Here is a 115343-nt window from a genome sequence, read left to right as displayed (position 1 = left end):
GAACTCACATTCACTGCCTGCCCTACGACTAAATTGGTGTTAGTGAATTCGGCAGCCGTTCCATGCGCACGAAGAATGTAGCCATCTTCTGGTACAGGTATTAGCAATGGCGATTTATAAGATATATCTGTTACGATTCCATTCTGTACAAGAACTTCCGTAGCCGTTGATGAACTATCAACAGGACGATCCAATGACTTCCAACTACTTGTATACATATACATTTTATTAACATGACTATAATTTGTGCCTGTTCCTTCTGGATAGTAGGCTGTCTTATTCACACCTGATAAAGGGAATGTTTGTCCATTATCTGCTGTTACGGAACCTTTGAATTCATATTCATCAATCATGGGTTTACCGTCTTTGGACACTGTAAAAGAATACATACCTTTCAAATCTGCTGGTGTAGCCAGCAACACACCATCTGTAATCTGACCGCCTAATGGTGCCCATTGCGCCCCTAGCCCACTTGTAATGTAATAATCCCCATTCACCGCAGCTACAGCACCATTCTCTTTGGCCATGGCTAGAGTGCTTTGTCTAGTCGTAAACTGACCACCCACACCATTCATGACATCCATTTTCACATTAGAATTGTGTAGATCCACACGAATGACGTCAGCGAGCGTAGTCACCTGCTTACCAGAACGAGTCGTAGTAAACTTATATTTGTATAGAATAGCTCCAGAAGTAATGATGTCTTCTCCGATCTTAGTAACCGATTGCGAAGCAGCATTAACAACTGATCCTTGGAATGAACTATATATTGGAAATCCACTACCAACAACGGGGCCGATCCATAATAAACCCGCCATTGTAACAATAACCCACTTCTTACCTGTAGCGTTAACCACTCTTTTTTGCATTTGTTGTAAATCTCTCTTCATTATTTATGTAATCTCCCATCTGCTATCTTGTTCGCACAATCTTACATTTCTGTAAAAATGATAGACTATATATTTAGCGTATATACTATTAGACTTGGTTTTTGAATAAAAGTTACGAAATCGACATTATTTATTCTAGATTTTACAATTCTATGCAATATAACCGACTTTCCCACCAATTTCATATTAAATTCCCCCTAAAGCGACAGCTTCAGAGGTTGAACAGTTCATTCTAAACTTCATCATTTTATTCTTTTAAGTTCTCAAATAATCGTCTGCTGTTCAACTTACATAAAGTATAACATACAAAAAACGATAACCTCTCCAGATCCGAAGAGGTTATCGTTATATGTCTTTCTAGAATCCTATTATAGATACCCTATTATACTCAATAGTCTCTTCAACATCACCGCAGCTTGGGCACGTGTTGCATTCCCTTGCGGTTGGAATGTTGTTAGCGACACTCCTTGAATAATTCCTTCCTTAACGGCTCTTGAAACAGGCTCCTGTGATTGGATTTTACCAACATCCTTAAATTTAGACAGTGTTGCTGTAGCCGTACTTGTGTTGGTAGTCTTATACTCCGCATAATCCATCGCTCGTACCATCATGATCGCCAATTGCTCTCGAGTGATATTATTGTTAGGTTTAAACGTTCCGTCCGTATTCCCGGCAATAATACCCGCTTTAGTAGCTGCTCCAATGTACGCACCTGTAATTGATGTTGACTGAACGTCACGGAACCGTTCTGCTGCCTGAGAATTTCCTGACAATCCTAAAGCTTTGGCAATAAATACTGCAAATTCGCCACGAGTAATGTTGCTATTCGGTTCAAAGGTGGTGGCGGTTCTTCCATCCACAATATATTTGGCTAGAAGTTCATTGATTTCGCCCTTCGCCCAATGATTACCGACATCACCGTAGAACTTGCTAGCCGTTACTCCGGTTACCATATAATTGTCTTTCACCATCGCATGTAAAATAGTACCCCCATTCCATTTCTCGATCTTGGTCGGTACAAATGAGATCTGAGCAGTCGATTTATCAAAGTACACGAGTGCTGATGTACTCTCAGGTACTGACTTAGCTGTACGTATCAAGTATTCACTTGAAACATGTACAGGAATAGATCTTCCAGAAGCCGTATTTTCCGCAGATACATAAAAGTCATACGTGTCTACAATCATGTTTGCTCCAACTTCACTAATTAGATTATTCATTACAGACACAGCACTAATCGGGACTTTCTCGATCTGGATCCATATCATTGCCGTCGAAGTAGCTGATGTAAGATCCCTCGCGATTTGACTAGTATTCAGGCTTCGTAATGGAATAGTAACGATACTATCTCCTAATCTGACTGCGAACTGTGCTGTTGGATCCGAGAGAGATCCATCTTGAAGTGATTGGACAGGAACTCCCACATAGGCTGCTCTCTCGGTAGTAGGAACCTCAAATACAATCGTTTTGCTAGTTGCATTGGCCGTCGCCACATAATCATAGGCAGCCTTTAATTTTATCGAATCTACCTTATACTTTTTAACGCTTTGATTATATTTGGATTTACCTTCACTAATAGTTGCAGCACTGGTATCGAGTACATACATCATTCTACCGAATTCACCCTCATTTAACGTTCCCAGATTACTAGGAGTAAAGACACCACTGCTCGCTGAATTCTGCACATCTAGATTAAGGAAAGACGGAATATTATTCCCTTGACTGTCCTTAAGCGCAGTACTCATTGAACTATAAGATACTTGTACTTTCTGGCCGAGTGATGCAGGAGACATCAATTGAAGAGTCACCGTATTCCCACTCACATTGGTAGATAGTATAGAACGCGCATTGTTGTCCACTCTTACGGTAAACAATGCGTTTAATGCGTTTGAACTTAGTGAACTTGTCAGACTACTGTGGAATTGAAGTGTTAATATATCTCCCTTAATCGAAGCCGACTTCACATCAGCGTTGAGCGTACTGGTACTTACACCAACGGGCTCAAGATTGAGGTAGCCTGCACTATTTCCATTTAAATCAGTTATACGTTGGCTTCCAACACCTGGTACATAAGAAACAGTAGCCTCTTGGGTTACAGTTATAGGAGATGCCAACGTTAGTTCTACATGGTTAACATTCACAGCCATTGCCGTTACATAGACAGCTGTTTTATTCACCAATACTGAGAATTGACTCTTCATCGGTAAGTTATCTGATTTCAGAGCTTCATTATATTTCAAGATAACCTTACTACCAGACCCTTCCGCTCCCATAAAGATTGGGGCTTTGGTATCATTCTGATTCCGGACAAAGAAATCACTAAATGCAGACATATTCATGCCTCTGTAGTCCTGAATTGGATATGACCCAGGGCTATAGGATACTTGAACGACATCCCCATTACTAATGCTCTTATTCAAAGTTAATACTAGCGATGAACCACTCTGATACATACTACGAACGCCTAGAGAAGAACCATCTGCCATTACAGTGAACTGTTGATAAGCACTCGTTGACGGCGACTTCAACGTCTCATTGAAATAAAGAGATACTGTTGTTCCATAAGCCGTACCCTCACGAGGCTTCGGTAGCGCAGAATCGATCCCATTCGTCACCTCTCTCAGCCCGAAGCTAGCTGCCGGATTAAGGGCGCTATCTATAATTCCGGAGTTGCCCCCAGTGTAAGATATTTTGACATTTTGTCCAACGGAAACCCCAATCTCTAATACAACATATACACTTTCACCTGATGTATATACTTGACTAACTTTTCTATTCTCATCATTAACGGTCACAGCAAAGTTTGATGAGTACAAATAATTCGAATAATTCAACGTCTCATTATATGTCAGTCGAATGGTTGTTGCATTATGCATTAGAGCGGTCTGGAGAACGGGAGCCACCGTGTCGCTAGAGCTCGTCCTAAATTTCCAATTGGAGTTGCCATTCAGACCCCCATAGACGATACCTGCATTTACTCTATCTATAAACACGCCACTATCCACAACTACATAATATGAACTGTTCTGATCCAACGTCACCTTATTCACTGAACGGACCTGTGAAGGGTTATTGGCATCTACTGCTACATTGACGTTGAAAGATTGCCCGCTTGTTGCGTTGTACAGTCTGATTACTGCTTGATCGGACCCATTAGCCGCTTTCACGGGGCGATTAAGGGTTAGAACCAAATCTATGCTCAGTGGTACGGCTGAACTGCCATTCGCTGGTGATACGGCGGTCTCCCGCAATGCAGATGAATCCCCAATAGCAGTGAACGACCAGCTCATTTCATTCTGTGGTACTAAATTACCGGCATTATCAAGAAAGGCACCTACCGGCACCGTTACTGTATATTGTTTATTATTCTGGAATGTGATGTCCGGTTTAATAACAATCGTATTCGTACCCTCCCCCGTAACTCTCGGTGAGATTACTGGGATATTCGATTCAATCGATGAACTTCCAGCGGATCGAATCGTTATATTCCCACTGCCTTTATTAACCGTCTGATTAAATATAAGTTGAATTGGGCTGTTTATGGGAACTGACGTTTCCCCATCCGCGGGGATTGTCTGAGTCAAGACACCCGGACTTCCCTTCGTAGTAAATACCCATTGCGTAGTGTCAGTTATACCAGCAAAAGCTGTACCATCCACATCTACTAGTGTTCCCGAATCGATTAACACATAATAAGTTGTTGATGGAGCGAGTTGCGAAGTCTGGATGTTAATGAGATCCTGACGGGCAGGACTCAAAGAAATCGTAGTAGAGCTTCCCGATTGAACGGATAGCTTCTCGACCTCTTGATTGTCTGCTACCTGGTGTATATGTATCATACCGTCAGCTAAGAACACCTCTTTATTGAACAGTAGCTGAAGCATTGCCTGGTTAGGCTCTACTCCAGTTGCGCCAATCGTAGGTGTATATTGCGAGATCGCAGCAGGATCTGTACTCGTGATCACTGGTTGACCTGCAGCTTGAACACTTATTGAAGTTCCTAATCCTAGACTAGGTACCAATATTTCCAATGTCATTATTAAAGCAATCCAAATTGAAATCTTCTTCTTCATTACGATTATAAACTCCCCTCTTTGAATACACTTGTATCTATATTTTCGGTTTCAAGTGCTTACAAGTTTAGAGCAGTGACATTATTTCATTGAATCGAACGATTTCTCTGCGCACCAAAAAGCCGCTGAACGATCCAGCGACTTGAATTGTACTAATAATAAGGGCAATAATCTTTACATTCCTGCTTGTGCCTTCAAAGTCTCCGCCTTATCCACTTGTTCCCAAGGAACATCTAGATCCGTACGACCGAAGTGTCCGTAAGCTGCCGTCTGTTTATAGATCGGACGACGCAAATCAAGCATTTGAATAATGCCAGCTGGGCGAAGATCGAAGTTCTCTTGAATGAGCGCAACCAATTTCTCTTCACTCACTTTACCAGTGCCGTAAGTATCTACATTAATAGATACCGGTGTAGCTACACCAATCGCGTAAGCCAATTGAATCTCCAACTTATCTGCCAGACCCGCAGCTACTAGGTTCTTAGCTACATAACGCGCCGCGTAAGCCGCTGAACGGTCTACCTTCGTAGGATCCTTACCAGAGAACGCTCCGCCGCCATGACGCGCATAACCACCGTATGTATCGACAATGATCTTACGTCCAGTTAGACCCGCATCTCCTTGAGGACCGCCAATAACGAAACGTCCAGTAGGGTTAATGAAATATTTCGTATCCCCATCAAGCAACTCCGCAGGAACAACAGGAAGAATGACATGCTCTCTAATATCCGCTTGGATCTGCTCCAACGTAATCTCTTCCGCATGTTGCGTAGATACAACGATCGTGTCAACACGTACTGGCTTATCATCCATATATTCAATCGTAACTTGCGTCTTACCATCTGGGCGCAAATACGCTAACGTACCATCTTTACGCACCGCTGCTAAGCGACGTGCAATACGATGTGCTAAGGCAATCGGAAGAGGCATCAGTTCAGGTGTCTCATTCGATGCGAAACCGAACATAAGCCCTTGATCTCCGGCCCCAATATCTGCCGTTTCCTTATGCATCTGATCAAGATCACGATTCTCTAATGCAGCATTCACCCCTTGGGCAATATCAGCCGATTGCTCATTCAATGAAGTTAGTACAGCACTTGTATTATAATCGAAACCATATTTAGCATTGGTATAACCAATCTCTTTGATTGTATTTCGAACGATAGCTGGAATGTCGACATATTCAGAGCTTGTACTAATCTCTCCAATAACAAGCACCAATCCTGTTGCCACAGCTACTTCACAAGCAACGCGTGCATTAGGATCATTCTCTAAGAAAGCATCTAATACCGCATCTGAAATCTGATCACAGATTTTATCTGGATGTCCTTCTGTAACGGACTCTGATGTAAACAAATGACGTCCTTTAATTGACATGAATTAACCTCCTATAAGCAAAAAATGAACCTTTCCCAATTGGAAAAGGTTGCAGTACAATCCTTATTCGTCATATTAACTTATTTGCGAAATCGTGTCAAACGTTTCTCTATTATAAAGGAAGTCCAAAAAGTCAGCTGGTGATCATGATATATCCTTGAACTGCTAAGGATTAATTGACATTGTGGACTCTTGTTACGATAAGGTCTGTTCAGCTTGGCGTATCAACCGTTTTGTAATTTCCCCACCCACGGAGCCATTCTCCCTTGAGGTGAGGTGACCCCAGCTTGTCCGTCCACGATTCGTATATCCTCCAACCTCTCCGAGATCAGAAGCGAATTCAGCATCCATTCCAGCCAGTCCACCAAATCCACCTACCTGTAGTCCGAACTCCGCTGCAATCTCATATTTCATCTGATCAATCATCTGACGACTTGCCGGTACTACTGTCCGATTGTTCCTTGCCATTATAATAAGCACCTCCTGTATGATGATCCTACAAGAGTATTATTAGCATGCTGATTCAGATTACACGTATAAAAGATTGCTACTACTGGCAATAATAAGGGATAAGTATTATTGAATGCTATATCCACCGCGTACCATAACAACTAGACCGAATTTCTGCCCATCTTGAACCGTAATACCGCGCCCATCTCTTGGGAATGATAATAGATGATTCGTAATAACCGCTTGTCCATTTACAATATCTATACCGTCAGTCAAATCTGCTACACCATTAGCATCTTGACTATAGATGACCGCTTTACCATTACGAACAATAAATTCAGCTCCTGCTTCAGCAATGAGCTTCTCACCTGGTCTCACATCAACGATAACAACAGCGTTGCTTGTGCTCGCAGCACCATTATTAGTTGGATTCGTTGGTACTGTAGGTGCTGGTGTAGGTGTCGTCGTTGTACTCCCACCACCTAACGCTTTTTGGATCTGTTGATCTACGTAGCTCTTGGTAACGACAGGATCATCGGATGTGCCGGGTTGACCCGTAGCGCCAGCACCGCTAGCTGTGGTGTTGAGTAGGGAGCCTAGCCATACTCCGCCACAAAGCAATGTAACAACTGTAGTTACTTTCCATACAGGTTTCATGATATCTCCTCCTTATGTATACTCGTATCGATCACAAGCACTTTCAAATCTGTGATCCATACTTATAAAAATAACAGGAAGCCATTATTCGGCTCCCTGTTACTTTATCTAACTAAATCATTTAAGATGTTTTACAATACTACTTTTTTACTACACCATCAGTGTCTTTAGTAAATGCAGCTACTTCGTTCTTAGCAACGGAAGTATCTGTAAGGTACTTAGAACCCAAGAACTTCACTGTGTACTCAGTTGCATTCTCTCTATCATCATCAAGTCTAATTTCGATGCCGTTAGTTCCTACTAGAGAAACTGTAAATTGGTTACCTGCAACTAACTTCTTACCGTCATAATAACGAGTAATTTCAAAGTCTTTAGCAAGCAATACAAGATTAGCATTTTTATCCAAGGCGATTTCTTCACTGAAGATAGCAGTCAATACTTCACCATCAACAGATAAGTTGTCACCTTTGAATGTTGGAGCTACTTTGTCTAGAACTTTTGTAGCGATTGAAATACCAGACCCATTCCCAGCTAAAGTTGTCAACTTACTAAAGTCTACTTTAACAGTGAGGTTATCACTGTAAGTTGTGCTCAATACAGTATCCTTGAAGTTCAACTTCACTGTAGAAGTTCCATTATAGTCAACACTATTAACAGCATATGTTTCTTTAGTAACAGTGTTGTAAACAGTGAATGCTGAAGCAGGAGCTGTAGATACACCAGCAGTTAACTTCACATTAATTTGGTTCTTTCCTACCAAGGCAGCAGCATCATCGCTGAGTTTATCATCAAATTTACCTAGTTTCAATGAATGATTCTCAGTCAAATCAATCTTTTCACCATCTTGTAGAGTGAATTCTTTCAACAGGTTGCCAGCTTCATCTTTCAAACCACCTACATACAAAGCTGAGATTTGCTTCGAAGTAGTAACAGGTTTATTATCTGTATCACGAGTACCGAATTCTACGTCTTCAGCAAATTTAATGGCAACAGCGTTGCTATCATTAAACACTGTAATGTCAGCTACTGAACTAGTTAATGTTCTGCGATTCTTATTAGTATCATCACCATATTGAACATGATAGTTCGCAAGATCTTGCAATGAAGCAGGATCCATTTTCTTATCAAAACCAATGATTAGAGTACCAGTATTCGCATTGAACAATGTAGAATCAATTACCGGAGCAGATACGTCAGCAAGATTCACTTTGCCGCTATAATCAAGCATAGTGTTTTCAAGTCTTGTTGCATCTTTTACATTCTTGATTGTTACTGTGTTATCGCCAGTGGACAATGCAGTGTACAACTCAAGAGTTACAACGTTATTCGAACCTAATTCTGCACTCTTAACAGAAATTACATCACCATCTTTATTCTTGATAGTGTAGTTTCCTCTAGATTCTGCAGAATCCTTAAGTACTGATTTAGAGTAAGTAACTTTGATTGTTTTATCATCTTCAGCTACTACCTTTTTCACTACTGGACGAGTTTGGTCGATTTCAGGAGTTACAACAACAGTAGTTCCATCAGCAAGTTTGTTGCCGCTGTAGTCTTTCACACCTTCAACATGAATCGGAAGGGCACCTGTTGGTAAGGAGTTAGCTTTAGTAAAGAAGAATTTAACTTTATCGTCAGCTACTACAGTGAATGTGTCAGCTGTCTTCTTGCTATCTCCAGACTTCCAGTAAACGTTGGAAGCACTGATTGTATCAGGATCAACTTCTTCAGAGAAAGTTACAGTTACAGTTTCCAAAGTTGCTGTCGCTTCAGTAATTGTAGGAGCATCTTTATCTTCAACTACTGTAATATCATGAGTGCTAGTTAGTGATCTGAATCCTGCGAAGTCATAAACTCCTCCAATAACAAGCTTATGATCTCCTACTGAAAGAGCAGATGTGTTATATGGAGTCAAGATAACTGTTCTAGATGTTGGATCAGTGATCTTACCGAAGTAAGCTTTACCATCTAGTTCGAAGCTAGCTTGCACTGGCAATACTACCGGCTCACTGAATACAACTTTAACTGATTTAGTTCCTAATGATTTAACGGAAGTAACTTCTGGAAGTACGTTGTCAGAAGTACTGAATTGATATTCCTTTTCACTAAGTACGTTATTTCCAGCTTTAACATTAGAGAGATTCAAGAAGTCTGCTTTGTTATTAGCAAGAACGCCGCTCAATGTAAGAGTAACTGTCTTCTTGTCTTCAGATAATGAAGCTGATTTAACTGCTTTACCTGATTTCAAAGAGTAGTTAGCTTCATCTTCAGCAGTATCAGTGTCAACAGTACCGTCAAAAGTTATAACAACTTCTTTCAGGTTGCTTGCAGATACGCTTGCAACTTTAGTTGCATCAGTAATTACAGGGTTCAATAGCGCTTCAGCTGCAAAAGCTGCATCTACTAACAATGAACGTTTTGCATTTGCTTGGAAGTTAAGACCTTTGTCAAGGAGTCCAGCGTCGATTGCTGCTTGAACTTTTTCCTTTTCCCAAGATGCACTGTTGTCTGCAGTTGCTGGAACTTTAAGATCCAATGCGTTAGTCAACACAATTGCCAATTCTTGAACAGTTACGTTAGCTTTAGGAGCGAACAATTGCTTAGTCAAATCTTGACCTTGCATAATTCCAGCTGCTGTTACTGCTTCGATGAATGGAGCAGCCCAGTGCTTCTCGTTGTAGTTCTCGTCTTTATAAGAAAGAACTTCAGGTAATTCTTCAGCCAATCCTGCTACCTTAGCAATAACCTTCGCGAATTCAGCGCGAGTCATGTCATTGTCAAGACCTGCAGTACCGTCTACATAACCGTTGAAAATACCTTTTGTTTTCAATGCATCATACTTCTGTTGAGTTGTTAGTTCGTCTCCGAACGCTACAGATGCAAACATTGAGAATGCCATTGCTGTAGATAGTGCTACTGATAAAATTTTCTTCATAACCTTTTTGTCTCCTCCTTGGGAATACATAACATTATTATTTTTATTTTCATAGAGTGGGCTCGTATTACTCATTTGTTGTTGCACCCCCTTTCTCGAGTTGAGCAAGTAAATATAAATGATGTCTGTGACGGGTATCACAGAAACTGGTAAACAGAAATCCGCAAATATAGACTAGCATCCAATCCTACAATAAGTATTATACATTGGGTCCAAGTTGCCGTAAAGCTAAATTTTCTAAAACATAGATAATTTTCTTTATCCGGACACAATTGGATGACTCCCCTTGCTGAATCCTTATAACTCTTAGACGCATGAGTTTCTAAAAAGTTGCACCTTTTTAAAAAAAAAATCATTTTTGTTACTAAATTAACAGTAAGCGTATGATTTAATAACTAGAAAACCTTATTCTAACTATATAGACAAGAAAAAGACGCCCTTCGGCGTCCTTTTCACGCTGTTCTTCCATATTAACTATTACAAATTTGTTACCGGATTTTCATCGACAATTGAATAATCTGCGCTCTCGTCTCAAGACTACTGCTGAGGCTTGCATACATTCTTTCTATTGATTGCTTATTCTCACGATAAGTTTTATCATGCTTAATTGTAACATGTGACCATGCGATGAGATTATTCTCTGCTGTCTTCAATTCATTGTAAGCATCATGGAAGCCTGTCTCAAGAACGAGCCCTTCCATCACTTCCTGGGTAACCTCTGTCGTCTTACGAGTTGCTTCAATTTTCTTCTCCATCACACTAGCTCTATTCTCAAATACCGTCTTTGCCTTCATATAATCCATCTGAGCTTTTGAATAGATTGGTTTCATTAGTAACGTTCACCCTCTAGTAAAAGTTGTGTTCTAAAACATTGTATCGCATAGATCCGTAAATTACAAAATATAGTTCATGGAAAAAGAGTAGTTGACAGGAGACTCCTGCCCTCTACTCTTTACCAGTACTACTTAGATTTTAGGAAGTTTCTTCATATCCACCATTACTTTAGCAATAATGATAGCTGCATCACCACGAAGCATATTCGCTTTTGGATTAAATGTATATCCCTTTTTCAGATCCGTAGGATCCACAGGGCTTCCCGTTATAAATCCTTTTTTGGCAATGGCCAGAACAGACGGTTGAGCATAATAATCTATATTCGTATAGTCGACGAAATATTTCTGTAAATCTTTAGTGATCTTAGCGCGATCAGTATCAAGCTTCAGATTTAGTCCTCTAGCAATCATGACTGCGGCGTCCTGACGCATGATGTTATCATCTGGACCAAATACCTGAGGTTCTACCCCTCTAATGATCCCCGCTCTTGCTGCTGTCTCTACATATCGGAAATCCCAAAGTCCATCATAGTTAATCGTGGCTATGTCGGTAGGAATATCCACGAAATGCTTATTCCCATTATAGTTCAAAGGCAAGTCAAGGGATCTAACTATCATTCTTGCGAATTCTGCCCGACCTACATATACATCTGCACCGAAACGACTGGCTGGATCTTCAGCATTCATAACACCCTTTGCAAAGACTGTCTCAATGAACTCACGAGCATAAGGATGTTGGACAGTATCATTATAGGTGTATCCAAGTTTCCCTACAACGAAATAACCAAAGCGGTTAAATGGAACCGTAATGGTATGTTTCTTCTCATCTACGACTCCGCCAATATTCTCCCATTGCTTCAATACAGGGTCGAAACGGAATACAGTAACTAATCGGCCAGCATCTTGAGTAATACTCTTATCGTAAGAGAGCGTCATTTTTCCTACTTTAGAAGGTATCAACTCACGGCTCGCATCGCGTTGATAGAAATTAGCGATTGGTGCATTAGGGAATTGATATGGATCGTTACCATATTTCACCGGATCATAGGCATTTGGCGTATTAATATCATCGGCTAATCCTGCATCTATCCAATATACAGCACTTGATTTCACAAAACGCTGTTGGAAGTTGCCTGTGAATACTTGCTTACCTATCGCCAACTCTAGATCGTAATTAGCTGGAATAGCATCAAATTCATGTCGATCGACTACACCATCTGCACTATTGGCAATAGAGAACAAGATATCGTGATTTGCGAATACTTGGTTCTTGAATTGTTCAGGTACATTGTAGTCTTTACGCACCAGGCTTGTTCCTTTGGCAAAACTAATGTTCAAAGCTCCTTCAAAAGCCTTATGAGATGTTTTCATTGCCTCCATGTATTCTGCCCCCGGAATGCTTGTAGGAACATATTTCACGGTAAAGGAATCTTTAATCTGATCATTCCCTCGTGAAATAACCAACTCAATCTTCGTATCCTTATTGGGTTTCAAGTTCTTAACAATGGCGCGATACGCTGGTGCATATTCAATAATACCATCATAATCGGGATCATAATTAATCTTCTCAGCTTCTACTTTGTTAATGATGACTTTCTCAGCACCTTCGGAATAAATGACAACTTCCACAAAGTTCTGATTAAGTACACGCTTCTGAGTAAGTGGTGCTACAACCGTATACGGGATTGAGATCGGGTTGACTTCCAAACGATATGTCGCTCTTGGTCCACCTTTACCAGAATTAAATACAGTCATAGTATACACTTTCGGGCTACCATCTAAGGGTATCTTCTGATCTTTCATTACAAAACCGAAATATTCATGCTCAAGATCATAATAAACATTTATTCCTGGTACCTCTGTAGCGCCAGATGAAGTAGGGTTTAGAGGAAGCCCTCCTACTCGAGAAGTTAATTTATTCCCAAGGTTCCACTCGATTGGTTTTTCGCCAGGAGATTGAATCATTAAGATGTAATTATCCAGATCTGTCCCCATGCTCCCCAACTTGGTCTGCACGCTTAGCTCATTAGTTCCTAAATCTAGAAAATCAAATGTACCATGCACATTCATAATTGCTTCCTTCGTCATAAAGACGCTACCCTTAAGCTGAAAATTGGTATCATTCGGCTTAGGTTCTAGGTAAGTCGTGCTGTACGGGTACACACCATCTGTTCCTGGTGCCGGGATAACTGGAATATTGGTAGGAATCAAACTAATGACAAAATTCTTCTCATATGTGTTCTTATTCGTTGTGAACAAGAACTTAATGTTGTTATCCCCCGGAAACAATGCATCATAGGCTGCTTCTAAATTAGTATTACCCACAATCCCGAACTTGCTTGAGTCCGATGCGTCTCCCGTTAGTGCCACAAGCGTGTTATTAACATATAGGAATACCGTTTGTCCGGTAGTACCATATTCAATCTTCTCATCACTTGCTACATTTATTAATTGTCCCTTGAAATTCAAGAGTTCATTCATTACTTTATTCTGCCTTATATCCTTAGCATCCGTGGTATTGGTGTAAATCTTCATATCGTCATATGCACCATCAAATTTGACGTAAGGACCATAAAGTAGAGTTACAGGAACTTTCTTCTCTACTCCACCAGTAACATTAAAGTAAATATTTTGTTTCCCTGAAATAGGAAGCTTATTTATTACAAGAACGATTCGTTGTACTGTTGTAGGCACGCCGTTAATGTTCTCAATCACCGTCGTATTCAAGACGACAGTCGATGCAGGGGCGTTCACCAGGAGAGCATCCGCTCCATCTGTTATCTTACTTATTGCTGCTGTTACGTTTCCTCCCGTAGGGTTAACAATCAATATTTCAGCCGCAACTGGCGTAGAGAATATATCTGCATTCTCCATCGTTGTGCCTGTAAGACTAGATATAGAAGCTGAACTCATACCTGCTGAATAACCCGTTAGATAGTTCACTTTGTATATATAGGATTGGCTCTTATTCTTAGGCATGAAGGATAAATTTCCTTCTGTCTCATCCACAGGAGGAGTCAACGTTCTATTCTGTGTAGTTAATGCTAAAGACACACGTTGATCCCATTGAATTGTCCCCACAGGAATGGTAAATTCCACCTCAACACGAGTATCGCCTGGCTGTATTGTCGCATGAGTCGGCGTTACACTACCTGTAGCGTTGACACCACCTGAAAGCGTATAACGGATATCATCCAACGCGATCCCTGTAGTAGGAATAATCGCCTTCCCCGTTATTGTAGCTGCCGTAGCACTTCCCATTGGAAAGTCAGGGTTACTACTTAAATCAGGTGATACATCCGCTCCACTCTTGGCTATCACATCAAAGAAGGTAACTCTACCATTATAGAATGTGATCTCACGGGTTGTTTCTACTGTTTGGCTTTGATTAGAAACTCTAATTGTAATAATGTTCTTACCTTGCTTAACATTTAAAGGTGATGCATAAAATTTATAATCATTCGTACTTGATACATTATAGGTCCAACTTCGACCATTAATGATTACAGTTACTTTATCAGCATTAGGTGCTTTACCCACTAAAGCAATATCCGTATTGGATCTACCAAACGAAGCTCCAGCTGGTGCAGATGAGATCACTGTCGTCCCCTGCTCATTCACATTGGTAGTAATTCCATCAATAATGGCTTCCAAATCATAAATCGTTGGACCATTACGATATTCAATATAGATGGAATCTTCCACTTCCATAGTCCCTTGTTGGCCTTTGAACGTAATCATGTTCAATCCCGGAAACAATTGAAGGTTATTTACTGTCATATTTGAACCGCTTAGTTGAATATTCCCAGTCTGTCCTTCGCGAGAATTAATCGCTGAGCCTCCATCTTTGGGAATTTGAAATACACTGTAGGAAATGGTACTTCCATTAACATTATTTAGTGTACCCTTAATCGTTACGCGTTCTGTATTGGTAATTCGTGCAGATGCCAAATCATACTGTTCGCCTGGCAAGATAAAGAACCTTCCCACCGCTGCTTCAGCTGACTGCGATAAGGTTGCCGGTATTAGGCTGACAATCATGGCTAGCGTCAACATCAATGATAATAATCTTTTCAAAATTATTTTCCTCCTCTTTTTGAATCCTCATCCATATCAAATTTGATGAATTCATCTCGTTATCTTCTATATCGGTAATAAACCTACAAAATTTTAGAAAAACATACAAAAAAACAGCCCACCATGAAATGATGAGGCTGTTAATCTTTATTTCGATCTCGTACCCGCATTTTCCTTCATCCGTAATCTTGCGATGAGGTTCAGCAGCGGTTTCGTTGTTTTGCCGATGAGGCCAATGACCTCGGCTCCGATCTGGAGTAACAACATCATCATGCAGATGACGACGAAGGTGACCCAGTTCGCATCGTAGAATGCGGCGGATGATTGAATAACGGCCAATACACCGAAGAAAGTAGCAATTCCGTAAATGATGAGCACACTTTGACGGTGGCTGAAGCCCAGTTCGCCTAAGCAATGATGTAAGTGACCTTTATCTGGAGCAAAGATCGGCTTCTTCTGAACCCAACGACGTACGATCGCAAAGAATGTATCCGATAACGGTACAGCGATAATAATTAAGGGTGTAATTAAAGATACTACAGCAATCTGTTTAAATCCTAACAATGATAACATGGCCAGGCAGAAACCTAAGAAGAGGGATCCTGAGTCGCCCATGAATATCTTCGCCGGATGGAAGTTAAAGAATAGAAATCCAATAATAGCTCCTAGCAGAATCATACATAGTAATGCAATCATCATATTCCCCATCAACAAAGACATCACTAAGATTGTCCCAATGGCAATACCTGACACGCCTGCAGCTAGCCCATCTAATCCATCGATCAGATTAATAGCGTTCGTCACACCAACAATCCAGAAGATGGTGAGGGGTATGGAAATCCAGCTTTCTAATGAAGAGTACGTATCATTAAAAGGTATATTTACAACGTTCACGGATATATCAAATCCAAATACGACAATACACGCAGCTGCAATCTGTGCGACGAACTTCAATTTAGCAGATAATTGAAAACGATCATCCAACGCACCAATCAACACGATCATCGTTCCACCGATCAGAAAGGCTTTGATGAAATTCGCATCCCTCATCGACAAGTCATTCGCTATGAATGGCAATGCCAGTAGAAGAGCTACGACAAAAGCCAAATAAATTCCGAGACCACCCAAGCGCGGCATAATCTTCGTATGCACTTTACGGGCGTCTGGTACATCTACCGCTCCCACTTTAAATGCAAATTTCTTCACTTGCGGCGTCAATATAAGTGCCAGTCCTAAAGCGACGATAAATCCTATAATCGATATCATCAAAATATTCAAAGTTCAACCTCCATTTTCTCTAACGGAATAAATTATACTCCGTCCGAAAAATAAACACCAACTCCGTATTTCAGTAGTTTTTCACCTAAATCAAGCGATTTAGCCCATTTCAACTCGATTTTGTCACGTTTCCTCTATCCCGTAACACTTTGACTACGAATTGCGGCAATGCAATCATTCTTCGATATCTTGTTGGCTCACTTAACAGACGATATAACCACTCTAAGCGAAGCTTCTGGAAGATCACAGGTGCACGTTTGATTTTACCTGAAATGATATCAAAACTTCCTCCAACTCCCATCATAACTGGAACAGCAAGTTGAGCCTTATATTTCGCAATCCAAGGTTCCTGCGTGTCGGCGGATCGAGCCACGAAGAGGATATCTGGCGAAGTCGCTCTAATCTGTTCAACCACCGCTTCATCTTCCTCTGGACCAAAGAACCCATCATGATATCCCACAATTTCCACACCTAGATACTGCTCTTGCAGTCTAGATGCAGTCGCCTTAATGACCTCTGCTGTTGAACCAAGTAAATACACTCTCCAACGATAGTTTTCTCCTGTGCTCATTAATTCATGTAACAGGTCATAACCTGCCACCCGTTCTTGTACGGGTTGTCCACCAACACGCGCAGCCCATACCACGCCTGTCCCATCCGGAACGATGAGTTCAGCATGCTGCATAACCGACATATACGTCGTGCTCTTTAATGCCGCCATGATCATAATGGGATTAGCCGTAATAACCTGATGTGGGGTCCGTGATATAATCACTTCCGTTAAATACTTAACGGTGTCGTCCATCCCCCATTTGCTTACGTGAATTCCGAATATGGGAACCGTCGGCACTTCTTTTAATAATGTCTTATTCATTTTATCACCTTACTTGCTATATATTCAACAATACGCTCAGCAGGCTTTGAGGCTTCCTGCTTCAATTGATCAATCTGTGCAGCATGGGCTTCACGCCAAGCTTCTTCATGGAACAACAATTGTTCCAGCGCAGTAGCTAACTTAGCTGCATCCAATGATGACGTATCCCCCACTGGTTGAAGATCCAACCGCTGAAGGAAGTGATCAATCTTCGGATCATAGGAAATACCGATCATCGGCACTTGGACATTGGCCGCATAGATCAAACTATGAAGTCGCATTCCAATGACGATCTTGCACTTACTAACCTCCTCCAGCATGTCCTGTGGAAGAACAATGTCTGGGCAAATACTGACGCGGCTTCCTGTTGCTGTGACATCTCCAAGCAATTTCACCATGAACTCTGAAGCTTCAACATCAGTTGGGAGATGAAATGGGAGAAATCTAATATGAAGGGATTGTCGTGCCATCACTTGTTGTAACCCTTCAACGATCTGCATAAGTTCCTTCTTGTCTTTCTCCCAATAACGAATCGAGATCCCAACGACCGGTAACTCCTCGTTATTCATAGTAGCTACATCATTCTGAACGTCTGCATTAGACCGCTTCCGATCATTCTTTCGTTGTAATCCCATCACCGCATCGGGAACAACATCTATCTTGCTTCCTTGCAAGCCCATCTGCTGAAGTAACTCAGAAGACCCCTGGTCACGAACTGAAATATACGCACATTGATTAAATACTGATTTAATCATCGGGTGAAAAATCCCTCGGCTAACAGGGCCAACTCCTTGAGAATAAATAAATGTTGGCTTTCTCATCCATTGAGCTAGCTTAATGACACCTAAATAATAAGGGATTGTCTTGGAACCGGTAGCGTCCTGAAGCAAGCTCCCGCCACCACTGATCAGACCACAGCTATTCTTGATCGCCTGCCTTACTTCACCAAGCTTCAACCGATGAACAGCTTCGACGCCGTAAGTAGACCTGGTCCACTCGGGATCAATCGATAGAACTACAGGCTGAAGTAGCAATCCTGCAACTTCAGCCTGTTCTTGTAATGCTGTTAAAATCGATTGAAGCACAGCTTCATCCCCGCTATTCTTGTATCCATAGTACCCCGATATGACTATCCTTTGAGGAGTGGTGACCATCGTTTCCAACACCCTTCTGCAATCTGCCATATCGCTATGGCAATAAGCCCAATAATAAGTCCTAATCCTAACCCAAGTAGGTCCCGAACGAGTGAAATGCTCAGCGGTGTATGGATATGTGCAAATGTATCTACCATAGACAGTTGACCTATGACCGCAACGACCATCATGTAGACAGCATTACGGTATTTAATGGACATAAAGATACCTAGTAGAAATATAGGGTGGGCCATCATAAATTCCTTATTACGTGGACGGACACCGAAAGTATCTTCCATTAGCGTACGAAATGTCATTTCAATCGACGTTACCGAACCGCCGTTACCAGTACGTTGTAAATAATACCAGCCTACCACACCGATGATTCCAACGACTATGATACCCATTACAGTAATTCGACTACGTAGAATTGTCTCTATTTGCTGACGTAGATTCCCTCCACGATAGAGAACAACGTACAAAGCCACAAGTGCAATTGGACCAAGGTGCAGTAGACTAACACCGCGGAATTGTTCAAGAACCATTTGATACGTCACGTTATTCAACAGTGCCACTACAAAAGGTATTGCGCTCAAAGAAATAATAGCAGTCTTCACATATAGAACAACTGTATGCGTTAAACGACGACTCAACTTCATTTCTACATCATTGACATTCAGTTCGTTCAATTTGCGTATAGCTAGCACCATCGCTATCGTTGGTCCACTAATCGCCACTAGCAACGCTAGTGCCTGTTCGAACAAAGTTGGTCTTAGCATAAATAGTCCAGCACTACCGATCATCCCAATTACGAAGGCAGGGATCGTTAATAACGGAATGAAGTACGACGCTAACAATGCTATGAATGCAATCGCACCAAGTACAACAACCATTTTAAGAATACGTTGATAGGATGAGTCTACAATGTTGAAGGCTTTTGCCTCACCGATTGTAAAGCCATTGCTCTCAATCTTATCTATAGCGTTACCTGGTTCTACAAGGCTGTGGATTAAATTATCCATTGGATCTGTAACCATCGCTTTGGCGGTATTACGACTTGGTGCCGCATTCAAGTAAAATATACGGATATTACGATCTTTACTCGCCAATGCGAAACGATCAGCAATTGTCTGTACATCCAGATATGCGTCGGCTTCACTCAATGAATACAAGCGTACAATATTATAATCAAGTGCGTAGGCTAATTTGTTCAAGCCCAGTTGAGGTTTCTTCAAATTCTCAATAGCTACAACACCTATTCCATGCTCCTTAAGAAGTTCAGCAAAGGCATCCAAACTATTCATATCAGCATGATCATTGTACCCTTTGACGGATTCCCCTTCAAAAAGAATACGCGTTACCCCTTCAGAGGCATAATGGGATATCACTGACTTCATGTATTCCTGATTATAGGGAAGACTATCCCCCAGCCGTGGCATAATGTTAAATCCCTTGCTACGTAGCATAGCGAACGTAACAGGATCCGACTGCATCGGCTTCATGATAGCATTCTCCAAAGGCGTCTCGATCACAAGCCCTCTTTGATCCCCATTCGACCATGGTCTAACTACAATCTCCAGCATATCAAATGTCTCTTCAATAACAGGAGCGATTTCACTATCATTCTCTTCATTCGTAAATGAAATATACGTGAAATTCTCATTGACTGGGATCAGTTGATTGTTCTGCATAGCTATATCCTTACTACTATAAAGCATAATACGTCGCGATTTCTGGAATTCGTCCAACGTACTTTCGAACATAGCCATCGTACTCACTCCGGCATCCTTCAGCCGATCTAATTGTTCGTCTATATAATCTTGGGGATGAGCTTGTAAGACAGCTATATCCACCAAATCGCGGTAATCGAAAGCAAACTCCACTTGATTCGTAGATGTCTCTGTCTGGAAGCGATCATACGCGACAGGCATAGCGGCTACTATTCCGATTACAACTATAATCCATAACCATTTGCGCGAAGACTTGCTCCACTGGTTCCATTTATACTGCACTACAAGTACCTCCTCATTCTCAAGCGTCAACACGTAGCATAACGACCTCAACTAACTTCGCTATCCGCTCTTTCGCATGTATTATAGTCTCTCCATGGACTGCAAAATAAACCTTGATCTTCGGTTCTGTTCCTGATGGTCTTAAACAGAACCAAGAGCCATCTTCCAGCATGTACTTCAGTACATTTTCTTTCGGAAGTCCATTAAGACCTAATGAGTAATCCAGCACTTCCTGCACTCGAACTCCCCCAATCTCAACCGGAGGCTGATTACGCCAAGCTACCATTGTGGATTGAATTTGTGCAAGTCCATCCTTACCTTTTAACGTGCGCGATTCCAATTGCTCTTGGTAATATCCGAATTGCTCATACAGCTCTTCCAATACTTCGTATAACGTCTTACCTTGACCTTTATAGTAAGCACCCGCTTCAGCAATCAGCATCGAAGCAAGCACCGCATCTTTATCCCTAGCATAATTCCCCGCGAGATAACCATAACTTTCCTCATATCCGAATAAATACGTATATTGACCAGTCTCTTCATATTCAGTCATTCGCTCACCAATATATTTGAATCCAGTCAGTGTATTCACAACTTCCACTCCGTAGTGGCGTGCAATGGTTGCGCCCATCTCGCTTGTCACGATCGTCTTCACTACGACGCCATTGTCAGGGAGCTGTCCCGCTTCCTTCAATTGGCTCAGTAAATAATGAATCATGATCGCCCCAGATTGATTGCCTGAGAGCACGACGAATTCACCATTTCGATCTTGAACAACAGCACCCATGCGATCACAATCCGGATCCGTTCCAATGAGTATATCTGCATTCAACTCTCGCCCTAACTTCATAGCTAATGTAAAAGCTTCACGTTCTTCAGGGTTAGGAGATTTAACCGTTGAGAATTCTGCATCGGGTTGCTCTTGTTCCGGAACGACATGAACATCGGTAAATCCAATCGCTTCTAGCGTCTTCCGTACAGGTATGTTACCTGTGCCGTGTAACGGGGTATAGACGATACAGAAATCTTTACTTAATGAAGAACGTATAAGATCCGCATTCACACTTTGCTGAGCAACTGTACGGACAAATGTATCATCATCCGCTTCACCAAGCCATACTAACAAACCTTGTTCTTCAGCTTCCGCTTGGGTCATTCTCTTCACATCTGCGAAAGAGCCTACCTCTTGAATGCTACGAATGACATGCTCTGCTTCATGTGGAATAAGCTGTCCACCTTGTGCATTGTACACTTTATATCCGTTATACTCTGGTGGATTATGGCTTGCAGTAATAACAATACCACCGGTCGCTCCCAAATCACGCACACTAAAGGACAACTGAGGTGTCGTTCTTAAAGATGGGAATAACTTAGCAACTATCCCATTACCCGCAAGTACAAGTGCTGCTTCCAGCGCAAACTCAGGTGAGAAATGGCGAGAATCATGTGCGATAACAACAGATGGTTTATCCTTTGTCTGATCATGACTACTTACTATAAATTGTGCGAAACCTTGAGTTGCTTTACCAATCGTATAACGATTCATTCGATTGCTACCTGCACCTATAACACCTCTAAGTCCCCCCGTACCGAACTCCAAATCCTTGTAAAAGCGATCCTCTAGCTCTGTTGGGTCCTGCTCTAAACTCCGAAGTTCCTGTTTCGTTTCCTCGTCAATGGAAGAATCCTGAAGCCATTTCTGGATATTATTAATAGATGTTTGAGTTAATTGAGTCATCATGAAATCCCCTTTCGTTTCAACTTCATTGATTATAAACTTATGATTACGATTTAGTTGGATCGGATAAAGCAAACATAATCTCGCCTTCTGCTACAACTTTGCCATCAACCGAAGCCTTGGCATGACCTTTACCGATGCTGCCCTTTAATCTGGTAATTTCAACTTCTAGTCTCAACGTGTCGCCCGGTACAACTTGCCCACGGAAACGGAAATTATCAAGACCCGCTAGAAATCCGATCTTGCCCTTATTGCTCTCCACATTCAAAATAGCGACAGCTCCTACTTGAGCCAACGCTTCTGTAATAAGAACACCTGGCATGACCGGGTACCCTGGGAAATGTCCTGTGAAAAATGGTTCGTTGATCGTCACATTCTTAATTCCTACCGCCCGCTTACCCTCCTCGATCTCTATAATACGATCAACAAGTAGAAATGGTGGTCTATGAGGTATGATCTCTTGAATTTGATTCACATTTAACACAAACAAAACTCCCTTCGAATAACATTATTGTGTAACGGCTATACTATGTAATATCCTTCATATTCTGCAGAATGTGGAGGTTCAGATAAGGAGCTTTCTTACGCTAGGCAATTACTGCCTACTGGGGAGAGCTCTTTTGTCCTTAGTCCTCAACCATTATACATTTATCAGCCCAAGAAAACCACCTTTCGAACCAATAAGCCACCTCTCGAACGCCCATAATTTGGTATTTTATACAGTGGACTATTACTAGCGACGGTAGCATAATTAGCATTGCCATACGATTCTTTCTAAATCTGCGTTCAAATAGAACAGCAAAGACGGGTACCGTCCTTTTACAAGGATGGCACCCGTCTCTGTAGGAACATAAGGTATAGAGTGTCCAATGTAACTTATGCTTTCTTTACTTATGATGGGGCAAAAACAAGATCTAATACATGCTTCCAAGTTTCCCAATGAAATACTTCATCGATACTACGCTTACCGAAAACAACATACCCTACAATCATCCCGCCCATTAAGCCTATCAGTAGAAATACTGGCACCAAGCACCGTAGAACAATTCTCCATGCAGGCGTTTTGGACTTGGCACCCTTTGTAGTCTTGGTGAGTTCATCAGCTTTACTCATGGATATCGCCACCTACCCTCGCATATTGTTTGCAAGGTTCATCATCGTATCACTGGATGTTAATGCACGTGACATCAGCTGATATGCCCTTTGAACTTGAATCATCTCTGTCAACTCAACAGTCAGATCCACATTAGATTTCTCTAAATGTCCTGATAGTAAAACTACCCCCTCAGGCGCATTCTCAACAGCACCGCCTGCCGATGTTCCAAATACATCTGCTGCTGCTACACCATTCGCTAGAACATACTTATTCCCATCTATTTGAACCAATCTTTCAGGTCTTGCTGGTTCAACAACATAAATCTTCCCAGCCAGTTCTCTATCCATTGTGCCATTCGGTATCGTCCATACATTTCCTTTATCATCAATAGCGACTTTCGCATCTGTTGAAACCTTAATTGGAGCTGGATTATCTCCTCTACTAAGGACCTTATCACCCTCGTTATTCACCAAGAGCATAGATGAAGCATCTGCTGGATCAGGAACGAAATGAAAAGCCCCTTCACGTGTGTAGGCAATGTTCCCATTGCTCTCAACTGCAATTAACCCATTCCCTTGAATAGCAATATCCGTAGGAATACCCGTTTCCACCAAAGGTCCTTGCTCCCAGTTCGCAGTCACAGAAGCAGACTTAATCCCGTACCCTACACTGTAACCCATCGGAGTTGCCCGATCTGTGTTTTTAAAATCTTTATGTTGCTCTTGTATCGTATTGAGCACGTCTTCGAAAGAACTCTCTTTACGTTTATATCCAACTGTGTCCATATTGGCAATGTTATCTGCAATGAGGTCGAGTCTAGACTGCAGACTATTCAAAGACACCAAAGCACTAATTGCGGAGTTGTTCATCGTGTGACCTCCCGAAAGCTTTACGAAGTAAAGCTACCTCGTAAGCATATACTATATTCTGCCGATTTCGTTCACGGCCTTTTCCAAACTTCTATCATAAAACTGAATGACCTTCTGGTTCGCTTCATAAGCACGCGCGGCTATATTCATTTCTATTACTGATTGGGCTGAGTCTACGTTGGACCGTTCTAAATACCCTTGACGCACAGTAACATTATCGTCTTCTGCAATTAGTCGGACATCTGCCGCTTCTAGATTATCTATCCGGTATACGCCATTTCCTTCTTTTACCATTTCATAAGGATTATTAACTACGCTAATGGCTAAATTCACCACAGTCTCTTCATCTGGATTGGTATTTATTATTCTACCTTGCCCATCTATTTGAAGTTGTTCAGTCGTCCCATCTAGGATGATCGGCTGATTATCGTTATCCATCACATTGAATCCGGTAGACGACAGAAGCTGACCCGCAGCATCTACTGTGAAGCTCCCATTACTAGTGTACCTAGTCCGTCCTTCATTATCCTGTAAGGTGAAAAAAGCTTGTGACTGATATATGTTATTACCTTCTCCATCCACATACTTACCATTATCATCGAATGATATAGGTTGTCCTGTGGCAGGGTCATTGATTTGTAGATTAGATACAAGTGCAAAATCAGTTGACTTGTCACTCTGCGTTACATCTCCCTGTAAGAACATCGAGAGATTTTCCTCTATAAATACTCCTGTATTTAGCTTACCCAACTTGCGATCACTAATATTAGGATCCCCGCCTCGGATGGACACAAGCGCTTCCGGAAAAGAACGTGCAGCCGTATTTACTTGTTTGTATCCCGGCGTATTAATATTCGCCATGTTCTGTACTACTGTATCATGTATGCGTTGTTGCGTCAGCATACCCGCAGCAGCCGTATAGAGTCCTCTTAACATATGGTTGCCCTCCTTATGATTACTTCTTAATATTTATCGGTTAGTTAAAAGCTTTTCTTAATAACCCGATCTAAATTGTCGAGCATAATGCCAGTTCCCTTCACAACACAGTGCATAGGATCTTCGGCTATTAGTACTGGAACATGTAGCTCATCGGACAATAATTCATCTAATCCATTCAATAATGCGCCTCCACCTGTGAGGATCACTCCACGATCAATAATGTCTGCTGACAACTCTGGAGGTGTTCGTTCTAATACGGATTTCGCTGACAACACAATAGCCATTATCGGATCAAATAACGCCTCTTGCACTTCATTTGAATAAATAGTAACTGTCAAAGGAAGTCCTGTAACCATATCTCGCCCACGAATATCCATCTCAGCCTTAGTTCCACCTGGACGCACAGATCCAATATTCACCTTGATATCTTCAGCCGTACGTTCCCCTATAAGGAGCTTATATTTATTCTTTATGTACTTAGAGATAGCTTCGTCGAACTTGTCCCCTGCTACTTTAAGAGAAGAAGAGGTAACGACGTCGCCCATAGAAATCACTGCGACATCTGTCGTTCCGCCACCGATATCGATAACCATGTTACCACTCGGTTCATATATATTCATACCGGCACCAATTGCTGCCGCTTTAGGTTCTTCTTCTAAGTATACCTCTTTAGCTCCGCTATGTTCAGCAGCTTCTCGAATAGACTTTTGTTCCACAGATGTAATATCCGTTGGGGTACAAATGAGGATACGAGGGCGACTATACCAATTACGCCCCCCTACACTGTCAATGAAATATTTCAGCATCATTTCTGTCACTGCAAAGTCAGCAATGACTCCATCACGCAATGGACGAATCGCAATAATATTGCCCGGAGTACGTCCAATCATGCGACGTGCATCTTCACCCACAGCAAGAACCTTTTTGGTATCCCTTTCAATAGCAACAACCGAAGGTTCGTTTAATACAACTCCCCTCCCCTTAACGTGAATGAGCACATTTGCCGTGCCGAGATCTATTCCAATATCCTTACTTAACATCATGAAAGGGCCCCCAAAGTGTTATTTTATGGTGAATAGAGATGTCTAACGTGTCTATCTTCTGCATTCGACAATAAGCCACAATATCCCTGCATTCTCGAATACTTTATGATTACACAATTCGACTCCATACCATCTTTTAACATATCATACTTCAGGGGGAGTATTCAACGGGAATTGTCAGTATTCTAATAAACTTAAGACTTTGCTGTGCCTACTGTCTCTCTTTTTTTACTGTTTGTTTTCTTATACTTAATTTTCGTGGCTTCTCCTCCTCTAAGATGGCGGATAGATTTGTGGTACTCGAGAATATTCTTGACTTGATCCGCTAGCTCAGGATTAATTTCTGGCAGCCGTTCCGTTAAATCTTTATGCACTGTGCTTTTCGATACGCCAAACTCCTTGGCAATGGTTCGGACCGTGTTCCTAGTCTCCACGATACAACGTCCAATCTTAATGGTCCGTTCCTTAATGTAATCGTGCACGCCCCCGCCTCCCTACTGTGGATGGTTTGGTACATTATATGAGGGGCGTGCCCATATATTCGCAGTTTAGAAACATGACAAGCTTCATTATGCTCATTTATTTTGTGGACATGTTGTGTTTAAGGGGGGGGGAAGGGAGATTAGATACCCGTTATACAGCTATTCAGCGAGCCTACCCTACATACTCCCCCAGATCTTCAACTAATCATCTCCCCACTTCCACATTTCCCAATTAAGTTTCCTTTTTTCAAAAAACACACTTAAATAAATAGCCCAGAACAAGAGAAAGACACCCCTCGGGGTGTCCGTTAGTTATACTGTCCTAACAAGAAAAAGGGATAGGTATGTAGCTCATACCCATCCCTTTCTGTGCATTATAGTAACCTCTTCATCCAATCCACCGTTAAGAGTTCTGATTACTTCGGAGGAAGTAATTCTGCTGGGTTGACTAAGTTCCCCTTGCTATATACTTCGAAATGCACGTGGTTACCGAGATCACTTTCCATCTCGCAGCGTCCGGCGCTCGCAAGTGTGTGCCCTTGAGTAACCTCATCACCAATCTTCACTTTAGCGTCGGTTACGCTTTGGTATACGGTCTTCAAATCTCCAGAATGAGTAACTTCCACAACGGTTCCCATTAACGGATGCATCTTCACTTCGGTGACCTTACCACTAAGCGCTGCTTTTACTTCGAACGAGCTGTTATCTTCACGAGCTAGATCAATACCATTGTTCGTTACAGAAATATCATTGTATTGAACCATAGCTTCTAGATGATTCTCCTTGGTACCGGCTGGATCATAAAATGGTTTCACAACATTGACTTCTTGGGCGTTAGCTACTGGCCATGTCATACTTTCTGCTTTTGCAAGAACTTCTAGTGCTTCAGGATCTACCATATCCGTATTCGCGGGCCCAATTACTTGAGAGACTGTGTTCCCTGAACCATTAGTGAGGTCTGAAGTAAGTGATTTCTGACTGGCATCCTGATAGACCCACACTAAGGTTAGTATAATTGCTGCTGCGGCCATGTAGGCTGCCGGATAAACCCACCTTTTCGACAACAGTTTCTTCCATGCAGACGGTTCATTAACCGGTGCTCCTTTAAATGGTTTAGGAGTTTCTCCATGGTTTTGATCTTTGTTTTGTTCATTCATTGTTATCACCTCTGTAACCATTGTTACCGAGATGAACTCTTTTATACCTTCTCTATATATTATTTTTTGGCGAGTAGTTTAGTAACTTGTTGGAATTCTATCCCCGTATAGTAGTGTTCGAGAATCTGAGTAGCTGTATATCCTTCTTGAGCCATCCCATTCGCTCCCCACTGACTCATACCTACGCCATGCCCGTTACCATACGTGGTAATCACAATATCATTCCCAGAATCCACCCAAGAGAATTGGCTTGAGCGTAGTCCGAGCTTCTCTCGAACTTCACGACCACTAAACGTAACACCACCAATACTCAGTTCTTTTATACGGTTTCCTTGAGTAGTTGAGAGTATATGAATAAGAGAGTCCAGAGAATACTCTCCTTGTTTGTTCTTCAATGTGGCTGTAGCTAGCTTGTTTAGTCCCATTTGATTCAGAAATTCCTCCTTGCTTAACTTGACAGTATCTTTATAGTGCGGGGCTATTTCGATATCCCAAGGGCTTGATACACTGCGCAAATAAGGAATAGTAGTCTGCCAGTAATCTTCTGAATTCTCAGTATATCCATTACTAGTAGAAAAAAAGGTTGCAGTGATCGGCTTTCCTTTATACGTCATAACTATGTTACGACTTTCCAACACTGCACGCTGTACATTGGCCAACTGGGCGGCCTTCCCCTGGCTCTTCCACTCTGTCTCAAGTGTATGCAGGGACAGATATGCTTGATGAGAGACTGTATCGGTGACATCTGCTCCTTCTACAGGAACACCACTCGTATCATTCGTTAATAGTCGTTGCACGATATAGGTACGAGCAGCCGTGGCCTGTGCCTTTAGTGATTCGAATGCAAAATCAGCAGGCATCTCTGCTGCAACAACACCTGTTACGTAGTCTTCAAGCGGAAGAGTCTCGATCTGACCCAGCTTAGTTAGATATACCGACACCTGAGGCTCCTCCTGCTCTGCTTCTGCAATCAAGCCGGACAGCGCTTCTTCTGGCAGTGGTGGAACGGATACTGGAGGGTTATGATGTACATTCACGATCAACACGGGAAGAAGCATCGCCATAACTAGTAATCCTCCCACTGCTAATAAGATCGGAGGGATTCGCCACTTGATGGGGTTAGTCGTGCGCCGACCGAAACCTCGACGCGTAGCACGCTTACGACGGGCGTTAACTCCCCTTGTAGGGGCGAGTCGCGACGCCGCTTTCGCATCAGTGACATCAGGAACAAGGTGCGACAGGGGTGGCTCGGGCGCGACATCAAAGGCAGGCTGCGATAGGCCCGGTGTGGGCGGTAGATGCGCAGTGTCGCACGATTCGACAACGTTCGCGGATGATGATCGATGCGACATTACAGGTGACGCTGAGACTGATGGGGCGACACTCTCAGATTGTGATAACGACGGGTCGAGCGATGCTATCGTCGACGAAATGTTACATAACGATGCAGGTATCTGCGATAGATTGTCTGGCTCCATCGGGCTGCTCGTTTGCTGATCTTGCTCTTTCATATAACGATAAACCTCCGTTCTCTACATCGACATGCCTACGATTTCTTGTTCTATCTATCTTATACATATGAATCCGAAAGATATGATAGAACCATTTAGTAGAATGAAGATTTACCATTAATGCTAGAGCGGATAGTTCCATATCCCTTCAGGCTGATCTCCAATAGCTGCAGAAAGTACATCTAATTCCAGCCTATTCGCTCAAATGGTAACTTTAGTTGTACAACCTACATCTAGTTACTCGATAAACCCTACTTTTTACGATTTTCCTTATTTTAAGTGTAACTAATACAACTATTTCCTTCTCCTCCCACCTTTTCTGCCAAATAGGTGTGCTTTTTACAACTATTCGGCAATTACGGCGGTTGATGAGTCGTTCCCCAACTTTGCGGCAATCGCGATGGATTAGACGTATGGGCGTTCAACCGCAATCATAAAAATCAAAAAAGACCAAAAGATCAACCCGATTGGGCTCTTCTTTTGGTCTTTTTCATAACATAGATTATATAATATTTCATTCTAGTATTAGGTCTTCGCTTGAAGTCTCGTTATCTAGACCCAGGTTGGCTGAGTGGAGAAACGTTTCACTTCATCTTTCACTTTATGCGAAACAGCCTTAGCCTTCGACGGCTCCAATGTAGACTCCTTTGAATGCTCATCCAAGCTAATTCGCCAAATATCAGCACCCAACTTGGATAACTTCTCAGCTAAGTTCACATATCCACGATCAATATGATGCACACCACTAACCTCAGTTGTACCATTAGCTACAAGCCCAAGCAAAATTAATGCTGCACCTGCGCGAAGATCAGTTGCACATACTTTAGCACCATTTAGTTTAGCTCGCCCTGTAATAATGGCTGATCGACCTTCAACTTTAATCTCAGCGTTCATATGTTGAAATTCATCCACATGCATGAAGCGATTCTCGAATACCGTCTCCGTTACGACACTGGTTCCTTCTGATACAAGTAATAAGGACATCATCTGAGACTGCATATCTGTAGGAAACCCAGGATAAGGTAGCGTCTTAATATCCACTGAACGTAAAGGATGATTCGCAGTAACACGAATACCATTCTCGTCCGGCACAATCTTCACTCCCATTTCTTCCATCTTGGAAATGACAGGGCCTAAATGATCCGCGATTGCACCTTCAACGTATACATCCCCGCCCGTAATCGCTGCAGCCACCATATATGTACCTGCTTCTACCCGGTCAGGAATAACAGTGTGCTTGACACCATGCATTTTGTCGACACCTTCAATACGAATGATCCCTGTACCAGCCCCGCGAACTTTGGCACCCATACTGTTCAAATAATTCGCTAAATCGACAATTTCCGGCTCTTTTGCTGCATTCTCTATCGTCGTAATACCTTCAGCCAGAGTTGCGGCCATCATAATATTCTCAGTTGCTCCTACACTTGCAACATCCAAATAAATTTTGGCTCCACGCAGTCTACCGTTACTTTTTGCTTCAATGAAACCTTGACCAAGACTAATCTCTGCACCAAGAGCTTCGAATCCCTTCAAATGCTGATCAATTGGTCGTGTACCTATGGCACAGCCGCCCGGTAATGAAATTCGAGTGTGACCCATACGCGCCAACAATGGACCCATCACTAAGAATGAAGCTCGCATTTTACGCACATACTCATAAGGCGCCTCACAGGTTGCTATTTTCTCTGCATTCACTCGCAATACTTCGTTGTCATAGCTTACTTTCACACCAAGCGATTCCAATACTTTACTAATTGTCATCACATCGTCAAGAGGTGGGGCATCGTAAATGGTGCTTTCCCCTTCTTCCCCAAGTATAGAGGCAGCGATGATCGGAAGAACTGAATTTTTGGCTCCACTAATTTTAACATTTCCGATCAATCTATTGCCACCGCGGACGATAAATTTGCTCATCATGATTCCCTCCGCGTCCGTAATTTTCATCTTTATTAATAAGGCTTAATAAAATCACTCTTAAATTCCCAACTTTCATCATAGCATTGATTTTTTGACGTGTACAAGCCTTTTTTATAATTTCATCTTAAGAATTAGATTTATTATTCAAGTTAGTTATATCATTATGTTGAAAGTTCACAATTGGTTCTAAGAAATAGTTAGACTTATTCCCCATTGTTTACATAATGATATGTTATTATTCGACACTAACGAAAGATTAAAACATGTATTTGATCATTTGGCTCCAGTTTAGATAATCAATAATAAATCCCGCCACAAAATGACCCAAAACAATCGCCAAAAGTACTTGTAACAACTTCCCTTGAGTTCCCAGTGGATTACGAATGAATAAATCTAATTTCAAATTCTGCAATGCCCACCATGATATCCAAATACAAATAAGCGATACAATAATGGAGACAAGTCCACTCACGCCCACTGCCCCAGAGACTGCACTTGATATACTTTGATTCATAACAATTCATCTTATCCTTTCCGGTTACAGTTCAACGCTTTAACCCGACTCTACTATCATACTTTCCTTATGCAAAAGAATCCACTTTTGTAATCGCTTTAATTGTTTCTTTTGAAAATAAAGTTGTTACTCAACCTTGTCTGCACGATGGAATACCAAGCCAAGTGTCCAATACGATCGTGCTTAACATTCCATCGTGCACAAAAACAGCCAGGCCTAAGTAGCTGACTGTTTTTGTGTATAGTAATTATTTATTAATATGAGAATGTACTTTAATCCGATTCATTGCTTTCTTCAGGGAAAGCTCTGCACGGGCGAAGTCAATATCAGCTTGATTACGCTTCTTAGCACCAATACGACGTTCTGCACGTTCTTTGGCAGCCATTGCACGTTCCACGTCGATCTCTTGCTCGAGCTCAGCGCTTTCGGCTAATACCACCACTTTATCTTTACGAACTTCCACAAATCCACCACTGATGGCTATGAAGGTATAATCTTGGCCTATTTTTATACTAATTGGCGCTACCTGTAGCGGAGTTATGAATGGAATATGCCCTGCTAAAATACCTATTTCCCCTTCGATTCCACGAACAGTCAAGCCATCGACCTCACCAGAGTAGGCTAAATGATCTGGTGTGACGATTTCCAGTAAAAAGGTGCTCATTTGTTCTCCTCCTCAAAGCTATTCGAAGAATAGCTTACTACGAAAGCATATGCAGCTTAAAGTGTCTTCGCTTTTTCAACTGCTTCTTCAATCGATCCTACGTAAAGGAATGCTAACTCTGGAAGATGGTCATGCTTACCTTCGAGAATTTCCTTAAAGCTACGAATAGTGTCTTTAACAGGAACATATTTACCTGCGAACCCGGTGAACTGTTCAGCCACGTGGAATGGTTGAGACAAGAAACGTTGAATTCTACGTGCACGAGAAACGATTATTTTATCGTCTTCACCCAATTCATCCATACCCAGAATGGCGATAATATCTTGAAGCTCATTATAACGAGCTAGAATCTGTTTCACACCTTGGGCTACGTTGTAATGTTCTTCACCTACAATTTCTGGAGCTAGAATCCGTGAACTGGATGCTAATGGATCTACCGCTGGATAAATCCCCATTTCCGAAATTTTACGTTCCAAGTTCGTTGTTGCATCCAAGTGAGCAAATGTCGTAGCTGGAGCTGGATCTGTATAGTCATCCGCAGGTACGTAAATGGCTTGAATGGAAGTAACTGAACCTTTCTTCGTAGAAGTAATACGTTCTTGTAATTGACCCATTTCTGTCGCCAATGTTGGTTGATAACCAACCGCTGATGGCATACGACCAAGTAGTGCCGACACTTCGGAACCTGCTTGTGTGAAACGGAATATGTTATCAATAAACAACAGAACATCCTTGCCTTCTTCATCACGGAAATATTCTGCCATTGTTAGTCCTGTTAACGCTACACGAAGACGTGCGCCTGGAGGCTCGTTCATCTGACCGAATACCATCGCTGTTTTCTTAATAACGCCTGATTCCGTCATTTCATGATACAAGTCATTACCTTCACGTGTACGTTCACCAACACCCGCGAACACAGAAATACCACCATGTTCTTGAGCGATATTGTTAATTAATTCTTGAATAGCAACTGTTTTACCAACACCGGCACCACCAAAGAGTCCAATTTTACCACCCTTTTGATATGGTGCGAGAAGGTCGATTACTTTGATTCCTGTCTCAAGCATCTCAGCTTGCGTTGACAGTTCATCATATTTAGGAGCTTCACGGTGGATAGGTCTCTTAATTTCAGTAACAACTTCACCAACTTGGTCGATAGGCTCTCCCAATACATTAAATACACGACCCAATGTTTCTGGACCTACAGGTACTGTTATGGAAGTTCCTAGATCTAGAGCTTCCGTTCCACGTACCAATCCATCTGTACTGGACATGGCGATACAACGTACTCTATTGTCACCTAAATGATTAGATACTTCCAAAGTCAGGTCAATCGATCTATTATCCGATAAGACCGTCTGAATCTTAATCGCATTGTAGATTGCTGGCAGTTGACCTCTGTCAAATTCAATGTCAACAACCGCACCCATAATGCTGACTACGCGTCCTTTATTCATCTTTTTGTTCCCCTCCTACAAGTATGCTTCAACCATTAATCTTAAGACTGTGAGTCTGCTCCTGCCACAATCTCGGAAATTTCCTGCGTAATCGCTGCTTGGCGGGCACGGTTATAAATCAACTGTAAATCACCAATCATCTTGGTAGCATTCTTAGTCGCACTACCCATGGCCGTCATCTTCGATCCCAATTCACTTGCTTTTCCGTCCAACAGGGCACCAAAGATTAGTGTCTCTGCATATTTAGGCAAAAGCACTTCCAAAACAAAACTTGCAGAAGGTTCGTATTCGTACGGATCTGTATCCGAATTTGTATGAACTGTTTCCATTGGCAATAGTTGTACCGTTTCAGGTATCTGTGTCAAAGCATTAATGAATCGATTATAGCAGATATGAAGTTCATCAATATCGCCCCGTTCAAAACGTTGAACCGCTGTATATGCGATGGATTTAATATCTGCGAAACTAGGGGTATCCGACAAGTCCATGAGTTCATCGACAATAGGAAGCTCCCTACGGCGGAAATATTCACGTCCTTTTCGACCTATGACGTATATTTCATACTCATCCTTCGACTTGTGATTCTCAGCAATAGTTGTCATTACTTTTTTCAGAATATTCGTATTATATCCACCCGCAAGACCGCGATCTGAAGTGATAACTAAATACCCTGTTTTTTTGACTGGTCTCGTCTCAAACATCGGATGGCTAATTTCTTCCGAACTAGAAGCAATACTAAACACCAATTCTTTAAGCTTCTCCGCGTAAGGTCGGGCTGCGGTTGCCTTCTCCTGCGCTCTTCTTAGCTTAGAAGCGGCTACCATTTCCATTGCCTTCGTGATTTGCTTGGTGCTTTGTACACTCTTGATTTGACGTTTGATATCACGTAATCCTCTTGCCATGTTTTCACCACCTTAAAGTTTTGACGGAGTCAAAACTAGCATCGTAAGCGTTAACTTAGTTTTGACGGAGTCAAAACTAGCATCGTAAGCGTTAACTTAGTTTTGACGGAGTCAAAACTAGCATCGTAAGCCTTGTTATTTTTAAAATATAAGAAAGTACAAGTTTCACTTCATACTCTATTTCTTATATTTCGGCAGAGATGGTTACCTTAAAGCGATACGAAGTATCGCTAGCATCGGAAGCATAAACTTCTTCAGAAGAACGGCCCAGCCATTTCAGCTTGTAAATAGTGATACCGAGCCTCCCGGCCCGGTCTATGGTCTATACTGATACCGAGAATCCCTTTTTGAATGTCTCAATAGTCTCTTTCAAAGCAGTCTCATTGTCAGCAACCAAGTCCTTCGTATCCGTAATAGATTGAAGAATTTCAGGTCTGTTACTTTCTACAAAAGCTATGAATTCCTTCTCGAAACGACGGATATCTACTACCGGAATATCATCCAAATGACCTCTTACTGCTGAGTACAAGCTAATGACCTGTTGCTCAACTTGGAGCGGCTCGTTGACACCCTGCTTAAGAATTTCCATCAATCTAGCACCGCGATTCAGACGTGCCAATGTCGACTTATCCAAATCCGATCCAAATTGGGAGAATGCTTGCAGCTCACGATATTGTGCAAGGTCAAGCTTCAAACTACCTGCGACTTTTTTCATCGCTTTGATTTGTGCTGAACCCCCTACACGGGATACCGAAATACCAACGTTAATTGCTGGGCGTTGACCCGAATAGAACAACTCTGATTCCAGAAAGATCTGTCCATCTGTAATCGAGATTACGTTCGTTGGAATATAAGCAGATACGTCTGAAGCTTGCGTCTCGATGAACGGCAATGCCGTCAAAGATCCTCCGCCCAAAGCATCACTTAATTTAGCTGCACGTTCTAGTAAGCGAGAATGAAGATAGAACACATCCCCTGGATAAGCTTCCCGACCTGGTGGGCGACGAAGTAACAAGGAAAGCTCACGATAAGCAGACGCTTGTTTCGTTAAGTCATCATAAATAATGAGCGCATGCTCACCTTTATACATGAAGTATTCACCCATCGCACAACCAGCATAAGGTGCAATGTAAAGTAGTGGTGACGGCTCTGATGCCGCTGCTGTAACAATAATTGTATATTCTAATGCACCATGGCGGCGTAGTGTTTCTACGACTTGAGCAACCGTAGATTGCTTCTGTCCAATAGCAACATAAATACATTTTACGCCATTACCCTTTTGGTTAATAATGGTATCAATAGCAATTTGGGTTTTACCTGTTTGACGATCTCCAATGATAAGTTCCCGTTGGCCACGTCCGATTGGTACCATCGCATCTATCGCTTTTATACCCGTTTGCATCGGTTCATGAACCGATTTACGATCAATAACGCCTGGTGCGCTGTTCTCTACTGGACGAAATTCTGTTGCTGCAATGGGTCCTTTACCATCCAATGGTTCGCCAAGCGCATTAACAACCCGTCCTAGCAATGCTTCACCCACTGGAACTTGCATAATTTGACCCGTACGTTTAACTTGGTCGCCCTCTTTAATCTCTGTGTAACGGCCTAGAATAACGACACCTACGTTACTCTCTTCCAAGTTGAGTACCAATCCGACAACACCATTGGAGAATTCCAAAAGCTCACCGGACATAGCATTCTCAAGCCCATGCACGCGTGCAATACCATCACTTACTTGAATGACAGTACCTACTTCAGCGACTTCAATGTCAGATTTATATTGTTCAATTTGACTTTTAATAAGTGAACTGATTTCTTCAGGTTTGATACTCAATATTTTCACCCCTATCTACTATGCTTGTCATTAAATGACTTTTCGAGACGTGCAAGCTTACTCGATATACTACCGTCATACAGCGTATCACCGATAACAACCTTCAATCCCCCGAGCAGGCTCTTGTCGACTATATTGTTCACACGAATCAACTTATGCGACAACTGGCCAAATTCAGCCGCTACCGCTTCTTTCTCATGCTCATTAAGCGCATAAGATGAATATACATCCGCATCGGCCATTCCCAGGCTATCGCCCTTTAACTTGACGTAGCTAGCTAAAAGGTCAGGTAATATATCAGTTCTCCGTCGTTTCACTAGTAGTTCCACGGTATTCATCACGGATTGTGACAGCTTGCCCTGAAGTGCACTATTAAGTGCATTCAATTTATCAGAATCGGAAATATTAGGTGTAGTGAAGAAGCGTTCAATCTCATCATTAGATTGAATGGCTCCTACGATCGCCTTCAATTCCTGTTCAACTTCAAGCGTTCCTTGTTCCAATGACGCCACTTCGAACAGTGCCTTTGCATACCGTTTAGCAACTACCGTATGGCGGCTCATGATTTGTCCCCTACCTCTTTGAGGTATTGATCCACGAGTTGTTCTTGTGTATTATCCATATTCACTTCTTTATTCAGCAATTTCGAGGCAATTTGTACGGAAATAGTACCAATTTCGCTTCGCAATGCTTCCACTGCCTTGTCCTTTTCACTTTCAATATCGCGTACAGCCTCAGACTTCAGACGTACCACGGCATTGCTAGCTTCTTCAAGGATCTGTTCAGCCTGTTTATTACTTGTCTTCTTAGATAGTTCTACGATATCATAAGCCTCTTTGCGAGCCTCTTGAAGAGCGATCTTCTGATCTTCTACATATTGTGTTGCCTCTTCACGTGTCGTTCTAGCATCTTCTAACTGATTCAAGACTAGCATACGACGCTTCTCCATGACATCAAATAGCTTACTGAAAGCAAATTTGCTTAATAGCCAATAAAGAAGTACGAATGAAAGAATTGTCAATAGCATGTTTTCCCATATAATATTCAATGATGTCACTCCTTTCCATTAGCGCGAAGTGCGATTCTAAACAAAAGGAAGGCGCGGATGACATCGCCCTCCCCGCCAAACCGTCTGTCTTTTATTAAGCAAATATAATCAAGAACGCGATTACCGTTGCAGCCAAAGGTACAACTTCTACGATACCTACACCGATAAACATCGTTGTTTGCAATGCACTCGTAGCTTCTGGTTGACGAGCAATTGATTCTACCGTTTTACTTACGATTATTGCGTTACCAAACCCTGCACTTATTGCCCCTACACCTACTGCGATTGCTGCTGCTAAAAATTCCATTATAAAATATCCTCCTTCAAATCTTCTTAGTATTTGTAAATTATAATATCTTCTGTAAAAGTAATCAGACACTCTGAAGTTACTTCACCGAAGTTAATTAATGCTCTTCATAAATCGTCATTTGAGCGATATACACCATCGTCAATATTACAAATATAAATGCTTGTAGCGCACCTATAAATACACTGAATCCCTGCCAAATTGCCATAAACGGAATGGATACAATCGAAAGTTTCAGAATAACCCCAATGAGTACCTCACCCGCAAAAATATTTGCGAACAAACGTATCGCTAATGCAAATGGTTTCGATAAATTCTCGATAATATTTAATGGCAGAAAAATCGGAGTTGGCTTGACGAAATGCTTCAAATAATGTCTCCAATCTGTTTTGAATCCTAAATAATTCATTAGGAAAAAGGTCGTTAGGGCAAGTCCAGCAGTAATATTGATGTCTGCCGTTGGAGACTTCCACCAGACAATCTCAGCATGTTCTCCCGGCGCCAAATTTCGAGTAGCCTCAATTACATAACCGAACAAGTTGTCTTGACTGGTATGTTCTGTAGCGATCATAAAGGGAAGTCCTAATATATTGGCTACTAAAACGAACAGAAATAACGTCAGCGCGAATGCTAGATAAGGTCTGCCCTTCTTCTCATCCATTGCCTTATTAATAATCCCTTGAACAAATTCCACAATCCATTCCACGAAATTCTGTATCTTGGAAGGATTCTCGACTGAAAGATTCCTCACTCCGAGCATCGCGAGTATAAAAACGATGGCAGCGGTCACAAAGAGCATAATAATTGCAGAGAAATCGAGTTGTAGTCCCCCCACAAGAATAATCGGTGAATCATGCATTAAAATGTTCCCCTCCTTTCAGATAAATGTTAGCTCTTCTTACTTACACTTCCATATATTGCTACAGGGATGGTCAATAACTGCGGTATGAATAGTCCAGCAATTGTTGCTCCAAGAGAAAAATGCTCAAACTTAATCGCAAACATGACTACTAGTATAGAAAAGCTTATTCGAGTCAGAAAGCCTAGACCAAATTGTCTCTTATTGCTTGATATTGATTGAACTGCATTACGAATTTTCATCGAAAGATAGCCTGTATTAACCAGACCGACTACTATACCTAGGACCATCCCCATTGTGACTGTTCGATATTCAGGAACTAAGGCCCATCCAACTAACAATGCTGACATCATCAGTAAAGATAACCTAGTGACTGTTCTTACAATGGAAATGGTATCATCCATTCTTTTCCCCCAAAATTTTTTTGATCAAAACGATAATGTTTGAGATTCCCAAAACTAGCCCAGAAATACTTCCGATCGCCATCCAATATTTAGGCCCTTCCCACAATCCCATCAACCATCTACTTATAAAAAAACCTATAAGAATATGCGTTGTAAGTAAGCCACCAGCTCCACTTATGTAAAGTGCCATAAACCACGGATTATCATTACGTTTTGGGTTCTCCATTACACTAATCCCAACCTATTTTACTGAATATTTTAAGGATTTGTCAATCAAACGTTTTCATCGCTTTAAAGCGAAAAAAGGCAGCTAATTTCTCTTCATAAATCTATAAACACCGCTAAAACCATACAGTTCTACTGTACACTAACCTACACATTATAAAATAACACATTTTTACTCATTTGTGAACATTGTGTGAAATTCTTCTGGGCGTTCGTTTTCCAAACCGAAATTGTGAAGAATCGCATTGACAATTCTTTCTGAAACTTTTCCATCTCCATATGGATTAGTCGCCTTACTCATGGCATCGTACACCTTCTGATCTGTTAACAGGGTTCTAGTCCGTTGATACACATTCTCCTCATCCGTTCCTACCAATTCAAGCGTTCCCGCTTGTATTCCTTCAGGACGTTCTGTCGTATCACGAAGCACAAGTACTGGTACGCCAAAGGATGGTGCTTCTTCCTGCAACCCTCCCGAATCACTCAGAATCAAATGGGTATGAGGATAAAAGTTGTGGAAATCTACCACATCCAACGGTTCAATCAGTTTAATCCGAGGATGATTCCCTAAAATCTCATGTGCTGGGCCCATCACTGCAGGACTCGGATGCACAGGATAGCAGATAACAACATCTTCGAATTCATCAGCAATCCTCTTCACTGCACGAAAAATATGACGGTGCGGTTCGCCTTGGGATTCCCTGCGATGCGCCGTCATTAAAATGAGTTTCTTACCTGACGCCCAGTCTAGCACAGGGTGATTATATTCGGGGTGTACAGTATATTTAAACACATCTGTGACGGTATTGCCTGTGATATAAATGCTTGACTTTGACTTGTTTTCAGAAAGCAAGTTATTTGCAGACCATTTTGTAGGAGAAAAATGAAGGTCCGCAAGAACCCCTGTTAATTGGCGATTCATCTCCTCAGGGAAAGGGGACTGTTTGTTCCAAGTTCGCAGCCCGGCTTCCACATGTCCCACTTGAATCTGTTGCATAAATGCAGCGTAACTAGCTAGAAAGGTCGTCAAAGTATCACCGTGAACGAGTACAATATCCGGTTTAACCTCACGAAGTACAGGCTCAAGCCCTGCTAATACCCGAATTGAGATTTCATTCAATGTCTGACTTTCCTGCATAACATCCAGATCGTAATCAGGTTGGATCTTGAATACTTCCAACACCTGATCCAGCATTTGACGATGTTGTGCTGTTACGCAGACAATAGATTCAATTCGATCGGAGTGTTTCTGCAATTCAAGAATAAGCGGTGCCATCTTAATCGCTTCAGGACGAACTCCGAAGATCGTCATTACTTTAATCTTACTCATAGTTAAAGATACCTCTTTTCTAAAAGTACATGTTCAAAAAGTCGACTTTTAAGCACTAAAGTGCAAGCTTACGCTGCTGCGTTTCTTCGTGATCAAAAGATGACTTTTTGAACTTCCTCTAAAACTTACTTAGTACCGTATAAACGGTCTCCAGCATCCCCTAGTCCAGGGATAATATAACCAAGTTCATCCAAACGCTCGTCCATTGCAGCCACATAAATATCTACATCAGGATGAGCATCATGTACTGCCTTAACCCCTTCCGGAGCAGCGATTAGATTCATCATCTTAATTTGAGTACATCCACGTTTCTTCAGCACATCAATGGCTGCAATAGCAGATCCACCTGTTGCAAGCATCGGGTCAATAACAATCAACTCGCGCTCCGTAACATCGGTAGGAAGCTTCGTGTAGTATTCTACTGGTTGTAATGTGTCTGGATCGCGGAATAAACCGATATGACCCACTTTAGCTGCTGGAAGACATTTAAGAACACCATCTAGCATGCCCAATCCAGCACGTAGAATAGGAACGAGCCCTAACATACGCCCTGAAATGACGCGACTTTCTGTCTCAGCCACTGGCGTCTTTACTGTAACGGTTACCAGTGGAATATCTCTTGTAATTTCGTATGCCATTAGTGTTGCTACTTCATCAACTAGCTCCCTAAAGTCTTTAGTAGTAGTCTGCTCATCACGGATGAAAGTAAGCTTGTGTTGAATTAAAGGGTGATCACAAATCACCAATTTTCCTTTTCCCATGGTTCCCCTCCGGATCATTCGTTTGTTTTCATGTTGTAAATGTACATCAATATAGAAGTAGTGTATACAAACTTTGTTTATTATATCATTCTCCGAAATGATTTTGCACCCACATTGATTGAACTTCTAGTTACGGAGGTGTGAATAATTATGCCAAACACTATTACAGTAGGTGTTTATCTCCTACCACAGCAACAATTTCAGCACTCTTACAGGCGGGACTGCATACTTGAGGTGGGGATTCCAATACTCTTGTAGGAAGCGTCACCTTGCTTGAGGTGGGAATATTTGCATAATATATACTTGGACTCGTGTAGACTCGTGCCAATTCCTCTAATACCAATTTTAGTTGCTTGGAGTACATCTATATTTGGAAAAATCCCTCCAACACTAACTTTAGTTGTATAGAGTACATCTAGATTACTGGAAACCCTCGTTTTTCATCGTTCTCCCACTTTTTAGTTGTAGTTTTGACAACTATTCCTCGCTTCCACGCCTTGTTTGCTCAAATAAATGCAGTTTATACATCTATTCCTCCGTACGGTTTGTGCCGTTGCGGAATTACGTGGCTCTGGGGTTTATCTGTTTATCTATTTATCTGTTCTACTTATCTATTCTACGTTTCTGCGCTTCTATGGTTTCACTATTGCGCGATTTCGGTCACTCGACTCCCGCCCTCTTTCGGATCGACCTTCTACTGAATTCTTTCTCTCCAGTCCCTTCGGCTACTTCCGTCCAATTCAGATCCTCTAGTACCAGTAGACGCAAAGTAGCCCCTCTTGTGCAAAAAGGGGCTACTCCACACTTATATTATTCTACCAAAAGCTACTATGCTTTATGCATGCCATAGCTTATTCTTAATATTTCAAATCAGGATATAGAGGGTATTGATCTGTAAGTGCAGTCACTCTTGCTGCCGCTTGAGCAAGTATTGCTTCATTCTCTGGATTCTTCAGAGTTAGAGCGATGATCTCACCGATTTCTACCATAGCCTTTTCATCCATACCACGCGTAGTCGCAGCTGGAGTACCAAGACGAATACCGCTAGTCACGAATGGACTTGTAGGATCGAATGGAATGGCATTCTTATTCACTGTGATTCCAATTGAATCTAGAACCTTCTCAGCTACTTTACCCGTAGTGTTCAGGCTGCGAGTATCAATCAATAACAAGTGGTTATCCGTACCACCAGATACGACGTTCAGGCCTTCGTTAACAAGCGTCTCAGCCAACACCTTAGCATTCTTAACTACGTTCTGAGCGTAAATCTTAAATGATGGATCCAATGCTTCTTTAAAAGCAACTGCCTTCGATGCGATAATATGCATCAAAGGTCCGCCTTGCGTTCCTGGGAATACCGCTTTATCAATCGCTTGCGCCCATGGTTTCTTACAAATAATCATCCCACCACGTGGACCACGAAGTGTTTTATGAGTGGTAGTCGTTACAAAGTGTGCGTGAGGTACCGGACTAGGATGAACCCCTCCCGCAACCAATCCAGCAATATGAGCCATATCCACCATGAACAGCGCACCTACATCGTTAGCAATAGAAGCTAGTGCTTCAAAGTCAATCGTACGTGGGTAAGCACTTGCGCCCGCTACAATTAAACGTGGACGGTGTTTAAATGCGATCTTACGAACTTCGTCATAATCAATTAGGAAAGAGTCCTCTTGTACGCCATAAGGAATGAAATTATACAATAGACCTGAAGCGTTAACCGGACTACCATGAGTCAAGTGTCCACCATGAGCAAGATTCATACCCAGTACTGTGTCTCCAGGATTTAGAACAGCCGTATAGACAGCCATATTCGCTTGAGCACCAGAGTGTGGTTGAACGTTAACATGCTCAGCACCGAACAATTCCTTCGCACGATCACGGGCGATATCTTCTACAATATCAACCCGTTCACAACCGCCATAAAATCTTTTGCCCGGATATCCCTCTGCATATTTATTCGTTAGTACGGAACCCATCGCTTCCATAACCGCTTCGCTCACAATATTCTCAGAAGCGATCAGTTCAATATTATTCCGTTGGCGCTTCAATTCTAGGTCCATAGCCTCTAATACCGCTGGGTCATAACTACGTAAATTTTCCATTTTTATATTCCTCCTAAAAGTTTTTGAGCGTTACCCCATGAATAGTCTTCGTAAAAACTCACATCGAAAGCATATACTTTAAGTTTTTGAGCGTAAACTTCCTGATTAGCTTCTAAAAAACTCACATCGGAAGCATACTCTTTATGTTTTTGAGCGTTACCTCATAATTCATCTTCGTAAAAACTCACTTCGAAAGCATATACTTTAAGTTTTTGAGCGTAAGCTAAAAGCATATTCTTTAAGTTTGTAATGCTTAATCACAAAGATTTGAGTTACTTTGTTGGCTGGAAGAAGCTTCTTCCATTCTATATTGTGCTCGTTCCCCACCAATCAGCCTCGGACGGGTATACGCAGCATTCACACGTGCCTGTCCTATATACCGAATACTTGGGCGAAAAGGTACAGCTACACGTCGAAGATGCATCCCGATCATCGTCTCACCGATATCTATTCCAGCGTGGGCCTCCACACTTTCAGCGAGGCACGGCTGTAACATTCTTCGATATGCAGCAGATGCCATGGAACCTCCCGCATGGGGATGTGGCACAGCAACAACCTCCGTTAAACGAAGTTGCTCAAGAAGAGTTCGCTCCATGACTAATGACCTATTCAAATGCTCGCAACACTGAAACACAACATGGAATCCCATCTCTTCGCGAATCTCTTCAATACCAAGAAGCAATTCATTCGCTATGTCCAAGGCTCCACCTGTACCAATATGACTTCCTATCACTTCACTTGTACTCACACCTACCACGAGCAGCTTCCCCGGCCCTAGATGGGCAACCTCCGCTATTTCACGCATGACTTGTGCGACTTGTTCTTTAAGAGATGTACCTGTGGATTGCGATCCTTGATCCATGAAGATAACCTCCTTAGACGTGCAGATTACGCTCTTCAATAAGCTTGATTTTGTTCACACGATTTACATGGCGCTCTTCTCCACTAAATTCCGTTACAAGCCATTCTTTAACGATCTCACAAGCTAATCCAGGTCCAATAACACGTTCCCCAAGCGCCAACACATTCGTATCATTATGTTCACGCGTTGCCTTCGCCGAGAATACATCATGGACAAGTGCACAACGAATGCCAGTTACTTTATTAGCTGCAATACTCATACCGATTCCAGTTCCACATACTAATATACCCCGATCAACTTCGCCCGCCACAACCATCTCACATACAGGAAGAGCGTAATCTGGATAGTCAACTGAGTCAGTGCAATTGCATCCAACGTCCACCACTTCATGTCCAAGTTGCTGAATGACATTAATGATGTCCTGCTTCAAACGAACGCCACCGTGATCTGTCCCTAATGCAATCTTCATCTCTTGAAAAACCTCCTATTATCACTCTTTTGTCTTGTACCATTATAACCTACTTTTTAGTCAAAAGACGAAAAAAGAGCAGTCTACGGGGATTCCCGTAGAATTGCTCTTGTGCCCAGGCGACCGGCCGTATATCCCGATGCTCCATCGTGGTTTCATCCACAGAGTCGCCAGTTACATCGGAACCGATTGTTCTTCTGCTCTCATGATAAAACAAAAGAGGATGAAATGCAACGATGTTCTAGTTGCTCCGATCCGCAAGCTTAGTTACAATCCGCTCGACTGCTGTATGAATTTCTGCCGCTGCCACATCATAATCTGCTCGTGAACCCCCATATGGATCAGATACATCAAAGCTCGGTATCCGCTGTTGAATTTCAATTAGACGTTCTTGATCCCGATGTTCAATCAATTTCCCCAACGCCCTATTCATCGTTAACGTCGCATAAAGACTATCCAATTCATCCAGATCCCGAAGTACCTGCTCATCATCTTCCGCATATTCTTTCAACGTATAGATCTTACCCACAACTTCTGGGTATATCCGAAGAACATGCTGTTTATGCGATTGAGTAAGGGTCAGAATCAGATCACAATCAAGTATGACATCTATCCCCAACGCTTGCGAAGTTATTACATCATCTATATTATGGTCACGTAGTATCGCTTCTGCATGTCTAGATATTGGCATTCCTTCTGTCGCTGCCACACCCGCAGAACTCACCTCAAGCGAAAGACCACGCTCCTTAGCCAGCTTCCGAAGAAGAGCTTCCGCCATCGGGCTGCGGCATGTATTCCCTGTACAAACAAATAGAATTCGCAACTCGTTACCCCCTTCAAATCTGTCCTTACATATTAAATAACCTCTTATACATTGTATCATGCTTTGAATGCATCAGAAGATAAACATAAGCCCAAATGCAAGCAATATCGCGCCGCCTAGAGCTTCTCCATGTTCCCCCAGTTTGTGACTCACTCTTCTACCGAGGAGAAGACCCAACATAGACATCAGACCTCCGACAACACCGAATATGAGAACCGTCAATAACAGATCACTCTTGAACATCCCTAGAGATACTCCTACCGAGAACGAATCGATGCTCACACTAATCGAGAACAGCAACATTCCGCCCCATGCGCGATAATTTATTATTTTCGCATGTCCTTTACGATAAGAATTAAATATCATATGTCCCCCAAGCAACAACAATAGCCCGCCCGCAGCATATCCCGTAACCCTTCCCAACAGCGAGCTAATATAATGTCCCGCAAATATCCCCAATAAGGGCATTAACACATGGAAAAGTCCTATTAACAAACTAATTCTAAGCACATGAAGCAACCGAATCCCCCTGATGCCAATTCCCACACCTAGCGATAAAGCATCCATTCCTAGAGCAATTGCCATCAAAAATATCGTAATTAACTGACCCCAGTGGGCAGTAGCTTCCAGCATACACACGCCTCCAAATCCGATTGTACTTTTGTACAACCATATGCGGACAAGGAGTAAAACATGATAAAAGTTAGATATCCACCTCGATAACTCTTCCTCCAGCGGCCTTAATAAGTCGGTTCATCACCGCTTCGCCAAGCCCTTCTTCCGAACAAGCCTCGGCTAGCATGTAAGCGACACCTAACTCATCAAAAAGCCGTAGCGCAACGTATAGCTTATGAGCTGCCTCAGCTGGATTATTTAGCGACCCAAGTGAAATAACATGGATTGCGGAGTCCAAATCATACATTGGAATATGTTCGTCAAAAGAAAGTAAACCTGTCATTACTCCATCATCTACAGCTCTATCCAATAAAGCTGTAATTCGAGATACGACGACCTCAGGCGAGATGCCTCGTACAATTGTTAGCTCCCCCTGTGGTGCATAGTGAGCGTACTTCACCCCCGGGGAACGCGGAGCCTCGGATTCAGTAGTATCCACATATGCCGTTCCCTTCAGAAGTTCTGGGGATACAGCAGACTGCGCCTCTACAAGAGCTCCTCCTCCGGTAATAACGGCGACCCCCTCCGCCAAGGCGAGCTGTTCGATCGTAATTCCACCAGGTCGTAGCACATGTATTTCCCCACTTACGAATGTACGCACAACGGTAGATTCCAGACCTACTCCAGCTGGACCACCATCAAGGATTCCGTCAATCCGACCATCTAAGTCTTCCTGTACATGCGAAGCGAGTGTAGGACTAGGTCGCCCCGAGCGGTTTGCACTGGGCGCAGCAATAGGACAATCTGCTGCCGCAATCAAAGCCAGTGCAATCGGATGATCAGGCATACGTATACCAACCGTATCCAGACCCGCAGTAACGCGAGGCGAAAGCACATCAGATCGCAGTGGAAGCACAATCGTAAGTGGACCGGGCCAGTACAGATCCATTAGGACGAGCGCGACAGGAGGAATTTCCGTAATCAGCTCAGCTAATTGCGAACGGTCGGCAATATGAACAATCAGCGGGTTATCCGAAGGGCGTCCTTTTGCATTGAACACCGCTTCTACCGCTTCCGTGCTACGGGCATCTGCTCCTAGCCCATAAACCGTTTCGGTTGGGAAGGCGACGATTCCACCTTGTTGCAAGAGTGCTGCCGCTTCCTCTATCGCTTGTCCAGTTACTGTATCTTGGTCATCCGACCCCGCTCCCCCTTCTAACAAAGAGCTTACATTCCAATAGACTGTATCCAATTTCTCACATCGCATTACGCTGTCCAGTCCGTTATCAAAGTTATGCATCATTTTTATATCCCAGGCTTTCTATATAAATTTCATCTTTTTGTTATAGTGAGCATCACAAGTAGAAACGGCTTCGCCGTCCTTTTTTCAATAAGCTTATGCTTCCGATGCTAGCGATACTTCATATCACTTTCAGGCACCCGTCTCATCGAAAATATAAGGATCTTAGTATCCTGTGAAACTTATAATTTCTTATTATTTCGAAAAATCGCTTGTTATTGCAAGCAACTTCCAACATTATCTCACATTTCAATTGATACAGTAAACGTATCGTAACTTCGGGCTTTTTAACGGATCTCACAGACACTATTCCGCGAAAAGGCACCTATATGAAGTTGTAACGGAAATGCAAGCCTCTATATGCGAATAAACGACCCAAACTTGGAGAAAAGGTCCAAATAAGGTCGCTCAGTTTCGTTAAAATTACAAAAGTGGCGTTTTTGCTAACATAAGGTCTGTGGCTTCCGTTAAATCTGTATAAGTCGCGTTTGGGGAGGGACAGGAGAGGAATGGGGCGTGGCACACGACGGTAGCAGCTGTAGTGTGCACGTAGTGGTGGCCGATACGAGAAAGGGAGCCGTACAATATAACAAGCTGAATAGCAGGTGTGAGGTATTGATACATGCGAGCGCGGATACGCGGCGGTAGCCGACACAAGCTGCTAGTAGCGAAAAACCTGCGATTGTACATCCTTTCTTCGCATGATCTAGCCGTTGCGGGAGATGCCTGCGATAATACATCCTTTTCCCGCTGTAAAGACGATTCCAACCACTTATGGATGAAATACCTGCACAATTGTAGGCATTCTCGCTAGATTGTTCCTTTTGAAAGAAATACCTGCACTTTCGCGCGAATTCCTATTCATTTAGAATAACCCTTTGACCCAATCCACGATTCCACATAAAAAGTCCCATAGAAAGAAGCGCACTTCCGGATCTTGCTCGACAGTAGACGAAACTTGCTTTATGTTCGAACTATTAGAACCTTCTGGTCCAGTTGCTTCTACCGAACCTTCTTCGGATTGAGCTACCGCATCACCACTTCCAGCATCAATGAAACATAATGGAGGGAATAGTACACACCACCAATTCTGACCTCTTCCTTCACCAAGGGTAACTCGCAAAGCTTCATATTCACCTGCCGGGTATACCATACCTCCGTACATTTTGGTTGGGAAAGGAACTACGCCTAACTCCACGTTATAAGAATAGTTAATTCCTCGATTGCGCAACTCTCTACCCACTAATATATTCAAGTCTACTATATGATTCTGAATGGTTTCTCTCGCCTGATCCAGATCTTGCGGATCTTCCAACTCTGCCACCCAACCGTTCATCTCTGCAACAATGGCATCTCTAATTTCTCTTTTGACAAGTTGGTCACCCACCGAATCTGAATTGGCCAGAATGCGCAACCGAATAGATTCCTGCGGAATCGAACCTCCTACAATTGAAGCATCTGTACGCTGTCCATCCCATGACATCACAAGCATAAATAATATACTAAAAATAATAGCTGTATTCTTCAACAATAAGCGCAGTTCATCTGCTTTCTTCTCATTCCACTGTATCGCATTCCATTTCACAGCAGCCGGCCCCTCTCTATCAGTTCATACTTGTTAGCATGTCCGGATCTGATAGAGTCTAAACCTATGAATCTATTAAACGGGAAGGAATGGGTTGCAGCATTTAGGGAAAGTCAAACCAGAATACGACCAGCTGTGAAAAAAATGATTGGCGAAGCAGTCAAAGTTGCACGCAATCATACAAGCGGGGACAACCCGATTGCCGATCTATTCGCTGATGTTATGGAGGAGTAGCGCACATAGAAATACCCCTCCAAGTTCACTCGTTCCTTCATAACTAAGTATGAGGGTGCTTTGAGTGTCCACTTAAAGGGGTTCGTAATATAAACGCTGAACCGAAGGCTATTGTCCATTCTAGTATTGGAGTAGCCTTACGTTCTCTGCTTCGTAACATTAGAGTAACTCAACGGTTGAACCACCATTTCTTCTTCCGTATCCTGCCCATGAACTCGCACACTCATCACGATGCCAATGCTAGCCATATTAATAAGCAGTGATGTTCCCCCGTAACTTATGAATGGTAGTGTAATCCCAGTTAAAGGCATGATTCCAAGAAAAGCACCAATATTAACGAAAATTTGATATAACATCATGGCCACGACGCCCACAATGAGATAGGGTCCTGCACGATCCCTACATTCTAATGCGATCAGAATTATTCGATGAATCATTACAAAATATAATAGTAGCAACACCGATGCTCCAACGAAGCCAAATTCCTCGGCAATTTGCACAAAGATAGAATCAGAATACGTATAAGGTACACGTTCGGTTTGAACCGATGTCCCTTTCGCATACCCTTCTCCACTCATTCCTCCAGAAGCAATAGCAAGCTTGGCATTGTCTGTATGGTAACTAGCTTTAGCCGTTGCCTTCTCAGGAACAAGCCAAGGATCAAGTCTTTCCACCCAGTGAGCCTTATCAATGGACTCCAGTGATACTTTGATCTCGTCATGGTAATGAATGTATCCTTGAATGCCACCAATGAGAGCTCCAATCATGATGACTACACCAATCAAGGCATGAGAAAACTTGATGTTCCCAATCCACAGCAGACCAATGAGAATAACAATATAACTGAATGAATTTCCCAGATCGTTCTGTGCAATAACGATAATAAATGGAATGAAGGCTATCACACTAATTGGTACAACATTTCTCCAAAAGGATAACTTATTCTTATTAACACGAACAAGGACGTAGGTTAAAAAAATGATTAAACATAATTTGAAAAGCTCTGCCGGTTGCAATGAAAGATTATCTCCAATTTTGATCCATCCCGTTGCTCCGTTCGTCGTTTCACCTATATAACTCGCTACTCCAAGTAAAACCAAACCAAGTAAATAAATGACCCAGGCATATTTAATCAAAATTCTGTAATCAAAAAATACCAATATGATGAAGGCAACAAAAGAAATACCATAGAATATCAACATCTTCATGTGATGTCCATCTAAGCCGGTGCTAGTTCTTCCATTAGTTACGCTAAATAAAGACAAGATACTAATCACCATGAGGGCAATCAGGACAGCCACTATAATATAATCTATCTTTTTTAACTTCTGAAGCATGTGTCGCCCTCCTGTACTAAGGCTTCCCGCCCATTGTGCCCCAAAGTGCACTTCTTTCTATTGTATAGGATGTTCAGTACCTAATTCAATTGATTACTTGAACCAAATTCATGAATCATGAAAGAGGCGCACTACGGCGTCCTAAGTGAACAAGTTGTTTTGGTAGGCGGAATGCGAATGTAACAATACCCGTTAGTTGCATAAAGCGCACTTAAATTCGGCCAATCTCGCCTATCGCTACATTTAGTTGCACAGGGTACATCTAGATTACTCGAAAACCCTACTTTTCATGGATTCCCCTACTTCAAGTACCACTTTTGCAACTATTCTACGTATCCTCTACTTTTCCATCAAAATAAGTACAGTTTCTGCAGCTATTCCATTTTCAACTTTATATTAACTCCGAGTACATGCCGTTCAATTCCGGCAAGGTCAGGAACGATGATGATCTCATTCCAATGTCCCGATTGACGCAGCAACTCGGCAACTTCTTCAGCTTGTCCCATACCCAATTCAAAACCTATAAGCCGAGGCGGGGCGGCTAGCATCGCGATCTGCTCCATCATGATGCGGTAGGGCAGCAACCCATCCGCACCTCCATCCAGTGCGAGGCGCGGTTCGAAGTCGCGCACCTCACGCTGCAGACCGGCGATATCTTCAGCCGGTATATAGGGCGGGTTGGACACCAATATGTCCAACTTCATCCCGGCAAACGGCGCCAGCAGGTTGCCTTCGCGGAAGGCAACGGCTGCTGCATGCCGTGCCGCATTGCCCGCGGCTACGCGTAGCGCCGCGGGCGAGATGTCGCTGGCGTATACGCGCCAGCGAGGGGCATGCGCCGCGAGCGTCACGGCAATGGCACCGCTGCCGGTGCCGATGTCCGCGGCTACGAGCGGCGCGAGCTCGGCGGCCGCTGCTGGCGGCATCGCTGCCGTGAGCGAGGCGCCAGCAGCGGCGAGCGCGCCCAGCGCAGCGGGCGGCACGGCTGCCGTGGCAGCTACGCTGCCTGGCTGTGGCGCCGCCAACGTAGCGCGGCCAGGCCACAGCCGCTCGGCCTGCTGCAGGACGGCCTCGACTAGCAGCTCGGTCTCCGGTCGAGGGATCAGCACGGCCGGCGTCACTTCAAAGAGCAGGCCGTAGAATTCCTGCTCGCCCATGATGTATTGCGCGGGTTCACCTGCCGCTTTACGGGTGACCGCGTCTTCCCATGCAGTTATAGCAGCTGCAGGGAAGGGCTCTGGCAACGCCATGTAATAGGCGGTGCTAGACAAGCCCAGCACATGCTCCAGCAGAAGCTGGGCATTCCTTTGCGGCTCCATCACGCCGCAATTTATGAAAAAAGAGGAAGCCTCCGCGAAGGCTTCCCGTATACTGAGCTTTGGTGTCATGACAAATACGTCGTTGTTCAAAGCATTATTCCCCTTTATCCATCATTTCTGCCTGTTCAGCAATACTTAGAGCAGCAATAATATCTTCGATATCCCCATTCATGATCTGATCCAACTTATGAACGGTCAGTCCAATTCGGTGATCAGTTACCCGGCTCTGTGGGAAGTTATAAGTACGAATCCGCTCACTTCGATCCCCCGTACCCACTTTCCCCTTACGTTCACCAGCATACTTCGCTTCTTCTTCCTGACGCTTCGTATCTGATATACGGGTACGTAGTACTTTAAGAGCCGACTCTTTATTCTTGTTCTGCGATTTACCATCTTGGCAAGTTGCCACAATGCCCGTAGGGATGTGAGTCACACGTACAGCAGATTTCGTCGTATTAACGGATTGTCCACCCGCGCCACTAGAACAGAATGTATCTACACGAATATCTTTATCAAGAATTTCAATCTCAAAAGATTCCGCTTCTGGCAGTACTGCCACAGTCGATGTCGATGTATGAATCCGTCCACCCGACTCTGTCGTTGGGATGCGTTGCACACGATGTGCGCCACTTTCATATTTCATTTTGCTATATGCCCCACGACCGTTAATGGAGAAGATCACTTCTTTAAATCCGCCAAGATCATTGCTATTAACATCCATAATCTCTACTTGCCATCCCTGTGCATCCGCGTAACGAGTGTACATACGATAAAGATCAGCAGCAAACAAAGCCGCCTCATCTCCACCCGCAGCACCTCTAATTTCCACAATGACGTTCTTATCATCATTCGGATCTTTCGGTAATAGCAAGATACGAATATGACTATCTAACTCGACGTGCCGAGATGCTAATTCATCAATTTCCATCTTGACCATCTCACGCATGTCATCATCTAACTTCTCTGATTGCATCGCCTTCGCAGCATCTAGTTCTTCCGTCACGGTTCTATATTCAGTGAAAGCCTCAAACGCAGGCTGCAAATCCGATTGTTCTTTAGAATATTCCCGCAACTTTGCAGTATCACTTGCAACGTTAGGATCACAGAGCAGTTCGCTCAGCTTTTCATAGCGGTCCGCCAAGGATTGTAATTTGTCCAACATTGGGGGTCACCTCTCCTATTTAAAATACACCGATTATTATTTCGACTCTTTATTTTATCATAATTTTTAAAAAATAACTATATTTAATCACCCACTTACAAGATACCCTAATTAAGACATAATATATAAATTTCGTCCTTTAGTAAATGAGTATATATCGCTAGGATATGTCGTTAGGAAAATGGTTTAGTTGCAAAATGAATCATTACATCGGCCTTCTCCTTTCCACTTTTCATTATCTACACATCCAATATAAACAACAAATAAGCTTACCTAGCCCAAAGCCGGTAAGCTTATTCCTATCTATTCAGATCATTCACTACACGTTCTATACGTTGAAACGGAAATGCATAACGTCTCCATCTTTTACGATGTATTCCTTACCTTCAAGTCGAAGCTGGCCGCGCTCTTTAGCACCATTCATAGATCCTGCGGCAACAAGATCATCATACGATACTACCTCTGCACGAATAAATCCGCGTTCGAAATCGGTATGAATAACACCCGCTGCTTGTGGCGCTTTCGTCCCATTGATGATCGTCCATGCACGAACCTCTTGAACTCCTGCTGTGAAATACGTATACAAGCCTAGCAAGCGGTAAGCTGCTTTGATCAGAAGATTAAGACCAGACTCCGAAAGTCCTAGCTCTTCTAGGAACATCTCCTTATCTTCGCCATCCAGTTCGGCAATTTCCGATTCTACTTTAGCACTGATTGGCACAACTGCTGCGTTCTCTGCTGCTGCGAAATCCTTCACTTGCTGCACATACGGATTGTTGTCCGCATCCGCAACGCCATCTTCACTCACATTCGCTGCATACAGGACAGGCTTAAGTGTCAGCAAATGAAGATCGCGAATAATCGCTAGATCATCTTCACTAAGCTCAATACTACGCGCAGGCATATCGTTATAAAGTGCTTCTTTTACACGTTCAAGCACTTCAACTTCTAGCGCAACTTTCTTGTCACCGTTCTTAATGTTTTTACGAGAACGATCAATCTTCTTCTCAATACTTTCAAGATCGGCAAGAATAAGTTCCAGGTTAATCGTCTGGATATCGCTGACTGGATTTATTTTTCCATCCACATGCGTCACGTTCTCATCTTCAAAACATCTCACCACATGTACAATCGCATCCACTTCACGAATATGAGCTAGAAATTTATTACCCAACCCTTCGCCTTTGCTCGCACCACGCACTAATCCAGCAATATCAACAAATTCGAATGCCGTAGGCACCGTCTTGTTCGGCACAACTAACTCAGTCAACTTATCCAAACGCTCATCAGGTACTTCAACAACCCCAACGTTCGGATCGATCGTACAGAAAGGATAATTGGCAGCTTCTGCCCCTGCTTGTGTGATCGCATTAAACAACGTGGACTTTCCTACGTTCGGTAAACCGACGATTCCGGCTCTTAAAACCATTTATATGACAACTCCCATTTTAGGTGATAGATCTTACTATATTATACGGTTCAATCCTATCTATTATATATTAGAACACTTAACCCGGCAAGGATTACAGCATAGCCATCTATACGTGCGAGTAAATTTCTATATTCACAGCTACAATCTGCTCACACTTAGGTTCTTTTACCGTTAAATCGATTAAATATAAAAAAGACTGGTTCGTAGTTTCAGGTAAAAACGCTACCCGCTCACAGCGATATTCCAATTCATTATCGTCATAGTGTAACTTTGCAGAGATCCCATTCCCCGCTTGTAGCACAATTTCTCCATCCTTCTGAAGTACTGGCTCAATAAAAGTAACGAATCTTTCTGTAATCGAGACAGGCGTTCTAGCGAAGCTATATTCATCCTCTATACGAAGCGTATCGGTATGAAATCGACACCTTCGGGTCAATGATATGAGATTGTCCGTTTTGTACGCATTCGTTAAATCTAGAACTAAGACATCTCCTTCTTCAGAAGGAGCAATCTGAACCCATTGTGCCGCATATTGTTCTCCCTCCTGTTGACGGAGCCCTTCAATAATCGGGACGGAGTGCCCATGCGAACCATTATAGATCATGGAATAACGTTGATCACCGAAGTATTCCTTCGTGTACGTGCCGAGACCTGGATCAACAAAGATCGGTTGTTCTCCAGCATGGAGAATAAAGCTACCGATATCATTATGATTATGCGGTTCAGCATTATGGCCACCTTTTAAAGAGAAAGCGACGTTCGTACCGTTCCATTCACTACGACGAATGAAGATCTGCGCTTCTTCTAATACATAACAAGCTTCGGGTAGCTTATCTGTAACATAATCTTCTCTGCTCCACAGTAAATTACGAATACCATGAGAGAATCGGAAACAATGATCACCCCAAGGACCTGAATGGAACTCAAAGGGAGGTACATCGATTTCCTCAAAAAGAGATTTAAGATAATGAGTCAGACCGATCTGATACTGATATGTAAGAGGTGTGTCCGAATAACTGATTACGTAATTATCACTTAAATAACATTTCTGCTGAAACATCGCGATGGATTTGATCTTGTCATTATTGTGCATTAAGTCGATCTCTCCAGCAGTTCTCTGCTTCAACAGAACTGCGAAATAAACATAATATCCGAAACCATAGGCCCAGTATCCCACGCCTTCGCGACATGCCCCATCCGCTGCAAAGCCGTCTAAGAAACAATCCATAGTGTCCAACACTCGATGAAGCAGTGGCGCTAGCGTATCATCCTCTTGAATCAGGTACATCGCTGTCGCTCCAATAGACCCACCACATACCGCCGCCCAATTCATATCCGTCGTCTCCCACCAGCTTGATGGTTTGAGAGAAGCATAGGATTCTAATACTCGCTCCTTGATCTCCTTCACCACACGATGAACAACGATTTCTGATAAACGTTTCCCTAGTAAATGAATCACTTCGCTCAAAGAAAACGCTGTTTCAGTTGCAAATAAATCTAGCACCTCTCGATGTCCGCGTGCCTCATCATGTTTCAGCGATAGACTTCCGCCTAAGTGAGCAGGTAAACACCATGTATATTCATCACAAATAGCCCAAAGAACATCCTCTAAGGCGGCTATATACTTGTCATCCTCATCCAATAAGGATAGGAACACGAAGGCATCTAGCCTACGTCTTCGCTCGAAGTAAGCATTCTGGAATAATTCTCGGTCACCAGTTGTATCGAACATTTTGTACAATGAAAATGGAATGACAGGCATGGGCTCTTCTAGAAGACTCTCGCCAAGCTCACGAATTTCACAAATCATCTCAGAATAAAAGGAATCTGTGGAGATTCTACCCCAGGTTGCCTTGTTCCGCCCCTCTGAGAATAGAAGCTCTCCCCCATTCCCTCCAGCTATTTCCGTACCATATTGTAGCGCTTTCAACAATGACTTCATGATTTGCGTAAAGGACACTCGCGACTGTAGTCGTGAGGGGAATTCACGTTGCGTGTTCCCTTCTACGGATGAGTCTCGAATTCTTTACTTCCCTCCCTTCAAAGGATGTATTCACGAGTTAGCTACCCGGCCGATCTATTTCTAATACCACAATAAGTCGTCCTATCTTCCCTAGTGTATCAAATTCCTTAACTTCCGCCACATATGTGGATACAAATATTTATTTCCTTATATAAAGATAAACGGCTTCACCGTCCTTCTCTTATGCGAAGAAGGGCCGTTTGTCCAAAAATATAGGGGATAAAAGTAACGAAAACTTATACTCGAATTCAGTCATCTTCCATTCCGTTCTTCCTAGCACAAGATCGGAAGGAAACTCTTCCCCTCTACGCAAGTACATCTCTCGTCCTTCTTCATTCTCGTATACCCCTTCCACTTCGACCGTTTCCTTCGACATTGGAAGCATTTCTTCATCTTTACTGCTCATAACCTGGATGTCCCCCGGAGTGTGAATTAGTGAATATTACGCTTCTTTAATATATTCCAAATTAACTCACGTTATCCAAACCAAAGGAATCCCCCCCTAGGTCTTCACAGAGATATTGCAATAGTTGCAAAAAGCACATCTAAATCCGACCAATTACCTCTAACGCTAATTTTAGTTGCACAGAGTACATCTAGATTACTCAAAACCTGGCTTTTCATCGTTATCGCCAATTTTAACTGTAGGTAGTGCAACTATTCCTCGCTAACACATCTTTTCCACTAATTTAAGTGCAGTTTACACATCTATTCCACTATGCGGGGATCACGGAGTACCTAGCTCAGGGAAGTCCCTGGATTCGACAGTTGCTCGACTACGACACTCATTGGTGCTTTCCGCATCTATCACAGCACCTTCACAGCACCTTCACAGCATCTTCCTGCACTATCCTTCACCTTCCTAGCATCTTACTAGCATCTTACTAGCATCTTCCTAGCACCTTCCTGCATCTTACTACTAATTCACCCGCACTAAGCGCTGTGTTGAACGGAGTGCTGAAATATCCGCGACGCCAATGCCGAACATCGCTGTCCGTAGCTCCAACTCCACCCTCGCGAGGGTCGCGTCCAACGCTTCCTCGGACTCCACAGCGGCCGCCAACAAGCTGCGACCGAACCCCGCGAGATCGGCGCCAAGCGCTAATGCTTTAGCGGCATCCACACCGCTATTCAATCCGCCGCTGCCAATCAATCCTCCGTGCGGGGACACCTCTCGCACCTCCGTGATGCATTCCGCGGTGGGTATTCCCCACCCCGCAAAGGCATCCGCTGCCGCGCGCCGAACCTCGTCGCGGTTGCGGAACTTCTCGACTTGGCTCCACGAGGTGCCACCAGCACCTGCCACGTCTATGAATGCAACACCCGCATTATACAATCTCGACGCAGTCTCACCATCGATGCCCCAACCTACTTCTTTCACACCTACAGGGACAGTAAGTTCGCGACATACCTTCTCGATTTGTGATAATAATCCGCTGAAGTTCAGATTGCCTTCAGGCTGAAAAACCTCTTGCAGTCCGTTTAGATGCAATACCAGCATGTCCGCACCCGCAATCTCTACAGCACGCAAACAATGATCAGATCCAAATCCATAATTCAACTGTACCGCTCCCAGATTAGCAATGATAGGAATATTCGGTGCCTTATCTCTAACACGAAAGGTGTATGCTAAATCTTCTTGCTCCACCGCAGCACGAATCGATCCGACTCCAAGCGCCCAACCACGTCGCTCAGCAACCTCAGCCAGGCGTGCGTTAATAGCTCCCGTCGTCTCGCTTCCTCCAGTCATAGAGCTGATCAATAGCGGTGTGCGTAGCGAAGCTCCTAAGAAGGTTGACTTGATATTTATATCATCATAATTAATCTCTGGTAGCGCACAATGCTTGAAACGATATCGTTCGAAGCCTGCTGTTATACCGCTTGCATTTACTTCTTCTTCTAAGCATAAGCGTACATGTTCTATTTTGCGTTCACCCGTTGGTACTTCAGGCATTAAAGAGTTTATTGATTTATTTATCATCATGATTTCTCCTCCTTCATCCGCTATAAAGGTTGTCCAAAAAGGTCAACTTTTGTGAACTCCCTAGAGCAATGGTGACATTAAACGAGCAGCAGATTCTAGAATCCGCTCCCATACTTTCTTGCCTTTCAATTGTTCTGAGCTCATTAAATTAGCTGTTAATAGATCACGCTCAAAGTCGGCAACCATCTTCTGAACACTAGATGTCTTTACGAGAAGAGCATTCACTTCAAAATTTAAATTCAGGCTACGCATGTCCATGTTCGCCGTTCCTATAGTCGCTACTTCACCGTCGACGATCAACAGTTTAGAATGGAGGAACCCTTTCTCATACTCGTAGATCTTCACCCCAACTTCCATCAACGTTGGGAAATAGGAATGTGAAGCGAAGAACGGAACCCATTTGTCAGGTTTAGCAGGAAATAAAATTCTAACATCCACGCCACCTAGAGCAGCTACTCTCAGTGCCGTTAATATATCGTCATCCGGTATAAAATACGGAGTCGCTAACCATACACTCTTCTCCGCTGAAGTGATCATGGAGAAGAAGAGATTTCGAAGTACACGTCTCTCATTATCTGGACCACTCGCAATCATCTGAACAACACCATCATTCCCGCTAGTCAGTGTTGGTGACAAATACTCTTGCTCAAGGAATCGTTCTCCTGTCATATAAAGCCAGTCCCGCAAGAAAATAATTTGAAGTGTTCTAACCGCTTCTCCCTTAACAAGCATATGTGTATCTCGCCAGAATCCGTAAGTCTTACTTCTGCTTAGATACTCATCCCCCACGTTCAGCCCACCGATCAAGCCCACGCCCCCATCTATCACAACAATCTTGCGGTGATTTCGGAAATTCACGCGGCTAGAGAAGAAATTCGTCTTGACACTACCGAAAGCAACCAGCTTCACACCAGCCTCTTCCATCTCCTTCAAGAAGGTTTTGGGAATCTGAATGCTACCCACTGCATCATACATAAATCGTACCGCAACACCCAGCTTCGCTTTATTGATCAGGATTTGTTGAATTTGCGTTCCGATATCATCTGCTCGAAAAATATAATATTCCATATGTATATGATGTTTGGCATTCTCAAGCTCGGTAAGCAAAGTTGAGAAGGTCTGTTGCCCATTCGTAAGAATCGTTGTTTCTGTAGAGAAAGAGATTGGAGTGCGTGCCAACCGTTGGGATAATTTCAGAAAATGTTGCTGACGCGTTGTAAATTTCGAAAGATCTTGATGAATTCGAAGTTCCTCATTCTCGATTCTTTCGTATGCTTCCATATCACGTAGCGCCTTTTTGTCGTACTTCCGACGGTTGAAGAAGTTCTGTCCGAACAAGAAATAGAATATTAAGCCCACAATAGGCACTAATGCAAGTAACAAAATCCAGGACATCGTTGTCGAAGGATTCCGATTCTCCATAGAGATCATGAAACATAGAGAAATAACCGTTAGGGTTGAGAACACACTAACAATCGTTCCCGCAGTCCTCCCTACAACACCAAATCCAAAATAATAAAATGCGAATACAATTGCTGAAATTAATACAACTTGCAACCCGCGTCTCATATATTTCCTCACCTTTTCCATTCCCATTTGGATTAAACATATAACAATATCGATAACATATACCCTTAACTATTGTACATGATGCTTCCCATATTTGCCTATCTAGATGAATAGTAGATGAGAATGCTCGGCAGTGGACTTAGTGTTAGCGTATTCGGAGATCGCTTAGAGGATATTAAGCCAGTGTCCGATGAGATCCTGAGACTTGTACAAAAAGATACGACACATTTTGAATAGACAAAGTCTAGTCTATCCACTTGCTATGATCAATACACGATTGTAGCTGATCAGCAGAAGTTAAGTTCACTAGGTCTTACGGCTGGGCAGATCACTATGAAGCTAAGCCCTGTTCGTGAGCGTCCGGTTCTAACTGAAATTGAAGTTGAGAACAAAACCTATAAAGTTTATATTGAAACTGATAGCTCTGTAAGTTATCGTACCTATAGTGTATGAATTACTAATAAAATTCAGCAAACCTAAAGTACTTAATTAAGATACCCATAATGACTATTGCATCAACAATAGGACGTACACCCATTTACTTCTGAAATGGGCGTATGTCCTTTTTCTTATAGTATGGGAAAGAGGAATAGCAGTGGAAATATAAGAAATATAGTATCGAGTGAAACTTATACTTTCCTATATACCAAAAAAGCCGACTCCTGTTCACGCTTGAGGAATCAGCTTAAAGCTATCTTCATATATTTAATGGTCAAAGATGCCTTCTCAAGCAACTTCTACTAGGCAAGTTCCTCTCTCCATACATGCAACATCGCCATATCATACGGTATAAAGTCTTTCAGAATACTTCCAATAGCGGTATACATCGGACTTTGTGCTAGACACATTAAATCTTCACCGAAGGTTGGAATCCACTTCACTAGATGTTCCTCTAAGAACTGAATCTGATCATCAATTAATTCTAGTTGTGCCGTCCTGATTCGTCGATCATCTGATGCTCGTTCAGCAAGAATAGCCATGTACTCAAGCTCAAGCGAAATATTATCGTCCTGTTCATGGTTCAATTTATTGAATGCAATACCTGACTGAACGTAAATCTCACGAACGTCAGCAGTACAGTCCACATCCTTCTCACTCAGCCTACTCACATAATCACTTTCACATAGCGATGGGAATATGGGACGCATACAGTGAAATAAACGTTGGTACTCTGCCTTCTCCAATTCACAAACCTTAGCAAGTTGACCTGGCATAATATCGGATAAGTAACTCTTCAACAGTTGACCGCCTTCTGTTAACAGAATTTCCTCCCTAGTAACTATATGCTGTCTCCATTGTGCAACGAGTGACAAGTTTGGCGGACTCCCCAAGAAATCTATAAGCAATTGATATACCCAGCCTCTACCTTGCTTCCAGCGTACACATTCCTCAGTATCCTTAACAAGTTCCATGGTTAGTAACACAGAGTTCAACCCCCTTTATGTCCTAGCAATGAGTCGAGACGATACAATAAACATCATATATTTGTTCTTTTAAAGGTAGCGCTTTCTTATATATTCATAATACATCAAATGTTAGATATCTCATGTGACATTCTTCACGATATTATAACCATTTCTTTTTACTAGGAGAACCAACTAAGTCACCTTTTTTCAAAGATGGACCCGTCTCGAGGGATATATAAGGAATATCGTATTCTGTGAAACTTATACTTTTTTATATTTCGCAAAAAAAATGACTTCCATCAGCGATGGAAATCATATCAATTGAAATTCCGGCATACGATTACTAGGGGGAATCGTCACCTTATAAATATATAATAACTTATTTTGTAAGCGCTTACCAGTCCTTTTTATTTCTTTCCCTCCTTTTTTGCACTAAATGATGAATTTATGCTGATATGGAAATTTGTTGGTTTGAATCCCTTTTCAACACATGTTAAAGTGGAATGGTTGATCTAAACACCATAAATAACCATTAACAATTCGTATTTAGGATGATCTTTGGTTAAGCCAAGTATAATAGGGCTCAACTATTCCTCCTATGGAAAGGAATGTACATATTGAATGAACCCATAGAAACCAAATCTTCCTTAACGTCACTTAGACTTTTCAATTTCTTCCTATATGGCTCCATGGTGCTCTTTACTAGCTTTTTCCAACTTTATCTTCATGATGTCGGCATGACGAAATTTGAAATTGGTAGTCTAATGGCTCTCGGGCCCTTCGTCTCTTTGTTTGCTAATCCCTTTTGGAGAAGCTGGGGTGACCGCTTGCATAATATGAGACGTATTATCGTCATTATGATGAGTGGAAGCGTGTTGCTGATACAGTTTGTTTTTCAAGCTGATAGCTATCCTATGGTGTATTTAACAATGACCTTATTCTTTTTCTTTCAGACACCTCTCTTCTCTCATAGTAACAGTCTTATACTAGGATATATTCAGGATACACCTCATAAATTTGGTAGTTTCCGCATATGGGGGTCTATCGGTTGGGCAGTAACCGCCATTGCAGCAGGACAAATCCTTGACTCGACGGGGATATCACGAGTATCAACCCTATTTACTGCTCTTCTTATCTTGACCATTGGGATGGTAATGCTTCTTCCACCCTTGCATCGTTCTTCCTACACTCCAAAGTTAAATCTTAAAGGATTTGCAGCGATCATGACTAATCCATACTTTCTTTTCTTTATCCTTTTGGGTGTTCTAGTATCTGTTCCGAATGCTATGAATAATACATTTATGTCATTATATATAACGGAAATTGGTGGATCTAAACGAATTGTTGGATTAGCAGTATTCCTGTCTTCTTTGTTTGAAATGGGGATGTTCTTCTTGTTTGATCGTTTCATGAAACGTAAAATATCATGGCTATTCGGTTGCCTTGCCTTAGTAAGTCTGCTTTTCAGTCTGCGTTGGCTTCTCATGGCTGAGGCTACAGTTCCGTTAGAAGTCGCTGCCATTCAGATTCTGCACTGTGTGACATTCGGTGGATTCTTCTACGTGGGTACCCAGCTTACGATGCTGTTGATCCCTCGTCCTTTTCGTGCAACGGGCCAAGCCGTATATACTCTCTCATGGAGTGGTCTCTCAGGCGTGATTGGTGGATTTGTTGGAGGGTGGTTATTTCAAAGCTTTGGTGCAGAAGCCATGTATAAGACGGGTATGCTATTCTCCTTAATCGGCGCCGCTGGCTTTGCGCAGATCTGGTCACTCATTCGAAAACATGGTTATAAATTACCTGGTACAACTCACGAAGGGGAACCTGACGAGGATCCACTCTATTAGAGGAAGTTCAAAAGGGCATCTTTTGATCACGAGGTTAGTGAGAGGCGTATTCAACATCGAATATTGAATTCAGCCGGTCATTCTTAGTCAATAAACAAGCCCGCAGATACATCACTGCGGGCTTGTTTATACTTGTTAAGTTGTTGTCTTTATTTCGTTATTGGAAATGAACTTTTGAGTGAAACGACGCGATTAAATACCGGATGTCCTGGCGTCGAGTACTTAGAGTCTACGTTAAAGTATCCATGTCGGAAAAATTGGAACTTATCCTGAGCAACTACATCTCTCATACCAGGTTCTATATAGCCTTGGATAATTTCCATCGAATTCGGATTGATTTGATCAAGGAACGTCTTCTCTTGGGTCTCATCAATAGATTCTTCCGCTTCCTCATCCAATATAAGCGGCTCATACAAACGGAATTCAGCAGGAACAGCTTGAGTGGCCTCGACCCAATGGATCGTTCCCTTCACTTTGCGTCCAGTAAATCCACTTCCGCTCTTCGTCTCAACATCGTAGGTACAATGAATTTCGACAACATGACCTTCTTCATCCTTAATTACTTCATTGCATTTAATGAAATAGGCATTCTTTAATCTAACTTCATTACCAGGAAATAATCGGAAGTATTTGTTCGGTGGATTCTCCATGAAGTCCTCTTGCTCAATATATATTTCCCGAGAGAATGGAATTTGACGATTACCCATTTCAGGATTCTCGCTATTATTCTCCGCTTCCAGTAGCTCTACTTGATCCTCTGGATAGTTGGTAATTACGACTTTGAGTGGATTCAATACTGCCATCGTACGTGGTGCTTTCAGCTTCAGATCTTCGCGGACAAAATGCTCCATCATTTGTCGATCTACGACACCTTGGCTCTTAGAGATACCCGTCTCATAAATAAAGCTACGGATCGCCTCAGGAGTGTATCCCAGACGACGCAAGCCCGAGATCGTCGGCATCCGTGGATCGTCCCAGCCATCCACATGATGCTGATCTACAAGTAACTTCAGCTTCCGTTTACTCGTTAGAGTCTGCCCCACGTTCAGACGACCGAATTCGTATTGATGAGGAATATTCGGCATTTCACATTCTGTTACAACCCAATCATAGAAAGGACGTTGATCTTCAAATTCCAACGAACAAAGGGAGTGTGTTATAGCTTCAATAGCATCTTCTAATGGATGAGCGAAAGTATACATCGGATAGATACACCATTTATCCCCTGTATTATGATGATGAGTGTGAGAAATACGGTAGATCACCGGATCACGCAAGTTTATATTAGGTGACGACATATCAATTTTGGCACGTAATACTTTTGCACCATCACTAAATTCGCCTGCGCGCATCCCTTCAAACATAGCCAAATTCTCTTCCACACTACGATCGCGATAAGGACTATTACTCCCAGGTTCCGTCAATGTTCCACGAGTCTCCCGAATTTGATCGGCACTGAGATCATCAATGTAGGCTTTGCCTTTCTTGATCAAGATGACTGCACGATCATACATCTCATCGAAATAGTCTGAGGCGAAACGTAACTCGTCCCACTCATATCCGAGCCACTTCACATCTTCCTGAATGGATTTCACATATTCTGTATCCTCTTTAATCGGGTTGGTATCATCGAATCGTAGATTCGTCTTCCCGCCAAACTCAGCTGCTAAAGTAAAGCTAATCCAGATCGCTTTAGCATGTCCGATATGTAAATACCCGTTAGGTTCTGGTGGAAAACGCGTCAAAATTTCCTTCACCTTACCGGATTTCAGATCATCCGTAATAATAGTCTTAATAAAATTGGGAGGTGTACTTGGGTTCTCCATTACAATCAACCTTTCATCCTTGAGTTTTCTGTCTCGTCCTTTATACACTAGCTTCATACAAATATACCTGTTATATGCGTATTGTTCAATCATGACACCTTGATACATTCCTTGAAAGCATATGCTAAGAGCGGTCGAATTCATTCTTCGATCACGAAGTATTGACTTCCTATTACAATAGGTACCCCATCAGAATATCATCTACATACCTTCCGCCCACATGGAATTCGTTAACAAGCCGACCTTCTCTAACAAATCCACATTTATCATAAAACTCCAAAGCAGCCGAATTAGAAGCCAGAACTCGCAAACTAAGCTTCTTCATCCCCTGTTCAGTTGCCCATTCCTTTACCGTTTCCATCAGCCTTGTTCCAACTCCCCCATGCTGATATTGTGGGTGAACGGCTATATTAATCTCATATACATGGCGATTACTTTTAATCAATGTGGGATAGCGAAAGCCAACATAACCACAAAGTCTTTGATCAATGAAGGCTACAAACTGCGAACCAGGTTGGCAATGTCGTAGGAAGTCCTCGCGAGAAGTCCAATTTAATGGTTCCGGAGAGCTATAATCATCCCATACAACAGCGTCTAAATCCATAATCTGCTGCGCATCTTTCATTTCTGAAAGGCGGATCGTTAACATTTGTTCATTAAGCTTCATCTTTTTCACCTCTTTTCAAAACCTTACTTCCGAAACTAGACCGCTACTGGCCAGCATCTCAAAATTATTATCGTTGATTCTATCATAAGTCCCCTGCATTTATTGTGCAAAGTCTAAAACAAGTACCATATCTACAACTATTTCATCGCCGTCACTATCCTCGCTAACGTCAACATCGATCATTCAGTATCCGTCTCAGACGAATTATAAGAAATAGGGTATCCAATCTCTTCTATTTAAATAAAAGAACTACAGTATAAGCTCAATTTCATACTGTAGTCCTTTTATTATGTGTTCCCTAAGCATGCTTACGCAGTGCATTTACTTGTGAAGATTGAACTTTATGTGCTACTGGGACTACTTGAGGATCACGTAGATAGGCCACCCAATACGCAAGAGCAACGAAAATTGCCCCACCGGTTAAATTACCTAGCCACACAGGAACGAAATTCATTACATATTCTCCCCAAGAATAGTAACCTGCAAAGATAGCCGCCGGGATCAGGAACATATTCGCGACAACGTGTTGAAAGCCTATAGCCACAAAAGCCATCGTCGGGAACCAAATTCCCATGATTTTCCCACTCATACTATCCGCTCCATAGGACAGCCATACAGCTAATGCCACTAACCAGTTACAACCGATCCCCGAAACAAATGCCTGAAGGAATGTCACGTCTAACTTGTGCCCTGCCATTTCCACCACTTTCTCTAAATACATGCCCGTTTCCGTTAAACCAACGATATGTCCGAAGAAGTAAGCAACGAATACAGCTCCTATAAAGTTACTCAATGTGATCAATATAAGGTTCTTAAATGTCTCTCTTGTAGAAATCTTCTTCGCTATACGCGCTAAAGGCACTGCCATCATATTCCCCGTTAGTAATTCCCCACCAGCTAAAAGTACAAGTATGAGTCCTACAGGAAACACCGCTGCTCCAATCAAATTAGAAAGAGAACTCCATTCTTCTGAAGTTCCTGCAGTAACACGAATATCCAGTAAATATCCTAGCGCAATAAAGGCGCCTCCCAAGAAACCAAGAACAAGTACCGTCGAAAGTCGATTATGTGCCTTCTTCGTCCCGCTCTCTACTGTTACTTCAGCAATTTGCTGAGGTTTATAATAGGTCATGATCCTATCCCCTATTCCTTTTGATGTTAAAGTGATATATCAAGTCCATTAGTTAAAATTTAAAATGAAAATAAGTTAATGATAAATGATTTGTTAATCATATCATTTCTGAAATACCATTAAAATGATCTAAGTTACAGAAAATTATGAAACTTGCATTCGCAGGGTTCGTTCCATCTTTTTCATCTATATTTATAACTGTCTATTGTAAGGAAAAAAATGGGATGCACTATGCGTGAAAAAAAATCACGGGATCCCTTATATATTCACGTATTTTCCATATTTAAATTTACTTAAATTTGTGATATATCTAATAGTTACTACTCATAAGCCATGATTAAATAGGAGTTAATGATATTTCATAATTATAGAGGAGAGAATACGTCATGAAGACAAAAAACCGCTGGTTAATTGCCTGCTCTGCAATTGCCATACATTTATCCATTGGTTCTACTTATGCCTACAGTGTATTTAAAAATCCGCTGTCTGAAAAATTAGGTTGGGAAGGGACACAGGTTGCCTTCTCATTTACAATTGCCATATTCTTCTTAGGTTTATCTGCTGCAACCTTTGGTCAATTTGTTGAAAAGAAGGGCCCAAAAGTGTCAGCCATGCTCGCAGCTTGTTTATTCACTGCAGGTCTGATTGGTAGTGGAATTGCAATATCTGCTGGATCTCTAATCGGATTCTATTTGACCTATGGAGTACTTGGCGGAATGGGATTAGGGATTGGGTATATCTCTCCCGTGTCTACCTTAGTTAAATGGTTCCCAGATAGAAGAGGATTAGCTACAGGTATGGCTGTTATGGGTTTTGGAGCAGGCGCCTTAATTGCAAGTCCTGTTGCAGCTAAATTAATCGTGTCGGTAGGTCTTTCTAACACTTTCTTTATCTTGGGGGCATGTTACGCCGTCCTTATGTTCTTAGGAGCATCTTACATTAGTAAGCCACCAGAAGGCTGGATGCCAGATTCAATGAAACAAGCAGTAAAGGAAAAGCCGATTGTCGTCAAACAGGATCTAGCTCAATTGACAGCAACGGAATCGATCAAGACTTCTCGCTTTTGGTTACTATGGTTTATGATGTTCGTTAATATATCAGCAGGTATTATGCTTATATCCGTCGCTTCTCCTATGGCTCAGAATAAAGTGAGTATGACACCCATCGCAGCTGCTGCAATGGTTGGAATTATGGGGTTATTTAACGGTGGAGGCCGAATTGCATGGGCCGCACTTTCCGACTATTTAGGCCGATCAAACATATTTGTAGCATTCTTTGCAGTTCAACTTATTGCATTTCTCATTCTTCCTAACGTATCCAATCAGTTCGCCTTTGAAGCCTTAATATTCCTGATCATTACTATGTATGGCGGTGGATTCTCCATGCTACCTGCCTTTATCGGTGATCTGTTCGGAACGAAGCAACTGAGTGCAATACATGGTTATCTTCTCACTGCCTGGTCTATGGCTGGAATTGCAGGACCGCTAGTTGTAGCTTATATTTTCGACACAACGAACAGCTATAATCAAGCCTTCTATATATTTGCAATCATGCTAGGTTTTGCTCTATTCGCTTCAATAGCAATGAAATTAAATATTCATAAAATCCAAGCCGGTAAACTAGATCAACCGAAACAAACGACTAAGGCATCTGCCTAATAACCGAACGGATAACGAATATATAAAAAAGCGCCCTGGTGATAGTAAATGACCAGGGCGCTTTTGTTTGACTACGTACTTTGCTATACGTCGTAGTTAACAATATAGTGTTGCATGTCTGAATTATAATGACCCACGCTGTATTCAATTAACCTGCCATTGGCATCGTAGGAATAACGTAGACGTTTGAGCATCGCTGTTCCTGCTGGAACAGACAGCCATTCTTCTATCTCAGCGGTTGCAGCTGCAACAGTGAAATGATCTCCTTCTCAAAAGCGTGTCGATGACTGCCGTAGCTACAAGCGGTATCTGCTGCAATAGCGTTAGGGCGAACGTGATGACCATTCGCATGAAACGAGTCGACTAGCCACACATTGCGGTTGTCCCCCCACAGACCCATTTGTCTGGCTTGAGCCAAAATATGATGATGGCAGGCCAATAATAACTCAGAGCCCATCCGTTCTCGGTCAAGTCCAATCGCGCTATGGTCAAACCCAATAAACCGGACAGGAAGGCCTAAGAAACGTTTGTTAAACAAATCGCCAATGAAACGCTCTTTCATCTCCCGGTCAGAAAGATTGTAATAACGGTGCGCAAATGCGATCGGCAAAGCTGAAATCGAGCAGTTGTTCCGCGTGACTCCATCTGGAATGAACAGGCAAAACCGAATACACCTCAATATCTCCAAATGAGAGCTGCTCAACCAGCTGTAATTAATCGACAGTCTCATAAGTACATCTAAAATCAACCCACTCCCTCTTAAGCTAACTTTAGTTGCATGGAGTACATCTAAAATCAACCCAATCCCTTTGATGCTAACTTTAGGTGCATGGAGTACATCTAAATTACTGGAAACTCCACTTTTCAGCGTTATCGCCATTTTTAACTGTCCTTTTTACAACTAATTCTCCCTTTTCCTACTCTCCCTACTAATTAAGTGCACTTTATGCATCTATTTGAGCCTCAGCTTCACTACCTTCATGCGTGAAGCATTATTCGTCCCTCTATGTCTATCCCACTGAATGACATCCAGAATTTAAGATCTTTCATGGAGTATGGATCGAATTTGATGGATGTGATATCGGCTATGCAAGTCATTTCAACACTTTATATAGACTTTTAAAAATCATAAAAGGTAGAGCGGGATGTGCTCCAAAATACTTATACTTTCTAAGTATGTTTAACAAAAAAACAGTAAGCCAAGGGCAATCCCTTTGACTTACTGTTTTTAAAAATATCAACCTTTTCATATCATTCTTAGACTAAAGCAGTATCTTTCTGAGCGATAGCAGGCAATGCCTGTAAACCTGCGGTGTTCAAGAAATTCCAAGGCTTGTTATAATGCGGTTGGAAGAAGAAATCAATAAATCCAAGCTGATCAATGGTCATTCGGTTCTGGATGCATACCGAGATCGTATTAATCGATTGTGTCAGATCTACCTTCGACATCAGTTGGGCACCTAGAATACGACGCGAATCTTTTTCAAATACAACCTTCAAGGTTACATTCTCTGCATCAGGCATGAAATCCGGACGGTATTGATCGGTAATGGTCACCGTCTCTACTTGCAAGCCTTCTTCTTTGGCAGCTAATTCCGTCAACCCAGTAGCAGCGATGTTATCTTCATAAATTTTAATACCCGATGTACCCTGCGTTCCCATATAAGGAATGGTCTGTGCCATCAAGTTGCGAGCAACGAGCGTCCCCATCCGTACAGCATTCGTAGCTAGTGGTATATAGGCACTCTTACCAGTTGGGTTGTAACGAATCGCACAACTATCTCCCGCGGCGTAGACGTCCTTCTTGCTCGTCTGCATATAGTCATCAACGATGATCGCGCCGTTTGGAAGCATATCCACTTGCCCTTTCAGCAACTCCGTATTTGGACGGAAGCCTATGCACAGGATGACAAGGTCTGTCTCATACTCCCCTTGCGTTGTAATAACTTTATTCACATGACCATTCTTTCCTTCAAAAGCAGTCACCGTCTGGTTCAATGCAAGCTTGATGCCTTTATTCTGGAATGTCTCTTGAATAGCATCTGTGAATTCAGGATCCAAATATTTGTTAAGAATACGGTCGACACCGTCAATCAATGTCACTTCTTTACCATTCATTTGAAAAGCTTCTACGAGCTCGACTCCAATATAACCTGCACCGACAACCGTTATACGTTTAGCTTGACTTGCTTTTTCGATAATCGTATTCGAGTGGTTATAGTTTTTACAAAGTAATATATTGTCCAACTCAATTCCTTCAAGCTTCGGAATAATCGGCCATGATCCCGTCGTCATAATTAATTTATCGTAAGTATCTTCAAATTGTTCACCACTGACCAAGTTGAGTACTGTGAGTTTCTTATTATCCGTATCTATACCTGTCACTTCATGACGCATATTTGTGTTGACTCCAAGCGTGGCTAATTGATCTGGGGAAGAGTAGAACAGTCCATGTGGATCTTTCACGACACCACCTACATATAACGCTATTCCACACGACAAGAAAGATATATTATCATTACGCTCATATACGGTAATTTCAGCTTCTGGGTATAATTGAGCGGTGTTTACAATGGCTGCGGTTCCGGCATGTGTACATCCTACGACGACTACTTTCATTATTTATTCCTCCTCCAAAATGGGGTGATCTATTTTTTATGTTGTGAAATGTTTCACTTGATACTCCTTATTATAGTGTGATATTTTTCACATTGCAATAGAGTTTGATAAAGTTTTCACATTGTTCACATTTTCGACTTTACCACAACCACACCTTTTGCAGGATTAAAATAGAGGATTCCTTGTTCCAATGCGCCTTACCAGTGATTATTGTCATATCCAGAGTGTGAAACGTCTTTCACAGCAAACGCCTTTTATATAACGGATTGTTAAGCCATGAGCGACCGGATTTGAGCATCTGTTATGTTATTAACCTATACTCTAGAATTTGCTTTAGGCTCGAAACTTATGCATGGCTTACCTGATGAGGACAAAACCGTCTGGCTGGGCATACTATTCGTTTTAAATCCGAATGCTCTGCACCCTTTAGGGTATTGAGGATCCCATGTAACATAGAAATGCTGACATTTCATACAATTGATACGTTCATTCTCAGTCATTTAAATTCTCCATTTTGTAAGATGAATCTATTATACCACTAGGTACAACGGAGCCTATTATACAAGCGGTTAATTGGGTACAATTAACATAGAATATAATTAGAGGGGAAGTAGATTATATGAAAATCAAATACCATGGACATTCATGCGTTCAAATTTTTACAGGGGGAAAATCCCTAATTATTGATCCATTCCTACGTGGCAACGAAATGGCCGTTACAACACCAGAAGAGATTAAGACCGATGCCGTGTTATTAACACATGCACATATGGATCATATTCTAGACGCAGAACCGATTGCCAAAGCAAATGATATTCCAGTGGTGGCTAATGTAGAACTCGCAACGTATATGTCCTGGAAAGGTGTACGAACGATTGATATGAACATTGGAGGTACCATTGATCTAGGATTTGCTAAAGCAAAAATGATTCAAGCTTTTCACAGTTCAGGTATCGTATTAGATGACGAACAACGGATTATGTATGCAGGAATGCCAGGTGGCTATATTATATCCGCAGAAGGCCTTACGATTCTTCATGCAGGCGACACGAGTCTCTTCGGGGATATGCGAATGTTCGGGGAACGTTATGACATTGATGTGGTCTTTATCCCCATCGGAGATAGATATACTATGGGTGTTGAAGACGCTCTACAAGCTGCGGAGTGGTATAACGCCAAGATGACGGTACCTATCCATTACAATACCTTCCCGCTTATTCAGCAGGATTCTCACGCATTCGTTGATTTACTTAAGGGTAAAGGATTACGCGGACAAGTTCTTACTCCTGGTGAACAAATTGAGGTTTCGAGCAACGGTAATCTATTGTAGGGCCTATGTCCCTACCTCCCGCCCCCTCACTTCACTAGCCGTCACCAATAGTTGTCAATTGTACACCTAAATTTGGTGAAATCCCGCTAATGTTAATTTTAGTTGCATGGAGTACATTTAATTACTGGAAAACTATCACTTATCACCATTTCCCTTATTCTAAATGTACTTTTGCAACTACTCCTCTCTAACCCATCTTTACCTCTGAAATAAGTGCTCTTTCTGCAACTACTCCATCCTCATCTGTCTATCTGGAATTTGAGATCACGAATATGACTTATACTTTCTCGTATATGATAAGAAAAAAGGCTTATATCCCCAGGCACTTCCTAGGATATAAACCTTTCATTTATGAAACAGATTGATTACCAAGTCCTGTCGTATCTGGCTTGACAACCCATCATATACTAATCTCAGAACAATCCGTTAATAACACCCTGCTCATCCAAGGCGATCTGCTCAGCTGCAGGTGACTTAGGTAGGCCTGGCATGGTCACGATGTTCCCCGTATGAACGACGACAAACCCTGCTCCGGCTGATAAGGAGATATCTCTAATATGGATCGTAAACCCTTCAGGTGCTCCCAGTAAGCGCGGCTGATCCGAGAAGGAATACGGTGTCTTCGCCATACATACAGGTAAGTTCCCGTACCCCAGTCGATCTATCTCCGCAAGACCCCGCTGAGCGGCTGGTGAGTAAGAAACATCTTGTCCACGATAGATCTCCTTCACCACCTTCTCAATCTTCGCACGAATATTTAATTCCAGTTCATATAGTGGTGCAAAGGTCGTCATCTCACGGTCCAGAATCTCAACCAACTTCTCCGCTAACTTCCGTCCACCTACACTTCCTTCTGCCCATACCGTGGAGGTCTCTACCATTACCCCAAGCTTGCAACAACGCTCCTTCACTAGTTCTATTTCCTCGGATGTATCTTCTGCATATTGATTAATAGCAACCATGACAGGAACTCCGAATTTGCTAAGGTTCTCGATATGTCTCTCCATATTGACTAGCCCTAACTTGAGCGCATCTGAATTTGCATAGTCTAACTCTCTATTCGGAACTCCGCCATTATACTTAAGTGCCTTCACTGTAACGACAAGTACTGCTGCTGCCGGAGCAAGACCCGCTTGACGACATTTGATATCAAAAAACTTCTCAGCACCTAGATCAGCTCCAAATCCAGCCTCTGTTACAATAATTCGGGCTAACTTCAAAGCTAATCGGGTTCCGACTACGCTGCTACAACCATGAGCTATATTGGCAAAAGGTCCCCCATGCACCATCACCGGAGTGCCCTCTAATGTCTGCACAAGATTCGGCTTAATCGCTTCCTTGAGCAGAACGACCATCGCTTCGACCGCTCCCAACTGATCCGCTGTCACAGCCTCTCCCTCTTCGTTATAACCAATTAACATTCTACCGAGTCTACCCCTAAGATCAGACAAATCTTCACTCAGACAAAGAATGGCCATCACTTCCGAAGCCGTCGTAATAAGAAAACCAGCTTCTCTCGCATTTCCGTTCCCGCTTCCAAGCCCAGTCACGATACTACGTAAGCTCCGATCATTCATATCCATCGCTCGTTTCCAAACAATCCGCCCTGGATTCAAGCGGAGGACATTCCCATGAAACAGGTGATTATCAATCATCGCGGACAACAAATTATGCGCCGATGTCACAGCATGAATATCCCCTGTGAAATGAAGATTGATATCATCTGCTGGGACGATCTGGGCTTTGCCACTCCCCGTTGCTCCACCCTTCATTCCAAAACATGGACCGAGCGAAGGCTCTCTAAGCGAAGCGATCGTTGGCTCTCCTATCGCATTCAATGCCTGTGTTAGTCCTATCGTAGTTAATGTCTTTCCTTCACCTGCAGGTGTCGGATTCATAGCAGTCACAAGGACTAACTTACCATCTGAGCGATTCTTTACTTCTTCCCAAAGTGAGGGGTTTATTTTACATTTATATTTACCGTATAGTTCCAGATGGTCTTCTGCAATACCCATAGCTTGGGCAACTTCAATAATAGGCTTCATGCTGTTTTCGTAACCTCCAATAATCATTTCACTCATATATTTGATAAATCACATAACCATTATTGTACCCGAATAGTTCATGATATTATATATTATAACTCTCAATTCACATCTATTCTGTGCAAGAAAGGGGCCCAACGGTAAGATACCGTTAGGCCCCATATATGTGTCTACCTTATTCTCTAAACCTGTTAAAGTAATTTTTCAATATCCTGGGTCATCGTTTCTGGCAATGTCTTCGGTTCGAAGCGTCCAACTACTTTCCCCTCACGGTTCACTAAGAATTTAGTAAAGTTCCATTGAATATGGGCATCTTCACCCTCACCTGGTTGTTGTTCTTTCAAGTACTGAAATAGTGGATGTGTTCCTTCACCATTGACGTCCACCTTAGCGAAGATTGGGAAAGTTACACCAAAGTTCACCTGACAAAAATCTGCTGCCTCTTCACTGGTTCCTGGTTCCTGAGTCCCGAACTGATTACATGGGAATCCTAGAATTTCCAACCCTTGTTCATGGTACTCTGTGTACAACTTTTCAAGATCTCCATACTGTGGCGTTAATCCACACTTACTAGCTGTATTAGCGATAATGAGAACTTTACCTTTATATCGCTCCAATGACACCTCTTTGTTCGCAGGAGTAACTGCTGAAAACTCGTAAACTGACATATTGGGTACCCTCGCTTTCGTGAAATGAACAAATTGAACTTTACCTATTCAATCTATCCTTTTCATCATATAGGAAAAAAGCCATATTCCCAAATGAATGAGTCATATGACTTACGAGAATATTAACGGGATGCTACCGCCGCTTCGATTTCTGCCTTCTTAACCTCTCTTTGTTCACGGGTAAGTTTAGGACACACGTAGCAATAGGTGCACTCACCAATCCGATACGCTTGACAACATGCAGGTCTAATCCAATATGGCTCAGATGGGTTATACGGGTTATCAATCTCTCTAAACTTCATCTCGAAGGGATTCCGTTTACGTTTAAAAGTCTCTGGTGACATCTCGTTTCTTATGTACAGATAATCCTCATCAATACGGAGTTGATCTACCTCATCTGTTACCATAGAATGCATCTTCTGTGTAAAACTCCACAACGTCAGAGGCAATTGCCCCCATAGCTGACCCAACGGAGCACTTCCTGCATTCGCCATACTCTCCATCAATGGAGTGACTGTAGTGCCATAGAATCTCTCTAATGTAAGGTTACGAAAGCGTTCATGCTGACCTGCATCAGGCACATATTCTGTAGCATCATTTAGTTGAAAGCAAATGTTGGCATATCCATTCCTCATCAGAATGTGAACCGTTAAATTCTCTATGGATAAATCGACTTGTCTACTACACAAGGAAACCATATATTGTTGGGCCATTGTCAATCCTCTAATCCAATTTGCAAAAAAGGTTGCAGCGGCATTTAAATCCTGCGCTTTAATTATATCTCCATAAGTTTCCAGGAAAAGACGAGCCACACTAGGATCCGTGAGCTCCACAGCAGACTTCGTGAGTACAACTTCAGGAGGAGCAATCGTTGTAATGTTTCCATGCTGCTCAAGTAATGTATAGTCGATCTGCAACACATTTATCCCCTCCTATTAGAGATACCTTACAAATCCAGTTCATTTAGTTACCTGAAGCTTTGCGAATGTCATTCGTGCGAAGATCATCCTTCAATATTTCTGTCTTTTGAAGAGTGGAACGGTTCATATGCTCAGCTCCCATCGACTGACCAACAAGTGCATATGGAAGACAAAGTGGAAGCCCTGAGCGTGGATCCACAACAATATCAGCTTCAATTCCGAATACCTCTCGCAATACATCTGCTGTCATGACCTCTACAGGCGAGCCAGATGCCACCGCTTTACCCTGCTTAATAGCAATCATATGATGGGCATATCGAGAAGCATGATTTAAATCATGCACAACCATCACTATCGTACGTTTGGCTGTACGGTTCAAATCCTCCAATAAGTGAAGTACTTCCAACTGGTGAGCCATATCTAGAAATGTTGTCGGTTCATCTAAAAATAATATATCCGTATCTTGAGCCAATGACATCGCAATCCATGCACGTTGACGTTGACCACCTGACAAGTGATCAATCGGACGATCATGAAATTCAGTCATCCCAGTCACTTCTATAGCCCATTGAACCATTTCCTTATCTTCTGGCTTAAGAGAACCGAACCCCTTCTGATATGGGAATCGACCAAAGGATATAAGTTCCGCTACGGTCAGACCCTCTGGAGCCGTTGGATTCTGCGGTAGAATAGCCATTTGCTTAGCAACTTCTCGTGTAGACTGTTTATGAATAGACTTACCATCTAGCAGAACACTTCCACCCTTAGGTTGCATGATCCGCGCCATGGCTTTAAGTATCGTTGATTTACCTGAGCCGTTGGCCCCGACAAGTGCTGTAATTTGCCCATCGGGAATTTGTATGTTCAAATCCTCTACAATGGTGCGATGCTCATATGCTATTTCCAATTGAACTGTATTTAGACGAAACAACTCTTCACCCTCTTCTTCCAAGGATATATCACTCAAAATATTTGATTCAAACATTTAACTTTCAATAACTATATGATATTGAGAATCATTATCGAAGTCAAGGTTTATTATATTAGTTACATACGAAGCGATAGATGACGATATATAATAAGTAAGACTACATCATTTGTATGGAATCATTCTCTCATCTTATTACAATACGGAGGAACTAACTTGGCAAATATTATCGTGGTTGATGATGCTTTATTTATGCGAATGATACTTAAGGAAATCATCTTGAATATGGGACACACTGTCATTGCAGAAGCAGAAGATGGATATGAAGCTATTCTGAAATATTCTGAACTGCGTCCAGACCTAGTCACAATGGATATCAACATGCCTAAAATGAGCGGGGTCTCGGCACTCAAGGAAATCATTAATATTGATCCAAAAGCTAATATCCTGATCTGCTCTGCGCTAGGTCAACAGTCAATGATTACCGAAGCCATACGGGCAGGTGCCAAAGACTTTATCGTCAAACCTATTGAGGAACAGCGTGTCATAGGAGCTATTCAAAAGATTCTTAACGGTTAAGAGCTTGTTCGAAAAGTTGACCTTTCAAACAAGCTCGTTATGTGAAATTCCTTATCTTTAAGCCGTAGCTGCTCCTCTAACACATCATGTGATGACGCGAAGTTTTCACCTCATCCAAGATGTCGTAGTAGTAAGCATTATCAACTTTGTCGTAACCATAAAGAAGAACACCAGTCGGTGCCCTCGATGAAAGAGTTCTTATGGTGGTGGAATTAGAATGGACACATCCATAGTTATGGGTGGCATATGAACCTTTAGCTTCATCCACCCCCTACTTTTGTTCTATTCTGAGGGGCTTCTACTTCCCTATAAATCATCAACACCAACACTACTCATTGGTACCTCTTGCCTCCTTCAATCACCAATACTACTCATAGCCACCTCCTGCCTTCTTCAATCACCAATAGTTGTATAAAGAACACTTAAATTGGGCCAAATTCCCCTGGGACTAACTTTAGTTGCATTAGTACATCTAGTTACTGAAGAATTAGCACTTTTCATCGTATCCCCCACTTTTAACTGTTGTTTATGCAACTATTTCTCCCTCCCTTACATTTCCTTCTGAATTAAGTGTACTGTAGGCATCTATTAGACAGTATGGTTAACTATGAAGGGATTGGACCATTGAAAAGTTATATATGCTGGGATGTAAAGTCAAAAAAAGGAGAGAGGGAATCGAATCCCTCTCTCCTTCAATTAGGTTGGTACCTATTTCTTACGCGAATAGCCTTTACTTCCGCCACCACTGGAGCTTCGGCTAGAAGAACGCCCCGCCGATGAACCGTAGCCCCCGCGTGCTGCTCCGCCACGCGTTTCACTGCCGCGTGCTGCTCCGCCACGCGTTTCACTGCCGCGTGCTGCGCCGCCACGCGTTTCACTACCGCGTGCTGCTCCGCCACGCGATTCACTACCGCGTGCTGCGCCGCCACGCGATTCACTACCGCGTGCTGCGCCGCCACGCGTTTCACTACCGCGTGCTGCGCCGCCACGCGTTTCACTACCGCGTGCCGCTCCGCCACGCGATTCACTACCGCGTGCTGCGCCGCCACGCGTTTCACTACCGCGTGCTGCTCCGCCACGCGATTCACTACCGCGTGCTGCGCCGCCACGCGTTTCACTACCGCGTGCTGCTCCGCCACGCGATTCACTACCGCGTGCTGCTCCGCCACGCGATTCACTACTGCGTGCTGCTCCGCCACGCGATTCGCTGCCGCGTGTTGCTCCGCCAATGCCCGCTCCGCCACTGCCGGCTTCGCCTCGTCGTCCAGTTCCACCGAGGGATTTGCCTCCGCGACCACCAGACTTACCGCGGGAACTAAGTTCGCCGTCGCGGCCACCTTTAGGTTTTTTCCCAGAGGAATTGAATGTGCTCATTTTCTTGAATTCAATCTTGCCATCATTATTCTCATAACGTAGCTTTTCAATATTATGATGAATTTCGAGCTCAATACGCTGAACTTCTGGCTTATCCTTAGGGTCCGCTAACGTAATAGCAAGCCCCTTATCTCCTGCTCGGCCTGTACGACCAATCCGGTGAATATAGCTATCAACATCATGAGGAATATCATAGTTAAATACATGTGAAATACCTTCAACATCCAATCCGCGTGCCGCTACATCTGTTGCAACTAGAATGTGTAACTTTGCCTCACGGAATTTACGCATCACGGATTCTCTTTTTGCTTGTGAAAGATCGCCATGAAGCTCGTCCGAATTATATCCTTTGTCTCGCAGTGCCGTATTCAGTATCTTCGCACGACGTTTCGTACGACAGAACACCAGCGCCAAATAAGGATTATATTCATTAATCATAGTGATCAACGCATCTTGCTTGTTGCGGTCAGAACACTCGATAACCACTTGACGAATATTCTCGAGCGGCACCAGTGAATTCTCACCTTTAATAATAATATCTTCGGCATCCGTCGTATAAGCGCCAGCAATTCTTTTGATTTCAGAAGGCATCGTTGCTGAGAACAGCATCGTTTGGCGGCGATATGGGAGTGCTTGGATCAGCGTCTCAACATCGTTCAAGAAACCCATATGGAGCATTTGATCCGCTTCATCCAATACTAGCATTTTCACTCCACCAAGATCCAACGTACCGCGTCCTAGATGGTCCAACAAACGTCCCGGCGTACCTATGATGAGATGGCGTCCGCCCTCAAGCTTACGTAGCTGTTTCTCAACATCTTGTCCTCCATAAACTGCAAGGATTTTAACTTCTGTATGCCTAGTTAGCTTCCGTGCTTCTTCCGTAATTTGCAGTGCCAACTCCCGTGTTGGAGCCACAATCAGAGCTTGTGGAAATTGACGATCCGGATCAATCTTCATCAATATTGGCAACAAGAATGCTAGTGTCTTTCCTGTTCCCGTACGAGCTCGAGCGATGACATCTCTTCCTGCTAGTAGCAACGGAATCGCTTCATGTTGTACTGGTGTTGGTTCTGTTATACCTTGATTCTGAATAAGCTTATCTAACTCTGCCGTAATGCCTAACTTTTGAAATTTGGGCAAACTCTTCACCTCGTTCTATTTATTTTTAAACGAACTCTTCTTACTGTTCTTTATAAGTTACAACATATACAGATCACTTTCACAATTAGAAACGGCTGTGACTTCCTTATGGAGGAAGTTCAAAAAGTCATCTTTTGATCCCGAAGTATAATAAGAGGCGTATTCGACACCTTCATCCAATCTTCTCGGTGCTGAAAACCTAACTCTTTGAACTCGAACCTATATTAAGAAGTTTATACTTCCGATGCTAGCGATACTTCGTATCACTTTTTATATTGAACTTAACCCCCATTGTAACACGCTAGCACTCAAGTAGAAACGGCTTTGCCGTCATTTAAGACGACAAGGCCGTTTTCAATTAAACTTGAACTATAATATGGCTAATCACCCAACAAGTATTAACCTAAAATCTCCCTGATTTGATTATTCCATACAGCAACCATAGAAACATAAATAAAGCAACGGTGAACCCAATCCCAATCACAGGAAATTGCCACAATATCGACGATTGATTATTCATAGCAGCACCGATAATGAGTCCAGCCATAATAATACTGAATGCAAGTAAAACGATACTTATAGATAGCCTATTACTAACTTGATCAAGCTTATGCATCAACGCTTGAAGTTCAGGCACACTAATCTCAAGCTTCAATTTGCCTTTACTAATAAGAGATGACAATTGGCGAGCTTGTCCAGGAAGATCCAATACCCCTTCAAGCAAACCGCCTAATCCCCCAAATAATTTCTTCCTTAAGTTCTCTGTACTAAAGCGTTCCTTCGCAAGTTTCCTCCCAAAAGGTTCCGCCATATCAATAATACTTAAAGATGGGTCCAAACTTTCTACAACACCCTCTAGCGTCAGTAATGCCTTTCCAAGAAGTGTAAGGTCTGGAGGTATGATTATCTGATGTTGTCTAGCTACGCCAAATAGATCATTTAACGCCTTCCCCATACTGATCTCCGCAAAAGGGATGTCATAATATGTTTCTTGCAATCGATCCAGGTCCGCTCGTAAAGCTGCTATCTCTCCCTCATCTGGAAATAAGCCCAGTTTGAGAATAGCACGAACCATACCCTCACTATTTTTACGCATCAATGCAATAATTAGAGCAGATAGATGCTCCTTCATCTCTGTACTTATCCGACCAACCATTCCGAAATCAATGAAGGCAATACTCCCATTCTTCCTAACTAAAATGTTACCTGGATGAGGATCACCATGAAAGAAACCCTCTATAAAAATCTGATGGAGCATTCCATTGGTAATACGTTCAGCGATCTCCTTCAGAACATAGCCTTTGTCTAGAAGTTCATCCTTATTCCTTACCATAATACCATCTATATATTCCATCGTAAGTACCCGCGAAGATGTAAGCTCCCAATAGATTTGAGGAATGTAGATATGGCGATCATTCTGGAATTGCAGTGCTATTTTCTCTGTATTTCGTGCTTCTTGACTGTAATCCAGCTCAGCCATCATAGACTTAGATAATTCCTGTACGATGCGGGTCAATTGATATTGCTTCGCCCATTCCCAGCGCTTCTCAATTACGATAGCTAGATCACTAATAATATCAAGATCCCGGCTAACCATTTTCACAACACCTGGGCGCTGTATTTTAATAGCTACGGCTTCTCCACTTCTAAGCTTGCCCAAATGAACTTGTCCAATGGAAGCAGCTGCAATCGCTGTATCCTCGAACCAAGAGAAGGCCTCATCAATCGTTGTATCTAATTCTTGACTAAGTATTCCCTTGGCCGTTTCTGATGAAAAAGAAGGAACCTGAGCTTGCAGCTTCACCAGCTCCTGAATGATCGGATCTGGAAGTAGGTCAGCTCGTGTACTTGCCAATTGACCCAACTTAATAAAGGTCGGCCCCAAATCCTCTAAAACATGCCGAATCCTCTCTCCTAGCGTCTTAGTCTCCAACGATTCATGTGTAATCCAGCGCCGTGGGAGCGTAAGGAATTGGAATAGTTCAATTTCCTCCACCATATAACCAAAACCATGGCGTATCAACGCCATGGCAATTTCTCGATAACGTCCGGTATGTCTAATACGTATAGCCATTATTCAGCCTTCGGTGATTCCAGCTCCGCAATTCGGTTCTCCAAGGCAGCAATCCGTTGCTCTAAACCAGCCACATCACTCTCTGTAGGTACATGAAGTTCTTTCAGAATACGGTCTACCTGCTCATGTATGACGTTTTTGATCTGACCTTGTTCTTCCTCTCCCCGTTCAATAAGTCGGTTCACCAACGCCTTCGACTCATCGGGTGCAAGTTCACCACGGGTTACAAGTTCTTCTACGATCTTCTCAACCTTCTCCTTGCTCACCACAGTTAGACCCAAACCTAAAGATATAGCTTTCTTAAATAGATCACTCATAACTTATTACCTCCCGATGGCTACTAACAGCCTTATTATACTCTGAAAAGACTTCCTACTATAAAGGATGTTCAAAAAATCAGCTTTTGATCACGACGTATACCAAGAAGTGTACTCGACATCGAAGATTGAATTCAGCCGGTCCTAGCGTATGCTTTCGAAGTATGTTTCCTCCGGAAACATTTCAGGTGCTCACGTAGGTACTGCCTACGCTCCGCTCCTCACTCCCTATCTTCATTCAATCTTCTCGGTGCTGAAAATCTAACTTTTTGAACTCTCACTAAAAATAAGGATGTTCAAAAAGTCAGATTGTGATCACGTTGTATAACAAGAAGCGTATTCGACATCGAATATTACCAAGAAGTGTACTCGGCCTTAACGAGAAGTCCACTCGGCTGCTTGAAGAATAAACTTCCGTAATTCAGGTTGTTTAAATGTAGGTTCATGGTGTCCAGGCATCAAGAATGTTACACGTCCTAGCCCGTAAGTAAGGCTCCATGCTGCTGGGTACCATTGGTCATCCATCTGATACTCTAATAGAATCTGCTTCTCCGTAAATGGATTGAATTCAAATTGATGAGGTTCTTCTTCTATTGTAAAAGGTTCTATTCCTTCTATAATTGTATGGTCATTTCCACTTGTGCGGAAAGTAAGAGATTGATATGGCGGGTGTCCGGTGAACTTCCCACCTATTAATTGAGCTAATTCGAAACGCCCATCAATAGATATGCCATTATGGATAACGAATAGACCTCCACCTTGACTAACATAAGACAGTAACCCAGCTGTTTGCTTAGGAGAGACTTTCTCATCCCATAGATCAATATAGGAAATGCAAAGATCGAATTGCTTAATATTGCTGTCCAATAACATATTCTTATTCTCACTGCATTGAACCGTCATCACATCGTTTAATATATGGCTAATCTGCGCATCCACCCCTTGTAGCGGATGAAACTTAGGATGTGTATAATCCCCAAGCAATAAACATTTTTTCGTTGTATTCATATTCATTTATTCCTCCTTAATTATTACCAGGAAAGTGATTGTCCCTTATAGTCCACAAAAACAGCACGCTCTCCTTTAAATTCATCATTTCTTAATAGAAGCTCCATAATATGCGATGCAGACTGAACTGGTGTTAATTCGCCTTGTTGATCGAGCTTCCCGTTCATATACGTCTGCACCCAGCCCAGATGAATGACATGCACCTGCCCACCTACATCCCTGATTCCATTATGGATCAATTGAGATTGCATATTCAATGCCGACTTGGACATGCAATAGGCAAACCAGCTATTCCGTTTAACATAACCAACTGAAGCGTATCTGGATATTGCTCCTTCAGTTTATCTAGGCATTTCATTTCTCCGAGATATTTACCTGCAAATACGTGCATCCCACGCTCCAACAATTCCCTAACCAGACTTAGACCTACACCTCTGTCTGCTCCAGTTACACACACCGTTGTTACCATTCTCGTTACCCTACTTAATCTAAATTAAGATGACTAAGCGGCTGTGCAGCGAAGTAACGTCCCAGTGCTACCATCATACTACCCATACGCTCTTCTTCCGGAATGACAACACGTTCAATTCCTTCGTCCAGTAGCGCTTGAGCTGTAACCTTACCTACGGCCACGGCCACAACAGGTCCTTCGAACGCCTTCCGCATTGCGGTCATTCCATCATGTTCACGAGCATACGCCATTAAGAAATGAAACTGTGGTGCACTAGTGAAGGTCACAGCATCCACATTGGCCTGCACAATATCTTCAAAGAGTTGCTCTAATTGACGTTCTTCTGGTGGCACATGACGATATGGTAATAATGATGTCGTTGTTGCTCCCTGCTCTTCTAGCCACTTCGTAAGCTTTGGTGCGGATTCACCGTGTAGCTGTAGAATGACACTAGCCCCTTCAAGATGATGCGGTTTAAATGAACGAATCAGGCCTGCACTACTTCCATCATCATCTCTAACCGTAATCATTAGATCGCGTTTTTTCAAAGCATTCGCCGTCTTGTAACCACGAGCAGCTATGGATGATTTCGATAGTATTTCAAGAAACTCGTCTGCTACTCCCATATTCTCTGCCATATTAAATAGTGCTTCGAGACCTGTCCCCGTCGTGAAGATAACCCACTGCGGTGGATGCTCTATCCATGAAGTGATTCCCTCGCGAAGCTTCTCATCATCCAGATATACCGTTCCTTGCGCAGGACGAAGAAGCGATGATCCTCCCATGTTCTCCACTAATTTCGCCATTTCAGAAACTTTACGAGAAGCAGCTATGGCAATAACTTTGCCCTGCATATTCTGAGCCATTTATATTGTCTCCTTATCATCTCTAGTGAAAGTTACATTGTTCTATACGTCGCTACATGATTACCGATACACCATTATGTGTTTAATTATACCATCTTTATCCTCGCGTGTTTATTATTTCATAGAAAGACACTCTAGGATAAATTATGACAAATTTCTAATTGAGTTAATACACCAAAAAGAAAAAAGCGCTCCTTTTGAATTGGTTGCGAATGCTTCCATTTACCAAAGAGAACGTTTTTTTATGTTGTTTTCAATCAACAACTTAAGAGCGCACTCCGATAATTAATCGGGGGCGCTCTTGAGTTGTTCTGTATAGACTTTCGTTCGATCTATTTACATGACGGGTGACCCGTCATGTTTATTCTATCGTTTATTTAGGATCTATGATCAGAATCCACTGGAACATCCCCATCATGATTCGGGGTCATGTCCGTATCTTTCTTCTTACCTTTTCCACGCAGAAATTTAAATAATCCACCGATAGCAACTACTACTATAATCCCAAACTTCTTGAGAAATACGACAAGCATAGCAATTAATCCTGCCTTCTTCGCCACGACTAATCCAGCTCCACCCACAATGAGTCCGCTAAGTCCCATTTCAGCCAATTTATCAGTCGACTTATCATAGTCTGCGTAACCCTGACCTGAATTCACCGAAAAGTTGGATAATACGATATTCTCAAATGACTTACGATCCTCAGCCAAGTGTTCAGGATCCGATACGAGGACAGCAGAGATATAGCCTTCTCTCGTCAATATACGAACATTGTAATTGATAATTGTCTCATTATTATTATCATGAGCAAGAAGTGACCATTTCAAACTATGTAGATTGTCATCATAGGTCGGTGGAACGTCCCAACGATCTACGAATAAGTGGTTTGCTTCTTCTTTTTCCTTATTGGCTTCTTTCGTTCCGTCCTTATAACTTTGGAGCAATGCATCCGCGTCGATATCGTTCTTCTCGTCATCAGCAATATGGCCAACATCATCATAATCAAAGAACACGGCCCATGTTTCATTCTCATCCAATGGAAAAACAGATCCAATCTCCTTGTAACTTGGGACTCCACCGTAGGATAGCTCATTAGCCACCGTATCATCTTTGTCTAGAAATATCAGACCCGGCTGTAATGTAAGTGTTGCTATCGTGCCAAGTTCTACTTCTTGCCCTGTGCCCTCTACCCAATTAATTTCTGTACTTTCCGCATGAACTACACTTGTAACACTCATCATGACGCTTAATACCATCATGAAAGCCAATGCCATGTTAAAGCCTGTTCGAACTGCCGTTCTAAATCTTCCATCTCTACGATTTCTCACCAATAATCTCCCCTAGTTATTATTTACCAACAGTAACTAAATATCGGTGAGAATAACCTAATATTGAATAGATTTGAAATATTTCCTCCTTAAGACCTATGAAAAGGGGGACTTTCTATGCCATCACAACTTGCTTGTACCCTAACCTCTCTCTATCGAGTAGCGAATAATCATAAAGGGGGCCTTCGTACATTATTTCAAAAGCTGGATGACATAGAAAGTCGTTAGGCGTTACTAGTGTTGACGGTCGCTCCCATAGATGAAGCCCTATATTTCTAAGTATTTCGGCCACGAATTGTGAGCAGAAATAGGCATTCTTCGCCTCTAAGTTACGATTCATCAGTACACCTATTAATCCAATGAGATTATATCGATATGCTTGCTTCTCCTTCTGAAAGGCCCGAACAATTCGAATCGCATCAATATATTGCTCCTTCGACACCTGTAATCGGAGCAGTGCACAGCGAGTACTAGGAAAGTGACGGAAGGTTCCCTCATAGACATCCTCTTCGACAAAGCCTCCAGCCCAAGGATTGTTTGGACGCTTGCGTCCGAAGCTGAACAACTCTTTCAGTTCTAAGTCCAGTGCGAAAGATGCATGATTATAAGGAGCTGCTGTAAATTTCTTAATCAACGTTGTGAACATGGTACCGGTATCGGTCAACAATACATATACGCTACTCTCCGCATGTTTATCCTCTATATTTCTGATTATTCTGTCCACCTCATCGTAGTCATTCTTCATTTATCCAGTGTATCAAAAGGATATCTTAGATATAACTGTCCGAGGTCTAGCTCGATACTGGACTTTAGTCTCAGGACAATACAGAAAGCCCTTGTAACGATACGCTTTCATGTATCATTACAAGGGCCTTTAAATTGATATATTATATTTGGACTCGCACTTTACGCTAGTATTTGCTCAACTCGCGTAAGCACATCTTCCGATAATGTAATACCCGAAGCTTTCACATTCTGCACTACTTGCTCGGGGCGACTTGCCCCAACCAAGGCGCTAGATACGTTATCCTGACGAAGTATCCAAGCGAGCGCTAACTGGCCGACTTGTATACCTAGTTCCTTCGCTATGATCTCAAGTTGTTGAACTTTGGCAATCCGTACATCACTGATCTTATCCTCATTCCATCCAAGCTTAGCAGCACGACTATTCTCTGGAATGTTACCTGCAGAACTATATTTTCCCGTCAATAAGCCTTGTGCTAATGGTGAGTATACGACTTGTCCGATACCCTTCTTCTCACCGAGTGGAATAATCTCCTTCTCGATCTCGCGCTCGAACATATTGTAAAGGGGTTGATTCACAACGATACGGTCTAGCAAATAACGGTCAGCTACAGCAAGTGCTGCTTCCATCTGCGCCGCCGTCCATTGACTCACACCAACATAAAGCACTTTACCTTGACGCACTAAGTCATCTAGTGCACGTAATGTTTCTTCTATTGGAGTCTCTGGATGAAAGCGGTGACAATAATAGATATCAATATAATCTGTATCTAGACGCTTCAGACTCGCATGACATTGCTCCATAATATGTTTACGGGATAACCCTGAATCATTAGGTCCATCTCCCATAGTACCAAATACTTTCGTAGCCAATACATATGATTCTCGAGGATATGCCTTAAGCGTTGGGCCTAGTAACTGTTCCGCCGCTCCACGTTCATATACATTAGCCGTATCGAAGAAGTTGACCCCTGCATCATATGCTGCTTGAATCGCCTTAACGGCATTCTCTTGTTCCACATATCCACCGTAAGTTAACCAACTGCCCAGACTGATCTCACTGACCTTCAATCCGCTTGCTCCAAGTCTCCGGTATTTCATGATCGTCTTATCCTCCTCTAAACATATGTTATAGTCGTTCTGTGGTACAACCTTATTGTAAACATTCCGCATGTGCTTTGGAAGGTATACTCAAAATCAAAGAGATAAGTCGAATCTCAATTGCTCCACCTTTACTGATGCTGGATACACGTGATTCAAATCTAGAAACACTATCTTCACAAAACTCAACTTTCCTTATATTTTTAATAACAGTAATAATTAACCAATATTAAGGCACACTAATTCCCAAACACTACATCATTTGGAGGGGCCTAATGTGAATAACCCAACACCATCTACACAACAATTACCTCAATATCCTGAGTCTCTATGGAGAGTCTCAACAGAAGTGCCCAGTTTCCCCCGATTAAATGAAGATATCACCGTGGATGTAGCGATTGTAGGAGCTGGGATTGCAGGGATCACTACAGCCTATTTGTTATCTAAAGAAGGATTCAAAGTCGCTGTATTGGATGCAGGCCAAATATTACAAGGTACTACTGGACATACGACTGCTAAAGTTACTGCGCAGCACGGCTTGATTTATGACGAATTAATACAACATCTCGGAGAAGCTCAAGCCTCCAAATACTATCAGGCTAACCATGATGCCCTCGAATGGATTGCACGGACTGTGAAGGAGCTTAATATAGACTGTGAATGGCAACAGGAGGATGCCTATTTATATGCGGAAAGTAGTCAGGCGATTGCCAAGCTTAAGAAAGAGTTTAAAGCATATGAGAAACTAGGTATTCCTGGTCAGTGGAAAGATAATGTACCTGTCCCGCTTCATATAAAGGGAGCGATTCAACTACCCGGACAAGCCCAGTTCCATCCTTTAGCTTATTTAAAAGCTTTAGTGGATGCTATTATCAAAGCAGGTGGAGTTATTTATGAGAACACAACCGTGAGTAAACGGTTAGAAGGGGAACGTCCCTTCACTCTCTCAACCCTTCACGGAGATCACAACATTACTTGTCAACATATCGTCTCAGCCTCCCACTTTCCATTCAGTGATGGGGGCGGACTCTTCTTCTCACGTCTGCATGCGGAACGATCTTATGTGATTGCTATGAAACCACAGACACCTTTTGCAGGCGGGATGTATATCAGCGTCGATGAGCCAACGCGTTCTGTCAGATCCGCCTCATGGAATGGAGAACAACTCGTTCTCGTTGGCGGAGAAAGCCATAAGACTGGACAGGGGATTTGCACCTACCGCCATTATGAGAATTTAGAGGAGTTCGGCGCAAAGTTGTTAGGGAATCAAGGAATCCCTTTCCGTTGGTCTACGCAAGACTTGGTCACACTCGATAAAGTACCCTATATTGGTCAGATCACATCGAAAGATGAGGGTATTTATGTAGCAACTGGGTTTGCTAAGTGGGGAATGACAACCAGCGCCGTAGCCGCTAGGATCATTACTGATCAAATTCTAGGAAAGGATAACCGCTTTTCTGATCTTTTCACCCCTTCACGCTTCAACGCTAATCCTAGTGTTAAGAATCTCGTCGTTCAGAATGCCAATGTGGCCAAAGAAATGCTAACGGGTAAGATAGGTATTGTCTTCACTAAAGTAGATGAACTCGAGAATGATACTGGCTCTGTCGTTACGCATGATGGAAAAAGAGCTGGCGCCTACCGCGACTCCGAAGGCCTACTGCATCTCGTAGACACCACATGCACACATATGGGCTGCGAAGTAGAATGGAACGAAGGCGAACGCACCTGGGATTGTCCTTGCCACGGTTCTAGATTCGGCTATGATGGAAATGTATTAGAGGGTCCAGCGCAAGAAGCACTGAAGAAGTTGGATTAGAACATATTATTCAGATTTGCACAACTCGCTTAAGGTATGCCATGTAGTTTATAAATGACAAACCCGCTCAATTTCCCGTATGATAACCTGTCTAACGGGTTATTCTAAGTATGTCGTAGCAACAATAAGGTTGGAAAGGGAGGGCATCCTATTGGAACATCAAACAGAAGATCAAGTTCGAAATAAAGAAAACAAAGACGGAGATTCTCTTGCGGAAAGAAAGAAAATGGAGAATGGCGTTGATATTGAACCGCAAGCAGATGATTGGGTCGCCAAACCTGTAGCCTATAGCGAAACGGAATCAAAAAAGGACTAAAATGTGAATTTACAAAGAGAAACGGCTGTGCATACCTAAGGAAAAGTATGCACAGCCGTTTCTTTGAAAATCACCCATAGCATAGGGATCTTTTACTGTTTCAATAACTTATCGTCTATTGACTAAGCTCCTCTTGACGCTCAATCTCTGTGTACTTCCCAGGCCAGAAAGCGACGCGTCCACACAGCTTAGTGATCGCGGGAACTAAGAATGGGCGCACAATGAATGTATCTAGAAGTACCCCTATAGCCGTGACGATTCCAAACTGTACTAATGCTTGAATCGGTAATGATGCTAACACTGCAAATGTACCCGCTAAAATGATACCTGCAGAAGTAATAACAGAACTGGTCTCGCCTACCCCTTCTTTAATCGCTTGCTTCAGAGGCAAATGTCTGCTCTTCTTCCAGATGCTTGAAATCATAAAGATATTATAATCCTCACCCAGAGCTACCAGAAATACAAAAGAGTAAAGAGGGATTGCGCCTTGTATGGCATCCGCGCCAAGACCATAGTGAATAATAATCCAACCTAAGCCTAACGCTGAGAAATAGGATAGAATGACCGTTCCCACCAAATAGATGGTTGCTACAATAGAGCGCAAGTAGACCAATAGTAATAAGCTAATTAGTCCAATCACGACAGGTATAACCACTCGCGTATCTCGGTCAGTCATTACTTTAGTATCGTACTGTGTAGCGGTCTGTCCACTAATCCACACTTGATCTACAGGAGCATCGATACCTGAATCCTTCAGAGCTTGCTCTGCTACTATACGTAAATCTGGAATGTGATTCATAGCTTCTGAGGAGTATGGGTTCATACTCAACTCTATATCATAACCAACGATGTTTGGATTCTGCGCTCCTCGTGCTGATTCAGACACGACAGCTACGTATGGAAGTGCAACTAACTTTTCACCTAGGTTATCTTCCTTCCCCTCCGTATCCACCATGATTTTCACTGGAGCTAGCTCACCTGGTGTAAACTTGTCACCTATTAAATCAAAGCCTTCTCTTGAAGCCATATCTTTCGGAAAAGTAGACATAAGATCATACGTCGTTCTTACTTGAGTTGAAAAGGTAGCCAATCCTCCGAGCAGTACAACAGTAACGATTACAACCGTCCAAGGCTTGCTGACAACCAGCCGACCTATTCGGCTATCATGATCAGCCTTACGGATAGGTATTGGTTGACCTTTCTTGCGAGCACGTTCCACCTCCATTTCTGAAGTACGTGGAATGAATGGATAGAATGAGGTGCGTCCTAAGATAGCAAGTAATGCAGGTACTAATGTTAGACTCGCTACACCCATAATTAGAATAGAGACACTGAATGGTATAGCGAAGCGGTGGTAAGCGCCATACTCAGCCAGAAGAAGAGCAAACAAAGCAAGAACGACCGTAAACCCACTCATAGCAATGGCTCCTGAGGCATCCGTGATGGACTTCAACAATGCCTTCCCCTTGCTCTCTTCATGCTTTAGCACTTGGCGGAAGCGCGAGATAAGGAATAGACAATAATCCGTTCCTGCACCGAATAGCAGTACGGTCATGATCGATATCGCTTGTGAATCTACAACAATCCAGCCTTTACTTGCCATGAACCCAAGGATAGGACTAGTCAGACCGTAAGCAAACCCAACAGCAATCAATGGAATCAATGCAAGGACAGGAGAACGATATATAAGAAGTAGGAAGAATAGCACTAGAATGACCGTCCCCAACATGAGCTTAAAGTCAGCATTCTTGAACAATCCTACTGCATCAATTGAAATACCGACAGGACCTGTGACCCGAGCCCTTAGTTGACTCCCTTCATCTTGACTTACAGCGAATGGATCACTTCCCATTTCATCCGTCGCCTGCGCCTTGATCTGTTCCACTCCTTCCTTTAATTGATCACTTTCCACCCCTTTACTGAACAAAACCGGTGTAACTAGGGTGCTCTGATCTTCGGAAAGAAGTGTCTTCAATGCAGGCAGTGGCATCTTATCAAAAGGTGGAACACTATCTTGATACGGCAATGGGGTGGATCCCCATAATGCATATAGATGTTGCACCTTTACGATATCCTCGTCTGTCATACCTCCTTCACGATGCCATACGAGAAGAGCTGGTATTCCAGATCCGCCTGGGAATTCCCGATTTGCTATTTCCTCTGCTTGAACAGAGGCAACATGTTCCTTCAAATTAGGAGAGTTGTTAATCTCCTCACTACCGACACTAGGCCATGCAATGGTAAGTACTCCTACGACCATAATCCAGACCAAGAGTGTAACCCACTTACTTCGTTTGCCCGTAACCCATCTACCGTATCCTAAATGCTGTTTCATGTATGATCCTCCTTGAATCCTTTTTTTAAAAAGTATGTAATGTATGACGGTTCCCTGTATAATCGATATAATTATATATACCGGTTGGTTAATTATCAATCTAATTTTGTGGAGGGTGTCGTATACATGATGAATGCACCAAAGACCAAACGCTCACCAGGTCGGCCAAAACTTAAAGAAGACGATTCACCTATAGATCAGATGATTCTACGTACCGCTTCCAGACTATTCATGGATTACGGTTATGAGGCGGTCTCCCTGCAGCAGATTTCCAAAGCATGTGGTGTAACGAAGGCTTCCATTTATTATTACTTTGAGAATAAAGCCCAATTATTCACGGCATCTGTTGCCGCCATGATGATACAAGCAAGGATTCAGACGCAACGCATTATGGAACAGGATGCTCCACTCATGGACAGATTACGTCATTTAGCTGAAGCGAAATTAGCCAATCCTCACGGAGAATTTGGAACCATTATGCATGAAGCTCGGTCTTCACTATCACCAGAACAACTTCAAGAAATAATGTCCTCTGAGGAAGCTATTCACGGCGTACTTATTTCCAGCTTCCAACAAGCGATGGATCGTGGAGAAATCCGCACGGGCAATACCCCATTTCTTGCCTATACCTTCTCCTCACTACTGATGCTGGGAAATCGTGAAGCAACGGAAGACTATAACCATTCCTATGCTAATTTAGCCCAAGAAATTATTGATTTATTCTGGAATGGCGTTGCAGCTAAATAACACAATCATTCATCCACGTTTCCTATACTGGTAATTTCCCCCTTGAATATTCACTCAATAGGCACCTTAAGAGTAGGCGCGCATATGTTATATAAGCCTAATCTTAAGGGAGAGAATGCGTAGATGTTATCATATCATGATCAAGTTCGAGCAACAGCAGACGCACAGCTGATTCGATATCTCCTGACGTCACTGAATGGAGAATATAGTTCTATTACCTGCTACGAGAAGTTAGCTGCATGTTCACCAACCGAGGAAATTAGGAAGAGAATTCTGGAGATACGTCAAGATGAGATCAAACACTTTCAACAATTTGCGCATCTTTACACATGCTTAACGGGTTGTATACCTGCACCCAAGTTAACCGAAGTTTGTGCATCCGAATTTAGAGCAGGTGTGAAAGCTTCGTTTAAGGACGAACAGAACACCGTCGATTATTACCTTAAGATATCTGACCAAGTACGAGATCCGTACGTGAAAGAACTATTCAGACGTACGGCTGCGGATGAACAGAATCATGCTGTCTGGTTTTTGTCTTTTCTATGCTAACAAGCCTGATCAATTTCACCACGTCATAAACATTACACAAGAAAAATGCCTTTTGGCGTCTTTGGTCAAGAAGCTTATGTGGTGGATTAGTAGTAATGAACTATGGGCTGTATCCCCTTCTCTTGTTCTACTTTCTAGGCTTTACTATCACCATTCCCTCCGTTCACCTGCAGAACGTACAGCTAATGACTCACAAACTCTCCCTTTTCGCTGTTCTTCCATTTTGAATTATAGCACTTATTTCTCGCCCCCCCATTCTGCTAATTTTAGTGTTGTTTAGACTCATATTCGCCGACGGTAGATTTCTAACGGAAGCCACAGACCTTATTCTACGAAAAAACACCACAATGAAATTTTAACGGAAATACAGGCCTCTATATGCACATTAACAGCTCAAATCCGAAGGAAAAGCCCAAATAAGGTCGCTCACTTCCGTTAGAATTCCAAAAGTGACGATTTAGGCAAAATAGAGGCTGCTATTTCCGTTAGAAAATATACGTGGTTACTCTCCATGATGCCACTACAAGCGGTGCCTCCATAGAAATTTATACAACATTAAAAAGCGGGCAATCCTTCGGTTCTCCCAAAAACATATAAATTCTTATATATAAATTAAGAAGAGTACTTCACTGCTTCCAGTGCGTACTCTTCTTTGTTGTGTAACAATTAATAGCAGGTATTGTTTACCCTACGTCTTGTTGAATGCCTTTTGAAAATTGACTGTTATACAGGTCTGCATAGAAGCCATCCCGCTCCAGTAACTCTTCATGGTTACCCTTCTCAATGACACTACCATGATTCATAACTAGAATAAGATCGGCATCTTTTATCGTAGATAAACGGTGCGCGATGACGAAGCTCGTTCTACCCTTCATCATCTCATTCATCGCCTTCTGAATGTAAATCTCGGTACGCGTATCCACGCTACTCGTCGCTTCATCCAGTATAAGAATCGATGGATTGGCTAGAATGGCTCTGGCAATAGTGAGAAGCTGCTTCTGCCCTTGTGATATATTCGAAGCTTCTTCATTTAGAATCGTCTCATAACCATCTGGAAGGGTGCGAATGAAATGATCCGCATGAGCTGCCTTCGAGGCTTGAATAACATCTTCTGCTGTCGCATTCTCACGACCATAAGCAATATTTTCCCTGATCGTTCCATTAAAGAGCCAAGTATCTTGTAGCACCATGCCGAACTTACTACGCAGATCGCCGCGTTTCATGTCAGCAATATTCACACCATCGATCTTAATATCGCCGCCATTTAGCTCATAGAAGCGCATTAGAAGATTGATAAGTGTTGTCTTCCCTGCTCCGGTCGGACCTACAATAGCAATTGTCTGGCCTGGTCTGACATCAATATTCATATCCTCAATCAAGATCGAATCTTCCTTGTATCCAAACTTCACATGATTGAATTGAACAGCACCCTGTGGATATTGAATCGTCTTCGCATTCTGAAGCTCAGGTACTTCTTCTTCTTCATCCAATAACTCGAATACACGTTCAGCAGATGCTATCGTAGATTGAATGACATTAGCAATATTAGCTGTTTGCGCAATCGGCATCGAGAACTGTCTTGTGTATTGAATGAAGGCTTGAACATCCCCGATGGTAATACTCTTATTAGTAACGAATATTCCCCCAACGACACATACCAACACATAACCCAGATTACTCACTAGGCTCATTAACGGCATGATCATTCCAGATAGGAATTGTGCCTTCCAACCTGACTGATATAATTTCTCGTTAATGTCATCGAATTCCTTCATCGACTGTTCTTCGCGCCCAAAAGCTTTGACAATCTTATGTCCCGTGTACATTTCTTCCACATGTCCGTTAAGATCACCTAGTGACTTCTGTTGGCCCATGAAGTGTTTCTGTGATCTGGATGCCACACCTTTGACGACTAGTACGCTAAGCGGTAACGTTATAATCGTAATTAACGTTAGCCATGGACTAATGGTCAACATCATGATAACAACCCCAATAATCGTCACGACAGATGTAATCAGTTGCGTTAAGCTCTGTTGCAGCGTCGTACTTATATTATCGACATCATTCGTAGCCCTGCTCAGTATTTCACCATGTGTCTTAGAATCGAAATACTTGAGTGGTAAGCGAGACAGCTTACTATTAATCTGTGTCCGCATATCAAGTACAACCTTCTGTGCCACGCCAGCCATTAGATACTGCTGTGCATAGCTGAATAGCGCACTAATGATATAGAATCCAGCCAATATAAGCAATATCTGTGTAATATAATCGAAATCAATGGCCGCTCCGGGAACATCATTCATCATTCCCATAATACCTTCAAATAGTTTCGTTGTTGCTTTCCCCAGAATCTTCGGGCTCACGATACTAAATAATGTACTTAGAATAGCCATCAAAAGAATAAATATTAATATAACTTTACGTGGAGCCAAATAACGAATTAATCTCTTCAAAGACCCCTTAAAGTCTTTGGCCTTCTCACCAGGGATGACCACTCCAGGCGGTCCTCCAGGATGTCCTCCTCCAGATCTACGGGGAGGCTTATGTTCTCTCTGATTCTCACTCATGCGCTTTCCTCCTCTGACAACTGTGAGGATACAATCTCACGGTAGACATCACAAGTATCCATCAAGTCACGATGTGTACCTATTCCGACGATAGAGCCTTCATCCAATACGATAATACGATCTGCATCCATCACTGTGCTCACACGCTGTGCAACCAATAATACGGTAGCATCCATTGTAATCTCCTTGAGTGATGCACGAAGCTTGGAATCGGTCTTGAAATCAAGGGCAGAGAAACTGTCATCAAATACATAGACCTCTGGCTTACGCACCAATGCACGCGCAATGGATAGTCTTTGCTTCTGTCCTCCAGAGACATTATTGCCCCCTTGGGAAATTTTCGATTGGAATCCGTCTTTCATCTCTGCTATGAATTCTGTCGCCTGAGCTATATCAGCCGCATATTGAATTTCCGCATCAGTGGCATCTTCCTTACCATAGCGAATATTATCGGCGACGGTCCCCGTAAATAGAACTGACTTCTGTGGTACGAAACCAATCTTCTCTCGTAATTGTTCCTGGGTAAGTTCTCGAACATCGACACCATCAATCAGTACTTTACCACTCCCCACATCATAGAATCGCGGAATTAGACTAAGTAATGTTGATTTGCCCGATCCAGTTCCTCCAATGATCGCTGTAGTCTCACCCGGTCCAGCTTCAAAGGTAATGTTAGCAATCGCTGGCTGTTCGGCACCCGGATAACTAAAACTTACATCCTCGAATCTAAGGAAGCCATGTTGACTATTCGCTTGCTTGGGCTGTGCAGGATCATTGATTTCTGGAACCATATCCAATACCTCATTAATCCGTATCGCGGAAGCAGAAGCCCGTGGAACGATAACAAAGATGACCGATAGCATAATAAGGGAGAACATAATTTGCATCGCATATTGAATGAACGCCATTAAGGAACCCACCTGCATTTCACCATTGCTGATACGAATTCCACCGAACCACACGATCGCAATCGTTGCGAAGTTCATAACAAGCATCATAATCGGCATCATCGCCGCCATAATCTTATTCACTTTAATAGCTGTATCTGTTAAATCTACATTGGCATCGTTGAAGCGCTTCGTCTCATAATCCGTACGATTAAATGAACGAATAACTCGCATTCCTGTGAGATTCTCGCGTAAAACGCGATTCAACGTATCTAATTTAACCTGCATTACTTTGAATAGTGGGAGTCCCTTCAACGCTATAATCGCTATAGCACCAATTAATACAGGAATAACAACCACAATAACGAGAGAAAGCTTAGCATCTCGATTGACTGCCATGATGATCCCACCAATACACATCAGTGGTGCACTAACCATCATTCTCAGTAACATCATTAGGACCTGCTGAACTTGGTTAATATCATTGGTTGTACGTGTGATTAGCGAAGCGGTTCCGATCTTATCGAACTCCTGCAAAGAGAAGTTCTGTACATGACCGAATACTTTATTACGTAGTCGTTGGCCGAAGCCCACCGCTACACGTGAGGAGTAATAACTTGCTACAATGGAACATATCGCTCCTACCGCAGTGATCAGTAGCATGATACCACCGATTTTCCAAATGTATGGGATATCTTCGTTTATAATTCCCTTATCCACGATATCTGCCATCAAGGTAGGTAAATACAGATCAGATAGGGATTGAATAAAGATCAGTATAAGTACTAGAGCGATAGGCAGCCGATAGGGGCTCAGACCTTTAAATAATTTCAACATATATTATCATCCCCACTCTGAATCAAGTTCGTATCTTTCTGTTCATAAAACTGATAAGCCTTAATCAGAAGATCTGCCAGCTGGTTGCTGTCTTCTTCTCCTAAGTGATTGATTAATTCATTAAAAGAAGCCTCTGTTACCTCCATCGCCTTCTGAATTACTAATTCCCCTTCAACACTCAGCTTAACCCGAACAACTCTGCGATCATTCTGATCAGCAGTTCGTTCTATCCATCCTTTGGCCTTCAACGCGTTCAATGATTGGGTAATTGTCGGAGAAGTCACTCCCATCATTTCACTGATCTCAGACACCTTCAGACCCTCTGCATTGGACTTGGATGACTTCTTGACATAGAACATCAGAATCATTTCGCTACGTCTGACACCATCAATCATACGTTGTTTGAACTGCGCCTTATTGAACCTCTTCATCGCTTCGAATAACTTTTGTGCAATTAAATTTTCCATTATGAAAGGCCATACTCCCCCTTGTTGTCATAATACATAGGTTACCTATTAATTAGGCTACCTATGTATTATAATTCCATCTAAAGTGCTATGTCAAACATGACATGAGTTCTCAGATAAGAACTGGATCACTATCCTTTATTTCTATTTAGTATCAGGACTTCTCCTTGAAAATATCCTGCGTAAAATGGATCCATTCCTGTGCAGCAAAAGACTGATAGCGTTCCTTACGCCAGATCATCCCGAGCTGCCATGGAATGGTCGGATTAACAAGCGGTACAATACGAATCCGAGATTGATCTACTTCTCGACATATCGTCTCAGGCAGAAGGGCTATCCCTAGATTCGCAGCTACCATTCCACTAATTAAATCCCATTGCGAACTTTCATAAACAACATGTGGCTGGAACCCCAATCGAACACATTCTGTAATAATCCGATCATGCATCGCGAAGTCTTCCCTGAACAATACGAAAGGCTCCGATTCAAGAGCGGATAAGGATACACTCTCCCTGTCAGCTAGGGCATGTGTTGGGTGAACAAGTAGCATTAACTTCTCCTGTACAAAAGAAAACGAATGAAATAACTTGTCATCCGTTGGCAATACGGTCACACCGATATCTAGTAGCCCGCTCTCAACGTCGAGTTCTACTTTCTTGGCACCGTCTTCAAAGATTTGAATCGTTACATCGGGATATTGTTCATGGAACTGACCGATTACCTCTGGAAAGAAACTGGAACCAACCATCGGTGGCAAGCCAATCCGAATATGACCTTTCTTCAGATTTTGTAGATCCTGTAGCTCTGATGAAAGGTTCTGAAAAGATTTCACAATATGGCGTCCTTGTTCATACATAATCTTTCCCGCATCCGTTAGTTCAATCTTTTTACTTGCACGATCAAATAATACGATATGAAACTCCTCTTCCATATTCTTAATCGTCTTACTGATCGTTGGTTGAGTTATGTAAAGCGCTTCTGCTGCTTTCGTAAAACTCTTATGACGGGCTACTGCCATAAAATACTGCAATTGTCGTATATCCATGCTGTGTTGCCCTCCCTCTCACTCTATTGTATGAGCATTTGATGCCCCATCATCTGATGAATTATGAAGCTTGGCGATACTTAGCTTTATGATCTTCCATAGCTAAATGGAATGATATCCATTCCTTATATTCATTTTACCTATGAAAGAATGTGATGTAAAATTTTCATAACGAATGAAAGGAGCGGAACATGATGAGAAATATGCTAAAGGGAATCATTCAAGTCGGGGCTTTAATGGGCTTCTCCATACTGATGAATCAACTAACACAATGGCTTCAATGGAGTGTACCTGGGAGCATCTTGGGTATCTTAGTGATCTTCATTCTGTTGGAGACGCACATTATTCGCCTAGAATGGATCGACATTGGCGCTACTTGGTTGCTTGCTGAGCTACTACTATTCTTCATCCCCGCCGCAGTTGGTGTTATGAAATACATTCCGATGCTGCAAAGTAATGGCATTCAGATATTGCTTGTTGTCATCATTAGTACATTTATCGTCATGGTTAGCACCGGCCTTATGGCAAGCAGGATATCTAATAGGAAGGAGCGACGTATATCATGATAATTGGAATGCTGTATCTCATACTAACCCTCGGCGTTTATTATACGACTAAATATATGTATAAGAAGTGGTCTAAAGTGTACTTATCGCCATTATTAATAACACCCTTGGTTCTCGTTGTCTTCCTACTATCTGCGAGGATCCCTTATGAATCCTATAATATGGGTGGTCAATGGCTCAGCGATTTACTGCAACCGGCAACTGTAGCATTTGCTGTCCCTTTATATAAACATTTTAAGGTATTAAAAAAGCACGCCATCGAAATTATCGCCAGCGTACTCTTCGGATCTATCGTAGCTATGATCTCATCGGTCTATCTTGCGAAATGGATGCATCTAAGCAGCTCACTTGTGACAAGTCTTATTCCGCGATCGATTACGACACCCATTGCCATTAATGTGTCTGAAGTCATCGGTGGTGTCCCTAATATAACTGCCGTATTCGTTATTATGACAGGGCTTCTTGGAACGATCATCGGACCCTCTGTTCTAAAAATTTTCCACTTTGACAATGAGGTTGCAAGAGGTATTCTGCTTGGTACCAGTGCCCATGGAATGGGTACATCAAAAGCATTTGAGCTTAGCTCGCTCAGTGGTACTATTTCTAGTATCTCCATGATTCTCGCTGCCCTGTTCACCTTGGGAATGGCCCCCTACATGATGACCATATTACTACATTGATAACGTGGCTCACGTTCTAATATTGTATCCTTATTGGTAATCCTGTATTGGCAGATTCTAATGCAGCATAGGCGACCAATTGCGTCTTGAATGCATCAGCATAATCAGAACGGATCTGAGAGGAATCACCTGTGCGTAGTGCGTTAATAAACGTCTCACTCTCCAACACATAAGGATTCGTGGGATTATTATATTCTGTAGTAACATTCGGTGTCACCACCTTCAACCGGCTAGGATTCCAGTCTAGCAGACCTTCACCTGTGTAGAATGTAATACCCGATGAGCCTACGTTGCCTGGTAGAATACAAGTATTAGATACGTTAGCAATCACTCCATTAGCGAGCTTCAGCGTTACTGTACCAACGTCGGAAACGCCTACATTATCATGTTGCTCGTGCATCACACGGTTGCCATACATCGCATATACTTCTTCAACTTCTCCTAAACAGTACCGCAGAATATCAACAATATGTGTTGTCTGCTCTATGAATTGTCCACCTGATCCTTCCTGTTGTCTCCACCACGCCACGCCAGGCATGCCGCCCATCCATTGCCCCAAAGCCATACCCACTTTTTGTTCAGTAAGTAATTGTTTCATTTGAGCGACGGTTTCATTATAACGGTGTTGATATCCGACAGAAGTTAGTAACGACTTCTCTTCAATCTGTCTCAGTAAACGACGGGGTAATTCTGAATTAATCCCAATAGGTTTCTCCACCAAAAAGGGTACTCCCCGTTCAATTAACTTCTCTTCAATCTCCCCATGTGCCATTGGAGGAACACAAATGTACACAGCATCCAACCGCTCCGTTTCCAACATAACCGTAACATCCTCATAACCCGTTGCTCCATAGTGTATTGCCATTCGCTCTCCCTTCTCTAGGCTACTACCGCACACGGCCTGAAGCTTAATCCCTTCCATAGCGATTAGATTATCTGCATGAACTTGGGAGAACCAACCCGTTCCAATAATACCTATCCGTAATTGTTGCATAACTCCTCTTCCCTTCGAGGTAATTTAATGTATAGAGGTTGTTCAAAAAGTCGACTTTTTGAACTCGAACATATAGCGTGCAAGATTATATTAGTAGTATGCCAATCCCTCCTTCTAAATTCAAGTTTACCAGAACGGTTCTAAACCTATCCCCTCCATTCTTCAGGCAGTAACTCCTGATATTGGCGCTGCAAGAACCGATCATCCACCAGCATGAGAATGCCTGTGTCTTGTTCAGAGCGAATGAGCCTTCCGCCAGCTTGCTGTACTTTGTTCATACCTGGATATACATAAGCGTAGTCATAACCATTCTTCCCAATACGATTGAAGTAGTCTTTCATTAGATCCCGCTCCATCCCTATCTGAGGAACACCTACACCTACAACTGCAACACCATTCAATCGATCTCCTTGTAGATCAATACCTTCGGAGAAGATACCTCCTAGCACAGCAAATCCTACGAGAGTATCAGGATTATCAGATCGAAAGCTTGCTAAGAATGCCTCCCTTTCCTCTTCAGCCATCCCCGTTCCTTGCACAATCGTAGCTACATCCAAGTTCTCAGAGTGAAATTGAGCATATACATCCTGTAAATATTGATAAGACGGCAAGAAGATCAGATAATTCCCTCGACGTTCCCGAACCATCTGACTTAATAAGCTTACCAATGGCTCTTGGGTGCTCTCGCGATCCCGAAATCTTGTCGAGAGAGACTCAATTCGAACATCTAATTGTTCCCGATGGAATGGCGATGCCACGCTCAAACTGTAATCATCTTCTCCCGCCCCGAGCATATCTCTGTAATAATGCAGAGGAGACAACGTGGCAGAGAAAAATATCGTTGAGCGGAAACCTTTTCCCGCTTGAGCTAGCAAGAATGAAGGATCCATACAGAACATTCTGATGGACATCCCATTTCGGATCACTTCTGCATAAGTCACATAGCGTTCATCATATAGTTTAGAAATCCGAATCATATGTTGCGCAGCAAAATATGTATTCAACAACAGTTGACGCGATTCATCCTCTCCATGTCCGATCCCTTGAAGTTCTTGCTCAGCCTCTTGAACAAAGAGGTCTAACTTATTCATCAGGTCCTCAGGAAGCTCTTTCCACAATTTACGCTTTATCTCGCCACACTCTTTTTTTAAAGCAATGAAATATTGATTGACAGCACGAGACGTCTCATGAATACGATTGTTCTTACCTTTGTAGCCTCTTTGTAGCTCGAGAAATTCTGCCTTACCTAGCGTTGCAGAGAACATTTCCCTCCCGCGATCAACCAAATTATGAGCTTCATCCACTAGTAATACAGTCTTCTTCTTCCGTTCTTCGAATAATCGTTTCAGAGATACACGGGGATCGAAGACATAATTGTAATCACATATGACCGCATCGGCCACATAAGCAGCATCCAGCGAGAACTCAAAGGGACATAGTTGATGCTTGCGAGCATAATGCTCAATTACGGTCCTATCCATCAAGGTCTCATTCGACAGCATATCCATCATTCCTACGTTAATGCGATCGTAATAGCCATCTGCAAATGGACAGTCTTCCTTCTTGCAAGAGACCGTTTCTTGGAAACATATTTTATCCTTTGCCGTCAAGGTCACCGTTTGTAAGTTCAGTCCCTTTGACTGCATCAAGCTTAGTGCCTGTTCCGCGGCTGTGCGGGTCGTCGTTCTAGCCGTTAAGTAAAATATATGTTGCAGTAGCCCTTCTCCAATCGCCTTTACCGATGGAAACAAGGTCGATACCGTCTTCCCGATACCCGTAGGCGCCTTCACAAAGAGCTTCTGACCCTCCTTGACGGTCTGGTACACTGCACCTGCTAACTTCCGTTGCCCTTCACGGTAACAATCAAAGGGGAACGGCATAGAACGAATACTATCATCCCTCCGACGGATATGTTCCAACTTTAAAGAAGCAAAGGGGTTATAACTGGCCAAAACATCCAATACAAATGACTCCAACTCAGTAAAAGTAAGCGATTTCCTAAACTGTTTCACCTCACTCGTAACCACTTGAATATATGTTAATTGAATATTCATTTGACTAAGTCCCTGTTCTTTCGCTACCATATAAGCATAGATCTGCGCTTGAGCCCAGTGAACTGGATAGCCTTCTTCCATAAAATTTATGTCCGAAGAGGTCGACTTGATCTCATCCACCATCCAACCATCCTCCAAGAGGATTAGACCGTCACACCTTCCTTCAATCAGGTATAGAATATCCGCGTATAACATTTCTGTCTTGAGAGTTACTTCTTTCAGATCACCTTCTTCATACATTCCCTGCATTTGTTGATGTATTCTAGTTCCTTCATGGAGCGCAGCCACACCTCTGAATCCTGATTCAATGTCTCCGCTGCTATACACATATTCCACCAAAGGTCGGACGGAAATTTTCACCTGTCTGAGTTCATCATTATGCTCCAACAATAGGATCACCCGTTCTCATATTTTGTTGTATCATACCATGAATATAGTTGTGCAGTTACATCCTTTTTAGGGTCGTATAAACAAAACCCGCATATGGTAATAAAAAATTAAAATGTGTATTTATTGCTCAAAAGTGTTGTAGTGGCGCTTAAAAAGTGTATAATTTCACTATCCAATAGAGAATATAAACTATAAGAGAAGAGGTTAATATTATGACATTTTTAAGAGTTAACGAACCAACTGAGGCCGTCGCAAAGCAATATGTGAACAAGATTTTTGAATCGGTACAAAAACGCAATCCTAATGAACTGGAATTCCATCAAGCGGTTAAGGAAATATTGGAATCTTTAGTTCCCGCATTAGCTAAACAACCAAAATATATGGAGACTGGCATCTTAGAAAGACTCGTGGAGCCAGAAAGACTCATCATGTTCCGAGTACCTTGGGTAGATGATCAAGGCAAGGTTAGAGTTAACCGTGGTTATCGCGTACAGTTTAATAGCGCCATTGGACCTTACAAAGGGGGACTTCGTTTTCACCCTTCTGTCAATTCCAGCATCATTAAATTTCTAGGATTTGAACAAATATTCAAGAACTCTCTTACAGGTCAACCTATCGGTGGGGGTAAGGGTGGATCAGATTTTAATCCTAAAGAGAAATCAGATGGCGAGATCATGAGATTTACACAAAGCTTCATGACGGAACTTTATAAATATATCGGTCCAGATACCGATGTTCCTGCTGGGGATATCGGAGTTGGAGCCAGAGAAATCGGTTATATGTTCGGGCAATACAAGAGAATCCACGGTGGCAATCAAGCAGGTGTTCTTACAGGTAAAGGAATTCATTACGGTGGTAGCTTAGCACGCCCAGAAGCAACTGGCTATGGTACTGTGTATTTCGTAAATGAGATGCTGCAAGCCCAAGATCAAACACTAGAAGGTAGTACGGTTGTCGTATCTGGTTCAGGTAATGTAGCGATCTACGCGATTGAGAAAGCGACTCAGTTCGGAGCAAAGGTTGTTGCATGTAGTGATTCTAATGGATATGTCTATGACCCTGATGGTATCCAATACGAAACCGTTCAAAGACTGAAGGAAGTAGAAAGAAAACGTATCAGTGAATACGTCAAGGAACATCCTAATGCTACTTACCATCCCGGTTGCGAAGGTATTTGGTCCCTTCCATGTGATATTGCCCTCCCTTGTGCTACACAGAATGAGATTGATGAGGATGCAGCTAGATTGCTTGTGAAGAATGGCGTCAAGGCCGTTGCTGAAGGTGCTAACATGCCATCCACATTGGCAGCTATCGATGTATTCCTTGAGAATGGTGTTCTCTTCGGTCCTGCAAAGGCAGCTAATGCTGGTGGCGTAGCCGTCTCTTCACTGGAAATGTCCCAAAACAGTATGAGATTAGCTTGGACCTTTGAAGAAGTCGATGCGAAGCTTCACGAAATTATGATTAATATTCATAAGAGATGCGCTGAAGCTGCTGATACCAATGGATATCCCGGAAACCTAGTGGTTGGTGCGAATATTGCCGGATTCACTAAAGTCGCTGATGCTATGTTGGATCAAGGCATCATTTAATGACCGATACAATAAATGTATAGAGTGCAACTTATACTTTCTTACATTTTCAAATAATGCATCCCATCATCAGCGAGTAGCTGGTGTACGGGATGCATTTTTGACATCTATCTTATCAGGGAGCATAATAATATAGAGTTTCTTTATTAGGTGATTTGTAATTATATACTACATTTGGTTATTTATTTTTTGGAAGGAAGTTATTTATATGTCTTGGTCAGCATTATCCAAAGGTCTTCTAAAGAAACCTTTCGTACTATTCTCTATTATTTTATTGCTGAAAGGTTATTTAACATGGGCTGTAACCTTTAGCGATCCACTTCCGTGGAAGCTACTTCTCACCGAGCTCCCATTCATTTGGATCTTATTCAGTCTGGTCGAATGGTTCGCTAGCAAACGTAAATTCACCTATTATATGATTATCAATTTAGTTGTCACTGCCATATACTTTGCGGTCATCATGTATTATAAATATTATGGTGTCATTGTGACTTATCATGCGCTGGAACAGGTCAATCAAGTCACTGCAGTAAGTAACAGTGTCTTCTCACTGCTTGCGCCTTATTATTTGTTTATCTTTACTGATATTATTCTTTTTTTTCTATTATCTTTTCGCAACAAGAAGTTCAAAACCTGGAAGTTGCACATTTCAATCAAGCGGAGAAATAAAGTTGTCTCGATACTATTTGTTGTATCGTTAGTAGTATGTCTGTTCAACGTTCTCCCCAATCGTGCGAGTATGAATGAAATTACCCAAGCTCAAGAGATGGGGATTCTTAGTTATGAAGCCTATACAATTCTTGCAAAAGATAATACCGAATGGATTCCAAATAGCGACATCTCCCAAGGGGTCATTGATCAGTTAAAAGGAACTAGTATACCTGCAACTCCTGCATACTGGCAGACGGCTCAAGGAAAGAATGTCATTATTATTCAAATGGAGTCTTTCCAGAACTTCCTGATGAACCTAACCATTGATGGACAGGAAATCACACCGAATATGAATAAACTTGCCCAAGATAGCCTTTACTTCCCTAACTTTTACCAACAGGTAGGGCAAGGCAATACTTCTGATGCCGAGTTTGTTGTGAATACGTCCTTCTATATTCCACCAAAAGGGGCTGCCTCACAGGTCTATTCCAACAAGTCATTACCGAGCCTCCCTAAGCTTTTGAAGGAGCTCGGATACCAAAGCGCAACATTCCACACGAATAATGTAGAGTTCTGGAATCGTAAAGAACTATATGCTGCACTTGGGTTCGATCATTATTATGCCCAACCTTTCTTCGAGGATGAGGATGTTATTTTCTTCGGATCTTCAGATGAAGTTCTATACACCAAAACGGCAGGAAAACTTCAAGAAATGGATGAATCGCCAGATCCTTTCTACGCTCAAATCATTTCAATGACGGCACATCATCCATTCACGATCCCAGAAGACAAGTACCAAATGACATTACCGGAACGCTATGAGGGTACGTTCGTTGGTGATTATATTCGTTCACAGAATTACGCAGATTATGCACTTGGCTTGTTCATCGAGGATCTAAAGAAGAATGGTGTATGGGATAACAGCTTAATCGTGACTTACGGAGACCATATGGGCCTACCTTTGTATTCCCTAGATCGCCGCGATAAAGAACTAATGCAAGAAATCTATGAGCACGAGTATAGTTATGCAGATATGATGAATATTCCACTCATTATTAGCGGTAATGACATCGTATCACCTGCCGTTCTAACGCCATTGGGTGGACAAATAGACGTGTTGCCTACGATCGCCAATCTGGTTGGGGCACCACTTGACCATCAGATTCACTTCGGACAGGATTTATTGAACCACGATTATAATTTATTACCTGAAAGATACTACCTCCCTAGTGGTTCTTTCATGAGTGACAAAGCCTTGTTCCTGCCAGGTAACGGATATGAGGATGGAACCCACTATCCATTCGTTGGAGAGAACGGGAACTCCAAGGGGGCAACGGAAGCCGAATACGAACGAGCATTGAAGCTTCTACACCTATCAGATAGCTATGTAAGCCAGCTACCCGATCGACAACCGGAATAACCGAGTACCACCAGTACAAATTTCAGAGGATGTCTTGCAGCTATGAATATGGTTGTAAGATATCCTCTTTTTGTTATACGTCTCAATTAACATTTAACTTGTTATTATAACAAAATGATAACTTAATAATAACTAAACGCTTCCATTTTCAATAGATATAAGCTTGAAGGATATAATTTATTTACATTATTCAAGATTATGTCTTGATATTTAGGACAAATAGGATTATAAATAAGATAGCAAATAAATATAACACAACACTAACAAATTCGGATTCTTGTTAGCTTAAAAAGGAGATTACACGATGAAGACTCTTAGGTTAACTGGAATTTGGAAACTTCAAGATAATCATGAACTTATCCCTCAGGAGGTTCAAGTCCCAGGGTCCGTTTATAATGATCTACTTCAAGCAGAAATTATTGAAGACCCTTACTATCGTGACAACGAAAAGAATGCTAAAGATATCATGAACCGAGAGTATCGATATTCTCGCAACTTTGACGTATCAGATGATCTATTCCAAAGTGATCGCTTAGAATTAGTATGTGAAGGGCTCGACACATTAGCTACCATTCATATCAATGGGCATTTCATTGCCGATACCGATAATATGCACCGTACTTATGTGCTCAACATTAAGCCTTTCATCCAACTCGGGACAAATGAAATTTCTATTCTGTTCCATAATACGTTAGATTATATCGCTGAGAAACAAGAGGCATCTCATCTATGGGGCGTAGACACAACGATGGATGGCTTCCCCCATATTCGTAAAGCACATTCCAGCTACGGATGGGATTGGGGACCACAATTGCCGGATGCCGGGATTTGGCGTGATATTTATTTGAAGGCATATAATACTGCTCGGATTCAGGATGTCTACATAACCCAGCACCATACGAAGGAGCAAGTCGAACTTGAGCTACGTCTTGAGTTAGAGTCATGGAATACGCAACATTTAAATTTAGATATATGTGTAACGAATCCTGATGGAGAAACGATTACAGCACGGAATCAAGCTCAGAATGGTATCCAAACATTGACGATGATGATTGATCAACCACAACTATGGTGGCCTAATGGCTATGGCGCACAACCTCTCTATAAGGTAGTCATTGGACTTTTTGACGGAGACCTTCTAGTCGATCAGCAAGATTACACCATCGGTCTGCGGACCATTCGCGTCAGACAAGAGCCAGATGCCTGGGGTGAATCATTCGAATTCGAGATTAACGGCATATCTATATTTGCAATGGGTGCAAATTATATTCCTGAAGATAATCTATTACCTAGAACCTCTACTGCTAAGACGGAGATTCTAATTCGCGACTGTATCGAAGCGAACTTTAACTGTATTCGCATCTGGGGTGGCGGTATTTATCCGGATCAGGGTTTCTATGATCTGTGTGACCGTTATGGACTCATCGTTTGGCAGGACTTCATGTTCGCTTGTGCTGTATACGACCTGACAGATGCATTCGCTGCCAACATCAAACAAGAAGCTATCGATAATATTCAGCGCTTACGGCACCACGCTTCTCTAGGAATATGGTGTGGCAATAACGAGATTGAATCTGCCATCGTCGATTGGGGATTTCCTAAGACGGAGAAGATGAAGGAAGATTATATTAAACAATTCGAAGTTCTCCTTGCAGATGTGGCTGCAGAGTACGATCCCAACACATTCTACTGGGCTTCTTCCCCATCATCCGGCGGTAGCTTTGATCATCCAAGCGATCCGAACCGCGGTGATGCTCATTACTGGGAAGTATGGCATGGTCTAAAACCCTTTACAGAATATCGCTCTTTCCACTTTCGATTCTGTTCTGAGTTTGGATTCCAATCATTTCCAAGTGTGAAAACGATTGAGAGCTTTACTGAGCCAGAGGATCGTAATATTTTCTCCTATGTTATGGAACGTCATCAGAAAAATGATGGAGCGAACGGAAAGATCATGTACTACTTATCTCAGAACTTCAAATATCCTAAGGACTTCTCTTCCCTTGTCTACGCTTCCCAGATATTACAGGCAGAAGCGATGAAATATGGTGTAGAGCATTGGAGACGCAATCGAGGGCGCTGTATGGGAGCGATTTACTGGCAGCTGAATGACTGTTGGCCAGTTGCCTCATGGTCGAGTATCGATTACTACGGTCGCTGGAAGGCACTTCATTATTTCGCTAAACGATTCTACTCACCTATTCTTCTCTCTGCTTGCGAAGAAGGTAAGAACGTAGCCTTACACGTATCCAATGAAACGATGAACTCCTTCGATGGCACCGTATCTTGGAAACTTCGTAGCACGTCATCACATCTTAACCATCAAGGCCGACAATCAGTTGAAGCGAGTTCACTTAGCTCTACCTCTGTCGTTGAACTTGATTTCACATCACAGCTAACCGACGATGAGATGCGCTCTGCTTATTTAGAGTATCGTTTAGAAAATGTGGCTGGAGATGTGGTAAGTGAAGGCGTTCTACTATTCGCTGCCGCTAAGCATTTCCAATTGAATCCAACTATGATAGCTGCCGAATGGTCGGAACAAGAGGAAACCTTTGAACTGAAATTAACGTCACAGGAACTTGCCAAATACGTGGAGCTAGAATTTGCGAACTTGGATGTCAAATGGAGCGATAATTACTTCGACTTATGTCCTGATCAGGTGAAGACTGTCATCCTACGTAAAGATACATTGTCTTCCTCTGTTACGTTTGAGTCGCTTCAATCCGCACTTCAAATTCGTAGTGCGGTAGATATGGCGGACTAAAGTAACACTAACTAGCGTATTAGTAACGAACTACTAGAAAGAAACGGTCTGGCTGTCCTTTGAAGGGCAGCGGCCGTCTCTACATAGATATAAGGATTAGAGCATCAAGCGCAACTCTTACTATTTTAAATTTCAAATAATGTGTAGGTGGGACTCTGATGAATATTAATAACCAAGTTACAACATGGAAGTCTGATATAGAGCGAGAATTGAAAGATAACATCCTAGAATTCTGGATGAAGTATTCCTTGGATGAAGAACACGGAGGCTTCCTCGGTGAGATTACACCAGATCTACAAGTAATTGTAGGAGCGGAGAAGAGTCTCGTTCTGAACACTCGGATTCTCTGGACTTTCTCGGCTGCATATCGGATCTTTAAGAATAGCAAATACTTGAGTATGGCAGAGCGCGCTTATCAATATATTTGCGACCACTTCGTAGATAAGGAATATGACGGACTGTTCTGGATGCTTAACGCCGACGGTAGCCCTTCAGAAGACAAGAAGCAGGTCTATGGTCAGGCTTTTGCGATCTATGCCCTAGCCGAATATCACCGAGCTACTGGACATCAGGAATCTTTGGCAAATGCCATTCAATTGTTTCATATTGTTGAGAAACATAGTTATGACCCTATTCATCAAGGCTACTTCGAAGCCCTTTCTCGCAACTGGACCGTCACCGATGACTTAAGTCTAAGTGATAAAGATCTGAACGAGAAAAAATCGATGAATACCCATCTACATGTTATGGAGGCTTATACCAATTTATTCCGCATATGGCCATCCCCCATTCTTCGTGATCAGCTTCATGAATTAATTGAAGTGACACTTGATCGTATCGTTAATCCCGCTACGAATCACTTCCATCTATTCTTCGATGAGGAATGGCATGTGAAATCCGATCATATCTCGTATGGTCATGATATTGAAGGCAGTTGGTTGCTATTAGAAGCAGCCGAAGTTCTAGGAGATGCCGTTCTTCTGAAACGCACGAAGAAGGTAGCCATTGCGATGGCCGAAGTCACCTATGCCGAAGGTATAGATCCCGATGGTGGTATTCTGAATGAATCTTCTGCTGGAGAGTTTATAGACACCAATAAAGATTGGTGGCCACAGGCAGAGGCAATGGTCGGATTCTATAATGCTTTTCAAATGACGGGTGATACGAAGTTCGAGCAAGCCGCCCTCCACTCTTGGTCTTTCATTCAGGAATATATCGTTGACCACGAGCATGGTGAATGGTTCTGGAGTGTCAATCGCGAAGGCGTTCCCAACCTAGAGCAATCCAAGGTTAGCGCTTGGAAATGCCCTTATCATAATGGGAGAGCTTGTATGGAGATGTTAGAGCGATTGAAGTAGTCGCGTAAAGAATGGTGTAGGATGACCGCTACGGTGGCGGATTGTCCTTACGATCGCTGTTGCCCTCAGATTTCTTGATTGTATACCACCTAAAGCGGTTGAAATCCGAGGGCAAAGCATATGCTTCCGAAGTAGCTTTCCTGCGGAAAGCTTGTAGGCGAGCGCTAACGCTTCTTCAGGACAATTCCGACACCTTCGCTACTTCGAACAACATCCATTGTTTACTACGAGCAAATACTGATTATAGTAATGCTCAAAAACTTAAGTACATGCTTCCGATGCTAGCTTTCTCGAAGTATATCAGGAAGTATCGCTCGAAAACTTTTAGGAGGTTAACAATCTATGGATTCGTTATTTAATACACGCAAACAACAACTTACAGGGCGCTATGATGCATTAATCAACCGCAAGAATGAGAAGGTTCCCTTGGGGAATGGGATATATGATCGATATCAGCACCCTGTGCTGACGGCAGATCATTCCCCGTTAATATGGAAATATGATTTCAATCCTGAGACCAATCCATATTTCATGGAACGCCTCGGTATTAATGGTGTGTTCAACTCAGGTGCTATTCATCTCAATGGGAAGTTCTATTTAGTCGCACGTGTTGAAGGTGTGGATCGTAAGTCGTTCTTCGCTGTAGCTGAGAGTGATAACGGAGTTGATGGCTTCCGCTTCTGGGATCACCCTGTTGTTCTGCCTGAGACAGAGGTTCCAGATATCAATGTCTATGACATGCGCCTTGTACAGCACGAAGACGGTTGGATCTACGGGTTGTTCTGCACAGAACGCAAAGATCCGGATGCACCGAGAGGCGACCTATCCAGTGCAACTGCTCAATGTGGAATTGCACGTACGAAGGATCTCATCACCTGGGAACGTTTAGCCGATCTCAAGACACCTTCTGCTCAACAGCGCAATGTTGTTGTTCATCCTGAATTTGTTGAAGGTAAATATGCCTTCTATACTCGCCCACAAGATGGCTTTATTGACACTGGATCAGGTGGCGGGATCGGCTTCGGATTGTCAGCTTCCATCGAGAATGCTGTCATTGAGGAAGAGATTATTATCGACGAAAGATACTATCATACGATTAAGGAAGTCAAGAATGGTCAAGGCCCTGCTCCAATTAAGACCGACAAGGGCTGGTTGCATATCGCTCATGGCGTAAGGAATACAGCGGCTGGCCTCCGTTATGTGCTCTACGTCTTCTTGTCTGATCTAGCTAAGCCACAAGTGGTTACCCATCGTCCAGGAGGCCATTTCATTGCCCCTGATGGTGAGGAGCGTGTCGGTGACGTATCCAACGTTGTATTCTCCAACGGCGTTATCGCTCTGGATAATGGCGAAGTGTACATCTACTATGCTTCCTCCGATACAAGACTTCATGTCGCTACAACGACGGTGGATCAATTGCTAGACTACGTCATCAACACGCCCGAGGATCCTTACCGTTCTTACGCTTGCGTTCAGCAACGTATTGAATTGGTGAATCGTAATTTGAAAGTATAAGACCTTAAGTATATAGTGATGAAAAAGAGTCGACAGCTTCCCGGTACGAACGGAGAAGACGTCGACTCTTTATTATTCGATAGGCTTGTCAGAGCACCGGAAGGCATACCTCCAATGAACAATCGGCCTTTTCTTGTCCTAATTCGTTATGTGTATGTCCTATACTTTGGAGGATATTGAATTGCTCAAGGCGAATGTATACTCAGAATGTCACTATTTCATGCTAAACGCTATTTAATATCTACTGCCACTATCGATCCAATGTCTATTAGATCAAGCGACTTCAGCCTTAGAACACGAACATCAGCTTCGTCTATCACCTTACGGAGGAGGATTAAAGCGAATTCGCCTATCCCGCTGTATGAGTGGGATAGGCGAGTTCGTGGATTAGGAGTTATCCGAAAACCTCGGTATTTAAAATCTATAAGAAAATTAAAATTATCTTGTTTGGTATCTTGTTTGGTAATGTAACTGAGGTATTACAATACTAGCTTTTTTAACAACTTATGAATTCTTCACATAAAATCAAATAATAAATTATTACAAATACTGAATGTGAATAGATTTAATCAAAAAAATAGTTGAAGTAGCACCAAAAAAGATTGATAAATAAGGAGCTGATTATTATGAATACTTGGATAAATAAGTATCATGATTGGAAAAAGAGACATCCACAATTGGTTATCTATTATCTGGTAACTTTTGTTGCCCTTTTACTTTTATTACTATTTAACTCTTCTGTTAAAGTAGGAGAAGTTATTGGAAATATTATTTGGGGGTGATTAATAATCAAAGAAGATTCACCCTAATAAAAACCACAATCAACCTATTAAGAACTGAAGAACTCCGGGAAAACTATTAATTATTTGGCTTTAAAATTATTATCCAATTGATTTATAGGCAGATGTTAAAGGGCTATGAGATTTTTGAAGGAAGACGAGGTCATCGGATAACACAGCATTCCTACATCGTCGCCTTTGCTCCTCGGTCGCCAAGTTGAATTTCGGAGGAGTTAATTCAGGCGACACATTCAACCAGCTAAGTCTGACGACCCGTTCCCTTCAGTCACTTAAGCTGCTTGAACGTCAGGAATGCCAAACGTTATCGGAAAGCCCTGTGAATCATATGAATAACAAAATCAATCAAAGAAACAGTAGAGGAGGAAATTGATGGAAGAGAATAAAATACAAGCAGTGTTTATCGATCGGGATGGAACAATTGGAGGAACCGATGAAGTACTTTATCCGGGTTCATTTGAATTGTTTAAGTATACTCATGAAGCTTTAAA

Annotated in this window: 95 protein-coding genes and 1 riboswitch (1 of these 96 running past the window's edge); of the genes, 17 read left to right on the top strand and 78 right to left on the bottom strand. The window is 42.5% G+C overall.

Features of this window, described 5'->3' with window-relative positions; all coding sequences use genetic code 11:
* From AC1TO8_RS15700 to spoIIR, 42 genes are all read right to left on the bottom strand, one after another.
* A protein-coding gene (locus AC1TO8_RS15700) for a stalk domain-containing protein (RefSeq protein ID WP_482056565.1) crosses the window boundary here: on the bottom strand, positions 1-890 show its 5' portion. 1828 nt of this gene lie to the left of the window's left edge; only the first 890 of its 2718 coding nucleotides appear in the window; it begins with the start codon at positions 888-890; its stop codon lies off the left edge, out of view.
* Positions 891-1258: 368 nt separating this feature from the next.
* A complete protein-coding gene (locus AC1TO8_RS15695; protein WP_482056564.1) occupies positions 1259-4963 on the bottom strand; it encodes an S-layer homology domain-containing protein in 3705 nt (1234 codons plus the stop codon).
* A 174-nt stretch (positions 4964-5137) separates the two neighbouring features.
* Positions 5138-6340: a methionine adenosyltransferase gene (gene metK / locus AC1TO8_RS15690; protein ID WP_482056563.1), complete on the bottom strand. Its 1203-nt coding sequence runs from the start codon at positions 6338-6340 to the stop codon at positions 5138-5140.
* 195 nt (positions 6341-6535) lie between these two features.
* Entirely contained in the window at positions 6536-6808 is a 273-nt protein-coding gene (locus AC1TO8_RS15685) for an alpha/beta-type small acid-soluble spore protein (protein WP_482056562.1), read from the bottom strand.
* Between the two features lie 108 nt (positions 6809-6916).
* Positions 6917-7447, bottom strand: coding sequence for a hypothetical protein (locus AC1TO8_RS15680; protein ID WP_482056561.1), 531 nt, complete (start codon positions 7445-7447; stop codon positions 6917-6919).
* Between the two features lie 139 nt (positions 7448-7586).
* Positions 7587-10379: an S-layer homology domain-containing protein gene (locus AC1TO8_RS15675; RefSeq protein WP_482056560.1), complete on the bottom strand. Its 2793-nt coding sequence runs from the start codon at positions 10377-10379 to the stop codon at positions 7587-7589.
* A gap of 488 nt (positions 10380-10867) precedes the next feature.
* Positions 10868-11209 (bottom strand): hypothetical protein, encoded by a 342-nt coding sequence (locus AC1TO8_RS15670; RefSeq protein ID WP_482056559.1) that lies wholly within the window; start codon positions 11207-11209, stop codon positions 10868-10870.
* A gap of 135 nt (positions 11210-11344) precedes the next feature.
* A complete protein-coding gene (locus AC1TO8_RS15665; protein WP_482056558.1) occupies positions 11345-15289 on the bottom strand; it encodes an S-layer homology domain-containing protein in 3945 nt (1314 codons plus the stop codon).
* Between the two features lie 147 nt (positions 15290-15436).
* Entirely contained in the window at positions 15437-16561 is a 1125-nt protein-coding gene (locus tag AC1TO8_RS15660) for a glycosyltransferase family 4 protein (RefSeq protein WP_482056663.1), read from the bottom strand.
* A 115-nt stretch (positions 16562-16676) separates the two neighbouring features.
* The gene (locus AC1TO8_RS15655) at positions 16677-17441 is read right to left on the bottom strand and encodes a WecB/TagA/CpsF family glycosyltransferase (RefSeq protein WP_482056557.1); all 765 of its coding nucleotides are present in this window, start codon (positions 17439-17441) and stop codon (positions 16677-16679) included.
* Positions 17438-18595 (bottom strand): polysaccharide pyruvyl transferase CsaB, encoded by a 1158-nt coding sequence (gene csaB, locus AC1TO8_RS15650; protein ID WP_482056662.1) that lies wholly within the window; start codon positions 18593-18595, stop codon positions 17438-17440. Before csaB ends, AC1TO8_RS15655 begins: the two co-directional genes overlap by 4 nt.
* Entirely contained in the window at positions 18571-20586 is a 2016-nt protein-coding gene (locus tag AC1TO8_RS15645; protein ID WP_482056556.1) for a DUF5693 family protein, read from the bottom strand. The genes csaB and AC1TO8_RS15645 overlap by 25 nt, the downstream gene beginning before the upstream one ends.
* A gap of 19 nt (positions 20587-20605) precedes the next feature.
* Positions 20606-22324, bottom strand: a complete 1719-nt coding sequence (locus AC1TO8_RS15640; RefSeq protein ID WP_482056661.1) for a phospho-sugar mutase — start codon at positions 22322-22324, stop codon at positions 20606-20608.
* Positions 22325-22370: 46 nt separating this feature from the next.
* On the bottom strand, positions 22371-22808 hold the full coding sequence (gene fabZ / locus AC1TO8_RS15635; protein WP_482056555.1) for a 3-hydroxyacyl-ACP dehydratase FabZ: 438 nt from the start codon (positions 22806-22808) through the stop codon (positions 22371-22373).
* A gap of 407 nt (positions 22809-23215) precedes the next feature.
* Positions 23216-23437: a DNA-directed RNA polymerase subunit beta gene (locus tag AC1TO8_RS15630; protein ID WP_482056554.1), complete on the bottom strand. Its 222-nt coding sequence runs from the start codon at positions 23435-23437 to the stop codon at positions 23216-23218.
* Positions 23438-23449: 12 nt separating this feature from the next.
* Positions 23450-24289, bottom strand: coding sequence for a flagellar hook-basal body protein (locus tag AC1TO8_RS15625; protein ID WP_482056553.1), 840 nt, complete (start codon positions 24287-24289; stop codon positions 23450-23452).
* 51 nt (positions 24290-24340) lie between these two features.
* Positions 24341-25225, bottom strand: a complete 885-nt coding sequence (locus AC1TO8_RS15620) for a flagellar hook-basal body protein (RefSeq protein ID WP_482056552.1) — start codon at positions 25223-25225, stop codon at positions 24341-24343.
* Positions 25226-25269: 44 nt separating this feature from the next.
* Positions 25270-26268, bottom strand: coding sequence for a rod shape-determining protein MreB (gene mreB, locus AC1TO8_RS15615; protein WP_482056660.1), 999 nt, complete (start codon positions 26266-26268; stop codon positions 25270-25272).
* Between the two features lie 197 nt (positions 26269-26465).
* Positions 26466-26753: a sporulation transcriptional regulator SpoIIID gene (gene spoIIID, locus AC1TO8_RS15610; RefSeq protein WP_482056551.1), complete on the bottom strand. Its 288-nt coding sequence runs from the start codon at positions 26751-26753 to the stop codon at positions 26466-26468.
* 416 nt (positions 26754-27169) lie between these two features.
* Positions 27170-27910: a peptidoglycan DD-metalloendopeptidase family protein gene (locus tag AC1TO8_RS15605; RefSeq protein ID WP_482056550.1), complete on the bottom strand. Its 741-nt coding sequence runs from the start codon at positions 27908-27910 to the stop codon at positions 27170-27172.
* A 59-nt stretch (positions 27911-27969) separates the two neighbouring features.
* Positions 27970-29421: a stage II sporulation protein D gene (gene spoIID, locus AC1TO8_RS15600; RefSeq protein ID WP_482056549.1), complete on the bottom strand. Its 1452-nt coding sequence runs from the start codon at positions 29419-29421 to the stop codon at positions 27970-27972.
* 552 nt (positions 29422-29973) lie between these two features.
* The gene (gene murA, locus AC1TO8_RS15595) at positions 29974-31338 is read right to left on the bottom strand and encodes a UDP-N-acetylglucosamine 1-carboxyvinyltransferase (RefSeq protein ID WP_482056659.1); all 1365 of its coding nucleotides are present in this window, start codon (positions 31336-31338) and stop codon (positions 29974-29976) included.
* Positions 31339-31597: 259 nt separating this feature from the next.
* The gene (locus AC1TO8_RS15590; RefSeq protein ID WP_482056548.1) at positions 31598-31855 is read right to left on the bottom strand and encodes a DUF1146 family protein; all 258 of its coding nucleotides are present in this window, start codon (positions 31853-31855) and stop codon (positions 31598-31600) included.
* A gap of 247 nt (positions 31856-32102) precedes the next feature.
* On the bottom strand, positions 32103-32519 hold the full coding sequence (locus tag AC1TO8_RS15585; RefSeq protein WP_482056547.1) for a F0F1 ATP synthase subunit epsilon: 417 nt from the start codon (positions 32517-32519) through the stop codon (positions 32103-32105).
* 56 nt (positions 32520-32575) lie between these two features.
* Entirely contained in the window at positions 32576-33976 is a 1401-nt protein-coding gene (gene atpD, locus AC1TO8_RS15580; protein WP_482056546.1) for a F0F1 ATP synthase subunit beta, read from the bottom strand.
* Between the two features lie 41 nt (positions 33977-34017).
* Positions 34018-34878 carry an ATP synthase F1 subunit gamma gene (gene atpG / locus AC1TO8_RS15575; RefSeq protein WP_482056545.1) on the bottom strand — a complete coding sequence of 287 codons (861 nt, stop codon included), beginning with the start codon at positions 34876-34878 and terminating at the stop codon, positions 34018-34020.
* 322 nt (positions 34879-35200) lie between these two features.
* Positions 35201-36715 carry a F0F1 ATP synthase subunit alpha gene (gene atpA, locus AC1TO8_RS15570; RefSeq protein ID WP_482056544.1) on the bottom strand — a complete coding sequence of 505 codons (1515 nt, stop codon included), beginning with the start codon at positions 36713-36715 and terminating at the stop codon, positions 35201-35203.
* 11 nt (positions 36716-36726) lie between these two features.
* Positions 36727-37278 carry a F0F1 ATP synthase subunit delta gene (locus AC1TO8_RS15565; protein WP_482056543.1) on the bottom strand — a complete coding sequence of 184 codons (552 nt, stop codon included), beginning with the start codon at positions 37276-37278 and terminating at the stop codon, positions 36727-36729.
* On the bottom strand, positions 37275-37763 hold the full coding sequence (gene atpF / locus AC1TO8_RS15560; protein ID WP_482056542.1) for a F0F1 ATP synthase subunit B: 489 nt from the start codon (positions 37761-37763) through the stop codon (positions 37275-37277). Before atpF ends, AC1TO8_RS15565 begins: the two co-directional genes overlap by 4 nt.
* Positions 37764-37857: 94 nt before the next feature.
* Positions 37858-38070 (bottom strand): F0F1 ATP synthase subunit C, encoded by a 213-nt coding sequence (gene atpE, locus AC1TO8_RS15555; protein ID WP_482056541.1) that lies wholly within the window; start codon positions 38068-38070, stop codon positions 37858-37860.
* A 97-nt stretch (positions 38071-38167) separates the two neighbouring features.
* Complete coding sequence (atpB, locus tag AC1TO8_RS15550; protein ID WP_482056540.1) at positions 38168-38929, bottom strand: F0F1 ATP synthase subunit A; 762 nt, start codon at positions 38927-38929, stop codon at positions 38168-38170.
* A 29-nt stretch (positions 38930-38958) separates the two neighbouring features.
* Positions 38959-39333 carry an ATP synthase subunit I gene (locus AC1TO8_RS15545; protein ID WP_482056539.1) on the bottom strand — a complete coding sequence of 125 codons (375 nt, stop codon included), beginning with the start codon at positions 39331-39333 and terminating at the stop codon, positions 38959-38961.
* Entirely contained in the window at positions 39326-39559 is a 234-nt protein-coding gene (locus AC1TO8_RS15540; protein WP_482056538.1) for an AtpZ/AtpI family protein, read from the bottom strand. The genes AC1TO8_RS15545 and AC1TO8_RS15540 overlap by 8 nt, the downstream gene beginning before the upstream one ends.
* A 171-nt stretch (positions 39560-39730) precedes the next feature.
* The gene (gene wecB, locus AC1TO8_RS15535) at positions 39731-40888 is read right to left on the bottom strand and encodes a non-hydrolyzing UDP-N-acetylglucosamine 2-epimerase (RefSeq protein ID WP_482056537.1); all 1158 of its coding nucleotides are present in this window, start codon (positions 40886-40888) and stop codon (positions 39731-39733) included.
* A 125-nt stretch (positions 40889-41013) separates the two neighbouring features.
* Positions 41014-41649: a uracil phosphoribosyltransferase gene (gene upp, locus AC1TO8_RS15530; protein ID WP_482056536.1), complete on the bottom strand. Its 636-nt coding sequence runs from the start codon at positions 41647-41649 to the stop codon at positions 41014-41016.
* 857 nt (positions 41650-42506) lie between these two features.
* A complete protein-coding gene (locus AC1TO8_RS15525; RefSeq protein WP_482056535.1) occupies positions 42507-43754 on the bottom strand; it encodes a serine hydroxymethyltransferase in 1248 nt (415 codons plus the stop codon).
* Positions 43755-44007: 253 nt separating this feature from the next.
* A complete protein-coding gene (locus tag AC1TO8_RS15520; protein WP_482056534.1) occupies positions 44008-44616 on the bottom strand; it encodes a TIGR01440 family protein in 609 nt (202 codons plus the stop codon).
* 13 nt (positions 44617-44629) lie between these two features.
* Positions 44630-45085, bottom strand: a complete 456-nt coding sequence (gene rpiB, locus AC1TO8_RS15515) for a ribose 5-phosphate isomerase B (protein ID WP_482056533.1) — start codon at positions 45083-45085, stop codon at positions 44630-44632.
* 106 nt (positions 45086-45191) lie between these two features.
* Positions 45192-45273: riboswitch (ZMP/ZTP riboswitch) on the bottom strand.
* Positions 45274-45326: 53 nt separating this feature from the next.
* The gene (locus tag AC1TO8_RS15510; RefSeq protein ID WP_482056532.1) at positions 45327-45908 is read right to left on the bottom strand and encodes a low molecular weight protein arginine phosphatase; all 582 of its coding nucleotides are present in this window, start codon (positions 45906-45908) and stop codon (positions 45327-45329) included.
* 72 nt (positions 45909-45980) lie between these two features.
* Positions 45981-46541, bottom strand: coding sequence for a manganese efflux pump MntP (locus AC1TO8_RS15505; RefSeq protein ID WP_482056531.1), 561 nt, complete (start codon positions 46539-46541; stop codon positions 45981-45983).
* A gap of 70 nt (positions 46542-46611) precedes the next feature.
* Complete coding sequence (locus AC1TO8_RS15500) at positions 46612-47826, bottom strand: L-threonylcarbamoyladenylate synthase (RefSeq protein ID WP_482056530.1); 1215 nt, start codon at positions 47824-47826, stop codon at positions 46612-46614.
* An 862-nt stretch (positions 47827-48688) separates the two neighbouring features.
* Positions 48689-49363: a stage II sporulation protein R gene (gene spoIIR / locus AC1TO8_RS15495; protein WP_482056658.1), complete on the bottom strand. Its 675-nt coding sequence runs from the start codon at positions 49361-49363 to the stop codon at positions 48689-48691.
* 111 nt (positions 49364-49474) lie between these two features.
* Between spoIIR and AC1TO8_RS15490 the strand changes: the two genes are divergently transcribed.
* The gene (locus AC1TO8_RS15490) at positions 49475-49642 is read left to right on the top strand and encodes a hypothetical protein (protein ID WP_482056529.1); all 168 of its coding nucleotides are present in this window, start codon (positions 49475-49477) and stop codon (positions 49640-49642) included.
* Positions 49643-49779: 137 nt separating this feature from the next.
* Here the strand turns inward: AC1TO8_RS15490 and AC1TO8_RS15485 are convergent, their stop codons facing one another.
* From AC1TO8_RS15485 to AC1TO8_RS15445, 9 genes are all read right to left on the bottom strand, one after another.
* Positions 49780-50979, bottom strand: coding sequence for an FtsW/RodA/SpoVE family cell cycle protein (locus AC1TO8_RS15485; protein ID WP_482056528.1), 1200 nt, complete (start codon positions 50977-50979; stop codon positions 49780-49782).
* Positions 50980-51353: 374 nt separating this feature from the next.
* Positions 51354-52388 (bottom strand): HemK/PrmC family methyltransferase, encoded by a 1035-nt coding sequence (locus AC1TO8_RS15480; protein ID WP_482056527.1) that lies wholly within the window; start codon positions 52386-52388, stop codon positions 51354-51356.
* Positions 52389-52392: 4 nt separating this feature from the next.
* Positions 52393-53460: a peptide chain release factor 1 gene (gene prfA / locus AC1TO8_RS15475; RefSeq protein ID WP_482056526.1), complete on the bottom strand. Its 1068-nt coding sequence runs from the start codon at positions 53458-53460 to the stop codon at positions 52393-52395.
* A 328-nt stretch (positions 53461-53788) separates the two neighbouring features.
* Positions 53789-54889, bottom strand: a complete 1101-nt coding sequence (ychF, locus tag AC1TO8_RS15470; RefSeq protein WP_482056525.1) for a redox-regulated ATPase YchF — start codon at positions 54887-54889, stop codon at positions 53789-53791.
* A 109-nt stretch (positions 54890-54998) separates the two neighbouring features.
* A complete protein-coding gene (locus AC1TO8_RS15465) occupies positions 54999-56834 on the bottom strand; it encodes a heparinase II/III domain-containing protein (RefSeq protein WP_482056524.1) in 1836 nt (611 codons plus the stop codon).
* A 262-nt stretch (positions 56835-57096) separates the two neighbouring features.
* Positions 57097-57321 carry a hypothetical protein gene (locus tag AC1TO8_RS15460; RefSeq protein ID WP_482056523.1) on the bottom strand — a complete coding sequence of 75 codons (225 nt, stop codon included), beginning with the start codon at positions 57319-57321 and terminating at the stop codon, positions 57097-57099.
* Between the two features lie 513 nt (positions 57322-57834).
* Positions 57835-58899, bottom strand: coding sequence for a type 2 isopentenyl-diphosphate Delta-isomerase (gene fni, locus AC1TO8_RS15455; protein WP_482056522.1), 1065 nt, complete (start codon positions 58897-58899; stop codon positions 57835-57837).
* 60 nt (positions 58900-58959) lie between these two features.
* A complete protein-coding gene (gene cls, locus AC1TO8_RS15450; RefSeq protein WP_482056521.1) occupies positions 58960-60468 on the bottom strand; it encodes a cardiolipin synthase in 1509 nt (502 codons plus the stop codon).
* 740 nt (positions 60469-61208) lie between these two features.
* The gene (locus AC1TO8_RS15445; protein WP_482056520.1) at positions 61209-61892 is read right to left on the bottom strand and encodes a TorD/DmsD family molecular chaperone; all 684 of its coding nucleotides are present in this window, start codon (positions 61890-61892) and stop codon (positions 61209-61211) included.
* 590 nt (positions 61893-62482) lie between these two features.
* Here AC1TO8_RS15445 and AC1TO8_RS15440 point away from each other — a divergent pair.
* On the top strand, positions 62483-63721 hold the full coding sequence (locus tag AC1TO8_RS15440; protein ID WP_482056519.1) for an MFS transporter: 1239 nt from the start codon (positions 62483-62485) through the stop codon (positions 63719-63721).
* 149 nt (positions 63722-63870) lie between these two features.
* Here AC1TO8_RS15440 and AC1TO8_RS15435 read toward each other — a convergent pair whose 3' ends face one another.
* From AC1TO8_RS15435 to AC1TO8_RS15425, 3 genes are all read right to left on the bottom strand, one after another.
* Positions 63871-65547 carry a glutamine--tRNA ligase/YqeY domain fusion protein gene (locus AC1TO8_RS15435; RefSeq protein ID WP_482056657.1) on the bottom strand — a complete coding sequence of 559 codons (1677 nt, stop codon included), beginning with the start codon at positions 65545-65547 and terminating at the stop codon, positions 63871-63873.
* A 172-nt stretch (positions 65548-65719) separates the two neighbouring features.
* Positions 65720-66214, bottom strand: coding sequence for an N-acetyltransferase family protein (locus AC1TO8_RS15430; protein WP_482056518.1), 495 nt, complete (start codon positions 66212-66214; stop codon positions 65720-65722).
* Positions 66215-66512: 298 nt separating this feature from the next.
* On the bottom strand, positions 66513-67346 hold the full coding sequence (locus AC1TO8_RS15425) for a formate/nitrite transporter family protein (RefSeq protein WP_482056517.1): 834 nt from the start codon (positions 67344-67346) through the stop codon (positions 66513-66515).
* A gap of 386 nt (positions 67347-67732) precedes the next feature.
* Here AC1TO8_RS15425 and AC1TO8_RS15420 point away from each other — a divergent pair, with 386 nt between their 5' ends.
* Positions 67733-69004 carry an L-lactate MFS transporter gene (locus AC1TO8_RS15420; protein WP_482056516.1) on the top strand — a complete coding sequence of 424 codons (1272 nt, stop codon included), beginning with the start codon at positions 67733-67735 and terminating at the stop codon, positions 69002-69004.
* Between the two features lie 83 nt (positions 69005-69087).
* Here the strand turns inward: AC1TO8_RS15420 and AC1TO8_RS15415 are convergent, their stop codons facing one another.
* The 3 genes from AC1TO8_RS15415 to AC1TO8_RS15405 form a co-directional block, all read right to left on the bottom strand.
* A complete protein-coding gene (locus AC1TO8_RS15415; RefSeq protein WP_482056656.1) occupies positions 69088-69222 on the bottom strand; it encodes a UTRA domain-containing protein in 135 nt (44 codons plus the stop codon).
* 8 nt (positions 69223-69230) lie between these two features.
* Positions 69231-69884 carry a hypothetical protein gene (locus AC1TO8_RS15410; RefSeq protein ID WP_482056515.1) on the bottom strand — a complete coding sequence of 218 codons (654 nt, stop codon included), beginning with the start codon at positions 69882-69884 and terminating at the stop codon, positions 69231-69233.
* Between the two features lie 377 nt (positions 69885-70261).
* Positions 70262-71623, bottom strand: a complete 1362-nt coding sequence (locus AC1TO8_RS15405) for an FAD-dependent oxidoreductase (RefSeq protein WP_482056514.1) — start codon at positions 71621-71623, stop codon at positions 70262-70264.
* A 619-nt stretch (positions 71624-72242) separates the two neighbouring features.
* On the opposite strand from AC1TO8_RS15405, the gene AC1TO8_RS15400 reads away from it, so the two are divergent.
* Positions 72243-72953 carry a metal-dependent hydrolase gene (locus tag AC1TO8_RS15400; protein ID WP_482056513.1) on the top strand — a complete coding sequence of 237 codons (711 nt, stop codon included), beginning with the start codon at positions 72243-72245 and terminating at the stop codon, positions 72951-72953.
* Positions 72954-73366: 413 nt separating this feature from the next.
* Here AC1TO8_RS15400 and AC1TO8_RS15395 read toward each other — a convergent pair whose 3' ends face one another.
* From AC1TO8_RS15395 to AC1TO8_RS15380, 4 genes are all read right to left on the bottom strand, one after another.
* Positions 73367-74998, bottom strand: coding sequence for a formate--tetrahydrofolate ligase (locus tag AC1TO8_RS15395; protein WP_482056512.1), 1632 nt, complete (start codon positions 74996-74998; stop codon positions 73367-73369).
* Positions 74999-75189: 191 nt separating this feature from the next.
* Positions 75190-75666 (bottom strand): glutathione peroxidase, encoded by a 477-nt coding sequence (locus AC1TO8_RS15390; RefSeq protein WP_482056511.1) that lies wholly within the window; start codon positions 75664-75666, stop codon positions 75190-75192.
* Positions 75667-75788: 122 nt separating this feature from the next.
* Positions 75789-76586: a hypothetical protein gene (locus AC1TO8_RS15385; RefSeq protein ID WP_482056510.1), complete on the bottom strand. Its 798-nt coding sequence runs from the start codon at positions 76584-76586 to the stop codon at positions 75789-75791.
* Between the two features lie 43 nt (positions 76587-76629).
* Positions 76630-77517 (bottom strand): ABC transporter ATP-binding protein, encoded by an 888-nt coding sequence (locus AC1TO8_RS15380; protein ID WP_482056655.1) that lies wholly within the window; start codon positions 77515-77517, stop codon positions 76630-76632.
* A gap of 213 nt (positions 77518-77730) precedes the next feature.
* Here AC1TO8_RS15380 and AC1TO8_RS15375 point away from each other — a divergent pair, with 213 nt between their 5' ends.
* Positions 77731-78093 (top strand): response regulator, encoded by a 363-nt coding sequence (locus AC1TO8_RS15375; RefSeq protein ID WP_482056509.1) that lies wholly within the window; start codon positions 77731-77733, stop codon positions 78091-78093.
* Positions 78094-78801: 708 nt separating this feature from the next.
* Here AC1TO8_RS15375 and AC1TO8_RS15370 read toward each other — a convergent pair.
* The 10 genes from AC1TO8_RS15370 to AC1TO8_RS15325 all read right to left on the bottom strand — a co-directional run bounded on the left by AC1TO8_RS15370 (position 78802) and on the right by AC1TO8_RS15325 (position 88499).
* Positions 78802-80610 (bottom strand): DEAD/DEAH box helicase, encoded by a 1809-nt coding sequence (locus AC1TO8_RS15370; protein WP_482056508.1) that lies wholly within the window; start codon positions 80608-80610, stop codon positions 78802-78804.
* A gap of 403 nt (positions 80611-81013) precedes the next feature.
* Positions 81014-82684 carry an ABC1 kinase family protein gene (locus AC1TO8_RS15365; protein WP_482056507.1) on the bottom strand — a complete coding sequence of 557 codons (1671 nt, stop codon included), beginning with the start codon at positions 82682-82684 and terminating at the stop codon, positions 81014-81016.
* The gene (locus AC1TO8_RS15360; RefSeq protein ID WP_482056506.1) at positions 82684-83001 is read right to left on the bottom strand and encodes a phasin family protein; all 318 of its coding nucleotides are present in this window, start codon (positions 82999-83001) and stop codon (positions 82684-82686) included. Before AC1TO8_RS15360 ends, AC1TO8_RS15365 begins: the two co-directional genes overlap by 1 nt.
* Positions 83002-83376: 375 nt before the next feature.
* Complete coding sequence (locus AC1TO8_RS15355; protein ID WP_482056505.1) at positions 83377-84009, bottom strand: ThuA domain-containing protein; 633 nt, start codon at positions 84007-84009, stop codon at positions 83377-83379.
* A gap of 23 nt (positions 84010-84032) precedes the next feature.
* Positions 84033-84266, bottom strand: coding sequence for a hypothetical protein (locus AC1TO8_RS15350; RefSeq protein WP_482056504.1), 234 nt, complete (start codon positions 84264-84266; stop codon positions 84033-84035).
* Positions 84263-84478 carry a hypothetical protein gene (locus tag AC1TO8_RS15345; protein WP_482056503.1) on the bottom strand — a complete coding sequence of 72 codons (216 nt, stop codon included), beginning with the start codon at positions 84476-84478 and terminating at the stop codon, positions 84263-84265. The genes AC1TO8_RS15350 and AC1TO8_RS15345 overlap by 4 nt, the downstream gene beginning before the upstream one ends.
* A gap of 14 nt (positions 84479-84492) precedes the next feature.
* Positions 84493-85326: a uroporphyrinogen-III synthase gene (locus AC1TO8_RS15340; protein ID WP_482056502.1), complete on the bottom strand. Its 834-nt coding sequence runs from the start codon at positions 85324-85326 to the stop codon at positions 84493-84495.
* 377 nt (positions 85327-85703) lie between these two features.
* The gene (locus AC1TO8_RS15335) at positions 85704-86654 is read right to left on the bottom strand and encodes a DUF2167 domain-containing protein (protein ID WP_482056501.1); all 951 of its coding nucleotides are present in this window, start codon (positions 86652-86654) and stop codon (positions 85704-85706) included.
* A gap of 115 nt (positions 86655-86769) precedes the next feature.
* Positions 86770-87378, bottom strand: a complete 609-nt coding sequence (locus AC1TO8_RS15330; RefSeq protein WP_482056500.1) for a hypothetical protein — start codon at positions 87376-87378, stop codon at positions 86770-86772.
* A 182-nt stretch (positions 87379-87560) separates the two neighbouring features.
* Entirely contained in the window at positions 87561-88499 is a 939-nt protein-coding gene (locus AC1TO8_RS15325) for an aldo/keto reductase family protein (protein WP_482056499.1), read from the bottom strand.
* A 277-nt stretch (positions 88500-88776) separates the two neighbouring features.
* On the opposite strand from AC1TO8_RS15325, the gene AC1TO8_RS15320 reads away from it, so the two are divergent.
* Entirely contained in the window at positions 88777-90318 is a 1542-nt protein-coding gene (locus AC1TO8_RS15320; RefSeq protein ID WP_482056498.1) for an FAD-dependent oxidoreductase, read from the top strand.
* 151 nt (positions 90319-90469) lie between these two features.
* Positions 90470-90634 carry a hypothetical protein gene (locus AC1TO8_RS15315; protein WP_482056497.1) on the top strand — a complete coding sequence of 55 codons (165 nt, stop codon included), beginning with the start codon at positions 90470-90472 and terminating at the stop codon, positions 90632-90634.
* A gap of 115 nt (positions 90635-90749) precedes the next feature.
* Here the strand turns inward: AC1TO8_RS15315 and AC1TO8_RS15310 are convergent, their stop codons facing one another.
* Positions 90750-92969, bottom strand: coding sequence for an MMPL family transporter (locus AC1TO8_RS15310; RefSeq protein WP_482056496.1), 2220 nt, complete (start codon positions 92967-92969; stop codon positions 90750-90752).
* Positions 92970-93095: 126 nt separating this feature from the next.
* Here AC1TO8_RS15310 and AC1TO8_RS15305 point away from each other — a divergent pair, with 126 nt between their 5' ends.
* The gene (locus AC1TO8_RS15305) at positions 93096-93716 is read left to right on the top strand and encodes a TetR/AcrR family transcriptional regulator (RefSeq protein WP_482056495.1); all 621 of its coding nucleotides are present in this window, start codon (positions 93096-93098) and stop codon (positions 93714-93716) included.
* Between the two features lie 123 nt (positions 93717-93839).
* A complete protein-coding gene (locus tag AC1TO8_RS15300) occupies positions 93840-94265 on the top strand; it encodes a ferritin-like domain-containing protein (RefSeq protein WP_482056494.1) in 426 nt (141 codons plus the stop codon).
* A gap of 683 nt (positions 94266-94948) precedes the next feature.
* Here the strand turns inward: AC1TO8_RS15300 and AC1TO8_RS15295 are convergent.
* The 4 genes from AC1TO8_RS15295 to cidR form a co-directional block, all read right to left on the bottom strand.
* The gene (locus tag AC1TO8_RS15295) at positions 94949-96832 is read right to left on the bottom strand and encodes an ABC transporter ATP-binding protein (RefSeq protein ID WP_482056493.1); all 1884 of its coding nucleotides are present in this window, start codon (positions 96830-96832) and stop codon (positions 94949-94951) included.
* Positions 96829-98556, bottom strand: a complete 1728-nt coding sequence (locus AC1TO8_RS15290; RefSeq protein WP_482056492.1) for an ABC transporter ATP-binding protein — start codon at positions 98554-98556, stop codon at positions 96829-96831. The genes AC1TO8_RS15295 and AC1TO8_RS15290 overlap by 4 nt, the downstream gene beginning before the upstream one ends.
* Positions 98550-99023 (bottom strand): MarR family winged helix-turn-helix transcriptional regulator, encoded by a 474-nt coding sequence (locus tag AC1TO8_RS15285; RefSeq protein ID WP_482056491.1) that lies wholly within the window; start codon positions 99021-99023, stop codon positions 98550-98552. The genes AC1TO8_RS15290 and AC1TO8_RS15285 overlap by 7 nt, the downstream gene beginning before the upstream one ends.
* A gap of 154 nt (positions 99024-99177) precedes the next feature.
* On the bottom strand, positions 99178-100068 hold the full coding sequence (gene cidR, locus AC1TO8_RS15280; RefSeq protein WP_482056490.1) for a cidABC operon transcriptional activator CidR: 891 nt from the start codon (positions 100066-100068) through the stop codon (positions 99178-99180).
* A gap of 194 nt (positions 100069-100262) precedes the next feature.
* On the opposite strand from cidR, the gene AC1TO8_RS15275 reads away from it, so the two are divergent.
* Entirely contained in the window at positions 100263-100634 is a 372-nt protein-coding gene (locus AC1TO8_RS15275; protein ID WP_482056654.1) for a CidA/LrgA family protein, read from the top strand.
* Complete coding sequence (locus tag AC1TO8_RS15270; protein ID WP_482056489.1) at positions 100631-101314, top strand: CidB/LrgB family autolysis modulator; 684 nt, start codon at positions 100631-100633, stop codon at positions 101312-101314. The genes AC1TO8_RS15275 and AC1TO8_RS15270 overlap by 4 nt, the downstream gene beginning before the upstream one ends.
* Positions 101315-101330: 16 nt before the next feature.
* On the opposite strand, the gene AC1TO8_RS15265 is transcribed toward AC1TO8_RS15270, so the two are convergent.
* Together AC1TO8_RS15265 and AC1TO8_RS15260 are read right to left on the bottom strand one after the other, a co-directional pair.
* Positions 101331-102308: a Gfo/Idh/MocA family protein gene (locus AC1TO8_RS15265; protein ID WP_482056488.1), complete on the bottom strand. Its 978-nt coding sequence runs from the start codon at positions 102306-102308 to the stop codon at positions 101331-101333.
* A gap of 146 nt (positions 102309-102454) precedes the next feature.
* Positions 102455-104752 (bottom strand): ATP-dependent DNA helicase, encoded by a 2298-nt coding sequence (locus tag AC1TO8_RS15260; protein ID WP_482056487.1) that lies wholly within the window; start codon positions 104750-104752, stop codon positions 102455-102457.
* Between the two features lie 212 nt (positions 104753-104964).
* On the opposite strand from AC1TO8_RS15260, the gene gdhA reads away from it, so the two are divergent.
* The 6 genes from gdhA (at position 104965) to AC1TO8_RS15230 (ending at position 114837) form a co-directional block, all read left to right on the top strand.
* The gene (gene gdhA / locus AC1TO8_RS15255; RefSeq protein WP_482056486.1) at positions 104965-106344 is read left to right on the top strand and encodes an NADP-specific glutamate dehydrogenase; all 1380 of its coding nucleotides are present in this window, start codon (positions 104965-104967) and stop codon (positions 106342-106344) included.
* 208 nt (positions 106345-106552) lie between these two features.
* Positions 106553-108415: an LTA synthase family protein gene (locus AC1TO8_RS15250; protein ID WP_482056485.1), complete on the top strand. Its 1863-nt coding sequence runs from the start codon at positions 106553-106555 to the stop codon at positions 108413-108415.
* A 304-nt stretch (positions 108416-108719) separates the two neighbouring features.
* Positions 108720-111182 carry a beta-mannosidase gene (locus tag AC1TO8_RS15245; RefSeq protein WP_482056484.1) on the top strand — a complete coding sequence of 821 codons (2463 nt, stop codon included), beginning with the start codon at positions 108720-108722 and terminating at the stop codon, positions 111180-111182.
* A 158-nt stretch (positions 111183-111340) separates the two neighbouring features.
* Positions 111341-112540, top strand: coding sequence for an AGE family epimerase/isomerase (locus tag AC1TO8_RS15240; RefSeq protein WP_482056483.1), 1200 nt, complete (start codon positions 111341-111343; stop codon positions 112538-112540).
* A 342-nt stretch (positions 112541-112882) separates the two neighbouring features.
* The gene (locus AC1TO8_RS15235) at positions 112883-114055 is read left to right on the top strand and encodes a glycoside hydrolase family 130 protein (protein WP_482056482.1); all 1173 of its coding nucleotides are present in this window, start codon (positions 112883-112885) and stop codon (positions 114053-114055) included.
* Positions 114056-114681: 626 nt separating this feature from the next.
* Positions 114682-114837 (top strand): hypothetical protein, encoded by a 156-nt coding sequence (locus AC1TO8_RS15230; protein ID WP_482056481.1) that lies wholly within the window; start codon positions 114682-114684, stop codon positions 114835-114837.
* Positions 114838-115343: the final 506 nt, after the last annotated feature.

The organism is Paenibacillus sp. Y859 (genome assembly GCF_056786405.1).
Note: the sequence above shows the minus strand (reverse complement) of the source record. Positions and strands in the feature narration are given on the sequence as shown.

Excerpts from the sequence above, each read along its gene's own strand:
- AC1TO8_RS15630 (WP_482056554.1), bottom strand. The coding sequence starts at position 23,437 with ATGAGTAAAGCTGATGAACTCACCAAGACTACAAAGGGTGCCAAGTCC.
- AC1TO8_RS15295 (WP_482056493.1), bottom strand. The coding sequence starts at position 96,832 with ATGAGTGAGAATCAGAGAGAACATAAGCCTCCCCGTAGATCTGGAGGA.
- AC1TO8_RS15565 (WP_482056543.1), bottom strand. The coding sequence starts at position 37,278 with ATGAGCCGCCATACGGTAGTTGCTAAACGGTATGCAAAGGCACTGTTC.
- wecB (WP_482056537.1), bottom strand. The coding sequence starts at position 40,888 with ATGAGTAAGATTAAAGTAATGACGATCTTCGGAGTTCGTCCTGAAGCG.
- AC1TO8_RS15685 (WP_482056562.1), bottom strand. The coding sequence starts at position 6,808 with ATGGCAAGGAACAATCGGACAGTAGTACCGGCAAGTCGTCAGATGATT.
- AC1TO8_RS15675 (WP_482056560.1), bottom strand. The coding sequence starts at position 10,379 with ATGAAGAAAATTTTATCAGTAGCACTATCTACAGCAATGGCATTCTCA.
- AC1TO8_RS15460 (WP_482056523.1), bottom strand. The coding sequence starts at position 57,321 with ATGAGCAGTAAAGATGAAGAAATGCTTCCAATGTCGAAGGAAACGGTC.
- mreB (WP_482056660.1), bottom strand. The coding sequence starts at position 26,268 with ATGTTAAGTAAGGATATTGGAATAGATCTCGGCACGGCAAATGTGCTC.
- AC1TO8_RS15490 (WP_482056529.1), top strand. The coding sequence starts at position 49,475 with ATGAATCTATTAAACGGGAAGGAATGGGTTGCAGCATTTAGGGAAAGT.
- atpD (WP_482056546.1), bottom strand. The coding sequence starts at position 33,976 with ATGAATAAAGGACGCGTAGTCAGCATTATGGGTGCGGTTGTTGACATT.
- prfA (WP_482056526.1), bottom strand. The coding sequence starts at position 53,460 with ATGTTGGACAAATTACAATCCTTGGCGGACCGCTATGAAAAGCTGAGC.
- atpG (WP_482056545.1), bottom strand. The coding sequence starts at position 34,878 with ATGGCAAGAGGATTACGTGATATCAAACGTCAAATCAAGAGTGTACAA.
- AC1TO8_RS15355 (WP_482056505.1), bottom strand. The coding sequence starts at position 84,009 with ATGAATACAACGAAAAAATGTTTATTGCTTGGGGATTATACACATCCT.
- AC1TO8_RS15440 (WP_482056519.1), top strand. The coding sequence starts at position 62,483 with ATGTACATATTGAATGAACCCATAGAAACCAAATCTTCCTTAACGTCA.
- AC1TO8_RS15305 (WP_482056495.1), top strand. The coding sequence starts at position 93,096 with ATGATGAATGCACCAAAGACCAAACGCTCACCAGGTCGGCCAAAACTT.
- AC1TO8_RS15365 (WP_482056507.1), bottom strand. The coding sequence starts at position 82,684 with ATGGCTATACGTATTAGACATACCGGACGTTATCGAGAAATTGCCATG.
- AC1TO8_RS15240 (WP_482056483.1), top strand. The coding sequence starts at position 111,341 with ATGAATATTAATAACCAAGTTACAACATGGAAGTCTGATATAGAGCGA.
- metK (WP_482056563.1), bottom strand. The coding sequence starts at position 6,340 with ATGTCAATTAAAGGACGTCATTTGTTTACATCAGAGTCCGTTACAGAA.
- AC1TO8_RS15325 (WP_482056499.1), bottom strand. The coding sequence starts at position 88,499 with ATGAAATACCGGAGACTTGGAGCAAGCGGATTGAAGGTCAGTGAGATC.
- AC1TO8_RS15290 (WP_482056492.1), bottom strand. The coding sequence starts at position 98,556 with ATGTTGAAATTATTTAAAGGTCTGAGCCCCTATCGGCTGCCTATCGCT.
- AC1TO8_RS15585 (WP_482056547.1), bottom strand. The coding sequence starts at position 32,519 with ATGAGCACCTTTTTACTGGAAATCGTCACACCAGATCATTTAGCCTAC.
- AC1TO8_RS15605 (WP_482056550.1), bottom strand. The coding sequence starts at position 27,910 with ATGAATGAACAAAACAAAGATCAAAACCATGGAGAAACTCCTAAACCA.
- spoIID (WP_482056549.1), bottom strand. The coding sequence starts at position 29,421 with ATGAAAGAGCAAGATCAGCAAACGAGCAGCCCGATGGAGCCAGACAAT.
- AC1TO8_RS15485 (WP_482056528.1), bottom strand. The coding sequence starts at position 50,979 with ATGCTTCAGAAGTTAAAAAAGATAGATTATATTATAGTGGCTGTCCTG.
- AC1TO8_RS15545 (WP_482056539.1), bottom strand. The coding sequence starts at position 39,333 with ATGGATGATACCATTTCCATTGTAAGAACAGTCACTAGGTTATCTTTA.
- AC1TO8_RS15625 (WP_482056553.1), bottom strand. The coding sequence starts at position 24,289 with ATGAACAACTCCGCAATTAGTGCTTTGGTGTCTTTGAATAGTCTGCAG.
- upp (WP_482056536.1), bottom strand. The coding sequence starts at position 41,649 with ATGGGAAAAGGAAAATTGGTGATTTGTGATCACCCTTTAATTCAACAC.
- AC1TO8_RS15230 (WP_482056481.1), top strand. The coding sequence starts at position 114,682 with ATGAATACTTGGATAAATAAGTATCATGATTGGAAAAAGAGACATCCA.
- AC1TO8_RS15275 (WP_482056654.1), top strand. The coding sequence starts at position 100,263 with ATGAGAAATATGCTAAAGGGAATCATTCAAGTCGGGGCTTTAATGGGC.
- AC1TO8_RS15345 (WP_482056503.1), bottom strand. The coding sequence starts at position 84,478 with ATGGTAACAACGGTGTGTGTAACTGGAGCAGACAGAGGTGTAGGTCTA.
- AC1TO8_RS15520 (WP_482056534.1), bottom strand. The coding sequence starts at position 44,616 with ATGGATCAAGGATCGCAATCCACAGGTACATCTCTTAAAGAACAAGTC.
- AC1TO8_RS15425 (WP_482056517.1), bottom strand. The coding sequence starts at position 67,346 with ATGACCTATTATAAACCTCAGCAAATTGCTGAAGTAACAGTAGAGAGC.
- AC1TO8_RS15265 (WP_482056488.1), bottom strand. The coding sequence starts at position 102,308 with ATGCAACAATTACGGATAGGTATTATTGGAACGGGTTGGTTCTCCCAA.
- AC1TO8_RS15245 (WP_482056484.1), top strand. The coding sequence starts at position 108,720 with ATGAAGACTCTTAGGTTAACTGGAATTTGGAAACTTCAAGATAATCAT.
- AC1TO8_RS15505 (WP_482056531.1), bottom strand. The coding sequence starts at position 46,541 with ATGCTGGAAGCTACTGCCCACTGGGGTCAGTTAATTACGATATTTTTG.
- atpE (WP_482056541.1), bottom strand. The coding sequence starts at position 38,070 with ATGGAATTTTTAGCAGCAGCAATCGCAGTAGGTGTAGGGGCAATAAGT.
- AC1TO8_RS15250 (WP_482056485.1), top strand. The coding sequence starts at position 106,553 with ATGTCTTGGTCAGCATTATCCAAAGGTCTTCTAAAGAAACCTTTCGTA.
- AC1TO8_RS15430 (WP_482056518.1), bottom strand. The coding sequence starts at position 66,214 with ATGAAGCTTAATGAACAAATGTTAACGATCCGCCTTTCAGAAATGAAA.
- cidR (WP_482056490.1), bottom strand. The coding sequence starts at position 100,068 with ATGGATATACGACAATTGCAGTATTTTATGGCAGTAGCCCGTCATAAG.
- rpiB (WP_482056533.1), bottom strand. The coding sequence starts at position 45,085 with ATGAAGATTGCATTAGGGACAGATCACGGTGGCGTTCGTTTGAAGCAG.
- atpB (WP_482056540.1), bottom strand. The coding sequence starts at position 38,929 with ATGCATGATTCACCGATTATTCTTGTGGGGGGACTACAACTCGATTTC.
- ychF (WP_482056525.1), bottom strand. The coding sequence starts at position 54,889 with ATGGTTTTAAGAGCCGGAATCGTCGGTTTACCGAACGTAGGAAAGTCC.
- AC1TO8_RS15340 (WP_482056502.1), bottom strand. The coding sequence starts at position 85,326 with ATGGCTCAGAATATGCAGGGCAAAGTTATTGCCATAGCTGCTTCTCGT.
- gdhA (WP_482056486.1), top strand. The coding sequence starts at position 104,965 with ATGACATTTTTAAGAGTTAACGAACCAACTGAGGCCGTCGCAAAGCAA.
- cls (WP_482056521.1), bottom strand. The coding sequence starts at position 60,468 with ATGAGACGCGGGTTGCAAGTTGTATTAATTTCAGCAATTGTATTCGCA.
- AC1TO8_RS15655 (WP_482056557.1), bottom strand. The coding sequence starts at position 17,441 with ATGAATAAGACATTATTAAAAGAAGTGCCGACGGTTCCCATATTCGGA.
- AC1TO8_RS15435 (WP_482056657.1), bottom strand. The coding sequence starts at position 65,547 with ATGGAGAACCCAAGTACACCTCCCAATTTTATTAAGACTATTATTACG.
- AC1TO8_RS15395 (WP_482056512.1), bottom strand. The coding sequence starts at position 74,998 with ATGAAGCCTATTATTGAAGTTGCCCAAGCTATGGGTATTGCAGAAGAC.
- AC1TO8_RS15235 (WP_482056482.1), top strand. The coding sequence starts at position 112,883 with ATGGATTCGTTATTTAATACACGCAAACAACAACTTACAGGGCGCTAT.
- AC1TO8_RS15670 (WP_482056559.1), bottom strand. The coding sequence starts at position 11,209 with ATGAAACCAATCTATTCAAAAGCTCAGATGGATTATATGAAGGCAAAG.
- AC1TO8_RS15695 (WP_482056564.1), bottom strand. The coding sequence starts at position 4,963 with ATGAAGAAGAAGATTTCAATTTGGATTGCTTTAATAATGACATTGGAA.
- AC1TO8_RS15500 (WP_482056530.1), bottom strand. The coding sequence starts at position 47,826 with ATGATGCATAACTTTGATAACGGACTGGACAGCGTAATGCGATGTGAG.
- AC1TO8_RS15405 (WP_482056514.1), bottom strand. The coding sequence starts at position 71,623 with ATGAAAGTAGTCGTCGTAGGATGTACACATGCCGGAACCGCAGCCATT.
- AC1TO8_RS15270 (WP_482056489.1), top strand. The coding sequence starts at position 100,631 with ATGATAATTGGAATGCTGTATCTCATACTAACCCTCGGCGTTTATTAT.
- AC1TO8_RS15590 (WP_482056548.1), bottom strand. The coding sequence starts at position 31,855 with ATGAATCAAAGTATATCAAGTGCAGTCTCTGGGGCAGTGGGCGTGAGT.
- AC1TO8_RS15410 (WP_482056515.1), bottom strand. The coding sequence starts at position 69,884 with ATGGCGATAACGCTGAAAAGTGGAGTTTCCAGTAATTTAGATGTACTC.
- AC1TO8_RS15680 (WP_482056561.1), bottom strand. The coding sequence starts at position 7,447 with ATGAAACCTGTATGGAAAGTAACTACAGTTGTTACATTGCTTTGTGGC.
- AC1TO8_RS15400 (WP_482056513.1), top strand. The coding sequence starts at position 72,243 with ATGAAAATCAAATACCATGGACATTCATGCGTTCAAATTTTTACAGGG.
- AC1TO8_RS15525 (WP_482056535.1), bottom strand. The coding sequence starts at position 43,754 with ATGGAAAATTTACGTAGTTATGACCCAGCGGTATTAGAGGCTATGGAC.
- AC1TO8_RS15300 (WP_482056494.1), top strand. The coding sequence starts at position 93,840 with ATGTTATCATATCATGATCAAGTTCGAGCAACAGCAGACGCACAGCTG.
- AC1TO8_RS15420 (WP_482056516.1), top strand. The coding sequence starts at position 67,733 with ATGAAGACAAAAAACCGCTGGTTAATTGCCTGCTCTGCAATTGCCATA.
- AC1TO8_RS15390 (WP_482056511.1), bottom strand. The coding sequence starts at position 75,666 with ATGTCAGTTTACGAGTTTTCAGCAGTTACTCCTGCGAACAAAGAGGTG.
- AC1TO8_RS15620 (WP_482056552.1), bottom strand. The coding sequence starts at position 25,225 with ATGTTAAGAGGACTCTATACGGCTGCTGCGGGTATGCTGACGCAACAA.
- AC1TO8_RS15360 (WP_482056506.1), bottom strand. The coding sequence starts at position 83,001 with ATGAGTGATCTATTTAAGAAAGCTATATCTTTAGGTTTGGGTCTAACT.
- csaB (WP_482056662.1), bottom strand. The coding sequence starts at position 18,595 with ATGGTCACCACTCCTCAAAGGATAGTCATATCGGGGTACTATGGATAC.
- AC1TO8_RS15640 (WP_482056661.1), bottom strand. The coding sequence starts at position 22,324 with ATGACTCAATTAACTCAAACATCTATTAATAATATCCAGAAATGGCTT.
- fni (WP_482056522.1), bottom strand. The coding sequence starts at position 58,899 with ATGATGATAAATAAATCAATAAACTCTTTAATGCCTGAAGTACCAACG.
- AC1TO8_RS15465 (WP_482056524.1), bottom strand. The coding sequence starts at position 56,834 with ATGAAGTCATTGTTGAAAGCGCTACAATATGGTACGGAAATAGCTGGA.
- AC1TO8_RS15310 (WP_482056496.1), bottom strand. The coding sequence starts at position 92,969 with ATGAAACAGCATTTAGGATACGGTAGATGGGTTACGGGCAAACGAAGT.
- AC1TO8_RS15540 (WP_482056538.1), bottom strand. The coding sequence starts at position 39,559 with ATGGAGAACCCAAAACGTAATGATAATCCGTGGTTTATGGCACTTTAC.
- AC1TO8_RS15285 (WP_482056491.1), bottom strand. The coding sequence starts at position 99,023 with ATGGAAAATTTAATTGCACAAAAGTTATTCGAAGCGATGAAGAGGTTC.
- murA (WP_482056659.1), bottom strand. The coding sequence starts at position 31,338 with ATGAGCAAATTTATCGTCCGCGGTGGCAATAGATTGATCGGAAATGTT.